Below are 107035 nucleotides of genomic sequence, written 5' to 3' on the forward strand. Positions count from 1 at the left end.
TTCACGCTAACCCGTTTTAATAGCAGAACTCAGTAGTACCTTCATTTTTCAACCATTCCAATACAAACAGTTCATGGGGTTTTTATCCATATCGCATCTCACCAAAAAAATACAGGACGCTACGGTGGTAGCCGATATCAGTTTTGAGCAGGCGCGTTTTCAGAAACTGGCCATTGCCGGCGAAACCGGTTCGGGTAAAAGCAGTTTGCTGAAAATGATAGCGGGTCTGGTACAACCCAGCAGCGGTTCCATTTTTTTCGAGGATGAAAAAGTGATGGGGCCGGATTTTCAGCTCATCCATGGCCATCCGGGTATTGCCTACCTGTCGCAGCACTATGAACTCCGTAACAATTACCGCGTAGGCGAATGGCTGGAAATGGGTACCCGTTTACCGCAGTCCGAGGCCGATACTTTATTCGAGGTTTGCCGGATCAGTCACCTGCTCTCCCGCAAAACCCACCAGTTATCCGGTGGCGAAAAACAACGCATTGCGCTGGCCCGCTTACTCGCAGGTTCGCCGCGTTTGTTGTTGCTCGATGAGCCCTTCTCTAACCTCGACCCTATTCATAAACAATTACTGAAAGAAGTGCTGGAGGATCTGAGCAGCCGTTTACAGATCAGTTGCATCCTCACTTCACACGATCCGCTCGATACCCTTTCCTGGGCCGATGAACTGCTGGTGATGAAAGCGGGTAAACTGGTGCAGCAGGGTGCACCAAGATTTGTGTATCATCATCCCATGAATGAATATGTGGCCGGACTGCTGGGTTCCTATATATTGCTCACCGCCGATGAATGGCGTGTACTGGGTGGAAGCAGTGGTGCACCGTTGTTGGGTGATCAGTATCTACTGCGCCCCGAGCAATTCCGGATGGTAGCACCAGGGAATGGTGGGGTTAAGGGCCGCATTCAGCAAATCCGTTTCTGGGGTAGTTTTTCAGTGGCAGAACTGCAGATAGGCGGCAAAACCATTCCGGTAAAAACCATGGAAACAGGCTTTTTGGTTGGGGATGAGGTGGATATCCTTATCCGGCAACCGGACCAGAAATAATGTTTTCTCTGCGAAACCTCCCTGTTCTCTGCGGCTCCGCGGTGAAGGTACGCCCCATTTCACCGCAGAGGGACAGAGAAGCGGAGTTTACGCAGAGGAGAACAGATTAATAGTCTATAAATCAATAGATTAACTAAATATCTACCCCACACAGATCTAGCACCACCTGCATCCCCCAGCTAATCTGGGGTTTTTCGTAACTTTGCATAATAATCCTGTCTGCAGAACGATATTTGCAGTTCGTTTATCAATTCACCGTTATGAAATCATTCTTACTTGTTACTGCCCTGGTTGTACTGACTGTAAGCGGGATGGCACAAACCAAACCGGCTGCTACCAAAACAACTGCAGCACCCAAAACCATTGCCACGGCCACACCCAGTTCATTCGAAGCCTCGCTGGTACAGGGAACACTGACCCTGAACAAGGAACTGAAACAGGGAGATGGCAAGGATTTTATTACCGTGTACACACTGCTGAAAAAAGATGCGGGTTTTAATGGCCGCAAACCGATCCGGGTTTCCTTATCGCGCCAGTCATTTGATTCTGTTTTTACGAGAACCACGGCCGACCTGGCCGCCAAATGGCCCCTGCTGAACAAACATATTGAAGACAACAAACTCACCCTTACCACGGAGAACGATTGGATCAGTCTCATCAATCTCTTCAATAACCTCCGGTAAGTAGAAAGTTTCACCTGTCATCTCCTCTAACCAGTCATGTATTCCGGATAATTCTTCTTTGATTTATCAGTATCTTGGTTTCCCGTTCCATGTTATCCGGTACAGTATGAATCAACGTTATCTGAGGGTTTTACCGTTTCTGCTGTGTACGGTATGCCTTTTATTTACCGGCATAAGCCTGGCACAATGTCCACCCAATATCGGTTTTGAAAAAGGCAATTTCGATAATTGGGAATGCAGCGCAGGACAGATCAGCAGTAATAACGGCACCATTACCTTGTCTTACAGTTCCCAGATCAATGGTCGTCATACCATCATCCAGAACAATAATCCATCACAGGTTGATCTCTACGGGGGATTCCCTGTCAGTTGTCCGAATGGCAGTGGTTATTCCATTCAGCTCGGTAATGCGCAGGTAAACCGGCAGGCGGAACAGGTGAGTTATACGTTTACGATTCCGCCCAACCAGAACAATTACAGTCTTATTTATAATTATGCTGTGGTGTTTCAGAACCCCGGACACCAGGAATGGGAACAACCAAAATTCACCGCCAATGTATTTGATGTAAGCGGTGGAAAATATATTGACTGCAGTTCTTTTTCCTATGCGGCCTCTTCCAATCTTCCCGGTTTTCAGCAGTCGGTGGTGCGGGATAGTGTATTTTTTAAAGGGTGGACTCCGGTAACCATCAAATTATCGGGTTATGCGGGCAAAACCATCCGCCTGGAATTTACCACCAACGATTGTACCCGTGGTGGCCATTTTGGGTATGCCTATGTGGATGTGAATGAAAACTGTTCCTCTCCCATTTCGGGAAATGTGCAATGCGCCAGCGATACTACCCAGGCTTTAACGGCCCCTTTCGGTTTTGCGGGTTACCGTTGGTTTAACAGTGATTTTTCCCAACTGCTGGATACTTCCATCACCCTGCGCTTCAAACCTGTGCCGCCGGTTAACAGTGTATTTGCGGTAGAAGTAACACCTTATATTGGCCAGGGCTGTATTGATACCGTATATGCCACTATCGAATATTCTTCGGAAGTGATTAACCTGAAAACACCTAATGCACCCATACAGGAATGCATCTCCAATGGAGTAGATCTGACAGACAGTCTCGTTACGGCGGGCAGTACTCCCGGACTCAGTTTAAGCTACTATACAGACCCCTCACTCACCAATTATCTCGCCACCCCCAAACAGATCACAAAAAGCGGCACTTATTATGTGAAAGCGACCAACACTGCGGGTTGCGCGTCTGTAAAAGCGGTGGTGGTAAATATCTCGAGTTATCCCATCCTCGATATCAATAACCCCAACCCTGCTATCCGGCCGGATTCGGTAAACCTCTATGATATCATTACCGGTAATACCACCGGCATCATATTCACTTTCTGGAAAGATGCACAGGCCACTATCCCCTTACCCGATCCCGATGCGGTGAAGAAAACAGGCACGTATTATATCAAGGGAACCAATGCGGGAGGATGCAGTGTAGTGATGCCCGTAACCGTTGTTGTTGGCGAACCGCCCATTGTTGCCCCCAATGCTTTTTCGCCCAATGGCGATGGGGTGCATGATGTATGGGAAGTGCCGGTACTGGATCTTTACCCGGAATGTTCCGTCAGTATTTTTAACCGGCTGGGACAATTGCTCTACCGCTCCACCGGCTACACCAAACCCTGGGATGGTAAATACAAGGGTATTGATCAACCTGTTGGCACCTACTATTACGTAATAAAAGTTTCCGCCGAAATGCCTGCGGTAGGTGGCAGTGTAACCATTATCCGCTGATACACGCCACTTATCTCTGTGTTGAAATAGCATGTAAACTTCCCTATGCTAAGAGCCTGTTTAAAAATGCAAGATCATCGTTTTAAGCTACTAGCTGTGAGCTGTGAGCCGCCAGCTTGGCAGGTGCTTATCGAGATAAATAGTACACCTATTATGAAATTTCAATAGGTCGATGGTATTTGAAAACTTTACTTTTAAACGGGCTCTAAATATTATCGGTCGGAATATTATATTTTGCTACCCGGGGCTGAAGTCCCACCAGAAATAGGTTTATTCTTTGCATCCACGCTCTAAAGAGCGTGGCAAGCTAAAGAGCGTGGCAAGCTGAAGAGCGTGGCAAATCGTCTATTCCTTTTGCTCCGCTCTTCAGAGCGGTGGAGACATCTGGTTACATTTCTTTATCCAAACACCTAATAGTGCCAGACCAATATTGGTAAGTGAATCCGCCAATCCTTTCCCTGTCTTGAAAAAACTTTCCCTCATCACAATCCCTTTTCAACACGGAGACACAGAGCAACAGAGGCACACGGAGACTTCTTTTGATTCCGTACATAGACTATCCGTTATTTTTTCAATCAAAACAGATAAATGTATGCGGCAGTAGTCCCTTTCATTACCTTCGGCATTCAATCACCCATACACTACCCGATGGATGTAAAAATTGACCCCAGTTGGAAAGCTGTGCTGAAGCATGAATTTACCAAGCCTTACTTTCTGCAGGTAGCCACACATTTAAAAACAGAGAAAGCCAGCGGCAGCACCGTTTATCCGCCCGGCCAACTGATTTTCAATGCTTTTAATACCACTCCGTTCAACGAAGTAAAAGTGGTGATCCTGGGGCAGGATCCTTACCACAATCCCGGGCAGGCGCATGGATTAAGTTTCTCCGTTCCGGATGGTGTACCGCCTCCGCCCTCACTCGTGAATATTTATAAAGAGTTACATAGCGATATCGGTTTACCCATCCCCAAAACAGGCAACCTGACCAAATGGGCGCAACAGGGTGTTTTTTTATTGAATGCCATCTTAACGGTAAGGGCCAATGAACCGGCCAGTCATTCCAAAATAGGCTGGATGGATTTTACCGATGCGGTGATTAAAAAACTATCGGCCGAAAAAAGCGGGCTGGTATTTTTACTCTGGGGTAAATTTGCACAGGAAAAACAGGTATTGATAGACGAGACCAGACACACCGTTTTAAAAGCGGCTCACCCCTCGCCTTTCAGTGCCGACAAAGGATTTTTTGGCTGCCGTCATTTCAGCAGAACCAATGAAGTATTGATGAAACAGGGACTGGCACCGATTGATTGGAGTCCGACCAAATAAAAGCAAACAGCGCAACCATACATGCAGGCTACACAAACCACTACCGAAAAGGAAAATATATTCGCTGCCATTTTTGCAAGGCTCTGGGCTTTGTGGGGATTGGTTTTATTTATCAGCACTTTACTGATCGCCATCTTTTTTTACCTGCCCTGCTTTTTCCTGAAAGAGCCGGCCCGGGCCCGTTGGCACAGGCATGCTTCGCGGGGTTGGATGTTTGTGTACCTGCACCTGATCGGTTGTCCGCTGCGCATCAGAGGCAAGGAACATTTTATCGATGGGCAGAATTATATCATCGTTTGCAACCACAACAGTTTGATGGATGTACCGGTGAGTACGCCTTTTATGCCACGCGCCAATAAAACCATTGCCAAAAAGAGTTTTACCAAAGTGCCCATTTTTGGATGGATCTATACGTTTGGCAGTGTGCTGGTAGACCGTAACAGCGATGCCAGCCGCAGAAAAAGTATCGACGACATGAAAAATATCCTCGCCATTGGTCTCGATATGCTGATCTATCCCGAAGGAACGCGTAACCGTACCGGCGATCCGCTGAAAAAGTTTTATGATGGGGCATTCCGCCTGGCTACCGATACCGGCAAACCCATTTTACCTGCGATCCTTTTTCACACCAAAAAAGTATTTCCTGCCAATAAATTTTTCTACCTGATGCCGCACCGTTTGGAAATGCATTTTCTGCCGGCGGTTTCATCACAGGGTATTTCGAGTGAGGAACTGAAAGAGAAAATATTCAAACAGATGTGGGACTATTATGCAGCCAACGATCATCAGTAACTGGAGAAAGTTCTGCTGCGGTTGATCTTCAGATCGCGCAGGATGCCGGATTTGGGACTGATCATGATATTGAAGGAACGGTAGAGACCAATCGGTGTAACGTTGATGGATAACTGCCAGCAATGCATTTCGCGAGAGATAAAAGTGCTTAACTGCTGCAAGGACTGTTTGGATACATCGTAATAACCCGTAGCCCCTACTTTCCATTTGGGTGTTAAACTGAAATCGCCATTAAAGTTGAGGCTCGAATTGGTCTGCGTTTCATAACCGCTGTAATCAGCTTTTAACAAGCGCGAGAAGTTAAGCGAATAAGAAAAAGTAAGCGACCAGGGAATATTAAAATCGGTAAACTCTGCGGGATTGGCGCGGGCAAACTGCAGCTGGCGCTGTTGTTCATCCGGTGTCATAAAAGGATCCACGGGTAATTCTTTGTTTTTATCGGTTTTACCGTCTTTGGATTTACTGCTGAAAGAAGTAGACATGGCGATATTTCCGCCCGTAATTCTACCGAATTTAAACCTGCGTGGATCGAACAGGATTTTTTTGAGGCGATACCCCTTGTTATCTACATCATAGGGATCGAGGTTGGCCGATGCAGTGATATTCAGTTTCTCAAACAAAGTGGTTCTGGCATAGATAGAAAAATTACCCAAGGCAAAACTATCGGCCAACAAATTATACGATGAGTTAAAACCAAAGCCTTCAATGAGTTTTATTTTTTTACCCTTTTCTCTTCCCTTGGCCGTGGTATCGTTGGGGTCTTTCACTTTCATCTCTAACAGGTTATCGATCCCGAACCCGATACCGCCAAAAGCCCCTTCCGAAAAAGTACCGATAATACCCCCGTCGAACTGCGAAAAACGAACCTGGCGGCCGGAAGTATCTACCTGGGTGGAGTAATGGTATTTGGCAGCAAAATCAGGGTGATAACTGACAGAGATGGTTGGCCTGATCTCGTGGCGGATGGCGATGATATTGCTTTTGGGCGAAAACTTATAGGTTCCGAAAATCCGGGTATTGATGCCCAGTCCAAACGACATCTGACGCGCCGTGTACAAGCCTTTCTGAACGGTAGTGTCTACTTTGGAAGTAGCTGAATTCCACTTTTTAAAATTCCGTTGCCCATACCAGCGCTCTTCATAAGAAATGCTGGGCGATACGGTAAAGGGGCCCAAGGCTGGCAGACTTAAAGTAATCGGAATATTGTGTACTGCTCCCCACTGAACGGTATCAATCAGCCTCTTAAAACTGAAGGCACTATCGTAGAAGGAAACCTGGTTCTGCAGGTTTCCGCTATAACCGATACCTATTTTCTCATACCATTTACCCGAACCAATGGCATCTTTTTTCTGGAAGGGATAAAAAGTGACCACGTTAAAAGTAGCCGTAGGCAGATTCAGGTTTACCAGTCCGGAGTTACTGTTCTGGTTATGGTTCATGTTAACCGATAGATTGTATTTGCCGCGCCAGTCTTTGGAATAACTGATAGAAGAACTTAACTGGTTCTGAAAATTCTGGTAAGGGTTATTCAGCAGCGAGCGGTTGAATTTGGTACTGCCAAAATTTACGTTGGCACCAAAATTGGTACCCGGCCTGGCCCGGCTATCGCGGCTATGGCTCCAGTTAATCATGTACGACTGCGACTTGCTGAATTCATCTGTACTGAAAGCACTGCGGTTTAATGTTTTGGTATTCTGGAAAGTGATGTTCACACTACCCGTGTACTTGTACCGCATGATGTATTTCGAATTCACATTCACATTCCAGCCGCCGTAAGAATAGAGATTGGCGCGGGTGGTTACATCTACGTGCTCGCCAAATACTTTGTAATAACCGAGTCCTTCCAATCCCAATCCAAAGTCTTCGCTTGAAGTAAAGGCCGGAAACAGTACCCCCGAATGTCGCACCCGGTTCAGCGGAAACAGACCGAAGGGCAGAAAAATCATGGGAATGGGTACGGACTCAATTTCTGGATATACCCTGCCGGTAACACCCAGTTTATTATTAATGATTTTCATCCGCCTTGCCCGGAAGGCAAAATGCGGGGTATCGAGGTTACAGGTGGTAAAACGGGCATCGCGGGCAAACACTTCATCGGCACTGATCTTTTTCAGGTAACGGGCATTCACAAAAATTTCTCCCTCCTGGAAAAAAGTATTCTTGGTATAGGCTTTCTGTGTTTCGAGGTTGAAGAAGATAGAATCGCTGATGGTTTTTAACTCGCCCTGTGTAAACTGGGGTTTGGTAGCAATATCGCCCGTACTGTCGGTAGCGCCATAGGCCCGCACTGTTTTGGATTGCTGGTCGTATTGAATGGTAGCGGCTTCGAGCTGCAGGTCTTTGTAGTCTGTTTTGGCTTTGCCATATAAAAACAGATCCTTGGTGGCAATGATCAATACCCCCGAATCGTCTGCATGGTATTTAACGATGGCATCTACCGAGTCTTTGGACATTCGGATACTGTCCACTTTTACCACTGAATCGGGTGGGTTTTTTAGTAAACCGGTATCTGCGGGTAGTTTTTGGGGCCGGGTGGCGGGCAATATACTGTCCGTTTTTTTAACGGCAGGAACGGTATCTTTTGCCACTGCCCTATCCCATTTCGGAATACCCACGGGAGATACAGCGGCCCTCACGCAAAATGTTAATATGAGCAAACAGCCGGCAACTGCCAAAGCCGGGGCTGATTTTGTAGTAAATTTGCTGAGTTTGCGCATGATCACAGGGGCAAAAATAGGGTCTTGACAGTGTAAAAGCTATTTCTGGTAAAATCCTTTAACGAAATGATATGATGAGAAGACGGTTCGCTGCTTTGATTTTGTTAAGTATGGTTTCCATGGCTATCTCATTCCATGCCGCCGGGCAGGTGTCCGGCACGCCTGTACAGAAGCAACCGCTTCGCAAGATCATTATTGATCCGGGCCATGGTGGCAGTGATTTTGGCGCTTCGGGCGGGTTTTCCAAAGAAAAGGATATTGCGCTGGCCATCTCTCTCAAATTAAACGAGTTGATCCGTACCGAGATCCCGGATGTGGAAACCTATTTAACCCGAACCACCGATATTTTTGATCCGGTAACCCGCAAAGCCCAGATTGCCAACCGCGAAAAAGGCGATTTATTTGTATGTATCCATGTGAACGAAGGCGGGGGGCCGCAGCGGCATAGAGAATTCATCGGATACAATGAAGTAACCCGCTATAAAGGCAAGGGAAAGAAAAAGAAAGCCTATACCGTAAAAGTAAAAGACTACCGCACCTGGACCACCCCCAATACAGCCAAGGGAACCGAAACCTTTATTTATGGGGTGGATAAAAGCAATGAAGCCAAAGCCGCCTTGCGGGAAAATGAAGATAATTACCTCGATAGTGTATCGGCGAGGGAACTGAAAGATTTTAATCCAACAGACCCTGCTAAGATGATGATCATCAATATGAAAACCCAGACTTATTTCTCGCGCAGCGCCAACCTGGCCCTTACCATTGAGGAAGAGTTTCAGAAAGTGGGCCGCATCAGCAGGGAGGCCAAACAACGGCAGAAAGGAATCTGGGTATTACAGGCCGTAGCCATGCCGGCCGTATTGGTAGAAACCGGTTTTATCTCTAACCCGGAGGAAGAAGCTTACCTGAACAGCGAAGAGGGCCAGCGCGAGATTTGTGAAGTACTGGTAAGGGCCATCAAACGCTATAAATACTCACTCGAAAAACAGGTATCCAATACCAATGGCCGGTAAACGGGTAACCGCTGCTCATTTTAACAGGGGTTCACGTCTTGCTTCAGGCCAATAAACCGTAGATTTGTGCCTATGAAAATTTCGAACGAAACGAAGGTGGGAGCTTTGACCGCCATCGCCATTACCATGCTGATCCTGGGCTTTAATTTTCTGAAAGGAAAGACCCTTTTCAAAACAGGGAATTACCTGCATGCCAAGTATACCGATTCAAAAGGCATTATGGTATCCAATCCTGTGTATGTAAACGGTTTCCAGGTGGGCTCGGTAGATGATATCGAAAACCTGGACGAGAGCCTGAGTACGATTGTGGTTACCATCAAACTGAAGAGCAATTACAATATCCCCGTAAACTCGGTAGCCACCATCAAGGATAATCCCCTGGGGCCGGCCAGTATTTCGATTGCATTGGGCAATGCCAAACAATACCTGAATGTGGGCGATACCCTGGCCACGGCTTCGCAGGATGGCCTGATGGGTAGCCTGATGAACAAACTGGGGCCGGTTGGCGACCAGATCAAACTTACGGTGCAATCACTCGATAGTGTGCTGAAGAATATCAACACTATTTTCGACCCCAATACCAAAAACAACCTGCAGCAGACCATTGCCAATATCAATAAAACCACGGCCAGCCTGGTGGTTTCTTCTGCCAGTTTACAGGCCATGCTGAACCAGCAAACAGGTGCGGTAACCCAATCTATGAACAATGTGGCAAGTTTTACCAAAAACCTGTCTGACAACAACGAAAAAGTGACCCGGATGATCGGCAATGTTGAAAAAACGACCGATAACCTGGCCAAAGCAGATATTGCGGGCAGTGTAGAAAACCTGAAAGCCACGATTGCCGGACTGAATGCGGTGGTAGCCAAATTAAATTCGCAGGACGGATCGCTGGGTAAACTGATGAATGATAAAACGCTGTACAATAACCTCACCAATACCGTACGTAGCGCCAATATATTGCTGGATGACCTGCGGGTGCATCCCAAGAGGTATGTGAATGTATCTGTGTTTGGCAGGAAAGACAAAAGCATCCCTTTAACTGCGCCGCTTAACGACTCTTCTATCCAGAAATAATCCTGATGCTGATCAAACGATTACTATATACCTGTTTCCTGTTATGTTTGGTACAGGTGGGTATGGCACAACGTCCGGCCCCGGATACAGCTAAACAGGAAGGCAAACTGTTGGAGATCATTTATGCAGACCGGCTGAATATGCTGACGGTTGACTCGCTGCATAAATACTTCTCGCTTGCGGGGAAAGCGCATGTAAGGCAGGAGAAGACCGATTTTTTTGCAGACAGTATTGTACTGAACGAAATAGATAATTCGCTGGAGGCATTTGGTAATATCCACATCAACGATGCAGACAGTGTGCACACGTATTCACAGTACCTGAAATACCTCGGCAAAGAGAAAAAGGCCTTCCTCAATAAAAAAGTACGGCTCACAGACGGCAAAGGACAACTGACCACAGAGGCATTGGAATACGATGTAACGGTTAAGATCGGCACTTATTTGAATGGCGGTAAAGTGGTAAATAAAAAAACAACCCTTACGAGTAAAGAAGGTTACTATTATGGCGATACCAAGGATGTGGTCTTTAAGAAAAATGTATTGCTGATAGATCCGGAATACAAAGTGGTTACCGACACCCTTCAATACAACACGGGAACCGAAATAGCCACCTTCACCTCTCCTACCAAAATCTATAGTGACAGCGGCCGACGGGTGATTACAACCCGGCAGGGTTATTTTGACATGAAGAACAAACGTGGCATCCTGAACAAACGCTCGGTGATCGAAGACAGCACGTATACGTTTACGGCAGATGATATGGCCGTGGATGATTCTACCAAACTGGGCGAGTTCAGGGGTAATGCCGTGTACCGGGGAAAAGATACGGCACAGGGTTTTGATATGATTGCCAACAATATTAAAACAGACCGGAAAAAAGATATTCTGCTCGCTACCGAAAAACCCATTCTGCTGATCAAACAGGGGTCCGATTCGATTTATGTATCTGCCGACACTTTGTATACGGCGCGTTTATCTGACCTGCTGAAAACGAGAAAAGTGCCTTTGATCAGGGATACAGTTGGCATCAGAAAAGTAACCGACAGCAGTAAAAACGCCACAGACAGTACCAATAAATATTTTGAAGCCTATTTCAACGTTAAGATCTTCTCAGATTCTTTGCAGGCCGTGGGCGATAGTTTGTTTTATTCCTTACAGGATTCCGTGTTCCGTTTATTCCGCAACCCGGTAATCTGGGCCAAGGATAACCAGATTACCGGCGATACCATTTATCTCTATGTAAAGAATAAAAAGCCCGAGCGGATGTTTGTTTTTGAAAACGCTATGGCCATCAGTAAAGTAGACAGTACCCAGTTCTTCAATCAACTGAAGAGTACTACCATCAATGCCTTGTTTGAAGATGGCAAGATCTATTTTATGCGGGCCAAGGGGAATGCGGAGAACGTGTATTACGGACAGGATGAGCAGAACCGTTTTATCGGCGTCAGTAAATCCAGTGCTGATGTAATAGATATGCTGTTTGATGACAGCAAACCCAAACGGGTTTCTTTTATCCGCGGTTTTGATGGCACTTCCTACCCCATGCGGCAGGCCAATCATGAAGAACTGAAGATCCGCGGCTTTCAATGGCTGGATAAAATCCGTCCGAAAACCAAATTCGATATTCTGGCTAATTAATTATCGAATCAGGATCAGGGTTCCTTTCTTTTCAATCAGTACACCATCCGGGTCGGTTAACGTGAAATAATAAACGTAAGCTCCGTTCTGTTGTAATTCAGACAGGTATTTTCCATTCCAACCCTGCGAAATATTTCTTGTTTCAAAAACAAGCTGTCCCCAGCGGTTCCAGATCTGCATGCGGTAATTGGTAACCGGGGCACCGATCAGTGGTTTGAACACATCGTTTTTACCATCATTATTGGGAGAAAATGCATCCGGGATCTGGATGGGAATACATCGGTTAAACAATACGTTCACCGTATCATTTCCCTTACACCCATTCCTGTCTACCACCTGCGCCGTATAAGACCCTGCCTGGCTGATAGTAAAGAAATTACCGGTGCTCCCATCACTCCACAGTGTAGTGGGATAAGACAATACAATGGGCAAAGTTTTGCCAATACACAAAGTGGTATCCAATGGCAGAAAATTGGCCGGTACGGGCACTACGGTAAGAATAGTGGTTACAACGGAATCGCAACCAACAACAGTCTTTAGAGAATCAACATAGGTACCTGCTGTGGTCTGCAATTTTCCACCGGCGAGGTAGCTATCTCCTTTACAGATCTGTACGGAATTGGTCCGGCTTTTATTGGGATTGACGGTCAGGTTCAGTGTGCGGATACTATCGCAGCTGTTCGATCCTTTAAACACATTGATATACGTGCCCGCTTTGGTATATCCTTCATAGTTCTGTCCTTCACATATTCCGATAGCAACTGTTGTACGTGTAACCGCCACCGGCTTAATGGTCAGGTTCAATATGCGTATACTATCGCAGCCACCGGCTGTTACAAACGCATCGGTATAGGTTCCCGAAACGGTTCGGCCCAGTACCGTATCGCCATTGCAGATGGTCGTATCAATCACTTTGGTGATCTGCGTATAGGCTTTGGGCGCCGAAATATTATTGGTGACTGTATTTTCAAAGAAAGGCGGGCTGGCAAAACTAACCGGCACTGTTGTATTGCTATTGTTCACAGCTGCATACACGCTGCCGGTGGTTGTTTTTTTCACTTTAAACGTATAATTCTGCTGCAGCGTAAAAGTACTATCGGGTACCAGAAACAAAGGCGGCAACAATTGGGTTCCGGCTACCGAAGGGTCATTATTGTAAATGGCAATCGGCAGATTCTTAGGTATACCCGCCCCTACTACCTGGCTGTTTACGGTTAGGTTTACCGTCATGCTATCGGCCCCGGCACATTCCGCACTATTCACTTTTACAGTAAAATCATCGGGCTGTATTACCGTCAGGGTAACGGTAGCCGTGTCAAAGCACTGCAGAAAACTTTTGGCATACACTTTTTTGATGCGGGTAGAATCGGCCGTAAACAAGGGTGTGGTGCAGGTAGAGCAACTGAGCTGTTTGGGCGTATCCCACAAAAAAGTAGAATTGAATGTAGGGTCCGGAAAGGTTTGTACGCTTAAGCGAAGGGTATCTCCGGGTCGTAAAACCGGGTTGGCCGGTGTAACCGTGGCCCTGAAACGGAAATTGGTAAGGGAGGCTACATTATCGATATAATTGGTTTCTTTCAGAGAGGTATTGGGTAAAGCAATCGGAATGGCCGTACCTGCATCGTTCACTACGGCATAGAGCTGATCGAGCCCGGGGCGTTTTACATCCAGCGTTAGCGGATAAGTAGTACCGCAGCAAATCCCCTTCAACGTATCTTTCAGTATAAATGTGGTATCTATTTTTTTGGCACCGGGTAACCGGGGATCAGCATCATAAAAACTGATGGGCATGCCGGGCAGTATGGGTGCATATCCGAAATTACAGGCAACCACATAGAGGTTCACTTTGGTTTGCTGGTTGCAATAAGCTGAATAAATGGAGACATATGCATTAGGAGTGGGATCAACAATGTTGACAAACAAATCTAATGTACTATCCACACAGGCACCATCAGAAGCGATCAGTTTGATACGGTAAAAACCCGGATCCGGAAACACATAGTTCAGATCATTGGCGCCGCCTCCGGCTGCATTACTGGTAATTACTTCTCGTCCCGTGCCACTATTATTGGTTTTGATCCATTGATAAGAGCTGGCTCCTACAGAATTATTCGTAAAGAGAATGGTATCATTCAGCACCCCTGTTTTGGAAGCAATCAGTTGTTTGTTGTTCCAGAATTTGGCAGTTACACCGCAGTTCACCCATACATAATCGGTGGCGGTAGACACACAACCGCTGCTATGGGTAGCTTTTAAAGTAACTTTGAACCGCTGTGCAGTAGTAAACGTATTAGTGAAATTAGCAGTGGTGGCTTTGGATACCCCATCGATCAGCCATTCATAACTGGCCGCATTTACCGAAGTATTGGTAAAACTGACAAGGTCGTTGATCTTTGGGTTGCTGTTATCGCGGGTAAAAGAGGCCAATACATTATCGCTGCAGGGTTTATTCATCAGGTTATTGATGAGGCCATTCCGCTGCGTGGCAATAGCGGCACGCATTCTGGCAGCCTGCCCTTCTGTAAACTGGTTACTGCAGGAAGTATTACTGTAATCCATGAAATTACTCACCTGATCAGGCACATCTTTCGGAAAAAAACCGTTTGAATAATTAGAAGCTGTATCGGAATTACAGGAATTGGTAGGACTGCTGCAGCTGGATGCACCTGTGGATCCGTCGGGTGGTGTATCGCAGACCCTGTCGCCATCGGTAGCGCAGTTATTGTTGAAACAGTACCCTTCAAAAGTATGGTATAGCCCGAGGTAATGCCCCATTTCATGCGCCAGCAAAGGGCCAAAACCAGTGATCACAATGCCGTCTGTTGGCGAGGAGCCATTGACTGAAAAAGGCATGGTGGCATATCCGCCTGCATTCATTCTCGACCATACGCCGCAGCTGAAAGTAGCACTGATCTCACCGGCAATATTTCTGACGAGCCAGATATTGATGTATTTCACCGGGTCCCACTGCATCAGTCTTTTCATTTTAAAATCGTCCAGACTCATATGCATATTGTCTGCAAAAAAAGACTTCGTACGGGTAATTCCTTTGGTAAGCCCCCCATCCGGATCAGTCTGGGCCAGTGCGAAACGGATTTTGGTATCAGCACCCACACTGGCAGCATAGGCTCCGCTTTTACTGAACGCATCATTCAGGTCTTTTACTGCGTTGATGATCTGTGCATCGGTAATGGCATAAGGATCCGTACTGTGTACAATATGGAAAACAACGGGCAACACATAAGGATCGGCGCTGGTTCCGCTGCCGCCGTTCATGGTTACCTGGTTGTTGAGCACGCGTAAAATATCCTCATTCATTTTCCGCTCTCTGGCAATCACAAGCGGATCTTTCCGCAGTTGGGTTAACTGGTAATCGCTACCGCAAACCGATTTGGGTTGCCCCTGCTGTAACAGGATAGAATCGAGATAGGCCGAAGGAGACTTTCCTGCCTGCGCCAAAGCATACCCCGACATGCACAATAAAACAGACAGCAGCAAAGCTGCCGCGAACGGAAAAAATCGCATATCACACAATCATTTGAATCAACTATCAGATTTGATACGGGTGGGGTATGGGGAAACAAGATATAAAAAAAGCAGATACCAAGCACAGCTTGTTCAGTTTTCGGGAAAAAATCTGCCGGCAGTTATTTTTTGAATAAGCGGCCTTTTAAGCGGTGTTTGCGTGGATGGGCCACCTGCGACCTTTTCTGAAACCCGTTACTCACCACACTGATATTACCATCTACTTCCAGCATAGCCAGATCAACTTCCCCAACATCTCTGGCACCATGTTCGCGTATGGCTGCCATAAGTTCTTCTGTGGTTATTTCGGCTTCCCTGCAATGGGCATGATTTATCTTTCCCTTATAGATCAGCAATATGGCATCTCCCTGTACCAGGCTGCTGAGAAAGCGGTTGCTGTAAAGAAGTTTTTTCAAGGTAAAATTAGCAGCAAATAAAGCAGCGGCGGCAATCAGTCCACCTTCCAGTGTTGTATCGGGTCCTACCATCGCATTCTGCACAGAATTACTGATGAGTAAGATAAATACCAGATCAATCACAGATAACTGGGCCAGTTCTTTTTTTCCGAAAATCCGGATCGCGATGATCAGGAACAGGTACACGGCCAGCGAACGCGCCGCAATGCCTATATACGGTTTCTCCAGCAACTGCCAGCTGATTTGTAGCGTATTCATTTTTTTCGGTTTTGTAGAAACCTAAATTACAGTAATCTGCTGAAGTTCTTACCCTACAACAAAACAGGCACCCTTGGGCACCTGCTTGTGTTTGGGGACGTATGATTTTTTACCTGATCTTGATCAGTTTTAACAGTTTACGCTGTGTACCCTGTGTCATTTCTGCAAAGTATATACCGCTCAGATACGCATGTCCTATCTGGATGGTACTGTTGGCACCGATGCCTGACCTCGCATCTACCACCCTGCCACTCTCATCCACCACACGCATGGTTACCGGCGTTGTATAACGGCTCGATAATTTCAGTGTGAAGTAAGTGGTACTCGGGTTGGGTAGTACCGTAATCTGTAAAGCTTCTTCACTCGTGGTTTCGCTCTTATCGCCTGTTACAGATTGGGTAACTGACTGGCTGTAATTCAATACAGGTACCGGTGATGATCCACAGCTGAAGCTGTTCCAGATCACATTCTTGCCGTTACCTTCTACTTCTTCGGCTATAAATAATCCCGTCATGTTTACATAACTATTGCCCTGGCCATAACAGCTTTCCTCATCATCATCCCTGTTATCATGGCCGTAACTATAGCCACCCGTTACTTTTAATTTACCATTCGGGATATAGATATTGGCCGTTACTTTGGTATCGCCTCCCTTCACGGTAAACTTCTCTTCGTCTGAACGCGTATCGCCCATATAGAAAGTTACTTTGTGGTTATCGGGGTTGATATATACCTGGCTGCCCACTGTTACACTACCACTTACCAGCACACGGGTATCGCCGCTGAAGCGGATATAACTGTAGCCATTACGCGGGCCTTTTACTACTTCCAGTTTGCCCATGTTTACGGTGGCAGAAGTAAAGACAACCTGTGCCCCCTGCTCTACGCGGATACTGCCAAACAGGTTACCCGTAACAATGGTGCGGGATCCTTTTTTCAGTACCAGGTTTTTGTAGTTACCGGTTACCGTACCAACACTGTTGGCTGCTACTTCTTTATTAGGCAGATAGTTTGTGTTGGTATTGTTCAGGTACATCGCAGGTAAACTGATACCCGTAGCTGCACTGTAGATCGGATTACTGATGGCGATATTCCAACCCTTTTTATGGATGCGGGCCGCTTTTACAAAAGAACCCGGTGATGATACGGAACTGTTACTTCGGAACTCCGCTTCGCCTCTTACAGAACGAACCCCTACACTTCCGCTGTTTACTTTATTGTTCTCGCCCAGTTTTACTTCTTTCTCTGCCAGGATCGTATAACTGCTAACGAGGTTTTGTTTCTGATAGGTATATGTGGCAGGTGCACTGGCGCAACCGTTTACCGTTACGGTAACCGAGTATATTCCATCTCCATCAGACTGGCCTAAAGTGATCTGCTGAGCAGTACTACCCGTACTCCACAGATAAGAGCTACCCGCTCCGGCTGTTAAGGTAACACTGTTGCAGAATGCATCTGCATTGCTCGCCGTGATCACCGTTGATGGTATCATATTGATGGTAACTGTGGTAGTTCGGTATACAGTATATACTGCATCGCTTATTGCCCATTTGATAGTTGAAACGCCCACATTAAACAATCCGCTGGCATTATTACCGGTACCGGTTCTGTTGGTGGCGCCGGTGATGGTATAACTGATAGAGAAAATGCCACAGTTATCTGTAGCCAACAATGCCGGAATGGTATAGGTATTGGTTCCATTGGCACAGAACGACTGATTGGCAGGCAAACTGGTGATCACCGGTAATTCATTATCGATGACGGTGATCAGTTGTTTGGCGGTGTCGTTTACATTACCGCTCAGGTCTGTTACTTTCCAGGTTACCACCGTTGTTCCAACGGGATAGAACGTAGAGGGGTGATCATTGGTTACACTTAATATGCCGCAATTATCAGTCACAACCGGTGTTCCGATATCGGTGATATGGGCACCACACTGACCAGGCTCGCTCACAACCCCATATTCAAACGGAGCCGTGATGGCAGGTTTCTCTGTATCCGGAACCACAGTTGGGCTAACCGTAACCGTTTGACTACAGCCATTGGCATCGGTGATGGTAAACTGATGTGTTCCGGCAGCTACCTGAAACAACCCAGTACCGGCATAAGGTGCTTTACCACCATTGGCACTGATGGTAACAGTAGATAACCCATTACATACAATAGGCGTAGCAACTGCCGATGCAGTTAGCAGTGCGGGCTGGGTAATACTTGTATTAAATGTATACGTACAACCATTGGCATCGGTTACCGTATATGTATAAGCAGCCGCATAAGTATTTCCATGATAGGTAACACCGCTTTGTGCCCCGATCACCAATGCACCTCCACCCTGGTTGGTAACGGTATAAGGTGCCGTACCACCCTGTATGGTGATGCTCTCGGTACTTAAACCACCGTTACACAGAATCGGTGTAGCGCTGTATTGAACCGTGATAGGATCCGGTTGGATAATATCTGCCTGGAAAGTATATGTGCAGCCCTTGCTATCTGTTACAGTATATGTATAATTGGCCGCATAGGTATTGGGGGTAGTACCTCCATAGGTTACTCCTTCTGCTGCACCCAGTACAAATGCACCACCACCCTGATTGGTCATAGTATAAGGAGCGGTACCACCAGTGATGGTTACATTCTGTGTACTCATACCGCCATTACACAAAATGGGCGTAAATGTAAAATTAGCCAACAATGGCGCAACAGGTCCGTTGGTCTGGAAACTAACAGCACCACTATTACCCGCTGCATCTGTTACCACAATGGTGTGCGATCCGGCTGCCAGCCCATTGACTGTGAATGGTGAAGCAGGTGCTGCAACAGGTGTTGCACCATCCACACTATACAAAACAGCGAGGACTCCTTCTTCATAAGTAATCGTGGCAGATCCGGTATTATTTCCAAAGCAGGATACAGGTGTGGTAGCGGTTAACTGTACATTACGCAGCGGACTTTGACAACTATTTCCTGTGGGTTGAAAACCAGTTTGCAGGGGATCAGCATCCATTCCACTAGTCAGATACGGTGCATAAACAATATTGGCAGAAGCCGTACCGAGAATATCGGGTTGTGCCCCAGGCGCCACGGCTGTTCCTCCATACGCAACCGGAATTTGTGCTGCATAACCCGGTTCAACCGAATTGCCGGTAGATACCACCGGTGCAAGTGTACCATACCAGTTACAGGTGAACTGTTTGAGGTTGGCACCTGGCGCGGGCAGAGATCCGCCCGACTGACGATCAACCACCTGGCCATACCAGTTACCGCTGATATTATTGTTGCTGAATACACTGTTGGCGGCAGACTGAACAGGGTTATTGGTTCCACCACTGGCATCGAGGAAAAGAATTCCTACCGTCCAGTTATCGGTGATGAAATTATTGGTAACATTTGTTTGGTTGGTGGTATTTCGGAACAGCAGGCCTGATCTGTTATCTGAAATAATATTATGATGGATGTTATTTCCGTTACTGTTATTAATATCAATAGCGGTGCGGTTGCCAAAGAAACGGCAGTTACGGATCTCCGCATTACCCACCGTTTGAATAGCGATACCGGCTGAGTTCAATGGATTGTTCCAGGTAGCCACGGTATTACCATCGCGGGTAATGGTCATACCCTCAATCACTACCTGATTGGCAGCGATCTGGAAAGTGGCAGAACCGCCACCAGCTACACCACTTACCGTAGTGATATCAATGCCTGCTCCCTGTAAAGTGATGGTTTTATTGATGTTCACATCTTCGTGATACATGCCTGCTTCTACTGTTACTACCTCATTCACAGCCGCTGCATTAACCGCTGTCTGGATCTTCATACCGGCACCTACTATGTATTTTCCGGTTGATACCTGTTTGATGGTAGATAATTCCGGATTATTGGCAGGTAGCGGAAGAACTGCCGCTACGGCCAGCGCATCTGCTTTGGTAGCATAATACAAAGTATATCCTACCAGGTTACTGTTCTTTACAAGATAATCCATGCCGGGTACCTGTATATTGGTATTGATAAAACCGGATTCATCCTGCACATATACCGGTCTTGTTTCACCGATACTGGAACTGCTTACATCAATCACTACATTGTTAGACCCTCTTCCCAAGCCGGAAGGATAGGGTTTGGAAACATATACCGCAATTCCACCCCAGGCATTGCCGCTGGTGGTAATATGATCCGCTGTTACATTCCATCCACCACTGATCTGGATCCCGTTACCACCCGTGCTGTTGGTAGCGGTGAGATAACGCAGGCTAACATTGGTTACACCATTCAGATCAAACGCCGTACGCTTGGCTCCATTAATCGTGATATGGTGCAGGTAAATATTCGTGAGTACGGGCGGAGGGTTGGGTCCACCGGAAGCTACATGTATCGGATATCCACTCGCAGCACTGGGCAAGAGGGTGAAATTACTCAGGGTCGTGTTTGATCTATTGGCATTGATGGCCCAGGCATTGGCCGGAACCGCCGTTGCATTGATCACCACGCCTGCTTCACTCTCGCCTTCAATAGTGAGGGAACGGTTCAGGTTCAAGGTGGCCGTTAAAGGGTATACACCGTTGGCCAGTTTGATAATATCTCCATCTACAGAAAGGCTCACCGCATTCTGCAAACTCGTAGGCGTAAGTAACGATAACCCGTTACCCGAACCGGCGGGAGAAGCATAGTAGGTTGTTTGCGCTGACCCAAGCAAAGTAAAAAGACTGAACAGGATGGTCAGCAGATTTCTTTTTTGTAGAAAATGTTGTGTAAAAATGTTTTTCATGGACATACTATTTAAGGGTAGTAACAGGAGGATTTACCGGATATAACAAAACAGCAACAACCCTATTGGGTGTTACTAAGTTTTTTTGATCTGATAGTAAAGGATACGTGCATACAGCACCCGAATACGGATGCCTTACCGCAGGATATATAAGATGGCAGCATCCGCAATCGTAGAATTGATTCAAGACAGCAGGGTTTGGTTTAACAAAGGATATAACCAGACAGGTTACCCCGTTTGGTTATATAATATTAATAATATTATGCATAAAACACCCCGTGTTTTTCACCGAATCATCCCGGTGTTTTCACCGTTTTTGTAGACATATCTTGTATGATACTACTCATTATCAATGAGTTACTTTTTGAACCCTTATATACAATAGAAAAGCCGCTCAGGAAGAGCGGCCTTTCTATTATCTGAAGTACCAGAAACGGGTTATTGGGCTTTGATCAGTTTTACGATTTTACGCTGTGTACCCTGTGTCATTTCTGCAAAGTATATACCGCTCAGATACGCATGTCCTACCTGGATGGTACTGTTGGCACCGATGCCTGACCTCGCATCTACCACCCTGCCACTCTCATCCACCACACGCATGGTTACCGGCGTTGTATAACGGCTCGATATTTTCAGTGTGAAGTAAGTGGTACTCGGGTTGGGTAATACCGTTACCTGTAACGCTTCTTCACTCGTGGTTTCGCTCTTATCGCCTGTTACAGATTGGGTAACTGACTGGCTGTAATTTAACACAGGTACCGGTGATGATCCACAGCTGAAGCTGTTCCAGATCACATTCTTGCCGTTACCTTCTACTTCTTCGGCTATAAATAATCCCGTCATGTTTACATAACTATTGCCCTGGCCATAACAGCTTTCCTCATCATCATCCCTGTTATCATGGCCGTAACTATAGCCACCCGTTACTTTTAATTTACCATTCGGGATATAGATATTGGCCGTTACTTTGGTATCGCCTCCCTTCACGGTAAACTTCTCTTCGTCTGAACGCGTATCGCCCATATAGAAAGTTACTTTGTGGTTATCGGGGTTGATATATACCTGGCTGCCCACTGTTACACTACCACTCACCAGCACACGGGTATCGCCGCTGAAGCGGATATAACTGTAGCCATTACGCGGGCCTTTTACTACTTCCAGTTTGCCCATGTTTACGGTGGCAGAAGTAAAGACAACCTGTGCCCCCTGCTCTACGCGGATACTGCCAAACAGGTTACCCGTAACAATGGTGCGGGATCCTTTTTTCAGTACCAGGTTTTTGTAGTTACCGGTTACCGTACTAACACTGTTGGCTGCTACTTCTTTATTAGGCAGATAGTTTGTGTTGGTATTGTTCAGGTACATCGCAGGTAAACTGATACCCGTAGCTGCACTGTAGATCGGATTACTGATGGCGATATTCCAACCCTTTTTATGGATGCGGGCCGCTTTTACAAATGAGCCCGGGGAAGATACGGAACTATTACTGCGGAACTCGGCTTCGCCCCTTACAGAACGAACACCTACACTACCGCTGTTTACTTTATTGTTCTCGCCCAGTTTTACTTCTTTCTCTGCCAGGATCGTATAACTGCTAACGAGGTTTTGTTTCTGATAGGTATATGTGGCCGGTGCACTGGTGCAACCGTTTACCGTTACGGTAACCGAGTATACTCCATCTCCATCAGACTGACCTAAAGTGATCTGCTGAGCAGTACTACCCGTACTCCACAGATAAGAGCTACCCGCTCCGGCTGTTAAGGTAACACTGTTGCAGAATGCATCTGCATTACTGGATGTGATCACTGTTGATGGTATGGTGTTAATGGTAACCGTAGTAGTGGCTTGGGTAGTATTACCAGCCGCATCTGTTACTGTCCATGTTATAGTAGATATACCTGCAGTAAACAAACCACTGGCATCATTGCCGGTACCGGTTCTGTTGGTGGCACCGGTAATACTGTAACTGATGGCAGACACCGCACAATTATCTGATGCCGCTAATAATGGAATGGCATATGTACCTGTTTCATTGATACAGAAAGCCTGGGCAGCCGGTAAAACTGAAATAACAGGTTGCTCATGATCTGTTACAGTAATAGTTAAATCTGCTGAACTTACATTACCAGAAACATCAGTAGCCGTAACGGTAACAGTAGTAACTCCTACCACAAACAAGGAACCGGGAGATTTGCTATAGCTGATATTGACGGGTCCGCAATTGTCCGTAGCATTCACCACAAAATTAACCACTGCACCACATACGCCGGCATCATTCTGCGTTGTAATAGGTGACGGTAAAATGATTACCGGCGATTCTGCATCTGTAACAGTTATTTTCTGAAGGGCTGTTTTTGACATACCATTTACATCCGTAACAGTCCAGATCACATTGGTAACACCCACCGGATAAAAACTACCGGGGTGATTATTGGTTACAGTTGCCACGCCGCAATTATCAGCGGTAACCGGAGTACTCAACGACAGGTTTGCACCGCAAACACCCTGTTCAGCCGCAGCCGTAACATTAGTAACAATAATAGAAGGCAATTCATTATCTACTACCGTAATAATCTGTTGGGCCGTATCGGTTGTATTTCCATGGATATCGGTAACGGTCCAGGTAACAATCGTTGCTCCAACAGGATAGTAGGTAGACGGGTGATTATTGGTCACACTCAATACACCACAATTATCGACTACAATCGGCGATCCGATGTTGGCTATATTAGCACCACACTGACCGGGCTCACTCACAACCCCGTATTCAAACGGAGCCGTGATAGTAGGTTTCTCTGTATCGGAAACCGTTACCGTAAAGTCTGCAGTACTGGTATTTCCGGATGCATCGGTAGCGGTTACCGTTACCGTAGTAATACCCACTGCAAACAAGGAACCCGGCGATTGGCTGTAGGTAATCGTAACCGGGCTGCAGTTATCGGTAGCAGTAGCTGTAAAGTTGACAATAGCACCGCATACACCAGCATCGTTGTTTTGTGTTACAGGAGCAGGTAATACGATCACCGGTGCTTCAGTATCTGTCACCGTAGCGGTAATGGTACCGGATGTAACGGAACAGGTAGTAGCCGCAATCGCTTTTACAGCATAGGCGCCTGTGGCAAAAGCCGTATAATTTCCGGTAGTGGTAGTAGCTACCAGGTTTCCGTTCTGATACCATTCATAAGCACTGATGGCACCATTGGTCAGATCGGCCGTAGCTGTTAAAGCAACCCCGTTGGCAGGACAACCTGTATCCGCACCTGCAGGCGCTATGGTTACAGAAGCCGGGCTATTGTTAATGGTGAGGTGCATGGTAACCGTTGAGATACAACCATCCGTACCGGTAAATACTTTAGTAGCAACGGTAGAAGTAGTGTACACGGTTCCGCCCCACTCATAACTGTCACAGGCACTCACGGTAAACTCGCTGGAAGAGGTACAGGTACGTGTATACCAGATCGGCGAAGTAACGATGCGGGAAGTACCATTGGTAATATCGATATAGTAATAACCGGTTGCATTGTTGGCCAGGTTATTATCTACAAAACTCAGGGAGCTGCCATACACAGAATCAATCACTACCGGGAATACACCACTACCGGGTTGTCCGTACATGACCCTGATCAGTGCGTTCGAAGTGTTGTTGGTTGGATCGGTAAGTGATACATTGATAGAAGGTGCGTTCCTGTCTTCAAAAATGGAACCCATGATCCTTGTATTGATCGTAAAATCTACTTTGGCATCCATGTCTTCCGTAGCATAGAAATGCATGTCCCGCACAGACCTGATGATCTCTGACTGTGTTAAGGAAGGTGCCAGCACCGCCGTTCTTGCCGCTGTATGGCGTCCGAATGTGGTGTTGTGGTTATCGTGATCAATCGTGGGCCCGAGGTGATACCCTTTGGACAATAACTTCTGGTAATACCAGAGATAATACATAGAAGCACCCGGATTTGAGTAAGTGGTGTTGGTAGATGTAGACGGACCGCTTTCAACCGCTGTACCCGATATGGCATCATCCGCAGACGGATCGTATGGAATATTAGCGAGGTTATCAAAATCACTGCTGTTCGGATGCGCCAGCGTAGCAAAAGCATTCTTAGCCGAAAAATCATTCACCACTTTAAACAATCCTTCAGAACCCAGGTAGGTACTTTTGGGAACATAAATATCGTAGTTAGGCCCTGTGGTTCCGTTCACATTCGATTCCCATCCGAATAATTCGGATAAACCATCACCATAGATCAGTACATGTCCTCCGCCCTTGATCACCCCCCACTCCATACCATATAAGGCAAGGAAATTAGGGTTGGCTGCATTGAATAAGGCAGCCTGTGCCACACCCGAGCGGTAGTTGGCCAGTTCATTACCCGGATTATCGAGCGAAGAGAAGTGGTTGTGTTCTGAGATGCCCAGAAAATCCATGCCCTGCGATTGCGAAGCATAGGCATAATCGTTAATGGGTGTATACGCAGCATTGTCTTTGTTTCCGTCAGAATACGAAGAGTGTGCATGCAGGTTACCAAAATAGTAATTGTATACAGGCGCATTGGTGGTAGTTGCATTACCACTTAAGGGTGCCGTTACGAGGTATTTGGTTCCGCCGGTGCAATTTTTATTGGTGGCGAATACAAAGAAATAATAAGTGGTTGAACTATTGAGATTGGTAGCAATGAAACTGGTTGATACCGTATTGGCTACTACCGTGCCACCTCCCAGGTTATCTCCTACAGCATAATCTGTATTATCAACAGGTACAGCAGTAAGAGATGGTGAACTACTTTTTACCACCAGGTAATGATAACCTGTTCCAGCCGGATTAAAAGTTCCGGTAACACTGCTGTTAGACGCATTAAAGGAAAGATTGGCAGGCTGCGCCGATGGTGTAACACAAACCGGTAATGGCTCTGTAGTGGCTGATCCACTCAAGGGCGAAGTTGTATTATAAACAGGTCCGTTAACACAAGCCTGTGAATTGATGCTGAATACAAAATAATAGTATTGGGTAGCTGGAGCAAGATTAGCGGCAGTAAAACCGGTGCCTGCACCACGCTGCACCACCACAGCATTACCGAGCACAGCACCGGCTGCATAACTGGTACCATTTACCGGCAGGTCTGTGAGCGAAACACTGCTGCTCTGCAACACCAGGTATTCATCAGCGGCAGTTGCCGTAAAGGAACCCTGAATAGAATTGATAGCCGCTGCTGTTACCAGAATTGTAGGTTGTGCAACAGGTGCTGCACAAGTTGGCAAACCGGCTACCGTAGTTACATCTGCTGTGAGCGGATCAGTGGTTAAATATTTAGGTCCGCCGGTACATACACTGTTCACCGGGAACACAAAGAAATAATAAGTTGTGGCACCTGTTAAACCGGTGGCGGTAAATGTGAGGTCACTGCCTTTGTCGATCACGGTTCCATCTCCGATATTATCTCCTGCAAAATAGGTCTGGCCATCGATGGGTAAAGAAGTAAGGGTCTGACTGGTACTCATTACCACGAGGTACTCATTTACAGGCTGTGTTGCGGCAGTAAAACTACCCTGTACACTGGTTTCGGCAACTGCACCAAATACCAATGAAGAAGGTGCTGCTGCAGGTGTTTCGCAAGGGGTAGCTGCTACGCCGGTAACGATCAGGTTATCGATGCTGATCTTGGGTCTGGAACCGCTGACCGTAGTGGCCGGCGGGGTAATCACACCACCTGTACCATTATAATAGTAGAAACGTAACCTGGCCGTAGGACTGTTATTGAACGAAGCGGGCAAAGCCACACTGTTCACGGTACCGGTACTCGGTATATTATTCGTGATATTGATCACATTGGCAGCCGGGATTTCCGTATAAGTAATGCCATCTGCGCTTCCATACACACGCAATGATCCGTTTCTGTTACCGGTTGAATTATTAACTGATGCCCAATCGAAACTGAGTGTTCCGGCATTCATACCGGTAAAATTCATATAGAATTCAAAGGCAACGGAAGAAGAATTATCCGTACCACCGGTAGCCAGCAGTTGAATATTACCAGTTCCCTTCTGTACGCCTCCGGAAGTACCCGAAGAAAAAGTAGCAGAAGAGGTAGTGATCCGCGTAGCAGATGGAATGGTACCTGTTGTATTAACAGCAACAGAAGAAAAATGCGTAGCCCCTATCCCACTGGTAAAATTGGCCGACCAGTTAGCGATGTCGGTAAAATTCTCTGTATAGCGCAACAAAGGCTGAGCAGACATGACCACCGGAACCACAAAAGAAGTGGAAAAACTATTCTGCGTTCCGTAAGAGGTACCGGCAGCATTGGTTGCAAAAGCTTTATAATAATAAGTAGTAGCACCTGTTAAACCCGCAATAGTGGCACTGAATGCGCCTGCACTCAGGTTGGTAGCCAATACCTGTGTGCCTGTACCGTTGGCAAAACCTGCCGTGGTACTGTATTCAAAACCAACAGCCGTTACGGTACCGCAACCGGTTACCGATAAAGTTCCATTCACAGCCGCTGAATTGCCGGCCACTATATTAGAGCCGGTACTAACGGTGGGTAATGTATTGATGCCCGAACCACTGGCTGCTACCGGCACGGGGGTGATTCCCCCACCACTGATACTGATATTGCCATCATACAACTGAACAGCCGTAGGAGTGAATTTTACGTAGATCGTTTTTGCCGTAAAAGCATCAGCAGTATACGAGAAACTTAGTGTACTGGTAAAAGGTCCGTTGGCATCAGTTGCGTAACTGAAACCGGGCAAAGCACTGATATTGATATCGCTGCCATCCAGACTGCTTCCTTCGATGGTAAAGGAGTTGATAATGGGAGTTGCCGTAATACAGTTACTGCCAAATGCAGCCAGTGAGGAATTCACCGTTAAGGCAGGTACGGCCGGAGCAGCGCGCTGGATAGTTACTGTATAACTTTTCAGTGTTACACCATCCTGTGCATGCACCCTTGCTTCAAGGGTGTTACTTCCTACGTTCAAAGGAAATAATAAAAGCGGACTGCCGAAAGCACCGCCATTCAGGCTTACATCCACCATGGAATTGGTAATAGCCGGGGCAAAAGAAAAATAAACAGAAGCCGTGTTACTATTCACAGAAGTACTGTAAGCTGTAGTACCGGCACTGAAAGCAGGTGTTAACGGAAAAGTAGTAGTATAGGTATCATTCACAATTGCCAGTTGCTTCAGATCTGCATTAGCAGAAGGTGCAACAGACACTGTAATATCATCGATCCGGAAATTAGCCGTATTGGCAGAAGCAGAACCGGTTCCGTTATATCCGTAGATGCGGATGGTAAGGCCTGTATTACCCACTACTGCCGACAAACCGCTATTCGCTTTTAACGACCAGCTACTGTTATTGAGAATCGTTCCGGTAGCCAGGTCCGTGGCGTAGTTATCTGCACTGGTTCGGATGCTGTATGCCTGCGGGGCAGTAGAAGTGCTTCTGCAACCAAAATTAATAGCCGTTACAGTAGCGGCATTGTAACCGCTACCGGCGGCTATTGATAAGGTAAATTCTACGTAAGCACTTCCGGAAGCTCCCGTATTCAATGCACCGGTTCTCGCAGCCATTCCTGCGTTAAACGTACCGGAAGCACCGGCATACGATGAAGAGGCAGAAGTAGAAGTGATAAACGTGGTGGTACCATTGTTGTTTCCCTGCACCAGGTCGGTAGTGCTAACCACCGTAGAAGTGGTAGACGGGGCGGCAGTGCCGGCAGTGAAATTCCAGGCAATGGTTTGTGCATTGGCGGCCATCACAAATAGCATGGCAACAGACAGACACACTGCTTTCGCAAGTAAGTGGCATTTACGCATAAGATATGTTTGAAATTGAAAAGTGGGTAGATACAGCAGCAACGTCGCATAAAACGAATGGCTTGCGGAAACAATAAGAACGGTTTACCGGAGGGGTAAGCAGCACAGTTTGGTTTTTTACAGGATGAACAGGTTTTCGGGGATATTGGACAACTATTCGAATAAATTCGAAGATAAAGGTATTGGTTGACCGGAAAATAGTATACGACTGGATAGTTATTCACAATCTGCAAGCCGGTATTAAAGCTTAAAAAAAGCTGAAAGAGATACAGGGCCATGCAAATAGGATCACGCTAAATGCACGCTGGGTAAGGGTTTTATCTTTACTGAGAAATGAGCAGTGGTTTACGGCCTGCCGGATGATGCTTATGCTTTCCTGTCAAGCATAACAAAAATTTAATCTCTGTTCACATTGCCTGGTAATAAAAAGAGCAGCCGGAAAAATTTCCGGCTGCTCTTTCAGTTGGTATTAGACAATCTTCTGTTTACTTACCCAATCCCAGATCTCTTCCTTTCAATACCGCAGGTACGCCTTCAGCAATCCATTTAGCGGGCTTCTCGCCTTTCAGCAGGTAATCAAAAAACTGCTGCTCGCGGATCTGGATATCTTTCCGGTTCTTCCTTTCTACCAGGTTATGGGCTTCCCCATTGTAGTTCAGCATCCATACTTTTTTGCCGAGCCTGCGCATACCGGCATACATTTCAATTCCCTGGTACCAGGGTACTGCATCATCAGCATCGTTATGCATGATCACCAGCGGTGTGGTTACTTTGGGTAAACTGAACAAAGCTGAGTTCTGCAGGTACAGGTTGGGCTTCTCCCATAAGGTAGCACCTATCCGGCTCTGTGTTTTTTCGTACTGAAACTGTCGCAGTAATCCACTACCCCACCGGATCCCGCCATACGCACTCGTCATATTGGCCACCGGCGCACCGGCCCAGGCGGCTGCATATAAATTGGTCTTGGTAATCAGGTAAACAATCTGGTAACCACCCCAGCTCTGCCCCTGTAAACCAATTTTGGTACTGTCTACATAGCCCTGCTTTACAACGGCCCTTGTTCCACTCAGGATATAATCATAAGCACCTTGCCCCGGATATCCTTTCTGGTACCAGATATCAGGCACCAGTACAATATATCCCCTGCTCACAAAAAACGGAATATTCAATCGCGAAGGGGTGGGCGCCGGTGCCTGGTAATTATAGAGTGTATTGCTGTTCCTTTCATAGAAATACACGATCATCGGGTACTTCTTTTTGGGATCAAAATTTTCCGGTTTATACAGTACCCCTTCTGCTTCCTTACCGGTATAGGCTTTCCACTTAAACAATTCTGCCGTTCCCCAGTTATAGTTGGCCTGCTGCGGATTGGTGTTACTTAACTGTTTGGCAGAAGCCCCGGCAGTTTGCACATACATATTGGTTGATTGTGTATAGGTTTCTTTACTATAGAATAACACATCTGCCTCTTTTGCTTTCTGTACAGAAAACCCAAGACTAACCGGTTCTTTAAAAACAACAGATAAAGCATTGTTTTTTCCGAGATCGAGATAACCCAATCCGGAAGATTTATCTTTTTCATCAAATAAACGCAGCAACAGTTTCTGATCGGCTTTCAAAAATTTCTCTTTCGGATCAGAGCTGATATAACGATAGGAAACTTTGTCTTTTCTGCCATTGGTCAGCAACACTGATTTTTCCACACCATCCACCGCTACTTTCCAGATATCATAGCGATCATAGAGCAGCACATATTTCTCATCCTCCATCCATTTAACCACACCATAAGGATTGGGATCATCCGGCACATCATTTTCTTCATCACTTAAAGATGTTTTGATGTCTTTGGCTACAGGATAGGTTTTACGGGTGAGGGAGTTATAGATAAAATAAGACGCATCACGCTCATCATAATACAACAGGTATTTACCTGAATAAGATGCCTGCAGCAGGTTTCCCTTAAACTCTTTCCTGATCATTTCTGCCGCACCCGTTTCCGGATTCACCCGGTAAATATCATTGTACACAAAACCCTGCCACTGGGAGGCCACTTTTTTACCATCATCGGAAGAGGCATAAAACACTTCCCCATCTCCTTCCTTCGTTTGCAGCAATCCACGGAATTTATCGTTAATCAGCTGCACCAGTTTTTTACCCTCCCTATCCACTCTGGCCGGATAACTCCTGCGCAGATCATTATCCAGGTTCTTTAACTGAACCGGTTGTACATAATCATCATTGTAATGCCATACATCCACACTCACTCTTTCAAAATCCGGCAGCGTGGTATCTTTCACGGGTAATATAGCCGCTGTACCCACAAACAGACGCTGCCCGCTTTTACTGAAACTGATAGAAGCATTCTCGCTAACCGTCCACTTAGCAGGCAATCCGGATGTATTTCTATCAGCCAGCAACACAGCACTATCCATGCCGTTTGTATGATAATAGAGTTTATAAAATTTCTGCAAAGACTTGCTGCTGCTGTCGCGCTCGGCTACAAAAGCAAATTGTTTGCCGTCCTCATCCATCCGGTAGCCTTTGGCATCATTGAATTTTTTGAAAACAACTGCGCTGTTTCCACTGGCCAGGTCGATCCGGGTAACCGCCGCCTGCGTTTGTGCATCCCCGGTTTTACGGGTAGTTTCTATCAACAGTGTGGTTCCTTTGGTATTAAAAAAGAACTCGCTTACCAGCGGAAATCTTTTTTCTTCACCGGTTACCAGGTTACGCAACACCAGTACCGTTCCTTCTTCAAAAGGTTCCTCCGGTGTTCTGGCTGTCCCGTTATTGGGTCGGTTTCCGCGTAATACAGACAGGCCATTCAGTTTTACTTCATTGGCTTTGTTTCGGATACTATCTGCCGCTCTGGCCAAACTATCTGCCATTTGCAGCATAGCACGTACCCTTGCAGATGAGTCCATGTCTGGTCTACGCGCAGGTTCCGGCAATGGTTTCTCTAACAGGTAAGCCAACCAGTTGCCGGAATCATCCGGCACTTTAAAACTTTTCACCCGCGGCACTTTGGTAATATTGTCTTTACCGAGTTCCACTATCGCCAGACTGTCTTTGGGCATTTCATCAGGCTTTTTCTTTTTGATCCGCGCATCGCGGGTATCTTTAAAAGCCGGTTTGATACGGCAGATCACGTAACGGTTATCCTCTGTGATCACGGCACCATACCCACGGGCTATCTCTTTTGTATAACTGCCATCAGATGATTTGATATACAATACCCCATCTCCTTCCTGGGGATTGACAGCATACGTCACATATTTACCATCGCTGGTAATAGCTCTTTCGGTGATACTCTGCCAGCCATCATACACAGAATGGTCCAATGGTTTTTTCTGGGCAAAACCGGCAACAGCCAGCAGGGAAAAGAAAAACAGGAGGTTCTTTTTCATAAAAGTGTTTTGGGAATTCCGAAGATAAAGAAACCAATCACAGCAGCCCGCTTTTACCCACTCAATTTTACCATCGGTGAAGAGCGGCTAAAAGCAGGTGAAGTACCGTAAGAACAGAACCTGATTTTCAATAATAAAATGTATATTTTTAACCCATGAGATATTGGATCATTGCCTGTTTTTCAGGACTGCTGCTCTGCTCCCGGGCCGGTTTGTCACAAACACACCAGTTAACCCAACTATGGGAAACAGATACCCTGTTGCGTACCCCCGAATCGGTTTTGTATGATGCCAAAGCCCGGCTATTGTATGTTTCTAATATTGATGGTGTTCCGAACGAAAAAGACGGCAAGGGATCGATTGCCAAAGTAGGATTGGATGGCAAGATCATCAACGCACAGTGGGTTACCGGACTGAATGCGCCCAAGGGCATGGGTATTTACAAGAATAAATTATACGTAGCTGATCTGACAGAAGTAGTGGTGATTGATATGGATAAAGCCACCATCATTGAACGCATACCGGTAGAAGGTTCCGTTTTCCTGAACGATATTACCATCGATAAAACCGGGGCCGTTTACGTAAGTGATACCCGCGTTTATAAAGTGTATCGCATCGACAAAGGTTTTGTGGTTACACTCTTTCAGAACCTGCAGGGACCCAACGGGCTACTGGCATTGGGAGATGAATTACTCCTACTCGACAAAGGCAGTTTGGTAAAACAGCTCGCCAGTGGCACCCTTGCCAATATCACAGAAGGTATGGACCCCACTACCGATGGCATTGAACAGGTGCAAAAAAATGAGTACCTCGTCAGTTGCTGGAACGGGGTTATCTATTATATCTATGCCGACGGCAACAAACAGATCCTGCTCGACACCCGCCCGCAAAAAAGCAATACCGCCGATATCGGCTACGATCCCAAAAACAGGATTGTGTATGTTCCTACGTTTTATGGAAACAAAGTAGTAGCCTATCAACTGAAGTAATTTCGGGGTGAGACGTGAATCGTGAGTCGTGAGTCGTCAGTTGTGAGTAGTGAGTACGGGGAAAATATATTAACTATTGACAATTCACTGTTGTCCGGCGAAAACAGATAGCGTTCTCTATGTAACTCCAAATCTCTGGGGCCTCTGTGTTGAAGAACACTACGCTATCCCAATTACCCAATGGTATCTATCTTAGTTTTTAACACGGAGATCTCAGAGCAATAGAGGCACACAGAGATATTCAGCCTTTTGAACTGCCAAGCCCCTTCACAATGGGTGAGCCGTAAATTCAAGCCTGGAAAGAATTTCAACTAAAACAGATAGGTTTTACCGGACAACAATGATTGACAATTGCCCATTGACAATTCACAACTGACGATTCACGTCTCACGTCTGACGATTCCTCACCACCCTTCCCATCTGCAATACCACCGACAAAGCAATCAACCCTACTCCGGGATAAAAATAAATAGACAGATGTTCATTCTCCTTGAATAAAAAGAAAGCCATCGCTATGCCGTACACCGGTTCCAGGTTCAGGCTGAGGTTTTGGGTAAAGGCGGATACTTTTTTCAGGGATTGCAGCATCAGGTTCATGGCCAGAACGGTGCAGAGCCAGCTCAGTATCAGGAGCCAGATCCAGTCTTTGGCGGTAGGAATAATATAAGTGGTGGGAAAAAAGTAGAGATACAATGGCATGCCCAGCGTGAGCAGTAACAGGCCACCGCTCAATTCATACAACATCATGGTTTTTGAATCGGTAACCGCTACATATTTTTTGTTGAGCACCGAGAAAAAAGCTGCCAGTACAGAACAGGCAAGTCCGGCAAGGATGCCATTGCGGTAACGGGTATCAAAATGAAATATGAGCAAGATCCCCAATAAACTAATCAGTCCCAATCCTGTTTCGGACCAGCTGAATTTTTTGGGTGTGAACAAAGGTTCCAGTATAGCTGTGAACAACCCTACCGAAGCAAAACAGATCAATCCAATAGATACATTGGCCATTTTGATACTGGCATAAAATAAAACCCAGTGTAAGGCAATCAGTGTACCAATACCCAATAAGCGCCATACCGTAACTGCTGCCACAAAACCGAGTTGTTTTTTCCAGGAAAGCCAGGCATACAGGGTAACCACGGTAATAGCGATCCGGTACCAGGTCAGTAACCCCTCGTTTAAACCGATCAGTTTACCAAGTATCCCGGTAAAACCAGCGAGGAAAACAGCGATATGTAATTTGATCAAAGCCTGTTTCATGACTTCAAAGAACGCAAATATTCATCGGATCCGTACCTGTGTAAAGGAGGAAGGAAAAATATAATCAATCAGGAACAGATAAAAGACAACTGGTGGAAACCGTTTTGGGGGATTAACTATTTTTCACTTTTCGGCGGTAATTCTGGAAAAGGCTTTTCCATTGGATCTGCAGTACACCCAATACACCTTCCTTGATAATGCCTTTGCTCATTTTGCTAACGCCTATCTTGCGATCGATAAAAGTGATGGGCACTTCCTTGATTTTGAAACCCAGTTTCCAGGCGGCAAACTTCATTTCTATCTGGAAAGCATATCCAACAAACTGGATCATATCAAAATTAATCGCTTCGAGTACTTTTCTCGAGTAACAGAGAAAACCGGCTGTAGGATCGTTCACCGGCATCCAGGTAAGTATTTTGGTGTACAAAGCCCCACCGCGTGAATACAGTTGCCTGTCCCAGGGCCAGTTCTCCGTTTTACCTCCCGGCACATAACGGCTGCCCACGGCCACATCGGCCCCTTCTTCTTTACAGGCATGATAAAGTCTTTCGAGATCGGCCGGGTTATGAGAGAAATCAGCATCCATCTCAAAAATGTATTGATAGCCTTTGGCCAGACTCCATTTGAACCCATGGATATAGGCAGTGCCCAATCCTAATTTACCTTTTCTTTCTTCAAGAAATAATTGATCGGGATAAACAGTCATCATGCTGCGTACAATAGCAGCAGTTCCGTCAGGCGAGCCATCATCAATCACCAGCACATGATAACCTTTCCCCAGCGCAAACACTGCGGTAATGATAGAAGAAATATTCTCCTTCTCATTATACGTAGGTATGATGACAATTTTTTCCAGAGGAATGGGGGTATGAATTGAAGGCCTAAGTTACGATTTTACCGATTGTCGGATATTAATTTTTATTATAGGAAAAATTCCATGTCATCAGGGTTTCTTCACAAGGGTCCGGTTCAGTATTTCAGTGAGTTTCTGTTTGGTATTCATGGCAAAATCTCCCTTCATCATCCAGTCGTAATATTGCGGCTCTTCTTTCAGCACCTGCACAACGGGTTTACCCTTGTGTTTGCCGAAGTTGAATATTTCGATGCCTTTGTCTTTGATAAAACGACGGGCAAAATCAACAATATCATCTTCGCCTGTAAACTTCACAATACTTTCTACTGTATTTCCGATCTGGGGATACCGTTCTACCTGTGCTTCCAATACTTCCCATGTGGCAGTAGCATCCACTTCGGCGCTATGGGCACCATCCAGCGATTTCTGACAATAAAATTTATAGGCGGCACTCAGGGTTCGCTGTTCCATCATGTGAAACACTTTCTGCACATCTACCAGTTTGCGGCCATCAATATTAAACTCCATACCAATGCGGAGAAACTCTTCGATCAGCATGGGTATATCAAAACGGTTGCTGTTATACCCTCCCAGGTCGCAGTTTTCCATGAATTGTTTCAATTCATTGGCGGCCTGTTTAAACGTAGGGGCATCTTTTACCATTTCATCGGTGATACCATGTATATCACTGGATGCCTGCGGAATGGGCATTTCCGGGTTGATCAGTTTTCGCTTCACCTGTTGTGTACCATCAGGCAGTATTTTCACGATCGCGATCTCTACAATACGGTCGGCACTGATGTTGATTCCGGTTGTTTCCAGATCAACAAAAGCGATCGGGCGGGTTAATTGCAATTTCATTAGCTGGGTACAGTCATTTTCTTATTGAGTAATCTGCTGGGCAAAAGTAAGCATATCTATGCCATCATAATTGCCACTGCTCATTAAAACCAGGTTACTGTTTTCAAATGACTGGTTCTGCAACCAATGGGTTAACTGTTCCTTGTCATTCATCACCAGTAATCCTTCTTTGCCAAAACCGGCCATCACTTTCTCCGCAGGCAGGTCGGGCATCCGCTTCAGTTCCAATGCATGTTTGGAGTAAAACACCACGGCTACATCCGCTTGGTCCATAGCCCCCTTATACTCTGCCATAAATGCTTCGTTCAGGCTGCTGAAAGTGTGTAATTCGAGAATACCTACCAGCTTCCTGTTGGGGTATTGTTGTTTTACCGCTTCAATGGTGGCTTTTACTTTACTGGGGGCATGTGCAAAATCGCGGTACACATGGGTAGTGGGGCCGGCAGCCAGCAATTCCAGTCTTTTAGCCGCACCGGTAAAACCGGCGATGGCCGTTATAAAATTGGCTGCCGTAACACCAAGTTCCTTACAGGCATAATAAGCTGCATACAGGTTCATCAGGTTGTGATTACCAAATACTTTCAGTGTGCCGGTAACGCCTTCAATAGTAACCGTCGTTTTCCCTTCCCTGATCTGGTGTTCGGGTACGGCATAGGGTTGGTAACGGATATCTGTACGCAGGTTCTCTTCTACCAGTTTTTTCAGCACCGGGTCCGATTCGTTGTAGATCAGCAACCCATCTTTTTCAATCTTATTAATAAAAATCACAAACTGCTCCAGGTAAAAAGGGAAAGTCGGAAATACATTGATATGATCCCAGGCGATCCCGGTCAAAATAGCCACATGCGGAAACAGGAAATGAAACTTGGGCTTTTTTTCCAGGGTACTGGCCGGATATTCATCGCCTTCACAAATGATGACCGGGGCGTTGGTAATATTCACCGACTGGTCAAATCCCTCCAGCCGGGCACCCACCAGGTAGTCAAAATCCTGGTGTAACTGTCTGAGTACGTGCATGATCATACTGGTGGTAGTGGTTTTGCCATGACTTCCCCCCACCACTACCCGCTTTTTTTGCCGGCTTTCATGGTAAATATATTCCGGGAAAGAATAGATTTTGAGTCCCAGTTCCTGCGCCCGGGCCAGTTCTGGGTTATCGGCTTTGGCATGCATGCCGAGGATAATAGCGTCTATATCATTGGTTATCAATGCCGGTTGCCAACCGATCTGGGCTGGAAGCAATCCTTCTGCCGCCAGATTGGTGCGGGCAGGTTCAAAAATCTCATCGTCTGTACCGCTTACCTGGTACCCTTTCCGGTGTAAAGCAATGGCTAATTGGTGCATCACACTGCCCCCGATTGAAATAAAATGGACTCGCATACGTTATTATTTGGTTCCGGTCGGATAAATTAACAAAAACTGTATCCCTAAGAGGCAACGTTTACAGCTGAAACTATATCTTTGACCTGTTGCAAAATACAGCCTAAACTCTTATTTAAACACGAAGCATGAAAAAGATTGCACTTGTATGTATCACCTTTTTAGTGGCTGCGGTCATTTTTAGCTCCTGTGCACCCAGCCGTAAAGGTTGCCCAACAACCAATCCCAAGTATTTCAGACAGTGGTAAACTGAACCCTTTGCCTGCTGTTTTGTTATTTCTGAAAGCCCTATCATGAACTGGATCCCCCTTACTACAGAAGATCAACTTATTTTGATCAAAGAAAAATCATTCAGCATCCCGCAGGTTATTTTCAAACACAGCACCCGTTGCAGTACGAGCAGTATGGTGTTAAACCGTTTGGAAAGAGCAGCAGCACCTGCCACCATCGATTTTTATTATCTCGACCTGCTGGCCCATCGCAATATCTCCAATAAAATTGCCGAAGATTTTCAGGTGTACCATGAATCACCGCAGGTATTACTGATCCGAAATGGCGAATGTGTGTATGATGAAAGTCATATGGCCATTACCATGGATGAACTGGTATCTCTCAGCGTCGCATAAGAAACAAGGAATAATTTTTACGGCTTCCGCCCTTACTCGTTGAATATTCAGCATCTTTGCTTTCTAACAACAAGTACATGGAAATTGCAGGCTACCTGGCTGCTTTACTGATAGGCGTATCTCTGGGACTGATCGGCGGTGGCGGTTCCATTCTCACGATTCCTGTACTCGTGTATCTCTTTGGCATCCCTCCTACTACAGCTACCGGTTATTCTCTTTTTATTGTGGGATGCAGCAGTCTGGCCGGTGCCTACAAAAATTACCGTCGGGGTAATATCAATGGCAGGGCTGCACTGTATTTTGGGTTTACTTCCATCATTACTGTTTTACTGATCCGCAAACTCCTGTTACCGGTAATACCGGATGAACTGGCCGTAGTAGCCGGTTTCACGATTACCAAATCGCTGGTAACGATGCTTGTTTTTGCGGTGATCATGATCATTGCCGCCAAAAGTATGATACAGAAACAACCCCTGGTGGATGAGTCCCTGCAAAACCAGCCCATTCATCTTCCCAAAGCCCTCATCAGGGGTGTATTGGTCGGGATCTTAACCGGTTTCCTCGGTGCAGGTGGTGGTTTTATCATTATCCCCGTTCTTATCTTCTCTTTTCATCTCTCCATGAAAGGTGCCATCGGTACTTCGTTGCTCATCATTGCCATGAACTCATTGTTCGGTTTCGCGGGAGATCTGCTGCATACCCGGTTCGACTGGTGGTTACTGGTTCCTATTACCGCCATTGCAGTTACCGGCACCTTTATCGGCCGCAGACTGGGACAGGATCTGCCGGGAGAAAAATTAAAGAAATGGTTTGGCTGGTTCATCCTGCTGATGGGGATCTATATTATCATCCATGAACTCTTCCTGAATTAAGTAAATAGTGTTTTTGTGGCAACTTTTTTAAACACAGAGAAACAGAGGGACAGAGATACACAGAGTTTTTATAATTTACAGTCTCACGGAATTATTTCGTTGATCAAATTCACAAACTATGTTGGAATGGATACAACAACCCTGGCCCTGGTATGTGGCAGGGCCACTGATCGGACTGCTGGTGCCGGTATTATTACTGATCGGCAATAAAAGTCTGGGTATTTCTTCATCGCTGCGGCATATCTGTGCGGCTTGTTTACCCGCGGGCATCCCCTTTTTCAAATACAACTGGAAAAAAGAAGCCTGGAACCTTTTTTTTGTGGCAGGTGTCGTGGGTGGTGGTTACCTGGCGGCTACCTTTCTTTCGCATTCCGATCCGGTGGTCGTAAATGAAAAACTATTGCAGGAATTACAGGGCTATGGCATCACCAACCATGATAGCCTGATACCCTCCGACCTCTTTAACTGGCCCGCATTACTTACTTTGAAAGGATTGATATTAATGGTCGCCGGTGGATTTCTCGTAGGTTTTGGTACCCGTTATGCGGGAGGTTGTACTTCGGGACATTCGATCATGGGCTTGAGTAACCTGCAGCTCTCTTCGCTGATAGCGACTATCTGTTTTATGGCTGGTGGATTTATCATGGCCAATCTTATTTTACCTCTTATCCTGCAATTATGAACCCGTCCATCAAAGAAACCAATACTGATTTTGAAACCCGTTCACTGGATGCGGTTTGCGTAAACAGCAGTGACCTTTCGCATCCCTGGTGGTTCAACCTGAAATATCTCGCAGCGGGTCTTATCTTCGGAATCATCTTAACCAAAGCGGAAGTGATCTCCTGGTTCCGTATACAGGAAATGTTCCGGCTGCAGCGTTTTCACATGTTTGGTGTGATCGGTTCTGCCGTAGCAGTAGGCGCCCTCTCTGTTTTTCTGATCAAGAAATTCCATATCAAAACCATTTATGGCGAAGAAGTGGATCTGCCTGAACGACCCTTTAACAAAGGACAGATCATTGGTGGCCTGCTCTTTGGTTTTGGATGGGCCATGACGGGTGCCTGTCCCGGCCCTCTCTTTGCACAGATCGGCACGGGCGCCACCGTTGTGATTGTTACCTTAGTCAGCGCCATTGCCGGCACCTGGGTATACGGATTGTTGAGAGATAAACTGCCCCACTAATCATGTTGCGAAAATATATCCTTCCCCTGTTTCTCACTCTGCTTATTACAGCGTTGCTGTTGTTTTGGATAGGAGGTGATAAAAAAGAAACGATTGTTACAGAAAACAAAACCGTTACTGAAGGAGATTGCTGGACGGGTGCCGGCATCTACCAGGTACCCGTTGATGGCGATGGTGCTGAGATCCGTTACGGGAGAGAACTGATTGTGAATACGGCCCTTTATCTCGGTCCGAAAGGAACCGTTGCACAGATTACCAATGGCATGAATTGCCAGAACTGCCACCTTGAAGCGGGCACCAAACCCTGGGGCAATAATTATGGAGCCGTAGCTGCGAACTATCCCAAATACCGCGACAGATCCGGCAGCCTCGAAAACATTGAAAAAAGGGTGAATGACTGTATGGAAAGAAGCCTGAACGGACAAGCAATCGATAGCAGCAGCAGGGAAATGCGCGCCATTGTAGCGTATCTCCAATGGTTGGGGAAAGAAGTACCCAAAGGCACACGTCCCAAAGGCACAGGTATCAAAGATCTTCCCTTTATGACAAGGGCCGCCGACCCGGCAAAGGGTGCCCTGGTGTATACCAATACCTGTCAGAAATGTCATGGCGCCAATGGCGAAGGTCAGTTAAGAAAAGATGACAAAAGGTATGAATATCCGCCGCTATGGGGGCCGCATAGTTATAATACGGGAGCCGGTTTGTACCGGTTATCGCGGTTTGCGGGTTTTGTCAAAAACAATATGCCTAATCCGGCCAATTATCATACGCCGGTTCTCTCGGATGAAGAAGCCTGGGATGTAGCGGCATTTGTAAATGCACAACCGAGGCCGGTGAAAGATCTCCGCAACGATTGGCCCAATATCCGCACCAAACCTTTTGATCATCCTTTTGGTCCGTATGCAGACAGTCTCAGCGAACAGCAGCATAAGTTTGGGCCCTGGCAGAAAACAAAGTAGTTAAACGCGGGTAAGATTTTTTTTCATCAGCCAATCCAGTTGCAGATCGTTTCCTAGGAGAAAATGGTGTTCGGAAAATTTTTCATAACCGAAAGCAGTATAGAAATCTATAGCGGTCTGGTTATGTTCCCAAACGCCCAGCCAGATCCATTCTTTCTGCTGTTGCTCCGCAAATGCAATGGCTTTCTGCATCAATAATTTACCGACCCCCTTCCCTATAAATGACTGGCGAACATATAAACGGGATATCTCTATGGCAGCTTCTGATCCCAGCGATTGATGCGATTTGTTTTTGAGAAAGATATACCCCGCCGGAAGCTCATCTACCCATGCCAGAAAAAAACTATGTCCTGCCTGGGAAAATTCTTCCACCAGTTGTGCTGTACTGAACTGTTCGGCCATGAACTTATCCATATCGGCCATCGTATTGTGCACGGCAAACGTATCATAAAAAGTTTCGCGACTGATCTCCGCAACCAGTTCCGCTTCTCCCGCTTCCGCCAATCTTATCTGTACCATACAAAAAAAATCACTGCAGGTCAAGGCACCTCAATGAAACATCCTGCAACCCGCAGTAACACAATTTTTAATTTTTAATTATTTCTACCACCATCGCACTCGCACCACCTCCCCCATTACAAATGCCAGCTGCTCCGATCTTACCGCCATTCTGTTTCAGTACATTGATGAGGGTAACCATGATCCTTGCCCCGCTGCAACCCAATGGGTGGCCCATCGATACGGCACCGCCGTTCACATTTACTTTGGCTGGATCGAGTTTCATTTTCTGTGTATTCACAATGCCTACTACAGAGAATGCTTCGTTGAGTTCCACAAAATCAATATCGCTCATCTGCAAACCAGCTTTGGCAACGGCTTTGGGTACGGCCAATGAAGGTGTAGTGGTAAACCATTCAGGTGCCTGTTCTGCATCCGCATAACTTCTGATAATGGCGAGGGGTTTGATACCCATGGCATCGGCTTTTGCTTTGCTCATCAGTACCAATGCTGCTGCTCCATCATTCATGGTAGAGGCATTGGCAGCGGTTACAGTTCCCTCTTTGGCAAAAGCAGGTTTCAGTTCAGGGATCTTATCAAATTTAACATTGAAGGCTTCTTCATCTTTAGCAAAGAGAATCGGATCTCCTTTGCGTTGCGGAATGGGTACCGGAACGATCTCTGCCTCAAATGCCCCATTGGCCCAGGCAGCCTGGCTACGCTGATAACTCTGCACCGCAAAAGCATCCTGCTCTTCTCTGGAAATATTACATTCTCTTGCACACAAATCTGCCGCATTACCCATGGCATAATTGTGGTACACATCTGTCAGACCATCTTTGGCCAGGCCATCGATCATACTCACATTGCCATATTTGTTACCCCAACGCATATTCGGACTGTAAAAAGGTACATTACTCATGCTTTCCATACCTCCTGCTACTACAATATCTGCATCGCCCAGTAAAATGCTCTGGGCCGCCTGTGCTATGGCTTTCATGCCACTCGCGCAAACTTTGTTAACGGTGGTGCAGATAACCTGATCGGGCAAACCGGCAAACTTAGCTGCCTGACGCGCAGGTGCCTGACCGGTATTGGCCTGGATCACACATCCCATCAATACTTCCTGCACATCGGCCGGCTGAATGCCAGCTCTTTCTACTGCCGCTTTAATGGCAATAGCACCTAACTGAGGCGCAGTAAAATCTTTCAAACTACCACCAAAACTACCGATGGGGGTACGAACGGCTGAAACGATATAAACCATTGTAATCTGTTTAAGTTTTTGCAAAGTTACAACTTTGAACTAACAATTGTTAGCCTTTTGCCGATAAGATATCTCTCCTGAATAATCCCATGCCTTAGCTGGTCTCCCACTAAGGCTTTCGGAACATGATAGATCGCTATTCGGGGGCCAAAGCCCACAGGAAATATTCCTATACTTTCTATCCACGCGTTGAAGAGTGTGGCAAATTGTCTCTTCTTTTTGCCACGCTCTTCAGCGCGTGGGAGATATCATGTTACAAATCTTTATCCGGGGACTTAAGTCCCGGGTAACGCTCATTGATAAGAGAATACCAGAAAATCTTCCGAACAACTTAGTCGCCGACCAACAATAGCGAAGAACCACCGGCCTCATTTGCTTTTAGCAGCATGGTAGTTTTTCTCCCCTGCCGGAATCGCAAAAGGTAACCGGTTCTGCGGTGGCGGCAACGGACAGGTAGCAAAGGGTGAAAAAGCACAGGGCGGATTATATGCTTTATTGAAATCAAGCACCGTATTACCATCCGCATCCGGTAATGCCGCATACAGAAATCTGCCAGCTGGATAAGTGCCTTTCCCGTTAGTGGCATCAGCAAAAATGATAAAGAGTTGGTCTTCTTCCTGCAAAGCATCCAACCGGTAGGTTTTACTATTGATACTGAATACCAGTTTACCCGGCGTTTGCTGGGCATTGGTCTGCCCCAGCACATTGGTGATAAAAATATTGGCCTGCCTAGGTGCTTCCAGCTTAGCCGTTACACGCCAGGCAATATTAGTAGGATAACGTGCGATACCACGAAAGTTCTGAACAGTTTTGGAGGCAAGATCGCGCAGACGGATCCCCATTTTATCTTCCCGTTTGATCACATTCCAGCGAAGTGTTTGCAAAGCCAGTAAAGGAGCCGGTTTTGCCTCTTCAAAAACGGTGAGGCTGTTTACAACCGAATCCTGCAAAGTAATGGAAACGCCGGGCTGGCTTACCCATTTCACGGCTCCATTCTCCCATTCAAAATAACCGGCCACTGCCGGCATCGAAGGATGTTTGTACACAAGATCATTACTACCGGCACTACCAAAATAATTCCTGCCGGGATGCAGCCAGAACAAACCTTCCAGGTTTAACCAGCCAGCCGGAGAACGAAGAAAATCAATCCGTTGTTGATTCCAGTGCACAATTTCTTCCCGGTATTTGGGAGAGGTTTGTGCTACCGTACTATTTTGTAAGAGCAAACAGCCCACTAAAACCGGTAAAACAGTTTTTGTCAATACTTTCATCAGGTATTTTTAGTGTACAAATATACTCATTTCATTAGTCCACCGATCATATAGACTGCACAAACTGTGTACGAATACACCCCTTGGAAAAGCAGGTGATCCATTGGGAGAATAGCGGTCCTTGCCTACCTGCACTGACTTCTATACTATCTATTTCCTGCAGATAAAGAATTATATTTATCCTTATCCTGCAAACAGGGTGCCCACCCCATGCGTATAGCCATCCTCTCCTGCCTGCTTTTATTTGCTTTCCAGGGATGGACGCAATGCGCCGTACAAACCGGACAGGCACCCGGCAATGACTATTTTAATACCGGCTCTGATGGAAAAGGACGTACCGTTGCCCCCGGTGGTGCAGATCTGCATTGGCAGGTAGCCCGCGACTCCATCAATGGGGTTTACCAGCCTGCGTTAATCATGTCTGCTGTTCCTGCCGTGTATTACCGGAGTCCCTGGTCTGATTGTGCATGGATCTCTTTCAGCGCTACCGGAGAACATACGGCGGACAGATTCTTTTTTTTCAGGATCAGTTTTGAACTTCCCTGTTTTACCCCCTGCGGAAAAAATTTTAATGATGACAATAGTTTTTGTCTGAGCCTGGATATGTTTGCAGACAATTCCATTTATGAAATATATGTGAATGGAGTACCACAAAGCAGCCGGTTACAGCAACAGATCCCGGTACTGCCCAATCCCTATAAAGCAGAAGGCGCAAAAGAAAACGGGAAGTTATTTGCCTCCCTTTGCAGTAATTGGAAAGCAGGAACCAATACACTGATTATACAGGTAGCATCCAGTGCCACTGTGGTGGCACTGCTGGCACAGGCATCGGTAACACCCCTGCCGCCCATTCATACTAAATTAAGTGCCACCATTTGCGAGGGGCAGACCTATACTTATCATTCAAAACAACTTACTAAAACAGGGCTTTATCTCGATACACTCCGTGCCATGTCAGGATGCGACTCTGTTACCGCACTGGATCTGACTGTTACACCCAGTTTACTAACCCGTTTCCCGCAAACCATCTGTGAAGGAAGTTCCTATCTCGGTTATTCCAAAACCGGAACCTATACGGATACATTCCGGTCGGTTACCGGCTGCGATAGTATCCGGGTCATCCAGCTTAGCGTTGTCAGGTTACCCATTCCTGTAATGCCGGCAGAAGCAGTGGTATGCGATGGAGATTCGATCTTGTTATCACCGGGTGTTTTTACCAGTTATCTGTGGCAGGACGGTTCGGTACTGGATCATCTCACGGTAACCCGTCCGGGTATTTACCGTGTAACGGTTACCAATACCTGTGGCATAGGCAAATCAACCATCCATGTTACGGATCAGTATTGCGGTATTTATTTTCCCTCTGCGTTCACGCCTAATAAAGACGGCAAAAATGATCAGTTCAGAATGCTGAGTTCCTATAGTTTCAGTAAATTCTATCTCTGTGTATACAACCGTTGGGGACAGTTGATTTTTGAAAGTACGCTTCCGGACAAAGGTTGGGATGGTACTTATCAGCATCAACTTCAGCAAACGGGCACCTATATCTGGTATTGCAGATACACCCGCAATGGAACCACGAAAGAACAGAAAGGAAATATTGTGTTGCTCAGGTAAATGGGTAATATAACTGACAGCGCTTCAGGAAAGAGATTTAACAAGTTATAAAGAATTAACATATTATCTTCATTACACCATTGCAGGTACTGGCATGGCCCCCCTACTTCAGTCAACTGAATTCTGACTGATCAGTATCCATTTTTACAACCCGTTTCGGATCTATTACGATGAGGGGTTATGGAAAATGAATCACTAAGCATCTGTAGCATTTTAAGGTTCCTCATTACATCACATAATCATCCCTAATGATTCTGTTACCAAAACTATTGAGAAAATTGTATGCCTTAGCGGCATTAACAACACTGTTATCTGCCTCGGCGGCTGCACAAACAGCACCGGTAAAAGGAACCGTTACAGATACCCTGAATAAAACTGCTTTACACAACGCAGTGGTTTATATCAAACAGCCCAAAGATTCTTCGCTGGTAAAATATACCCGGGCCAATACAAAAGGAGGATTTGATCTGGGAGAAGTAGCCAGCGGAAAGTATATTATGGTGGTTACCTATCCCGGATATGCCGACTGGATTGATACGGTACAATCCATCCCCGGTAAACAGATATTCATTCCCATCGCACTCACCACCAAAGCACATTTACTGGAAGAAGTGATCGTACGGCAAACCATTCCGCCCATCCGCATTAAAGGTGATACAACCGAATACCTCGCTGATAGTTTTAAAGTAAAACCAGGTGCCACCGTAGAGGACCTGCTGAAAGTGATGCCGGGCATTTCGGTAAACAGTAAGGGAGAAATCACTACACAGGGACAAAAAGTGCAGAAAGTACTGGTGGATGGGGATGAATTTTTTGGAGATGATCCCACCATGGCTACCCAGAACCTGAATGCAAAAGATATTGCCAAAGTGCAGGTATTTGACAAAAAAAGCGACCAGGCCACGCTAACCGGTATTGATGATGGCACCAAACAAAAAACGGTCAACCTCATCATGAAAGAAGATGCCAAAAAAGGTTATTTCGGCACGGCTACGGCAGGTACTGACTTTAACAAGTATTATCAATCCAAAATTTCGGCCAGCCGTTTTACCAGCTCTTTAAAAGCGGGCGCACTGATCACCGCAGACAGAACAGGCCGTAATGGTATGAGCTGGGAAGAAATGCAGGATTATGGAAGTATCTCAAGTACCGTAGAGAATGGCAATGTGATGTTCAGCTGGGATGGGGATGATGAATTCAGCACCTGGGGACAACAAGGCATACCGGAAAATCTGCAGACCGCTTTTATGGTGAACAAAAAATTCGGCAAGCTGAAAAACAATACTGCCAATAACTTCAGCTATAATCATCTAAACCTGGCGGGCGATGGATATACCACTACCAAATACATCCTGCCCGATACGGTGTATTACAATAACCAGTCAAGATCCAATATCAGCAGTAAATGGAAAAGCAACCTCAGCACCAAAAACGAATTTAATCTTGACTCGCTTACCACCATCAATATCAATGCAAGGATCAGTCAGGGAAAATCGCATAGTTATAGCCAGCAGGATGGCGAATACCTTACCGGTAAACAGGTACCGGTAAATACCAGTAGCCGTACCAATAGTTCCAATGGCGACAATAACAGTACCAAGGCCGATATCTTTTTCCGGAGAAAACTGAACCAGGCCGGTACCCGCTCTTTTACCGTAAGTACCGGATTCAGTAATATGCTTTCTAACAGTGAAGGGTATCTATACAACCGTACAGATTTTTATACCAACGGATTACCCACTTCGCAACAGATCATTGACCAGCGGAAGCTGAACAACAATGAAACAAAAAGCGTACAGGCTTTGGCCAGTTATACGGAACCGCTCAGCAAAAAAATGTCGTTGAATTTCAATTATACCTTCAACACCATCAACACACTGCAGGATACCCGTTCTTATGAAAAAGTAAACGGCAAATACGACTCGCTGAACCTATTATTCAGTAACCAGTATCGTTTCATCAATACGTCTCACAGGGGTGGTTTTGCGTGGAATTATGTTAGCAAAAAGATTACGGCCAAACTGGGGCTGGCATTACAGGGACTTGCTTTACAACAAACCAATATTATAAAAGATTCTTCTTATGCCAGAAATTTCACCAATTATTTTCCAACAGCCAATATCCGGTGGAAATATTCTTCGTCCGGCAGCTTTTACCTGAATTACAGCGGTAGCACACAGCAGCCCTCATTGATGGCGTTACAACCCATACTCAACAATAACGACCCCTTAAACCTGGTACTTGGCAATCCCGATCTGCGCCCGGCATTTGTACATGATATTTATTTTAATCTCTCCGATTTTAAAGTACTCACCAACCGGAACCTCTGGGGGTATGGGGGTGTTACCTTTACGGAAAATGCTTTCAGTAACAAAAGCAGTGTTGACAGCCTGGGCAGACGTGTAACACAAACGGTGAATGTAAAGGGCAATTATAATTACCGCACAGGTTTCAGTATCAGCCGCCAGATCAAATTCATGAAACTGGAACTCTCTTTTGATCCCAGGATCAGCGGCGGCAGGAATGTCAGTTTTGTAAACGGGAGGGAGAATATTACCCAAAGCATCCGTCCTTCGGCCGGCATCGGGGTACGCAGGTGGATAGAGAAAAAAATGTCACTGTATCTTGAGTATGGCGCCGGTTTTAATCATTCCACTTCTTCCATCAACCCACAGGCCATTACGGAATACTGGACGCAGAATGTTGACATTTATTTCGATTACAAATTCAAACATGGCTGGAGCCTGAACACCAATTACAGTTATAATTACCGGCAAAAATTATCTCCCACAGACAGGAACAATAACGCCATGATCTGGAACGCGTCTATCGAAAAGAAACTCTTTAAAAAGACGGATATTACTGCCATTCTCAGTATGAATGATATCCTGAACCAGCGAATCGGATTTAACAGGGATATCAGCAGCAACTATGTTTCAGAAAACACGTACAGCATTATTCAACGCTATACGCTTCTATCACTCAGGTGGAAATTCAATAAAAACAGAAAAACTTCAGAATATGACGATTAAACAACTATTCACAGGCTTGTTACGATCCACTATCTGTATGCTGTTACTGCTGATTGCTGTGGCAGCCCGGTCGCAGGCGCAGTTTATTACGGCAGGTAAGATCGAGTTTGAGAAAAAAATAAATATCCATAAAGAAATCGAAGATGATCATTGGCTGGATAATGTAAAAGACAAAATACCCAAATTCAGAACCTCTTTGCACAATCTTTATTTCAAAGATGGCAAAACACTGTTCGAAAAAGGTACCGATGTATATGAGAAAATCCCGTTCATGAGTGATGACCGGAGTGTGGATGATATCATATATTCAGACCTTACACAAGGTATCTTCTCTAAAAAACAAAGTGTATTTGATGAAACCTTCCTGATCAATGATTCCATCAGACAGGTGAAATGGCAAATGACCAACGACCTGCGGGATATTGCGGGCTTCGAATGTCATAAAGCCGTGGGAAAGATTCTGGATTCGGTGTATATCATCGCATTTTATACAGACCAGATTCCTGTATCCGGCGGACCACTTTCTTATACAAACCTCCCTGGAATGATATTGGGGCTCGCTATCCCAAGAAATAACCTCACCATTTTTGCTACCAAAGTAGAACTGACGGAACCTAAACCCGAAAAATTAGTTCCTCCTACCGGGAAGATGAAAAAGACGGACTACAAAGGATTGGTCATTACCTTGCAAAAAGCACTCAGCGATTGGGGAGGTTATGGGCGTAAATATATTCTCAGCTCCTTATTGTAAAAGTTCCTTCCTTAATACAATAATGCCGGCAGCGGATTATTCGCCCTCGCTCACCAACTGTATCCCGGTTTTGGTGAAAGCAATCTTATGTTGTTTGTATAAATTACCGGTGGTCATCTTAAAGGTCTTTTTACTCATTCCAAAGAAATCATAGATCTCCTGCGGATCCGATTTATCGTGGTATGGCAGGTAACCGTGGTTCTCCTGCAGCAAACGAAGTATCTTGCCCGTTTCATCCTCCACTTTCTGGAAACCGGGTTTGCCCAGCACCACATCCATTTTATGATCGGGACGGATCGTCTTTACAAATCCTTTCAGTTTATCGCCGATATGCAGGGTAGTAAATACTTCATTGCTGTGTAAGATAGCAGTATGTTGGTTATTTACAATCATCACATAACCCAGTTCCGACTGGCGGTATACCAGCAGGTCTACCATGTCCATTTCTTTCACGGTGAGTTCATCGTTGCTTAACAGGGCTTCCAATTTTTCTGTGGCTGCTACCCTTCCTGTCTGCTCATCAATATACAGTTTCACAAGGTATTCGGCACCTTCGCGCATGCCACCCAGTTGTTTGGTTTTGGGAACAAAGAGATCCTTCATCAAACCCCAGTCCAGAAAAGCTCCCTGGCCGGTTACCGAAACACATTTCATGGTAGCGATCTCACCTACCACCGCTTTGGCTTTCTGTGTGGTAGCGATCAGGCGGTTATCAGAATCATGGTATACAAATACTTCCAGTTCATCGCCTACCCGAAGCGTACGCGGTGCAAAACGTTTGGGCAACAGAATGCCCTCCCCGCCATCTTCGAGGTAAAATCCAAAATCAACTTTGCGGCTTACTTTGAGGGTATTGTATTGTCCAACTTGTACTGGTTGCATAGATAGGTAGGTTGTTCCGTCTGTGCAAAGATACAATTATTTGCGGGAGTCGTTTTTGAGGCCCCTTTAGCGGATATGTTTATATGTTAGCAACTTTCAAACCGCCGCAAACAAAGCATTTGATATTTTGCGGTCAATATGATCCGGACTCACAGAATTCTCCTCCTGATAGGCTGCTTTTTTACGGCAGTTCCACTGTTTTCGCAACAGGTGAATGGCCATTGGTACGGTATTGGCAAAATGCAGGCTACCAGCGACTATCACCAGTATCTGTCTGAACTGGTGCTGCGGCAAAAGGGTAAACAGATTTGGGGCGAGCTGGATTATTATTTCAGAGATAGCCTGGTAAAAGTACCCATCAAGGGAAGTTTTGACCCGGTTAGCCGTAAATTATCCATCCTCCCCTTTTCCATGATCTATTTCCGTTCTCCCAACGCCCGTAATAGCATTGATGTAAACCTTTCGGGAAATTTTAATTTACTCGTATCAAAAACCGAATCTGTATTAACAGGTAGTCTGGTACCCGATGCGGATCATAAATATACCGTTCCGGAGATCAATTACCGGTTTACCCGCTCAGATGATACCACCGACCTTGTAATGGTGAACGAGGAACCCCTAACACAGAAGCCGTTAGTGAAGGCAACCGAGCCTGCGCCACAGCCTGAACCCATCGATGATTTTACGAAAAGAACCAAAGTATATACCAAAGAACTGGCGCTGGAGAATCCTTCTATCCGCCTGGAGATTTACGACAATGGAGAAATTGATGGTGATATGATCTCGCTGTACCTCAACAATAAACTGGTACTACCTAAAGTAACCCTTACGCATAAAGCTGTCAGACTTACGATCGAGCTGGATCCAGCTCTTCCGTTTAATGAGCTGACTATGTTTGCCGAGAACCTGGGCACCAAACCTCCCAACACCGCCGCATTGATCGTATACGATGGCAAAACCCGCTACGAAACCCTCTTAAGCAGCGACCTGAGCAAGAGTGCCACTTTACAACTGAAGAAAAAAGAATAGTAGCTACCACAAGTGTAACTCTGTGATCGCTGTGTTGAAAAATGAATGATCGCAATGTAGTAGTATTTTTCAACACGGAAACACAGAGGTTAGGAGTTTCACAGACAGGGAAAGAGATACCTGATCAGCACTTTCAGAAATACAAAGTTGTTCTGCATTTTTCGAGCGCATGATTCCTTATCCCTCTTTTGCTCTTTTTCTCTTTAACTCTTAGTGAAACATCCTCCACCGATTAGCAAAACGGCAATACGCAAAAGATGTTTCGCTAAGAGAAGCACAAGAGAGAAAGAGTGGAAAAGAGATAGGTTAATTTTTTTGTAACATCGTTACTGATCACTAACCAATTCTGCATTCAGTTTCTTAGCCAGCCCCTGGGCGCCCCAGCGCATCACCACGTCATGGTTATAATTAAATACCGGTTTTAGCAGGAAAGCGAAATAATTCATCCAGGCTTTGTTGGTAAAAACGGTCCAGTGGTATTCTATATAGGTTACACCTGCTCTCTCCTCAAAAAACCATTCGCCCTCTCCTTCCAGTTCGCCGTAGGCTTTGCCTTTCAGGTAACGGTGTTGTTCCAGTCCGGTCAGCTCCATGTGAAAAGCCAATTGATAAGGCAGTATACTTCGCCATTGGTAAACACGTACACTGCCAATGCCGGAGACATCTCCTTTTTTCTCTTCGGTAACCGCTACCACACCTTTCCACCAATGGGGCCAGTTAAGCGAATCCTCAATCACATTCCATACTTGCGGCAAGGGTGCTTTGATCTGCCAGCGGGTAACAAATGCATACTGTATAGCCATGAACCGGTTTTAGATAGATATACGTTACACAAGGCAAAAAGGTTTACCCAAACAGTTCGGGTTGCCCATTATCGTCCCTGTGTTTCTGTTCCCACTGCATTTCAATCGTCTTGTTATAATCGGTCAGCTTGGCACCCACTGCTTTCCAACCCATCACTTCTACCATTTTAGCCACTTTGAATTTGGCTTTGCGGATGGTTTGTCCACGACCTGATTGTACTTCCAGTATGGGTTCCGGTTCTGTAGTTACCGCTTCCAACCGGTTGCCCTCTCCTTCTTTGATGAAGGCGAACTGCGTTTTCAGCGTAGTGGTTTCAATTTTAAAGCGTTTGATATTATACTGTTGTTTATCTGCATCGAGATACACAGCCGAAATGATTTTTTCCGGATCAAATTTCTCGATCAGCGCAATCTTATCGGGTTCAAAACGCTGGGTCAGTTCCGTATCGGTTAATTCGTAAGAACCATCATGGTAAAATACGATGATCTTCTCGTCTTCAAAGCTGCCCAGGTATTGTCCTTTCTCTTCGGCATTCAGCCTGCCAAACTTATCATCAAACCATAATTTTCTGCCGGCCAGGGTACTTCTTCCGGCTTCTTTCAGTTTTACAGTTTTGATCGGATACTTGGTTACCTGGTTACCCATGCTGCTCCGGCCCTTGATCTCCAACTCTTCAAAAAAGAAATCAAGTTCTTTGATGCGGGCGGTACAATTGGGACTTAAGATGATCTTCACCACTTCTGCTTCCCCATTCAGGTTGGCAGTAAAATAATGCACTTTACTTTTTTCTGTGCCCTTGGTCAGGTCGTATTCTTTTTCGCGGGTAACGCCGGTTACATTAAAACGCTTGGCATAACTCACGCCCGATTTGCCATCCAGGTAAATCATATTATAGGTGGTGCGCTCATCATTTTTCTGGAATACAGCTGCATGAATGATGTCTTTACCGATGAATACCTTATCAGACACTTTCACCACTTTCATGGTACCGCCTTTGGTAAAAGCGATGATATCATCGTAATCGGAACACTCGCAGAGAAATTCGTCTTTTTTCAGACCGGTACCGATAAATCCTTCGGCGCGGTTCAGGTATAATTTGGTATTGGCAATGGCCACGTGTTTAACCTGGATGGTATCAAACTCTTTGATCTCGGTTTTACGTTCCCTGCCTTTGCCGAATTTCTTTAACAGCATTTCAAAATAAGCCACCGCAAAATCAGTCAGGTTCTCCAGGTCAAACTTCACCTGTTTGATCTCGGCTTCAATGGATTTGATCTGCTCATTCAGCTCATTGATATCAAGACGATAGATGCGGCGAACGGGTTTTTCCGTCAGTTTCAGGATATCTTCCCTTTCAATGGCCCGCTTCAGTTTTTTCTTGAAGGGAGTAAAGGCTTTATCAATCGCTTCGATCACGGCATCCCAGGTAGCATGTTTCTGCTCCAGTTCCTTGTAAATCTTTTCTTCAAAGAAGATCTTCTCCAGCGAAGTATAATGCCATTTGTCTTCCAGTTCGGCCAGTTTGATCTCCAGCTCTTTCTTCAGCAGGGCCTTGGTATTCTCGGTAGATACCGTCAGCAATTCATGCGCCGTTAAAAAATGCGGTTTGTTATTAACGATCACACAGGCATTGGGCGAAATGCTCACTTCGCAATCCGTGAAAGCATACAACGCATCAATAGTAATATCAGGCGAAATACCCGGTGCCAGGTCAATCTGGATCTCTACCGCGGCCGCCGTTACATCCGTAACTTTTTTGATCTTGATCTTTCCCTGGTCGTTGGCCTTGGTAATGCTCTCCATCAGTTGTGTGGTAGTAACCCCATACGGCACATCGCGGATCACGAGTGTTTTCTTGTCCAGTTCTTCCACATGTGCCCTTACCCTTACTTTACCGCCGCGTTTGCCATCATTGTAATTGGCTACATCAATCATACCAGCCGTCTGAAAATCGGGGTACAGTTCAAATTTCTTACCCCGCAAACATTTGATCGAAGCCTCTATCAGTTCGCAGAAATTATGGGGTAATATTTTGGTCGATAATCCCACCGCAATCCCATCGGCACCCTGTGCCAGCAGTAACGGAAATTTCATGGGCAGGGTTACCGGCTCGTTTTTACGGCCATCATAACTCAACTGCCATTCGGTGGTTTTGTGGTTAAACGCTACTTCCAGTGCAAACTTAGACAGGCGGGCTTCAATGTATCGGGAAGCAGCTGCTTCATCACCGGTTCTTACATCTCCCCAGTTACCCTGAGTTTCTATCAGTAAATCTTTTTGCCCCAGGTTCACCAGTGCATCACCAATGCTGGCATCGCCATGTGGGTGGTACTGCATACTTTGCCCGATGATATTGGCCACTTTATTAAACCGGCCATCATCCATTTCCTTCATCGCATGCAGGATGCGTCGTTGTACGGGTTTCAGTCCATCTTCAATAGCAGGCACGGCCCGCTCCAGTATTACATAAGAGGCATAATCCAGGAACCAGTTCTTGTATTGTCCCTGTACACCCGTTTCATTTTCAAATACCCTGTTCTCTTGTTTTTCTTTCGCCATATCAATCTGTTTGCGCTATCGGGCGCCTGTTTCTGCTAACCAAAAAGTGTCAGACTTACCGTCTTCCAATGTATTCTGTTCTAAAAAAATCATATCTGTATCTGCCAAAACCTCATGCCAGGCATAGGGATACACGGTTACCAATGCCGGTGCCACTACTTTCTGGCTGCCTTTGCTCTCCGGGTTTCTCACATCAAACCAATTGATCGTGATCTCTCCCTGAAATAACACCAATACTTCAGGATTCTTACCCACCGATAATCCCTTGTGATAATGCCTTGCACTCACCGATCCCGCTTTTCTGAACCCGCATACAAACTGCGTACTTCTGTCCGTATCGAAATAATGTGTAGGTCCCCGTTCATCTTCTGCCACTTTCGGCAATGCTTTTACTTCAATCATAATCCGTCATTATACCTGATACAATTCCAGCGGTTGTCCATTGGGATCGTAAAAAAATAAAAAGGACTTCCCGGTAAATGCATCCGTCCGGATGGTTTCTACCTTTACTCCTTTCTGTTGTAACCAGTCATAACCCGCTTCCACATCTTTCACCGCAAATGCCAGATGGCGCAGGCCCTTTGCTTCCGGATAAGAACCTCTCTCCCGGTAATCGGGGAAGGAGAATAATTCCAGCTGGTATTGTCCCTGTAAAGCCAGATCCAGTTTGTATGAATTCCTTTCTGCCCTATATACTTCTGCCATCACTGTAAATCCCAGTACCTCCGTATAAAAAAGTTTGCTTTCTTCATACAGATCTGAGCTGGTAAGTATGGCTACATGGTGTATGGCTTCGAGCTGCAGCATCAGGCTTCTGTTTCTGTATTTTCAGCAGCTACCAAACCACCAGGTAACATAACCGTGATCTCTTTCCAGCCCTTGCTCCAATCACCCATCATTTGCAACGCTCCGGCTGCTGCCATCTCACGCATACGCCATACCAGGAAAGCATCGCCCGTTTTTACCTTCATTTTGTTCAGCGTATTGCTCAACACTTTGTTCAGCTTCTGCGCTTCTTTGGTCACGTTGGCCAGTATATCCTTATCGTAAAAATCCACTTCCTTCCCGGTGATTTTTTTTCCTCCCTCCAGAAAACGCACCATGCTGTTTTCCTGGCAGGTTTTTTTCCACTCATCCGGATCCACTTCAAACTCACTCAACGTAATCGGTCTCGCCAGTTTTTTGGCTTTCAGGAATTCTTTTGGTTGTATCTCCCACAAATGGGTGGGGTAAAATATATTCCCTTTCTCATTAATAAAGGGCAGGTTATTCAGGTATAACACCTGTATCTGTCCCTGGCGCTCTTTCAACTGACTCATCAGCCAGTAATAAGCCGATACATCATGTGCATTCTGTCCCATCCAGATCCAGACCTGTAAATCAGGTTCTTCGTCCAATTTTTTCAGCAGGTTATGCACCGCCAGTTTATCATCCACAATATCGAGCTGATCGGTATAGGGAGAAAATTCCAGCACCGTTTTCCACCAATCCCTTCTTGCCTGGTAACCTTCTGTACCATAAATATCACCCAAGGGGCCAACCGCAAAATCATCCTTGATCTCTACAATCTCCCCCAGCAACTGCTCATCCAGTTCCATCGCTTTCTGTAAGGCATCTACGTTAGCTTGTTCAAATACTATATGCAACATCTCCTGTATTAATTAACAATTAAAAATTAAAAATTTCATCTATGCTGAAACAGCGCCCATTAACAATCCTTAGCAACCCATTTTTAATTGCTAATTTTTAATTGTTAATTATCCACCAGGTCTAACTCAAACTTCAGGTTATTAATAATAAACTCCTGTCTTTCCATGGTGTTCTTGCCCATGTAATATTCCAGCAGGTTCTGAATATGGTCGCCCTGTTCCAGTATCACGGGTTGTAAACGGATATCGCGGCCAATAAAACGGCCGAACTCTTCGGGCGAGATCTCTCCCAATCCTTTGAAACGGGTGATCTCGGGTTTGTTGCCGAGTTTTTTCACCGCTTCCTGCTTTTCGGTTTCATCATAACAGTAAATGGTCTCCTGTTTGTTACGCACCCGGAACAGCGGTGTTTCCAGAATATACACATGACCACGCTTTACCAGGTCGGGAAAAAACTGGAGAAAGAAAGTCATCATCAGCAAACGGATATGCATCCCGTCCACATCGGCATCGGTGGCAATCACGATATTATTATAGCGCAACCCTTCCAGACCGTCTTCAATATTCAGCGCGTGCTGTAACAGGTTAAACTCTTCATTCTCATACACCACTTTTTTGGTGAGACCGAATGAGTTCAGCGGTTTACCCCGCAGACTGAATACCGCCTGCGAATCCACGTTGCGCGATTTGGTGATACTTCCGCTGGCACTATCTCCCTCCGTAATAAAAATGGTGGCATTGTTCTGCAGGGCAATAAACTCTTCCTTGTTTTTAGCCGGCAGATCATCGTTCAGGTGTACCCGGCAGTCGCGCAGTTTTTTATTGTGCAGGTTGGCTTTTTTGGCACGCTCATTGGCCAGCTTTTTAATACCGGCCAGTTCTTTCCGCTCCCTTTCATTCTGCTCAATGCGTTTCTTCAGCGCATCGGCTACGGCAGGATTACGGTGCAGGAAATTATCGAGCTCCTTGGCCAGAAAATCCAGCACAAAATTCTTCATGCTCGGGCCGCCTTCATACACGGTTTGCGAACCCAGTTTGGTTTTGGTCTGGCTCTCAAATACCGGCTCCTGTACCCGTACCGAAATAGCGGCTACAATACTGGTACGGATATCCGATGCTTCATAATCTTTCTTGAAAAAATCACGTACCACTTTCACATAAGCCTCGCGGAAAGCCTGCTGGTGGGTACCGCCCTGTGTGGTGTACTGGCCATTCACAAAAGAAAAAATGTCCTCACCGTAATCATTGTTATGCGAGAGGGCCACTTCAATATCATCGCCTTTCAGGTGTATGATGGGGTAACGGAGTTCTTCGGGATTGGTCTTCCGCTGCAACAGATCCAGCAAACCATTTTTACTCACATATTTCTTACCGTTAAAATGCATGGCCAGGCCCGCATTCAGGTAACAATAGTTCCATAACTGGTTATCGAGGTATTCGTGTATGTAATGGAAATTGCGGAAAATGGTCTCATCAGGAATGAACTCCACAAACGTGCCGTTGGGCTCGGTTGTTTTGGTTTCTTTGTGCTCCTGTTTCAGTACGCCTTTTTCAAACTCCGCCGTTTTTTCTTTACCCTCTCTGAAAGCAGTTACTTTAAAATACTGGCTCAATGCATTCACCGCCTTGGTACCCACCCCGTTCAATCCCACACTTTTCTGGAAAGCTTTACTGTCGTATTTGGCACCGGTATTGATCTTGCTCACCACATCCACCACTTTTCCCAACGGAATACCCCGACCATAATCGCGCACGGTCACCGTTTTGCCTTCAATGGTCAGTTCCACCTGTTTACCAAAACCCATCGTGTATTCATCAATACAGTTATCGATCACTTCTTTGATCAATACATAAATCCCGTCATCCGGCGCCGATCCATCACCCAGTTTACCAATATACATCCCCGGACGCAGGCGTATATGCTCCTTCCAGTCCAGCGACCGGATCGATTCTTCGTTATACTCAAAAACAGTTTTCTCTTCAGCCATGGTCTCAATCGTTGTTTATATAGTCAGCTTTTGTTCTTTGTTCGGCTTCGTTGTGTCACTCACTTGTACGTTCCGCCCCTCGGGGCACGGTATTCGCGGATGACGGATTAGCGGATTGAAAGCCAAATCCAGCCATCAACCTGCAACCAGAAACCAGTAACCAGTAACCTGCATCCCCGTTAATCCGTAATTCGCTAATCCTCAATCCGCAAATCTAACCACCTCCCACGGCAGCCCAATTTTACTTTTCTACAAATGGCCTTAGAATGTGGATAAATCGACAAAAAACCTGAATTAACCTGCACCGGCAAGCTGTAAAACTTAGTTTTGCGCCATCAAAGCAGAAAACCCACATATAGAAACCGATCTGGCGCAGATAGCCGCTTTTTCAGCCGCCCATGAGGCCGAGAACGACCGGTTTAAGGCATTTGTAAAGGAAAGGAACAGCGAACAGATAGACCAACTGGTTTTCCGGCTCGACAAGGCCATCAGTCCGCAAATCAGCTGCACCGATTGCGGTAATTGCTGCAAAAGCCTGATGGTACTGATCAATGATGCGGAAGCCGACAACCTCTCCCAACACCTGGGCCAGACCCGCGAAGCATTCGACAGCGAATACCTCGAAAAAGGCAGCGGCGGACTCATGATCATGAACCGCATGCCCTGCCCTTTTCTCAGCGATAATAAATGCAGTGTATATGAACACCGTTTTGAAGGCTGCAAAGAGTTTCCCGCCCTGCACCTGCCGCATTTCAAAGACCGGCTCTTTACAACGTTTATGCACTATGAGCGCTGCCCCATTATTTTTAATGTGGTAGAACAGCTGAAAGAGGAAATGGGGTTTGAAAGAGCCTCCGGGTAACCATCTATTCATCAGCTTACCTGAAATACCCCTGCCCCTTCCCATTGACCCCGTAGTTCCCATCGAATTTGCTTTGTTCAAAATGCCAAATGCTAGCCTATTACAATGCATTGATAATCCGCCAGTAACCCGTAGATAACCCGTAGATAACCCGCCTCTTTAAAAAAGCGGCTTACTAGGGAAGGATATATGGGTGAACTATCCGGCATCCCTGTATAAATACCCTGTCAGGCTATCGTATGCATAGCGGCACCAGCGTATCAGAACTGGTTGAACTAACTGGTTATCAGCCATAGGCGCTATGTAGCGTTGGTATTCAGGCTGTTTAGTCAGAACTATAGAAGCGAAAGAGATGGCTGTTGGGCATTACAATACTTCGAAGTAGTGAGGTATACGGATGCTTTTTGAAAAAGATCCTGCCTGGTTTGCTGCAGTCACACTCCGCCGCCCAAAGGGCGCAAGCGATCCGTATCTTTGCCCCATGATCAATTTCGGCATCGATACCTTACTGGCGGCCCCTCCTGCCTGGCAAAAAGAACGCATCGGGATGGTTACCAACCACGCAGCTACCACCAACCTGCTTACCCCCTCGCGCGAAGCGCTGTTAAAGAGCGGTTTTAACCTGCAGGTATTGTTTTCGCCCGAACATGGACTGGATGTTCGCGGAGCCGATGGCCATTTGGTAAAAGATGGCACCGATGCTCTGACCGGTTTGCCCGTGATCAGTTTATACAACCACAAACTGGCCCCCGATGCCGATGACCTGGCTGCACTGGATATGCTACTCTTTGATGTACCCGATGTAGGCAGCCGCTTTTATACCTATCTCTGGACATTGACCCATCTCATGGAAGCCTGTGCAAAACAGGGCAAAAAACTGGTGGTGCTCGACAGGCCCAATCCCATTTCCGGTAATATGGATCTGGCCGAAGGGCCAATGCTGGAGGAAGCGCAGGCATCGTTTATCGGCCGCTGGCCCATCCCCATCCGGCATAGCTGTACGCTGGGGGAACTGGCTTTGTATTTCAATCAAACCCGGCAGATCAATTGTACGCTGGAAGTGATCAAATGCGGTGGATGGGAAAGAAATCATTTCCAGCCCGACTGGGGCGTACGTTTTGTACCCACATCGCCCGCCATACAAAGTTTTGAAAGTATGTTACTCTACCCGGGGCTCTGTCTGCTCGAAGCCACCAATATCAGCGAGGGCCGTGGTACCGACCTGAGTTTCTGCGCTGCCGGGGCTCCCTGGATCAAAGGAGAAGCTATTGCCGGCATCCTGAACGAAATGGGACTGGATGATGTGCTTGCCACCCCCATACAGTTTACCTCCACCGATCCCAACACCAAATACTGTGGCCAAAAATGCAGTGGCGTTGCACTGGAAGTAAGAGAGCCCGCCTATTTTCAATCCGTTTCCTACGGACTCATCCTTATCCGCCTCATTAAACAACTATACCCGCAAAACTTTGCCTGGAAACCCTATATCACCATGGTAAACCCCACCGGCCAACAGCATCTCGACAAACTGCTCGGCATCGCCAACAGCGAAGCGCTGTTTGAGCTGCCATTGCCACAGTTTATTGCAGGTATTACGCGGCTTACGCAGTGCAGAGGGTGGAAAGAAGAGATAAGAGAGTTTTTGTTGTATTGAACAGATGAACAGACGAACAAGTGAACAGATGAACAGACGAACAAGGAACAGACGAACAGATGAACGGAAGTTATATTTTGGGTAGTATGACTCCAAAAAAATGTCTACCGTTTTTTATTTCGTCCCAGATTATCCCTTCGACATTTGATGTTCGGCGTTAGGTGTTCGATATTAGATATTCGCCTTCCCTCCGATCCTTGTTCTTCTGTTCCTTGTTCTTCTGTTCCTTGTTCGTCTGTTCCTTGTTCGTCTGTTCCTTGTTCGTCTGTTCATCTGTTCAAAGCCTTCACCTCCCCCAACTCCCTCACCACCACACTCGCCACCATACAACCAAAAATAGCGGGCATATAACTGATGGTGCCGATGATGGATTTTTTGGGGAAGGCTTTTTCGGTAACGATGATGCGCTCCTGCTCTACCGGCTCGGCACTGAATACAACGGTTAAGCCTTTGCGTATTCCCTGGGCCCGCAGTTTTTTGCGAACATAGGCGGCCAGGTTACATTGGTAGGTTTTGGAAATATCGGTGATGACTACCTGCGAGGGATCTACTTTGCCTCCTGCACCCAGCGAACTTACGATCGGAATATTTCTTTCTTTGCAGGCTTTGATAAAATGCACTTTGGGCGAAAGGGTATCGATACAATCCACGGCATAATCGAATTGACCCTTGTCCAGGATATCGCGGGTAATCTCTTCTTTGATATAAATAGATAGTACGGTCAGCTCCAGTTCGGGATTGATATCTTTTAATCTTTCCGCCATCACTTCTGCTTTACCCTTTCCTGCCGTAGAATGCAGGGCGGGGATCTGGCGGTTGGCATTGCTCAGGTCTACCGTATCGGCATCTACAATGGTCATTTTACCCACCCCGGCACGGGCAATCATTTCGGCGCAGATGCCACCTACTCCGCCCAGGCCCACCACCAATACATGTTTGCGCATCAGGGTCTCAATTTTTTCATCGCCCAGCAGCAATTGGGTACGGCTCATCCAGTATGGGATCATATTATCTATGGTTTACAAAGTGGGTTGTACGAATTGACGTACATTAGTTTGCAAAAATGTAGCTCCTATGCGGTTTATAAAAATATTTTCACTGGTGGTACTGGTAAATCTTTCATTTGCGGTGGCTGCACAGAAACCCGCTATACAGGTGCTCGAATCGGGTAAAAAGATCAGTATCCGCGGTTTGAGTGTGGTAAATGATGACGTGATCTGGGCCAGCGGCAGCAAGGGTTCTGTAGCCCGATCGATTGACGGGGGCAAAACCTTTACCTGGACCACCGTTCCCGGCTACGAGAAAAATGATTTCAGGGATATTGAGGCTTTCGATAAAAATACGGCCCTCATTATGGCCATTACAGAACCCGCTGCCATTTTAAAAACCACCGATGGCGGACAGAGCTGGAAAAAGGTTTTTGAAGACACAACGAAGGGGGCTTTTTGGGATGCAATGGATTTTAGTTATGATAAATCAAACAAACTTGCAGGTGCATTAGTTGGAGACCCGATAAAGGGACAAATATTTTATGCATTAACATTTGACGCTGGTGAAACATGGGAAAGGCCCCATGCAGAAGCCCAAAAAAACATTCCTGCAGTTGCAGAAGGAGAAGCATTCTTTGCATCTAGTGGCACTAATATTATTCTTTTTGACAAAGAAGATTTTTACCCTCCCTTATATGCAGTATCCGGCGGCAAAGTATCTGCACTTTGGGACATGTTTACCTGGACCAAATATCCATTACCCATAATGCAAGGGGCTCAATCCACCGGCGCAAACTCCCTCGCAATAAATAGCGACTACTCAAAAGGTGTTGTAGTAGGAGGTGATTTTACAAAGGATACAATTGGCAGTAATAACTGTGTATTGCTTGAATTTTCGAATAAGATCAATATGAGTACCCCACAAACGCCACCGCATGGCTACCGCTCCTGTGTGATCTACCTTGATAAAAATAACCTGCTTACCTGCGGCACATCCGGTGTTGACATCTCAAAAGACGGTGGCAATAACTGGGAACTGATCTCTAAAGAAAGCTACCATGTTTGCCAGAAAGCCAAAAAAGGAAAAGCCGTTTTTCTGGCAGGTAGTAATGGCAGGATTGCGAGGCTGGTTTTATGATTTTTTTTAGTCTTACTTATTTTGTCTTTTTACTGTCTTGTCTTTTTCATAATTTAATATTTATTCGATAGGAAGAAAAAAAACTGTCGACTAAGGATCTTCGATAAAAATTTCTAATCAGTCCCTGTGGACGGGCCTCATTGGGGTCGGTGTCAATCCCGCTTCAAGCGGGAGAAGACAGATCAGATCATGCGAAGCAGATCTGATCAGAGGCCAATGCAGCCCCGCCATCGGCGGGGTAACAGGGACGGGGCCCAGCGGCCGTGAGCGACAAGTGATCCCGACTATCAGGGTGATTTGAATAGCATAACACGTAAGTCTTCTTAACACAAATGTTAAAATAATCCCCTGTTATTAAACTATTGTTTTCTATCCCTGTCTCACTAAAAACAGGAATATGAAAAAAATAACCCTTCTCCTATTATTGGCTGGTTTCAGCCTCACACAGGTTTCTGCCCAAAGAGGCATGCTCAAAGGTCAGCACAGACCTATGCACGACAGTCTCAGCCAGCAACAGAAACAAGAACGGCAGCAGAAAATGCGTGCGAAAATGGATAGTTTATCGCCTGAGCAAAAAGCTGCCTTCAAAGAAAAAATGAAACATCACCGCGATAGCCTGGGTGCCAACCGCCAGGAAATGCGGCAGAAAATGAAAGAAAAATTCAACAACTTATCTCCGGAAGAAAAAGCCGCCTTCAAAGATAAAATGAAGAGCCGGGCAGACAGTCTGAACCCGGAACAGAAAATGCGTTTACGGAAAAAATTACGGGATCAAAAACAAGAAGCTAAGGGCTGATAGTTTTCTCATGCAGCAGGTTTCAAGAGGGGCAAACCGGTAACGGGATGCCCCTTGTTATTTTACCCATCTCTCTGCAACACCTCTGCTTCTCTCGTTCTCTGCGGTTGTGTATAACTTCAACCAACCGCAGAGAACGAGAGAGCGGGGAGTTTACGCAGAGAGGGACTCATTAACCTACTCCCCTATTTTTTGAAAGCGAAGTAAACGGCCCCCAAGAGAAAGAGAAAGCTGATCAGGTATTTGGTATGAAAAGGCTCTTTCAGGTACCAGACCGCGAAAACGGAGAATACCAGCAGGGTAATGACTTCCTGGGCCAGTTTAAGCTGAAAGCCATTCATTCCATTGGCATAACCCGCCCGGTTGGCAGGTACCATCAGGCAATACTCGAAAAAAGCGATGCCCCAACTGATCAGGATGGCTTTCCAAAGGGCTAATCCCTTGTCTTTCAGGTGCCCATACCAGGCAAACGTCATAAATATATTGGACAGTAAAAGCAGTCCGATTGTTTTCAACATATATCAGTAAATTAGTACTGGCGCTAAAATACTGCTATAACTGCAGATAGTGGCCAGGCCGGTTGCCAGTTTGCCATCTGAATACACCCCTGCACGAATCTTGCAGCGGTAAACCAGTAAAACGAAGCAGTATGACGAAGTTCCAGGCAATTATCAAGTTTACGATGGATGAGCAGTTCATGTCGTTTGTGCCACCCCACCGCACGTATATCAATTATCTTATCAATAAAGGCTTTATCGACAGTTATGCCGTGAGCATGGAAAGCCAGACCTGCTGGATCACGCTGAACACCGAAACCAAAGCCGAGGCAGACAGTTACCTGTCCAAATCACCCCTGTATAAATACTGGACCTACCATATCGAAGAATTATTTGTGTATGATAGCCAGCATTACCGGCTTCCGGCGGTGCAGTTGAATTAATTTTTATAAAAAAGGAAACTTTTTTTTGGAGGATACGGTTCAGACCCTATTTTTGCACTCCCAACAAAAAAGGGAGCATAGCTCAGCTGGTTTAGAGCATCCCGACTAACAGTCGGGAGTGGTCCTTGGAGTTGAAATAAAAAATATTGGGAGCATAGCTCAGCTGGTTTAGAGCATCTGCCTTACAAGCAGAGGGTCCGCGGTTCGAACCCGTGTGCTCCCACAAAGAAAAAGTTTCAGTATATTACTGAAACTTTTTTTATTTAGAAAGGTGCAACGGTTACTTATGTACCATATCTACATTTTGTTTTCTCCACTTAAGAACCGCTTCTATGTTGGTTTTACTTCCGAGCCACCCTTGGAAAGATTAAGAAGACATAATACTAACCATTCGGGATTTACAGGAAAAACGGGGGATTGGACTATTGTCTATACGGAAATTTATCCTGAAAAAGAACAGGCAATGCAAAGGGAAAAACAAATCAAGGGCTGGAAAAGCAGGAAAATGATTGAAAAGCTAATTAACCAAGCTGGTGCAGAGCACTCCGACTAAGGTCGGAGGGGTCCGCGGTTCGAACCCGTGTGCTCCCACAGAGAAACCTTCAGATGTACATCTGGAGGTTTTTTTTATTCAGGATCCCGCCATCGTAGTTGTAAGTTTTGGATCATACATAGGTGATTGGATAACTTGAGTCATCAATTTAGTATCGCATGGCTACCTTTTATGTTATCCTGTTGATCATAGGTTCTCTGACCTTATCCAAGAAGATAGGAGAATTAACCGTATCTGTTAAAAAGGGAGACAAAGAAAAAATCAAAGTTGATCTGTTCTTTTTACTGCTGACAATTGCTGTCATTATTATACTGATTCTATTTTACCGATCCACCCGTTGATTTACAAGACATTGTTTTGACCTTTAAAATTTATTAAAATTTTATTTTGTTTCATCTATTTGCCAAAAGTTAACAATACGTATTGTAGCGAATAAAATCTATTATCCGATTTGTAGTATTTTTGCGCCCTGCATGCAAAAAAAGAGTACATATAAAAATCCAGGATTACAGCACTTATCGCTCGCAGGAAGAATTTTGAAACAGTTTTTCCTGATTGGGTTTGCCCTTACATTTTTTCTCCAGCAGTTTCACCCCAACTTCTTTTCGCATAACGCTCCCGGTTTTCAAAAAACATCACACGGCCTGTTTAGCTCCAAACAGTTACAGGGCACGGCCAATTCTTCTCTTCTTTCCCAGGAAGCTATCCATAGCATCACGGAAATGGAAGCAGATGAAGATGAAAACAGACAAAACACTGAGCCGGAATTGTACAGTACGGGCACCCAGAAATATCCTACAGACCAACTGGCCCACAATTACGTTTCCAGAATCCGTTATTTACAATTAGCCTCTTCCGTTCAGCAGCAGCCGCTGATCCCCTTTTTCATTCTTCACCATTCCTGGAAGAATCATATCGCGTAATACCCTTTTCGCTTTCGGATCCTCATTTATAACGAGTCCCTGTACTGTGTAGATAGACACCTGTAGCAGCATGGGGCTATTTAGTCAATACACTTATTCATTTCATTTTAATCAACCCTTTCATGAAGCGGATTTTCATTCCCGCCCTTGTGGCAACCTGCCTGTTGTATGCATCCTGCACCCAAAAAAAAGAAGAGGCTGAAGCTGAAAGCATATTTCAGGTAACCTCCCCCTTACAAACAGATACCGTTATTTACAATGAGTATGTTGGTCAGATCCGCTCTTCCAATCACATCGAACTGAGATCTCAGGAAAGAGGATACCTCGAAAAAATTTATGTAGACGAAGGACAGTATGTTACAAAGGGGCAGCTGATGTTCAAGATCATGCCCATCATTTACCAGGCCGAAGTAGAAAAAGCGAAGGCTGAAATGGATTTTGCCGAGATCGAATACAATAATACCCGGACTTTATCAGACAACAATGTTGTTTCGCAGAACGAGTTATCACTTGCCAAAGCCAAACTCAACAAGGCAAAAGCAGAACTATCCCTGGCAAAAGCGCATTTGAATTTTACAGAAATACGTGCTCCTTTTAATGGTATCATGGATCGTTTTTACAAACGGCTGGGTAGCCTGATTGATGAAGGTGAACTGCTGACCACGCTGTCTGACAACAGTAAAATGTGGGTATACTTTAATGTACCGGAAGCGGAATACCTCAATTTCATCAAGAAAGCCAAATCCGATAACAAACAGGCCGTACAGCTGGAAATGGCCAATGGCGAATTATTTCATTTATCGGGTGTAGTAGAAACCATTGAAGGTGATTTCAACAACGAAACCGGCAACATCGCTTTCCGGGCGGCTTTTCCCAACCCCGGGGGAATATTACGTCATGGTGAAACAGGCAATATCAGAATGCCCATTCCGCTGAAACACGCCATCATTATTCCGCAAAAAGCAACATTCGACGTGCTTGATAAAAAGTTTGTTTACGTCGTAAACGAAAAGGATGTATTGGAAGCCCGCCAGATAACCGTTTCACAGGAATTACCACACTTATATATCGTTGATTCCGGTATTGGCCCCAAAGACAAAATCCTGGCAGAGGGCCTTGGTAAAGTGCGCGACAAACAAAAAATAAAATATGAGTTTGTTCCTTTTGAAAAGGAGCTGATGGAATTAAATAAAATACACGCCGAGTAAGGCAAGAACTAAAAATAACTGAACCATGTTTAATAAGTTTATTAAAAGGCCCGTTCTTGCCATTGCCTTATCTGTGTTGATCATTTTCACAGGGTTATTGGCCATTAAATCATCACCGGTAGCGCAGTTCCCTGAAATTGCCCCGCCAAGGGTAACCATTTTTATAGAATTTCCGGGCTCTAATGCAGATGTACTGGTAAAATCAACCCTTACTATCCTGGAACGTGCCATCAATGGTGTACAGGGCATGCAGTATATGTTGTCTGATGCCACCAGTGCCAGTGAAGCGAGTATCGATATCGTTTTTGAACCGGGCACCGACCCTACCCTGGCAGCCGTAAGGGTTAAATCAAGGGTTGACCAGGTAATGACCAATCTTCCGCCACTGGTTCAACGCGAGGGGGTAATCATCTCTCCGTTACAGCCCAGTATGCTGATGTATTTGAACCTGTACAGCAAGAATAAAACGGTGGATGAAAAATTTTTATTCAACTATGCCAATACCTTCATCTTACCCGAACTGCAGCGTATCAAAGGAATGGGCTTTGCCCAGGCCATCGGCAGCCGTTCATTTGCTATCCGTGTATGGTTGAATCCGGAACGGATGCGGGCCTATAATATTTCCGCGGATGAGGTATTAAAAGCGATCGACGAACAAAGTGTACTGGCAAGACCCGGAAGAGTGGGTCTTAGTTCGGGTAAAAAAGCACAATCGCAGGAATATGTTTTTACCTATAAAGGCTGGTATAATAAACCGGAGCAGTATGAGAATATTATTATCAAAGCTACGCCTGATGGAGAAGCGCTGAAACTAAAAGACATTGCGCAGGTTGAAATCGGAAGTGAATTTGTAGATATCTATTCGAATAAAGATGGCCATCCTTCTGCCTCGCTTGTACTGAAACAAAATCCGGGTAGCAATGCCAGTATGGTAATTGACGAAGTAAAGGCAAAATTACAGGAGCTGAAAAAAGATTTCCCGCCGGGAATAGATTATGAGATCAATTACGATGTATCAAAATTCGTAGATGCGTCTATTGAGAAAGTGTTACATACCCTGCTGGAGGCATTTGTACTGGTAGCCATTGTGGTATTCATTTTCCTGGGCGACCTCCGGTCTACCCTCATTCCTATCCTGGCCGTTCCTGTATCGTTGATCGGGGCATTTACCTTAATGAGTTTCTTTGGCATCAGCATCAACCTGATTTCCCTGTTTGCCCTGGTATTGGCCATTGGTGTGGTAGTGGATGATGCGATTGTGGTGGTGGAAGCCGTGCATGTTAAGATGCACGATGAAAATCTTTCGGCTTTTGCAGCCGTGAAAAAAGTGGTGGGCGAAATCAGTGGTGCCATCATTGCCATTACGCTGGTGATGACATCGGTATTTGTGCCGGTGGCCTTTATGCCGGGTCCGGTAGGTGTATTGTACCGTCAGTTCTCACTGACCATGGCCAGTGCCATTTTAATATCCGGTTTTGTGGCACTTACCCTGACTCCTGTATTATGCGCGATCCTGTTAAAAAACACACATAAAACACCGAAAAAGAAATCACCGGTTACACGTTTTATTGATTGGTTTAACAGCAAATTTGAAGGTGCCACCGGTAAGTATATCAAATTACTTTCGCTGATTGTGAACCGGAAAGTGGTTACTTACGGCGTTTTAATCGCTTTTGCATTCGGCATTTTTGGCATCAACAAAATACTTCCTGCCGGATTTATTCCCAATGAAGACCAGGGACAGATCTATGCCATTATTCAAACCCCTCCAGGTACCACGCTGGAACGTACCAATGAAATATCCAGAAAACTGCAGTTGATCGCCAAAGAAGTGGAAGGGGTTTCATCGGTTACTGCACTGGCAGGCTATGAAATTCTGACAGAAGGAAGGGGCTCGAATGCCGGTACCTGTCTGATTAATTTAAAAGACTGGTCTGAGCGCAAAGAATCCGTGAAAGAGATCATCCGGGAGTTAGAGAAAAAGTCAAATGACCTGCCTGCCCATATTGAATATTTTGAACCTCCGGCTGTTCCGGGTTATGGTGCATCGGATGGATTTGCACTGCGTTTATTAGACAAAAGCAGCGATCCGGATTACCAGGAGTTTGACCGGGTAAACAGTGAGTTTTTAGCCGCATTGCAGAAAAGAAAAGAACTGAATGGCCTGTTTGCTTTTTACTCTGCCAAATATCCGCAATATGAAATCCTGGTGGATAATAAACTGGCCATGCAAAAAGGCGTTTCTCTTGGCGATGCAATGGAAAACCTGAACATCATGATCGGCAGTACTTATGAACAGGGGTTTATACGGTTTAACAATTTTTATAAAGTATATACCCAGGCCGGTCCGGAATTCAGGAAACAGCCATCAGATATCCTGAATATGTTCATCAAAAACGATCATGGCGAAATGGTTCCTTATTCCGCTTTTATGACCATCAAAAAAACGCAGGGGCCCAATGAGATTTCCCGTTACAATTTGTATATCTCTTCGCTGATCAACGGTACACCGGCCAAAGGCTATTCTTCTGGCGATGCCATTAAAGCGATCAAAGAAACAGCGGCACAGACCTTACCACGGGGTTATGATATTGCCTGGGAAGGTATTTCATACGATGAAGCCAGAAAAGGAAATGAAGCGCTGTACCTGTTACTGATAGTACTGTTTTTTGTGTATATGATACTGGCCGCGCAATATGAAAGCTTCATTCTTCCGTTTGCCGTATTACTTTCTCTGCCTCCGGGTATATTCGGATCACTCATGCTGTTAAAGGCCATGGGACTCGCAAACGATGTGTATGCGCAGGTGGGGATCATCATGCTGGTGGGATTGCTTGGAAAAAATGCCGTACTGATTGTTGAATATGCCGTTCAGAAACACAACCAGGGGGCCACTATTCTGGCAGCTGCTGTTGAGGGGGCCAAAGCCCGTTTCCGCCCTATTCTAATGACTTCTTTCGCCTTTATTGCGGGTTTGATCCCGCTGGTAATGGCAACAGGTCCGGGTGCCGTTGGTAACCATACCATTGGTGCTTCTGCGTTGGGAGGTATGTTATTCGGAACCATCTTCGGAGTGATCATTGTACCTGGCCTCTACTACATATTCGGCAAACTGCAGGAAGGCCGGAGCCTGATCTGGGACGAGGATAAAAATCCGTTGAGTGAAGATTTTGTAGAAAACCATTCCGACAATGCACTCAGCAAGCAAATCTTAAAATTCATCAAACGAATCAGAAATAAAAAAGATGATAAAGAACAAAATAAATAAGTACAGTCTCTTGATAGTGGTCATCATGTTGATGATGGCCTGTAAAACGCCTGCCATTACAGGTAAACAGGCGAACAGCATCACTCCTGCAGCTTTTAAGCAATCGCAGGATACGGCAAATGTGGCCAATATCAAATGGGCGAGTTATTTTAAAGACCCCTACCTGGTGGCACTCATAGATACGGCCTTACAAAATAACCAGGAACTCAATATTACTTTGCAGGAAATCGAGATCAGCAAAAACGAAGTAATGGCGAGAAAAGGGGAATACCTGCCCTTTCTTAACCTGGGTGCCGGTGCCGCGAGGGTAAAAGAAGGGAAATATACATGGAATGGTTTGTCGGAAGAAGACCTGAAAACAAATCCCGACAAAGCCCCGAAATACTTCGGCGATTTCATGACAGGCGCTAATTTTTCCTGGGAGTTGGATGTGTGGAAGAAATTACACAATGCCAAAAAAGCAGCCGCCATCAGATATCTATCCACCGTTGAAGGAAAGAATTTTCTGGTCACTAATCTTATCGCAGAAATAGCCAGTTCCTACTACGAGTTAATGGGACTTGACAATTTGCTGCTGATTGTGCAGCAAAACATTGAACTGCAAAAAAATGCACTTCAATTAGTGAAGCTGGAGAAAGAAGCAGCCAAGGTTACCCAATTGGCTGTTAACAGATTTGAGGCCCAGTTGCTGAACACACAAAATCTGCAATATGAAATTCAACAGAAAATTGTAGAAGCAGAAAACAAAATCAATTTTTTAACAGGTCGCTATCCAAAACACATCCCCCGGAATACTGCTGATTTCAACAACCTGATCAACGACCCGATTTTTGCAGGGGTGCCCTCACAACTGCTGGCGAACCGTCCTGATATCCGTCAGGCAGAATTAGAACTGGCAGCAGCTAAAGTAGATGTAGCGGTTGCCAAAGCGAATTTCTATCCTTCCGTCAGCCTGAAAGCCGGGCTGGGTTTCCAGGCTTACAACCCATTGTATCTGATCAGACCTGAATCCATTCTGTATAATCTGGGTGGCGAACTGGTGGCACCATTGATTAATAAAAATGCCATTAAGGCCAGTTACTTTACTGCCAATGCCAAACAAATTCAGTCTGTCTATCATTTCGAACAATCTATCCTGAATGCGCACATTGAAGTAGTGAACCAACTTTCCAGAATGGAAAATTTCACGAGGAGTTATGAAACAAAAGCCAGGGAAGTAGACATTCTTACACAATCAGTTGTCATTTCCAATAATCTATTTCGTTCAGCAAGGGCCGATTATATCGAAGTGTTATCTACACAAAGGGAAGCATTGGATTCAAAAATTGAACTGATTGAAATCAAAATGAAACAGTTGGAAGCCAAAGTGAATATTTATAAAGCGTTGGGGGGAGGCTGGAACTAAGTGCTTAAGCTAACCAGGCTTACTGATTGTGGAGGACGCCAGTAGTTCTATAGGCTCACTATCTCTGTGTTACGCTGTTGCTCTGAGAACTCTGTGTTAAAAAAATAGATGCTATTCTGAAATTGAGGTATAGAGTTTTTTTTCAACACAGAGATACAGAGATTAGGAGTTACACAGAGAAAGGAGCTGTTTTTTCCGGCCAGCACGACAATGGGTATAGAACCGGGATCCTTTTGTTGAACCCTATAAGATCTTCCAGGGCCTCGCTAACAAATGAAGATGCCTGCAGTATTTCTGCGCAACAATATCTTTACTATGAGCAGGCAGCCTTAGTTTCCTCCCGACTGCCTGCTCATTATGATAAAAATCCCCCCTCCCCGCTGTTTTTATACAGCAAATGCCTTTCATAAACCCCGAACTTTTTTTCTGTTAATCAGGAGAGCAATTAACTTTGCGGCATGATGTGGCAGAGTTATAATACAGCTACCAAACCCTGGCAGGAAGAAGAACGGGATACGATTACCGAACTGGCTTCTTCGTACCAACTGGTGGTATGGAATGATGAAGTGAATACATTTGAATGGGTAATCGAAACCCTGATCAAGATCTGTGGTCATACCCCGGAGCAGGCAGAACAATGTGCCATGCTCATTCATACCCAGGGCAAATACGCCGTTAAAAAAGGCGACTACGAAACGCTGAAACCCATGTGCGATGCGATTACAGACAGAGGAATAGGGGCAACGATTGAACAAGTTAATTAGAAATTAGCAATTAAAAATTAACAATGCAATACAGGCAATACAGGCCTTACAGTCCAACAATACACAGTTGTCCTCCTTCCATTTTTAATTTTTAATTTTTAATTCCTTATGCCTCTCCACACCCTCTCCTCCACCCTCTGGTTCCCTCCCGTGGAAGATGCAATGGAAGATGGTTTACTGGCCATGGGGGGCGATGTAAGTGTGGATCGGTTATTACTGGCTTACCGGCAAGGGATCTTTCCCTGGTACGATGGTGATATACCACTCTGGTGGAGCCCAGATCCGCGGTTTGTTTTATTTCCCCATAAACTGAAAGTGAGCAAAAGCATGGAACTGCTGATCCGTAAAAAAGCTTTCCGCTTTTCAGTGAATAAAGCTTTTCCGGCTGTGATCCGCAGTTGTAAAGAACTGCAGCGCCCGGGGCAGGATGGCACCTGGATCACCGATGAACTGGAAACATCTTTACTTGAATTACATAAAATGGGGTACGCACATAGTGCAGAAGCCTGGTTAGAACAGGAACTGGTGGGTGGTTTATACGGGATCCGTTTGGGGGAACTGTTTTTTGGCGAGAGCATGTTCAGCAAAACGAGTAATGCCAGCAAGTTTGCTTTTATTCATTTTGTGCAGCAACTGAAAAAAGAACAGGTACACCTGATTGATTGCCAGGTATATACCGCGCACCTCGAAAGCCTGGGGGCAGAAATGATTCCACGTAAAGAATTTATAGCTGTATTGGAAACTTACGGTGCCGAACTGCGGTAACCATACATTTTCTCTACATCGCGTACGATTTTTTCCATATCAACATCCTTGCCGCTGGCATCATAGTGCTGTTTCAGGTTACTGCCGAATAATACGGCCACGGTTTGCCAGAAAGCGGCGCTGATGAATCCTTTGTATTCATCAATGATCTCGTAACAGTTATTGCCCGTTTCGCGGTAGATCAGTTTCATCAGCACTTTTCCCTGGTATACAGACAGGTTGGTAAGTTTATCAGTAAACTCCTTTTTCAATTCTTTCTCCCGCGATTTAATGATGGCTTTCCGCTGTTTGCGGTCAGATACATTCACCAGTCTCGCATTGATCTCGTTCATGATCACACTGGCTCTTTTGGCATAGGGGAATGTAACATACACGGCATTGCGGAGGCGGGTCCAGTCGGCCCAGTAATTGCGCCATTTTTTCGACATCCGTCCCCATACTTCCACAGAAGGCAGGTACCCCCCATACGGAATGGTATCCCCTTCAGGGGTAACATAAGCGTATACCTTTACCGTATCAAATTGTCCATGGGTTTGCGCTGCTGCCTTACCGGCAGAGAACAATCCTGCCAGCAGGCAGGAAAAGAAGATGATATGTGGCAATAAACGCTTCACGTGATTTAAAAATAGACAGATCTGCGCTTATTAATGCTGTCTGAACCCAAAAAGTAACCCCAAAAAATGTTAAGAAACGCGTAAGGCACCTCTACCGGCTGCTTTCACCCGCTGAAAAATAGACATCCCAAAACCGATCACCATCACCACCACTCCCAGCCACAATACATTGATCATGGGGAACTCATATACTTTGAGGGTAATCAGGTCGGTAATGGCTCCGCTTTCTTTTACACCGATTTCCAGTTTGCCGGTATTCTGGTCCAGTACCTTATTGAATTTCAGTACAAGGCTTTGCGACACCACCGAATCGGGTAAACTGCGCAGCTGCATGCCCTGTAAAGCAATACCCGGTGTTACGGGATAACGGCGGCCATCTTTGGAGATCACGGTCATATCCAGGAACAAAGCGGTTTCGCCAGGCAGTATTTTGTCTTTTTGTTCCGGTGGGTTCACACTTACTTTATGCAGGATGATAAAGCCATTCCCGTAGAACAGCGTATCTCCCACTTTGGTTTCGCGGTTGCGGAAAGTGGTGGTATCCTCGCGGTTATTTTCCTGGAAAGAAGTGATGTACACAAAAATATCCTTGTGCCAGTAATGCTGTGCAGCCGGGTTGGCAGAGAAACCCTCACCACCTTTGTTCTGTTTGATCACATCCGGATACAACTGGAATTTCTCTCCCCCGTTTTTAGCAGAGAAATCGATTTCGAAATAACGTTTACGGTCAAGCGGATTAACCGTGTCTTTGGCATAGGTAACCATGAACTTACCCATATCCGTAGGCACCCCTTTGAACAGGGTCAGGTTCTCTGCAGGATCGCCGGCCGCATTGCCTTTGGCCTTGGGATCGCCCTGTAAAGGTGTGATACCTGTTGTGTTCCAGCTCAGCACTGTTTTTTTACTGGAGGAGATCAGGATGCCTACGAGCACCAGTCCAAAACCTACGTGTGCCACAGAAGCACCCGCCGCTTTGATCTTTCCTTTCATGCCCAGCCATACGTAGGCGGCATTGGCTACTACGGCATATACCGCAGCAAAAATGGCCATGTGAATGGCAAAGAGGAAACCGGGACCTTTTTTATCATAATGTACATCACCAAAGAAACTGATGGAAAGACTGATCAGCACCGCGATCAGCGTAGGAATCCATACTTTTTTACCAAAAAAGGCTTTGGGTGTGTCTTTGTATTTGAGGTATTGCGATACAGCGGTTAAGAGGCCGATCACGATCGCCACAAAGATCTGGATCTGGTTATAGGCAAATTCGGCATCTTCCGGCGGGGCAATATTGGTACCAAACAGTTTGTTGAATACCGGTACCGATGTTTTGGCAATGATCACAATACCGGAGAGGAACAATACCAGTGAACCGATAAAGATCCAGAACTCGCGGCTATACGTGTTTTCCTCTTTAACGATAGAAGGGATCTTTTTGTATTCTTTAAAATAAAGAAACAATGCCGGTAACAGGAATACCAGTACAAATAACAGCAACTGTGTATTCATACCCAGATCGGTAAAAGCATGTACGGAAGTATCGCCCAGTATACCGCTACGGGTTAAGAAAGTAGAATATAAAACCAGCACAAAGCTGATGATATAGAAGAAATAAGTAGGTCTGAGCGAATAGCCCGTATTACGGTAGATGAGATTGGTATGCAAACCGGCCACTAAGGTAAGCCAGGGTACCAGCGAAGCATTCTCTACCGGATCCCATGCCCAGTACCCACCAAAAGACAAACTCTCATAAGCCCAGGCGGCTCCCATCATTACCCCCGTACCCAATACAGCTGCTGAAAATGAAGCCCAGGGAAGCGCGGGTTTGATCCACTCATGTTTTCGGGAAAACAAACCGGCCATGGCATAGGCAAAAGGCACAATGGTGGAGGCAAAACCGAGGAAAAGGATCGGCGGGTGTATCACCATCCAGTAATTCTGCAATAAAGTATTCAGGCCCGAGCCGTCTTTGATCAGGGTAAGGTAATCGGCCCGCAGGTTGCCCGTCATTACATCTTTGAAAATCGGTGCCGAATCAAAGAACCCTTCGTTACGGGATAATACAAACGGACTGCTACCCACTTTGTTACCGAAGAAATAGATGCCGAGTACCATGGTAGCGAGGCAGAACTGGGCAAAACTGATCACCATCATCACACCGGCTTCCCATTCTTTGGAACGCCAGATCAGGACCCATCCCAGCACACAATGCCAGAAGCTCCATAACATGAAACTTCCCTCCTGTCCTTCCCAGAAACAGGCCAGCAGGTATTCTACCTGTAAACTCAGATCACTATGGGTGAAAGCATATTTGTATTCGAAGAGATGGTTCGAAATAATGTAATACAGCGTAACAAACATGGATAATACGCTGATGGTTTCTACGAAAAACAGTCCGCGGGAGAGCTTGAGCCAGCTTTGTTTGGCTACCGGATCAGCGGTTCTGAAAGCGAGTGCATAAGTAACGGTAGCCAATAAGGAAACCACCAGGGAGAGTACGGCAAAAAAATGTCCGATCTGGCCCGGCAATAAATGTTCTCCGATATAGTTCATGTAGCGTAGGTTCTGGTAAGGAAAAGCAGTTAAGGGTTGTAACGCAGGAATCAGGAATTGGTCTGAATAGTTTTATTGGCTTTGGGATCATCCTTGTATTTGGAAGGGCATTTCAGCAGGATATCCTTGCACTCAAAATGATCGCCCTGTACCCGTCCTTTCAGTACCAGGCGCTCGCTTTTTTCCATATCGGTGGGTTTGTTATTATGGTACACCACTTTGATATTATTACCCAGTGTATCTACGGCTGTGAAAGTAAGGTAGTTAGGGTTTTTAACGGCATCGTACTCCATCGGCTGCGCCTTGTCCAGTTTCACGATCAGGTTCACGAATTTACCCTCCTTCTCCTTGGCAGAAGCGATGGTTTCATATGTAGTCAGATCCCCCGTATAACTGATCAGCACCACGATGGCAGCCGCAATACAGACAAGGACGATGATGTGCATTTTCTTCATAACGTTCCGTTTATGCTGCAAAAGTAGCCCAAATTGGAATGGCAAAAGCCGATGATTCGCCGGGAAGGATGTTAAAAATCTGTTTTCCTTCACCCGTCTGCAAAAAAACCAGCTTTCGTGGGGGTTTGTGTCAACTTTTGTCCCTGGAACCCTACACAGATTAATCTTACCCGAATTCAGAAAATAGCCACTAAATTTGCGGGCTGTTTGCAATTATAAGATAACACCATGGCCGATTTATCGCAATTTGACCCCAATGGGGTAGGCAATCCCAACAACAATATTTTTGGCCTTCCCTTTACCGAAGAAGATGCCCGTCTGGTGATCCTGCCCGTGCCCTGGGAAGTAACCGTGAGTTATGGCGCCGGTACCGCCCGTGCAGCGGACCATATTTTCAAAGCCAGTAAACAGGTAGACCTGTTTGATGTGGATGGAAATTATGGCTGGAAACAGGGATTTTTTATGCGCGAGGTTGACAGGAAGATCCTCATGAAAAGTGATTACCTGCGCAAAGAAGCCGAACTCTATATCGATTATATCTCCCGTGGAGCATGTGTAGAGAAGAACAAGTTCATGTGCAAAAGCCTGAAAGATATCAATGAAGGCAGCAAAATGATGAACCAGTGGGTATTTGACCAGACCAAAGAGCTGCTTGATAAAGGCAAACTGGTGGCCTTACTGGGTGGAGACCACAGTACTTCTTTCGGTTTCATGCGTTCCTTAGGCGAAAAACATGGCGATTTTGGGGTATTGCAGATAGACGCCCATTGCGACCTGCGCAAATCCTACGAACATTTTGTGTATTCACATGCTTCGGTCATGTATAATGCATTGCAGGAAATCCCTTCCCTCCAAAAACTGGTGCAGGTAGGCATCCGCGATTACGCTGAAGAAGAATGGGACCTGATCTGTAACAGTGATTTTAAAATTGTTTGTTACCAGGATAAACAGATCAAAGAAAGACAATATGAGGGAGAAACCTGGAAGCAGATTGTAGACGAGATTGTGAACCATCTTCCGCAAAAAGTATATCTGAGTATTGATATTGATGGCCTTGACCGGAAATACAGTCCGAATACCGGCACCCCCGTACCCGGCGGTTTTGAAACAGAAGAAGTGTTTTACCTCATTAAAAAAATTACTGCCAGCGGCCGTACGATTATTGGCTTTGATCTGGTGGAGATCGGCGTGGGTCAGACAGACTGGGACAGTAATGTGGGCGCCCGTATCCTCTGGCGTTTGTGTAACCTGCTGGTCAATAATCAATCCTAACTTACCTGCATGAAAGTGTACGACTACATTATAGTACTCCGCAAGCCCAACTATATGCTGGTGGATCTTGTCAGCCGTTTTATGCTGATGATCGCCCTCGCCATTCTGGGTTATACGGTATTCTGGATTCCCTTTACCTGGTTCAGCGCCTACCTGGTTGTACTGATGGCAGGTATTGCCGGCTGGTGGGTCTACTGCACTTTACAGGCCAAAAAGGACCGGATGCCTTTTTACCGCCTGGGACTATTACTCGCCACCATCGGAATGGCTTCCCTTTTTCAGGTACACTGGATCACTTTCCTGTATTTCCTGGCGGCGATCTCTGAAAAACAGGTAAAATTTCCACAGGAGATCGCTTTTGATGCGAACGGGATCGTAGTTAACTCCCTGCCCAAAAAGAACTATTCCTGGCAGGATGTAACCAATGTGGTATTGAAAGACGGCATCCTCACCATTGACCTGAAAAACAACAAACTCATTCAGAAAGAAATAGAATCCAGCGGTTCTGCTGCAGAAGAAGCAGAATTTAACGAGTTTTGCAGGGGCAGGCTTAACGCAGAATGCAGAACGCAGAACGCTTAACGCAGAACCTAAAACGGCTTTCATCCTTACATTTCATACATGGCTATTACACAATCACCCTTCCTGCTGTATTCAGACGGAAAAGGAAATATTTTCGAAGACCCTACCCTCTATGCAGTGGGCCGCGCCGGTTGGGATGCTTTTCCCATTCCTACAGAAGAATGGATAGAACTGCCAGACGGTGGAAACTTATACGAACTACCCGGCAGACGCGGCATTGGCATTGATGTGAAGACCGGTGAGATGCGTTTGTGCGAAAAAGGCTGGGCCGTAGCCGCTTTTATTCCGCCGGCTCACACCGGTCTCTATATTGCCGCCTACGAAACCCTGCCCGATGCACCTACCCTGCCTTTGTTCTGTTATACCGCAGTGGGCTGGCACGATAACAAACACTATGTACCGGCCGTAAGGATCGAAAAAGATATCCGCCAGGAATGTGCGGGTTATGATGATACCAAAATTGACACAGGTGCCCACCAGTTACTGGCCGCTTACCCGGAAAACAGACTGGTAAAACATCTGATGGAAAAATGCTGCATGACCTACCACTGTCCGGCAGCCCGCAATTTTGCGCTGGGCAGATGGGAATGTCCCATACCCACTTCTCCCGCCTGCAATGCCAATTGCATTGGTTGTATCTCTTTTCAGCCCGAAGAAGAAACTATTGTTTCTACCCAGGACCGGCTCACTTTCAAACCCCTGGCAGAAGAGATTGTGGAGTTTACGGTACCGCACCTGATGAACGCACCTTTTCCCATTGTGAGTTTCGGACAGGGATGTGAGGGAGAACCCCTGTTGATGTGGGAAACCATCCGCGAAGCCATTATCGAGATCAGAAAACACACGCCCAAAGGCAGTATCAATATCAACACAAACGGTTCCAAACCCGATGCAGTAAAAACCTTGTGCGAAGCCGGACTGAACAGCATCCGCGTAAGTACCAACTCGGCGAGGAAACATATTTACGAACCCTACTACCGCCCCAATAATTATACATTTGAAGATATTATTGAGAGTCTGAAAGTAGTGAGAAGTTTCGGTGGCTGGACGAGCATTAACTATTTTGTATTTCCGGGTATGACAGATACCGTAGAAGAATACGAGGCTCTGCGCAAACTCATCATTGATACGGACCTCTGTATGATCCAGTGGCGCAATTTCAATATTGATCCCGATTGGTATATGGGCAAGATCGGTGTACACGATACCGGCGAAATGCTGGGTGTAAAACAGCTGATGGATCTGTTGCGGGAAGAGTTCCCGAATCTCCGCTTCGGTTATTTCAATCCATCGATGGAAAGGATCAAGGGTGACTATGAACATGATTTTGCGGGTGGGGATGTTGCTACTTTATAACGCGAATGTCAGGGCTGAAGCCCGATATAGTTAGTTATGCGCTGCCCCCCAGCTTAAAAGCTGGGGTTAATGAAGAACAGAGAATTTTCCGTTTTCTGCATCAGGGAATTTCATTAGCGATCATGCACTAAGCTCCAAAACAACCCACAACCCCAGCTTGAAAGCTGGGGATCACAACACCTAATTGATTCCCGGGCTTCAGCCCTGACTGAATCCATAAGCATTCAGCTGTCCATCGAATACTACTGCAGTTCCGCAATCAATCTATAACCCCAGCTTTCAAGCTGGGAATCACAACACTCCAATTGATTCCCGGGCTTTAGCCCTGACTAAATCCATACGCGTTCAGTTGTCCATCGAATACTACTAGCAGTTCCGCAATCAATCCATAACCCCAGCTTTCAAGCTGTGGATCACAACACCTAATTGATTCCCGGGCTTCAGCCCTGACTGAATCCATACGCATTCAACTGTCCATCGAATACTACTAGCAGTTCCGCAATCAATCCATAACCCCAGCTTTCAAGCTGGGGATCACAACACTCCAATTGATTCCCGGGCTTCAGCCCTGACTAAATCCATACGCATTCAGCTTTCTATCGAATGCCACAAGCAACACCTGAACATTCCATAACCCCAGCTTTCAAGCTGGGGATCACAACACTCCAATTGATTCCCGGGCTTCAGCCCTGACTGAATCCATAAGCACTCAGCTGTCCATCGAATACCACAAGCAACACCTGAACATTCCATAACCCCAGCTTTCAAGCTGGGGTTCACAACACACCAATTGATTCCCGGGCTTCAGCCCTGACTAAATCCATACACATTCAGCTTTCTATCGAATGCCACAAGCAACACCTGAACATTCCATAACCCCAGCTTTCAAGCTGGGGTTCACAACACACCAATTGATTCCCGGGCTTCAGCCCTGACTGAATCCATACGCGTTCAGTTGTCCATCGAATACTACTAGCAGTTCCGCAATCAATCCATAACCCCAGCTTTCAAGCTGGGGATCACAACACCTAATTGATTCCCGGGCTTCAGCCCTGACTGAATCCATACGCATTCAACTATCCATCGAATACTACTAGCAGTTCCGCAATCAATCTATAACCCCAGCTTTCAAGCTGGGGATCACAACACTCCAATTGATTCCCGGGCTTCAGCCCTGACTGAATCCATAAGCATTCAGCTGTCCATCGAATGCCACAAGCAACACCAGAACATGCTATAACCCCAGCTTTCAAGCTGGGGTTCACAACACACCAATTGATTCGCGGGCTTCAGCCCTGACTGAATCCATAAGCATTCAGCTGTCCATCGAATACTACTGCAGTTCCGCAATCAATCTATAACCCCAGCTTTCAAGCTGGGGATCACAACACACCAATTGATTCCCGGGCTTCAGCCCTGACTGAATCCATACGCGTTCAGCTGTCCATCGAATACTACTAGCAGTTCCGCAATCAATCCATAACCCCAGCTTTCAAGCTGGGGATCACAACACCTAATTGATTCCCGGGCTTCAGCCCTGACTGAATCCATACGCGTTCAGCTGTCCATCGAATACTACTGCAGTTCCGCAATCAATCCATAACCCCAGCTTTCAAGCTGGGGATCACAACACCTAATTGATCCCCGGGCTTCAGCCCTGACTGAATCCATAAGCATTCAGCTGTCCATCGAATACTACTGTAGTTCCGCAATCAATCTATAACCCCAGCTTTCAAGCTGGGGATCACAACACCCACTTGATTCCCGGGCTTCAGCCCTGACTGAATCCATAAGCATTCAGCTGTCCATCGAATACTACTGTAGTTCCGCAATCAATCTATAACCCCAGCTTTCAAGCTGGGGATCACAACACCCACTTGATTCCCGGGCTTCAGCCCTGACTGAATCCATAAGCGCTCAGAAAGCGAATATATTCAGCTTCGAAACTACAAGCCCGATGATGCTCTTCCTGATTTCGGATATAGTTTCTGACAATATTGAGCTTATCTAAGCTGACTGATGCAGCGAAATATTCATCCGCCCACTCGAGCCTGGTTTCCAGGATACCATTTTTATTTATCCAGTGTGCCGCTTCCCCTTTGATCATCTGCAATTGTTTGGCTACGGTCCAATCCGAACGCAAAGCCATCAGACAGTGCAGGTGATCAAGATATCCGTTAACGATATCAATATAAAATCCTTTCTCAGCAGCATTCTGTTTGATATGTTCGCAGATCAATTCTCTTTTACCGGCTACAAGTATTCTTTCCCTGTTTTTGGTTGCCCAAACCGTATGTAGCCAGACAGATACATGTGCCATACTTTTTTTTCCGAAAATTATTTATCCGGGCCGGGATTAAATAGCGTATTTACCGCAATAGTTTTAGCTATTTTGCACCTGTAACACATGACAACCATACCCCAACCCCATTCTGCAAGAGACACTTATATCGGCATACTACTGGCAGTGCTGGCTGCGATCATCTGGTCGGGGAATTTTGTGGTGGCCAGGGGCGTTAGTGAGCAGATAGGCCCCGTGAGCCTGGCATTCTGCAGATGGCTTACTGCCACTCTTTTATTAGCGCCATTTGCCTGGAAGAGATTCCGTTCAGAAAAGGAAACCGTAAAAGCAAATGCCCGTTACCTCTTCTGGGTGGCATTGACGGGTATCACTATTTTTAATACCTGTGTGTATGTTGCCGGACATTATACTACCGCCATCAATATGGCATTAATCGGCACTACGTCTTCTCCCATTTTTGCTACGGTGCTGGCAGCTGTTTTTCTGAAAGACAGGCCCGGCATTCTCCGCATCACCGGTATGGCCATTTGCTTATCAGGCATTATATTATTGCTCTCGCGCGGCAGTTGGGAAGTATTGGCTGCTTTTCATTTTTCTACAGGCGATCTCTGGGTATTAACCGGCGCTTTTGCTTTTGCAGTATACAGCACACTGGTAAGAAAGAAACCGGCTACCCTTTCTTCCATCAACTTTTTATTTGTGGTGTTTGCAGCGGGGACAGCTATGCTGTTGCCTTTTTTTATAGCAGAACTGATACTGGCCAAACCGGCGCAATGGAGTGTTTCTTTATGGGCGGTGATACTGTATCTCGGAGCTGGTGCCTCGGTTACGGCTTTTCTGTGCTGGAACCTATCCATTCAAAAGATAGGTGCGGGCAGAACCGTTTTATTCGGCAACCTGATACCGGTATTCAGTGTGCTGGAAGCTGTTTGGTTACTGGGTGAGCGGATTAACCGGATCCATATCATCAGTGGCATACTGGTGATCACCGGACTGGTACTCGCCAATACAGTCAGAAAAAATAAAACACCCGAATAGTACATTTCTTATTTTGCCTCACAGATGGATACAGTTACCCTCATTTTACTTTGCTTTTTTGCCTTCTCTGCCGGATTTGTGGATGCCATTGTAGGTGGTGGTGGTCTGATACAGACACCGGCTGCACTGATCCTGCTGCCACAGTTTCCGGTGGCAACCGTAATCGGATCTTTAAAGATTCCCTCTTTCACCGGTACCGCTTTTGCCACGGTTCAGTATTTGCGGAAAGTATCTATTAACTGGACCATGGCCGCTGTGATGTGTGTGATTGCTTTTGCAGCCGCTTTTGCGGGTTCTGAAGTGTTAACGATGGTGAGCAACCGCTATATGAAACCCGTCATTTTTGTGGTACTGATCGGCGTGGCCATTTATACCTATACCAAAAAGAATTTCGGTCAGCATACCCAGAAAGATCATTCCTCCCGGCGCGAATGGTTCTATGCCATCCTGATCAGTCTCTGTATTGGTTTTTATGATGGTTTTATCGGTCCGGGTGCAGGCAGTTTCCTGGTACTGGCATTTATCACTTTACTTGGATTCGATTTCCTGCACGCCAGCGCTAATGCCAAACTGATCAACCTTGCTACCAACCTGGGATCCATTTCCTTATTTCTCCTCAAAGGCATTATACTCTGGCAGATCGCCATTCCCATGGCTATCTGCAATGGCATCGGCGGTATTGTAGGTGCCCGTTTAGCCATTGCCCGAGGCAATCGTTTCATCCGGGTTTTCTTCCTCCTCATCATCACCGCCACCCTACTCCGTTTCGGCTATGACGCTTTCTGGAGATAGATGCGCTGAAAGCTTATGATGTTTCGCTAAAGAATCCCCCCCTCCTCCCAAAACAGACTATCCTTCAATACTTATTTACCTATCTACTTATTTACCTATTTACGAACCAGAACCGGAACCTTAACCTTTCTTTATACCCCAAAAGTGGATTACCCTCCGCTTAAACAGGTAATTTTCAACATCGGATATAACCCAGACCGATACCTGTACATTTGATATGAGCAATTATCCATCCATGGCAGCTTCCTTCGAAAAAGAAAAGAATCTAAAAGCATCCGCTTACACAGCCATGATCTGTGTTTTGGTGTTTCTGGTGTTTTTCTTTCTGCAGTGGACATTACCACAGATTCCACCACCCGATTTTGGAGAAGGGATTGAAGTTAATCTGGGTAACAGTGAAACCGGACTGGGCGATATAGCGCCACAGATTCCCGGGGAGCCTTCTGTAACGGAAGACAGCAAAACGGCCCCTCCCAGATCGGCACAATCACCCAGCAATCAGCCCAGGATCAATACAGATGAATATGCCGATGGCGATGCACCTGCAGTGAACAAAACCAACAAACCTGCTGATAAGCCACTTAGTACTCCACCCACAAACGTTAAAAAGACCAATCCAACAGCTGTTACCAATCCTACACCGGCACCACCCAAACCCAAAGCCTTGTTTAAAGGAGGCACCAGTACCACAACCAGCGGTAACCGGGCCGATAGTTACAATGGCGTAAGGAACCAGGGAATTGCAGGAGGTAAGGGAGACCAGGGTAACCCGAACGGCAACCCAAATTCAGACAGCTACAAGGGAAATGCGGCCAGTGGCAATGGCGGATCAGGTGGTTCGGGGGGAGTAAGCATCCGTAGCGGATTGGACGGGCGCAGAATTACCCGATTACCCTCTTTTGAAGATGAATTTAATGAAAATGCCAAAGTAGCGGTAGATATCACCGTTGATAAAGCCGGTAACGTGATCATGGCCATTGTAAACCCACGAGGTACCACTACTACCAATACCAATATCCGCAATATTGCCCTGCGGAAAGCCAGGGGGCTGAAACTGAATAGCGGCGCTGCCGAGCAACAAACCGGCACATTGGTCTTCAATTTCAAATTACGCGGTTAATTATTGTTGCATATTTGCAGCAGCATATGACTTACCAGGAAACCTTACAATATCTGTTTACCCGACTGCCCATGTTCAGCCGGATGGGTGCGGCCGCTTTTAAAAAAGACCTCACCAATACCATCCGCCTCTGCGAAGCACTGGGCAATCCGCAATTACAGTGCAAAACCATCCATATTGCCGGCACCAATGGCAAGGGCTCTACCAGCCATATGCTGGCCGCCATATTGCAAACAGCGGGGTATAAAACAGGATTATACACATCGCCCCACCTAAAAGATTTCAGGGAAAGGATCAAAATTAACGGCGTAGTTTGTGATGAGGATTTTGTGGTTGATTTTACTCAGCGCATACAGCCACTCATTAATGAGATAGAACCCTCTTTCTTTGAGATCACAGTAGCGATGGCATTTGATTATTTTGCCAAACAGCAGGTAGATATTGCCATCATAGAAGTAGGCCTGGGCGGCAGGTTGGATAGTACCAATATTATCACCCCCGAATTAAGTGTGATCACCAATATAGGCTGGGATCATATGAACCTGCTGGGAGATACACTGGAAGAAATTGCGGCCGAAAAAGCAGGCATCATCAAAAAAGGGATCCCGGTAGTGATTGGCGAAGTGATACCGGAAACAAGGCCCGTGTTCGATCTGAAAGCAGTCAGCTCTCCTATCACGTATGCACAGGAAAAAAGATGGATGATCGGCTGGGAATACGAACATCATTTATTGAAAGTATCCATTGTGGATAAAGCCAGCAATGCGCATACCCACTATGAACTGGACCTGCCCGGTATTTACCAGACCAAAAACCTGCTCACGGTGCTGGAAGCTGCACACCAGTTACAATTACAGGGCTGGAAAACAGATACAGCCATTATACAGAAAGCTTTGCCGCATGTAAAAAAGCTCACGGGTTTACATGGCAGGTGGGAACTGGTGCACCAGCATCCTACCGTAATCCTGGATGTGGGTCATAATGTAGATGGCATGCGGCAGATCAGCCGGCAACTGGAACTCACCAATTACGATTACCTGCACGTGGTAATCGGTATGGTGAAAGACAAAGAGATTGATGCCGTGTTGGCTTTATTACCCAAAGAAGCTACCTATTATTTTACGCAGGCACAGATTCCCCGTGCATTGGATGCTACCCAGTTGCAACAGCAGGCAGCTGCTTTTGAACTGGAGGGAAGCACATACCCCGAGGTAAACAAAGCTGTAAAAGAAGCCATGGCAAATGCTGAAAAAAATGACCTGGTACTGGTTTGCGGAAGTGTGTTTTTAGTGGGAGAAGTGAACCTGTAGCCCTCAGGTAAATTTCATCCATCCTAATTGCAGCATGGCGGCATACATAGGCCCCGCCTGTACACCATGGTGCATCTGGTTGCCCAATACGAATTCGATGATCTCTTCTTTGGAAAAAGAGACAATATCTAAATCCTCAAACAGATCCGGATTGGTGGAAACAGTGGGCACTGCATTACGTACGAGGAAAAAATAGGCGGTATTGTTATTCACAGCCGGATTGGGAGATAGCTTCATCAGAAATTCAATATCATCAGAAGTGTAACCCGTTTCCTCTTCCATCTCTCTTTTGGCAGCCTGTTTCGGGTCTTCATTTTTCTCGATCACACCACCCGGTAATTCATAGGTTGCCTGATCAATCGGATAACGGTACTGACGTACCAGGATCACCCTTTCATCTTTGGTAACCAGAATCACATTACACCAATCCGGCAACTCCACGATATAATAAGGCTCTATGATTCTGCCATCCGGAAACTGACAGCTATCGGCTCGGGCGCGGAACCACCTGTCGTCATAAATATATTTCGACGACAAGGTTTTCCAACGCAGATCCCTGAGCGATTCTCTTTCCGATGCTTTGAATTCTTTGGCCATTACCAGTTATTACATTCGCGTAAAGAAGTGATATGCGCCGTATGGTGTTTACCATGCCAGGCATACAGGCCCAGTAAAAACCAGAGACTCATCTGCCGGCCATGTTCGGGATGTACTACGGTACGGTTCCAGTCTGCCTCTTTCAGATCTTTAATAGCGGTATACCAGCGCTGGTGTAAGGCATGTAATAAAGTGATGGAGATATTCACCGGCAATTGGTTATCCGGCTGTTCTGCCCATAATTTCTCTTCGTAGGGTTTGATGGTAGGGTTCTCTTCCGTTACGCCCAGTTTGAAACGTATATAGGCATTCATATGGCTGTCTGCCACATGATGCACCAACTGCTGCACCGTCCAGCCACCATCGCGGTAAGGGGTTTCCAGTTGCGCGGCATCCAGGTTCAGCAATGATCTTTCCAGCTCTTCCGGAAGAAATTTAATATCCAGTAACCACTTTTCTTTCTGTGCCTCCGAAAAAGGCTGTGGTTCATATTTGCCGATGGGGTAACGCGGATCCATTGTCATATCAATAGCAGATTTGAAAAATTATTCGTCAAAGTATCTTATGTCTTTTTCTATGCACGGTTCAGTCATCTCTCAACGCCTTTCCGGTTAAGTGAATAAACACGTCTTCCAGATTAGCCTGCTTCACTTCTTTGCGTTTTTCGAAACCGGACTCCACCAGTTCATCGATCAGTTTATCAGGTGTGTTGATAGCGATGATCTTTCCGCTGTCAATAATGGCTACCCTGTCGCACAAAACTTCTGCTTCATCCATATAATGTGTGGTAATGATCACCGTTGTTCCCTTTGCACGGATCTCGCGGATCAGGTCCCAGAGATTTCTCCTGGCCTGCGGATCCAGTCCGGTAGTGGGCTCGTCCAGAAAAATGATCCTGGGCCGGTTGATCAGTGTGGTGGCAATCGAGAATCGCTGTTTCTGTCCGCCACTGAGTTCTTTGTATTTGGCTTTGGCTTTATCGCGCAGATTTACGCTGTCCAGCAAAACCAGGGGATCCACTTCTTCATCATACAGTCCCGCAAATAATACGATCAGTTCTGTCAGATTCAAACTCGGATAATAACCCGATGTCTGCAGCTGCACCCCGATAATTTTTTTGATATCGTTGGGTGAAGTATCCAGGTTCCATCCATCCACCAACACTTCTCCGCTGGTTTTTGCACGAAGGGTTTCCATGATCTCCAGGGTAGTTGATTTACCCGCACCATTCGGTCCCAGCAGTCCGAAGATCTCTCCTTCCTGCACTGAGAAACTGATGCCTTTCACGGCTTCAAAATCGCCGTATTTTTTGTGGAGGCTTTTGACTTCTATAATCGTTTTAGCCATATGTCAGAATTGATACACCAGTCCCACCGAGCGGTTGGCCACTCCCATTCCCAATGAAACCTGGTTATTTCTTTGATTGAATAAAATTACGGCCATTTGCAGGTTCCGTTGTCCCATCAGGGTTAAATAACCTCCTGTCAGGGTCATGGCAAAGCCGCCACCGATCAGTCCCCAGGCCAGTCCTTTGTTATCGCTGCGCGATAATTGTCCGAGTCCTACAATCGTTCCGATGGTCCCGATCAATCCCAACACCTGGCCGGTTACTTTGTTGGACTGGTGTTTTTCCAATAACCGGATCAGTTTCTGATCACGTGTGCGATAGAACAATGACGAAAACTGTTTACTGCCACTGAACAAAGTATCGTGATAAATAATACTATTGGGTTTAACGGCCACCACATAATTCATGCCCCTGGTATCCAGCCGCTGCTGGGCCAATGATGGCAGGGCGCCCAATACTACCAGTAACAAGAGTATATACTTTCTTTTCATCACACTTGCTTAAATGCCCATAAAGGTATTCAGTTCCTCCATCATTTTGCGGCTTCCTATGAAGAGCGGTGTTCGCTGGTGTAATTCGGCAGGTTCTACATCCAGTATCCGTTGTTTGCCATTGGTAGCTACACCACCAGCTACTTCTACAATAAAGGCAAAGGGATTGGCTTCGTATAAAAGTCGGAGTTTACCCTTGGGTTTGTCCAGCGTACCTGGATACATAAAAATGCCTCCCTTGATCAGGTTACGGTGCACATCTGCCACCATACTGCCGATATAGCGCTGGGTATAGGGCCCGCCATTCTCTTTGGTTTTGCGCTGGCAGCCGTCGATGTATTTCCGCACAGGTTCTTCGTACTGGAAGAAATTTCCATGGTTCACAGAATAGAATTTGCCGGTATCCGGACATTTGATATTGGGATGGCTGAGTGAAAATTCGCCAATGGAAGGATCCAGTGTAAATCCATTCACCCCACGGCGGGTGGCATATACCAGCATGGTACTGGAACCATATACCACATAACCGGCAGCCACCTGTTTATTACCGGGTTGTAAAAAATCTTCTTTGCGGCAGGGTTTGCCCAGTTCACTTACCCGGCGGTACACACTGAAAATGGTACCGATCGATACATTCACATCAATATTACCGCTGCCATCCAGCGGATCAAACAAAACCACATATTTGCTGTTATTACTCACTTCATCATCAAACACCACAAAATCGTCCATCTCTTCACTGCCAATACCCGCACAGCTGATGCCATGTTTTAATACACCCATGAACTGGTTATTGGCAAAAATGTCGAGTTTTTTTACATCTTCGCCTTGCACATTAATACTGCCCGCATCGCCGAGAATATCTACCAGGCCGGCTTTGTTCACTTCTACATTCACGCGTTTGGCTGCGAGGGCCAGATCGCGCAGGAGGCGACTTAACTCGCCGGTAGCGGTGGGAAATTGTCTTAATTGGGTTAGGGTAAATTCATCCAGAGTGAGAATATTCCTGTTTACATTCATTCGGCAATCATTTGGATAAAGTTAGGGTGCGGCCCGATATCTGTTTGATAAATTTTACGAATGAACCATGTATGCGTTACACAATACAACAGCTTATTTGCGGTAAAAGATCTGCGTAAAAAACAGAATGCCTTTGGCATCTTTATACACGCCGATACCGGTGAAAGCGTAATCTCCTTCTATGTTTTTTTTATGTCCCGGACTGTTTAACCACCCCTTTACCACTTCCTGCGCAGTTAGTTTACCATACGCCACATTTTCTGCCGAAGCGGAGATCCAGCCGGTATTCTTTTTGATTACATCCATCCGCTGTGCAAAACCATCGTGCCCGAAACCGGTTTTGCGTTTGGCCATATTGCGGCTATGCTGCGTGGCCTGTTGCGAAGCCAAGGCCTGTAATACCAGTGGCTGTTTTCCCAGCTGGCGCCGGTGTTGGTTCACATAACGCAGGATAGAACTCTCCATATTCTTAGAACTTACTTCCTCCTCGGCAGGCAAACCGGCGTTATGGGGAGCTGTGGCTGGGCTGCAGGACAGGAAACCTACCCAAAGCGCCAGTAAGCTGATCCTTTGTATCCAGGCAAAATTTTTCATGGTATCGATTTACCGCATAGTGGCAACAACCATACCAGTTTAACCGGCTGCCAAAGTCTTAACAGGTGTGAGCCTGAGTGCATATTTAACCTAGTTTTGCCAGCATCAACCAAAGTAAGGGCAGGAATGAAAGTATTTAAATTCGGCGGCGCCAGTGTTAACAGCGTAGAAAGGATCCAGAACCTGGCAGGCATTGTAAAAAAATATGAGTCGGAACCACTGGTGATCATTATTTCGGCCATGGGTAAAACCACCAATGGACTGGAAAAAGTAGCAGAAGCTTTTTTTGGGGGTAACAAAGCCGAAGCCCTGCAGTTATTTGATGCGGTAAAACAATACCATATCAATATTTCCAAATACCTGCTGGTAACACATTTCAACGCCTGTCTTTCCCAGCTCACCGATTTTTTTACCGAAGTGGAATGGTTGCTGCACGATAAACCTGTGCGGGAATATGATTACTATTACGACCAGGTAGTATGTGTGGGTGAATTATTAAGCACAGCCATCATCAGCCATTACCTGAACGAATCCGGCATCAGCAACGAATGGCTGGATGTTCGCGATATGGTACGCACAGACAATACTTTCCGCGACGCCTCTATTAACTGGGAAGTAACGACAGACAGGATCACCGCTACGGTGGAGAAAAAAGGCATTTACCTGACACAGGGTTTTATCGGTTGTACCAATGATAATGAAAGCACCACGCTGGGCCGCGAAGGAAGCGATTTTACCGCCGCCATCTTCGCCAATATTCTGGATGCCGAAAGCCTTACCATCTGGAAAGATGTAGAAGGTGTGATGAATGCCGACCCCAAACGTTTTCCGGAAGCACAGTTACTGTCTGAACTGAATTTTACCGAAGTGATTGAAATGGCTTACTACGGCGCGCAGGTGATTCACCCTAAAACCATCAAACCCTTACAGAACAAAGGCATTCCTTTACTGGTAAAATGTTTTCTTGATCCGGATCTGCCCGGCACCCTCATCCATAAAAAAAGCAGCAAAGGATTACCACCCATTATTGTTGTGAAAGAAAACCAGGTATTGCTCCATCTCAGCAGCCAGGATTTTTCTTTCGTGGGCGAAGAACCGATGAGCCAGCTCTATGCCTTACTGGCCAAACATAAAACCCGTCCTAACCTGATACAGACCGGTGCCATTAACGTACAATTATGCATGGATTACCGCGCGGAAAAAATAGAACACCTCGCCGCGGCCGCTTCTTCCCTGTTTGATGTGCAGGTAGAAAAAGAATTGACACTACTTACTATCCGGCATTACACAGCCGAAACTTTTGAAACACTCACTAAAGGAAAAGAAATCGTATTAACACAACGTACAAAAGAAACGGTACAGGTGTTGTATAGACAATGAGTGAAGAATGTTTTACAAAGGAATGTACTCTCCTTTTTTATTCACGGAGATAAGCGGGATTTTTTTGTTTTGTTCAAAGTAATCAAAGACTTCTTTCAAGCGGTTGGAAAAGTTTTGGTAACCGGGGTCGTCTTTGCTGGCGCGGGATAGGTATTCGCGGCTTTTTTCTACATTATAGCGAACCGGGAAAATATGAACGGGGATAAAATCCTGGCCCTGGTCGTGGGCATAACTGGCCAGCAGGTACAGTTCTTCTATCTGGTTGTTCTGAATGGGAATGCAACCTACGGTTACACAACTTCCATGAATAAAAATATCGTTACCGGGCTTCAGCGAATCGCTTAATAACTGATCGGAGGCATTGGGATAATTCAGTCCGAGCGATAAATGGTACGTGCTTTTGGGATTAAACTCATTGATATAATAAAAACCCTCGGGCACCTGGTAATCGCCCTCGATCCGTTTGGGGCCCAGCGCACCGGATAAAGCACAAACCTTATACGTCTTGAATAATTTATATGGCTCGTTTTTCTGGTTACGCACCCAAACCTCGAGCTGGCTATCGTATTTAAAACTCCGTACGTAGATCTGTTTAATAGGCCATGAAATATGCATGGCCGCCAATTGCTTCTTCAGGGAATCTTCTTTCAGCTTCATGGCATTCACCACTTTCGGGAACTGCAGTTGAGAGGCCAGAAATGATTTCTGTGCCCCGGCCCGGCTGCCGATCGCCATCAAAAAAAGAAGTCCTGCTACACGCTTCATGGTTTCAAAAATAAGGAATGTAAAAATACCGCTATCGGGCCAACGCAATAATTAACGTTTCTACCGGACAAAAAATTGTCCATCGCACAGCGCCATGGGCCCTGCACGATGGACATATATGATGAAACTTTATAAGTTACCTCTTGCATCCTGCTCTCGTTCAATTGCTTCAAACAAGGCTTTAAAATTGCCCTTCCCAAAGCTTTTGGCGCCTTTGCGCTGAATGATCTCGAAAAACAGGGTGGGCCTGTCTTCTACCGGTTTGGTGAAGATCTGGAGAAGATATCCTTCATCGTCCCTGTCAACGAGGATGCCCAACTCTTCTAAGGGGCGCAGGTCTTCGTCGATCTCTCCAACCCTGTCTAACAAGTCTGCATAATAAGAACTGGGCACTTTCAGAAACTCCACCCCTCTGTTCTGCAATTCCGTTACGGTTTTAACAATATTGTTGGTGGCCAGTGCCACGTGCTGGCAACCTTCGCCGTCATAGTAATCGAGGTATTCCTCTACCTGTGATTTCTTTTTGCCTTCGGCCGGTTCATTGATGGGGAATTTCACAAAACCGTTGCCATTACTCATCACTTTACTCATCAGGGCCGAGTATTCGGTAGAGATATCATTATCGTCGAAACTGAGGATATTCCGGAAGCCCATCACTTCTTCATAAAACTTTACCCAGGGGTTCATCTGGTTCCAGCCCACATTGCCCACGCAATGGTCTACATAAAGCAAACCGGTATCTGTGGGATTATATACCGTTTCCCATTTGCGGAAACCGGGCATGAATACTCCCTTGTAATTTTTTCTCTCTACAAATACATGCACCGTATCACCGTAAGTGTGAATGCCGCTCAACACCACTTCCCCATCTGCATCGGTCAGGGTTTCCGGCTCCAGGTAACTTTTGCCGCCGCGGGATGTGGTTTGTTGCCATGCATCGGTAGCATCTTCTACTTTCAGTGCCAGTACTTTTACCCCATCTCCATGTTTGTAAATATGATCGGCCATCGGGTTCTGGCTGCGCAAAGGGGTGGTAAACATAAACGTGAGTTTGTGCTGGCGCACCACATAACTCACCCTGTCTTTAATGCCCGTTTCCGGCCCGGCATAAGCCAGACTCTGAAAACCAAAAGCCGTTTTATAAAAATGAGCCGCCTGTTTGGCATTGCCCACATAAAATTCAACATAATCTGTTCCCTGTAAAGGAAGAAAATCGGTGATAGCCGGTTGTGCAGTAGTAGCAGATACAACTGTTTCCATAAAATGTAAATAAGTAATGGTTGATGAAATGGTAAGTACTCAATCCCGCCCCGCGGTATGCGTTTAGCGTTAGGCGTTCAGCATAAAGCGTTTAGCCCAGAGCATCCATGGCCAGTGCCTCCATCAGCAGGCAATAGCAGAAGCGTTTATCGCTGAAGATCTTATGTGGATAGTCGGGTATCATCGGGACAAATCTATAGAAAAGTTAGGAGTCTGGAGTTAGGAGTTGGGAGTTGAGGAAATGTAAAAAATACTCCAGACTACAGACTCCTTACCTATCTTCGTTTCATATTCAACTTTTATGAAAATAGGTATCCTGGGAGGTGGTCAGTTAGGGCGTATGCTGTTACAGGCAGCAGGTAATTATGTGGTTGAAACACATGTACTTGAGAATGATGCTAACTGTCCGGCCGCACATCTTTGCCATCATTTTACCAAAGGTGATATTACGGATTTTGATACGGTGTACGCATTTGGGAAAGGACTGGATGCCATCACCATCGAGATCGAATCGGTGAATGTGGATGCCCTGGAGAAACTGGAAGCTGAGGGAGTGAAAGTAATTCCCAAACCCTCTGCTATCCGGACCATTAAAAACAAAGTAACCCAGAAAGAATTCTATAAAGAACACGAGATTCCCACTTCTGCTTTCGTGATCACCCATAACCGCACCGAACTGGAACAGCAGGCCGCTTTTTTACCGGCCGTACACAAAATCGGGCAAGGTGGGTATGATGGAAAAGGGGTAACCATCCTGGAATCGGAGAAAGACCTGGGCAACGGATTTGATACCCCTTCGGTGCTTGAGAAAAAAGTAGCCATCAAAAAAGAGATCGCAATCATTGTGGCCATGAGTACGACCGGCGAAACCGTGATCTACCCTCCTGCCGAAATGATCTTTGACCCAGTATGGAACCTGCTGGATTACCAGCTGAGTCCGGCTCAGTTACCCGAGAAAACCCTCTGGCGCGCCGAAGCCATCGCCTCACGTGTGGTAAAAGAGCTGAAAAGTCCGGGCCTCTTTGCCATTGAATTATTCATTGATAAAAACGATGAAGTACTGGTGAACGAAACTGCTCCACGGGTGCATAACAGCGGTCACCATACCATCGAAGCCAACTATTCCAGCCAGTATGATATGCTGTTACGTATACTGCTCGGTTTTCCGTTGGGTAATACAGATCCCATCCTGCCCTCGGCTATTGTAAACATACTGGGTGCCGAAGGTTATTCCGGAACCGCTACCTACGAAGGGTTAAACGAAGTAATGGCCATGGATAATGTGTTTGTACACCTCTACGGTAAAACACAGACCAAACCCGGCCGTAAAATGGGACATGTAACCATCCTGCACAAAGACTACCAGGACCTCACTTACAAAGCCAACAAGATCAAACACCTGCTGAAAGTGATTGCCTAAGTATGGCGGGTCTTTTTCACCATCAGCGGTTTCAGAAAGCCGATCCCGATCAGACTCTTGGTTTGCAAACCCGGTGATTGTTTGTTGGGACCAAACAGGCGGATATCATCATCATAGATCAGATCCAGGCTGTAGGTGGCAGAGAAAAATTTATTGATCTTAAAAGAGAACAGGTTGGTCATGAAAATATCCACGTTCTCCGGTTTGTTCTGGTAATTGGAGAAAAGGTCCATCCTTCCCTTATAATTGATGTTTTTGGCAATCGCATTGTTATAGTTAACCGTAGCAAAAGTACCCACTTCATTAATGGAATTTTTACCCGCAGGTATCCCGTAGCCTCCTTTCTGCGCCAGGCGATCGTTGGTAACAAAAGTAGAACGTGAGGTAAGTGGCGAAATGAAGACAGACATATTCGGTGTGGCCTTATAATCAAATCCCACCGAAAGAATGAAATATGCCGGCGATAAAAAAGAAGATGCAAAAGTTCCCACATTATTGGAATAGGTATACCCGTCAAACAACTGCGAACGGAAGTTGAACAGGGTGGAAAGATACCACTTACCGAGGGTATCCATTTTATAACCATACTTACTCAGGTAATCAAAACGGTCGTCGTTTTTGCGGCTGCCCTGGCTGGTGGACTGGATAAAACCCAGGTTCATATCAATGTTATTGTCCCAGGAATGCCTGTCCTTTTTGTAGAAGAAAAAATAGTTGAAATAGCCGTTAACGGTCAACGAAAAATTATCGCCACCGGCAGCCCAGTTGCTGAGCGAGCCCTGTGCCAGGTTAAAACTTAAGAGTCCACCTCTTTTCCAGTTCCAGGTACTGGTATCTGCTTCTTTTTTAATGGTGCGGGAGGTCTCACTTCTCAGCTTGTTTAGTACAATATCCTGGCTATAAGCGGTATAGAAAAAGCACAAACAGAGGAAAAGAGCGGGGGCTTTCTTCATCAAAATGATATTTTGCTCGCAAATCTATGGGATATGAACAATTTTAACGACAGGAATGCTGACAATCTGGCATTAAACAGCGCATTTTATGTATTTTTACACACTTAAAACAGAACAGAATGGAAATATTGGAATTAGCAGGCAAAGCACACGATGAGAGTCGCCAGGGCGAAGCCTATAATCCGATTGTGAATGGTTCGGGTACTTATCAAAAGCATTTTTACATAGAAAGCTATGGTTGCGCTATGAACTTTGCCGACAGCGAAGTGGTGGCTTCCATCCTGCAGGCCGAAGGTTTTGGCGCTACCCGTAACCAGGAAGAAGCCGACCTGATCCTCATTAATACCTGCTCTATCCGCGAAAAAGCCGAACAGACCGTCAGAAAAAGACTTACTGAGTTTCGCTCACTCAAAAAGAAAAAACCGGGTATGCTGGTTGGTGTTTTGGGTTGTATGGCGGAGCGTTTGAAATCGAAATGGCTGGAAGAGGAGAAACTGGTTGATATGGTAGTGGGCCCCGATGCCTATCGCAGCCTGCCCTCGCTGATAGAAGAAGCCGAAACCGGCCAGAAAGCGGTGAATGTTTTACTGAGCCGCGATGAAACCTATGGCGATATTGCCCCGATCCGCCTGGACAGCAACGGCGTTTGTGCCTTTGTATCCATCATGCGCGGCTGCAACAATATGTGCAGCTTCTGTGTAGTACCTTTTACCCGTGGCCGCGAACGCAGCCGCGATGCGTATTCGATTCTCGAAGAAACACAACAACTGTTTGAGGCAGGTTATCGCGAAGTGACGCTGCTGGGACAGAATGTAGACAGTTATTACTGGATAGATGAGCAGAAAGACGAAACCATCACTTTTGCCAAACTGCTCGAAAAAGTGGCCCTGATCTCTCCCCTGCTCCGTGTGCGATTCAGCACTTCGCATCCTAAAGACATTACGGATGAAGTATTGTATACCATGGCGCGGCACGATAATATCTGCAAATATATACACCTGCCCGTACAAAGCGGCAGCAACCGCATTCTGCAGTTGATGAACAGAACCTATACCCGCGAATGGTATATCGGCCGGGTAAACCGGATCCGCGAGATCCTGCCGGGTTGCGGCCTCAGTACCGATATGATCTCCGGCTTCTGCACAGAAACCGAAGAAGACCACCGCGATACTTACTCATTGATGGAATACTGCAAGTACGACCTGGCCTACATGTATTATTACAGCGAACGCCCGGGAACTTTGGCAGAGAGAAGGTATACAGATGATGTACCCGAAGAGGTAAAAAAAACCAGGCTGCAGGAAATCATTGCCCTGCACCGTATTCACTCACTGGAAAGCATGCAGCGAGATGTGAACAAGACCTTCCGGGTGCTGATTGAAGGTAACTCCAAAAAAAGCGACAATCATTGGCAGGGAAGAACCGATCACAACAAAGTGGTCATCTTCCCCAAAGAACAATACCATCTGAACAAAGGTGATTATGTTATGGTACAGATCAACAGCTGTACCGCAGGTACTTTACTGGGCGAAGTCACACGTTCTCAATAAGGTACTAATTGTTAATTGCTAATTTTTAATTTCTAATTAAATCAATGGATTTACAAAGTATAAAGAACCGCTTCGGCATCATTGGCAATTCACCCGCACTAAACCATGCGCTCAATACCGCTGCACAGGTAGCTGCTACTGATTTAACGGTACTGATCGTTGGCGAAAGTGGTGTGGGTAAGGAAGTCTTTTCCCAGATCATCCATGCCCTCTCGGCCCGTAAACACAATCCTTTCATAGCCGTTAACTGCGGAGCAATACCCGAAGGAACCATCGATTCAGAACTCTTCGGTCACGAGAAAGGCGCTTTTACCGGTGCAGTTGACAGTCGCAAAGGTTATTTCGAAACCGTTAGCGGTGGTACCATTTTCATGGATGAGATCGGCGAAATGCCGCTGGGTACGCAGGCCCGATTATTACGGGTACTTGAAACAGGCGAGTTTATCCGTGTGGGTTCATCCAAAGTACAGAAAACAGATGTGCGGGTGATAGCGGCCACCAACCGCGAACTGCTGGAGTTTACGCAGAAAGGACGTTTCCGCGAAGACCTGTATTATCGTTTAAGTACCGTTCCTATTCGCGTACCCTCGCTGCGCGACCGGAAAGAAGATATACTGCTGCTGTTCCGAAAATTCGTTGTGGATTTTTCAGAACGTTATAAAACCACGCCGGTACAACTGGATGATGAGGCCAAAAACCTGTTAATTAACCATAACTGGCAGGGTAATGTGCGCGAGTTGAAGAATATTGCAGAACAGATCTCCGTACTCAGCACCAATAACCTGGTTACCGGAAATGATATGCGCCGGTTCCTGCCCGATGCGGTGCAAAACCGTTTACCCGTATTGGCCGGACATGCGCCACAAGGCGAATTTGCCAACGAGCGGGAGATACTGTACAAGCTCTTTTTTGATATGAAAAAAGATGTGACCGAGCTGAAGAAAATGTTCCTGGAAATTCTCCAGAACCCTTCGCTGGCGGGCACCGCGGCCAATTTTACGAGGGATTCTCTGCTGAATGATTACCATGCCAATGGCGATAACCAGCAGCTGATGACTTCGCCCCCTGTTCAACAGCCAGCCAGCAGTCAACCCTCTTTTCTGCCCGCAGGTGGTGGTGCGCAACAGCCGGTATTGCTGCACCACGATAATGAGATTCACCAGCATGAAGAAATAGAGGAGTCGCTGAATATCATGGACAAGGAAAAAGAACTGATCGTAAAAGCCCTGAAAAAACACAAGGGTAAACGAAGGGATGCGTCGCTGGATCTCGGTATCAGTGAGCGGACTTTGTATAGGAAGTTGAAGGAGTATGATATTGACGAATGAGTGAATGAGTGAATGTTTTTTTGAATTGTAATTTGTTGTGTGTGATGAATAGCAAAAAAATACTGGTTATACTGTTTTGTACGCTTAGCCTGTTGGGGCTGGGGGGGTGTAATGTGGTGCGGTATTCATTTAATGATGCTACAATACCGGCGGATGTGAAAACGGTGAAGATCGGGTTTGTGGAGAACAGGGCTACCTATGTGAACCCGCAGATCAGCCAGAAATTTTTTGATAAGATCCAGACAAAGATCATTGGCGGCACCAAGCTTACCCGTACCAATGACGACAATGCCCACTATGTGATCAACAGTACCATTACCCGCTACGATGCCACACAAACCGTAGGTGTAAGTGCGCAACAGGCCAGCACCAACCGTTTAACAGTAAGCCTGCATGTGATATTAAAGAAAACCCTGACCAACGAAACCGAAGAGTTTGACGTAAGCCGCAGCTTCGACTACTCCGCCAACCTCTCCCTGCAACAGGCCGAAGCCCAATTGCTCGACGAAGTAGTACGTTCCCTCACCGATGATATTTTCAACCGCATCTTTTCAAACTGGTAACCATTCCCTATTTTTATCCACTATAAAAACATTCACTCATTCTATCATCCACTCATTCACTCATTAATAAATGACCCATCTCCAGGAAAAAGTACTCTTCCACCTCACCGGCAAATTATCGCTTGCCCAGGTAGATCCTGCGTTATGGCAACAGTTGGCAGCAGAAGCACCTTATTTTGCACCGGCACGTTTTTTCCAGGCAGTTACCGATACAGAACACCGAACAGCTACTGCACAAACCGCTAACCTGTACTTTACCAATCCGCTATGGTTATCGTTGCAGTTGGGTGAGGTTACACCTGTTGCCCAAAAAGTGTCTGCATCTGCACCCCTGCTGCAGATCCCCTCTGTAGAATCGGTGAAGGAAATGATGGAGAAGATCAAGCAACAGGAAACAACGGATTTGCTGGAGCAGGAACAGGAGCCCGAGCCGGATGAATATATCGAGGAAGAAGATGCGGTTACGGAAACGGTTGATGCTGACAGTAAAATTGCCGGGATCCTCTCCAGCCAGCTGGCCGATTTCAAAAAACCGGTAGAAGCCGATGCCACCCTGGACATTGAAACAGAGAAGCGGAAACTGCATACCATCGATTATTTTGCCTCACAGGGCATCAAAATAGACCTCTCCACCATACCGCAGGATAAACTGACGGCCCATCTGCGCAAGTTTACAGACTGGCTGAAACAGGTGAAAAATACCCAGGCCACCCATTCGCAGGATCTGGGAACCAGCCTGGAAATGGAGAAAGCGGTGGCCGAAACGGCCAAAAACTCCAATGAAACCCGGGAGATCCTGACCGAAACCATGGCCGATGTACTGGAGAAACAGGGACAGGTAGAGAAAGCCATCCAGCTCTATATTAAATTAAGTTTCATAAATCCTGAAAAATCCAGTTATTTTGCTGCCAAAATAGAACAACTAAAAGGTATATAATATGATTATTGTGTTTTTGATCCTGATTGTGATTGCTGCTGTAGCGCTGGGTTTTATTGTATTGGTACAAAATCCGAAGGGCGGTGGTTTATCCGGCAATGTAGGCGGTTTCAGCAACCAGCTGATGGGTGTGAAACAAACCACCGATGTACTGGAAAAAGGTACCTGGTTATTCTCAGGCATCATTGCCGTACTGGCCATCTTCTCTACCCTGTTCCTGAAAGGTGGTGCAGAAGCTTCCGATAATTCGATCCTGCAGAAAGTAAATACCAACCAAACTGCACCTGCACCAGCTCCTGCAGCCGTTCCGGCCAATACCACTACTGCTACAGATACCGTAAAGAAATAATCCGTCACAAATATTTTACTGCCCTGTCTGTATTCCAGACAGGGTTTTTTATTTAATTTGAACACATGTCAAGAGTGCTCTCCACCCTGTTACTGGTTCTGCTCATCGTTGGTGCCATTGCTGCCTGGCTGGTGCTGGGGGCCGGAACCGGATTCTCTGAGAAAACCCGCTACTTCATCATCGCCGAAGGCAAAACGGATCAGGCTTCTGTGTTGCAGGTGCTGGAAGAGAATGAGATCATTGCCCACCCCGCTACTTTTGCCCTGCTGGCATCGCAGCTGGGTGTATGGGATAAGATCAGGCCCGGTAAATACGAGGTAAAAAAAGGAATGAGTAACTGGAAAATGGTGCGTATGCTACGAAATGGACGTTTGGCGGAGATCAAACTGGTGATCAATAAACTGCGTACCAAAGAAGACCTGGCCAAACTGATCAGCAAGAACTTTGCGCCGGATTCTGTGTCGGTGATGCGGTTCCTGAACAGCAAAGATTCGCTGAAACCTTTTGGGGTTGATACCAGCATGGTGTTTACCCTGATCATACCCGACACTTACAGTTTTTACTGGAATACTTCCCTCACCCGTATTTTCAGCAAACTGACAGATGCACAGCGTTCTTTCTGGCTGAAAAATGAACGGATGGCTAAAGCGGAGAAAATGAAATTCACACCAGAGCAGGTATACATACTGGCTTCCATTGTGGAAGAAGAAACCAACTATGAAACCGATAAATACAAGATCGCCAGTGTGTATATTAACCGTTTGCAGAAACAGATGCCATTGCAGGCCTGTCCTACCATCAAATACGCGATGAAGGATTTTACCATTACGCGTATTTATGAGAAATACCTGTTCAATCCATCACCCTACAATACCTACCGGGTAAAAGGCTTACCGCCCGGCCCCATCTGCACCCCCTCGCCCAAGACCATCGATATTGTGCTGAATGCACCCACATCGAACTATCTCTACTTTGTAGCCAAAAGCGATTTCAGCGGGTACCACCATTTCAGCAGCAGTTATGCAGAGCATGACAGTTTTGCCAAACAATACCAGAAAGCACTGGATGCTTATATGGCCCGCAAACAGGAAAAAGAAAGCAAGAAACCTTGACCAGACTCGAACGCATCATACTACGCTGGCCACCCATTGCTTTTCTGCTGAAGAAAAGTAAAACATGGGTGATACCCGGTTTCAGGGGTATACCGGTATATGATGTGGTGAACTTTTTTCTAAAACAGGTAAAACGCGTAGGACTGGACGAACGCGCCGCCGCCATTTCCTTTAACCTGATCATGGCATTGCCTGCGGCTATTTTGTTTCTGTTTTCCCTTATCCCCTTGTTTCCCAAACCGGAAAGTTTTAAGCGGGAGATCCTGAGCCTGTTTAAAGATATTACACCGAATTCCAGCACCTACGTTTTCATTGAGAACATTCTGAACGACCTGCTCGATAACCACCATATCGGTATTTTCTCTTTTGGTTTTCTGTTACTCATTTTTTATTCTTCCAATGCGATGATCGGTATCATCCGCACATTTGATAAATCGATACAGGAGAACAAAAAGATCTTTCTGCACCAACGCTGGCGCGCCATCCGATTAACGGTGATATTGATTGTGCTGATACTGATCTCTGCCTTTGCTTTGTTCCTCGGCAAACAACAACTCACGTATGTATTGAAAAATTTCTTCAGCATGCGCAGAGCCGAACGCCTCTCCTGGTGGAACGGATTACGCTGGGGTATCATTACCGGATTATTGTTTTACGGCATTGCCTTTATTTACAAGTTTGCCCCCAATATCAAAAAACGCTGGTCGCTCGTATCGCCCGGCTCTTTGCTCGCCACGGGATTAACCATGGCCACTACCCTCTTATTCTCTTACTGGGTCAATAATTTTGCGAGTTATAACAAGATCTACGGCTCAATCGGCACAGTGCTCATTATCATGATCCTGATCTATATCAACTCCCTGATCCTCCTGATCGGGTTTGAGCTGAATGTGAGCATTACCTATCTGACCAAAGAAGTGGAAGAGAGGAAAGAGAAAGAGCGGATGGAGAAGGAGTTGGCGGGAAAGTGAGTAGTGAATATAAGTATCCTACTTACTACTTACTACTTACTACTTACTACTTACTACTCACTACTTACTACTCACTACTTACTACTCACTACTCACGACTCACGATTGCCCCCCATTTATGGAATCTCACGAATTTTGCATCCTATAGGTAACCAAAACCTTGCTATATGATCAATAATGCCGTTTTGCGTACGCTGATCATTCTGGGCATCCTGTTCCTGATTACCTATGCCCTGGCCGATGGAATCTATTATGGCAGCACCTGGGGCACCGTACTATCCCTTGCCAGCCTGATCGCTCTTGGCTTATCCGTCAGCCTTTACCGGGAGCAGCAAAGAAAACTGCAGGAAGAGGAAGAAAACTGATTCCGTATTGTACAGGTTGCTATTGCCGTTGTTGGTCGCTGACCAACCAGTACTCCTTTGTATAAATACGAGACAACCTGATTGATGTAATTTAATCAGGGGATTTCTGCCTGATGGATAAGTGTGTGGATGTTGGTCAGGCGACCAACATCAGCTAATAACTCACTACTCACTACTGACAACTCACCTCATTGCACCAACTGCTGTAACTCCAACAACAGGCGAGGCTCGGGTAATTGCTGGTTAAAAAACTGCCGGTAGCGCTTTTTATTATTCACCATAAGGGTAACCGGAATGGTTCCTTTCCAGGCGGTATCTATTCTGGGGCAAAAGGCATCTGCATCCGCCTCATTCAGCCAAATGATCTCTGAGCGGAAGCCATTCTTTTTGGCAAATGCGGCGATCCCTTTCGGGTATTCATCAGGATAATCAAGACTTACGAGTACCAGTTTCACTTTCTGCTGGGCAAATGCCGCCACCTGTTTCTCGAACCAGGGAATTTCCCGGATGCAGGGCCCGCACCAGCTGGCCCAGAAATTAACCACCAGCGGCACCGAACAGGTATCGATCATCTTCAGCAAACCATCCATCTTGATCTTTTTGATGGATTGTGCTTTTGTAACCTGTACAAAAGAAAACAGCAATATGACTACAAATAATTTCCGCATACAATTTTATAGATTGGTTGTAAGAGATCACTACTCGGGGCTAAAGCCCCAATAAGAAATATACCTATTCTTTGTATCCACGCTCTGAAGAGCGTGGCAATTTTTCCCTTTTGCCCGCTCTTCAGAGCGGATGAGACATTCTCTTAGAATCTCTATCAGGGACTTTAGTCCCGAGTAACTCGCTTTGATAAAAATTTCGCAACATCTTCTGAACATCTGTTCAGCAACCAACAAGGGCTATCATAAATTTCACTACTCGGGGCTAAAGCCCCAATAAGAAATATACCTATTCTTTGTATTCACGTTCCGAAGAGCGTGGCAATTTTTCCCTTTTGCCCCGCTCTTCAGAGCGGGTGAGACATTCTCTTAGAATCTTTATCAGGGACTTTAGTCCCGAGTAACTCGCTTTGATAAAAATTACGCAACATCTTCTGAACACTTGTGCTCAGCTACCAACAAGGGCTACAGATCGGTTTTGAGAAATCCCCAGTTTTTTTTGATCGCCTCCTGCCTTTCAGCAGATAAGGTTGACCTGAGATAATGACCGGCCACGGTCTTCTGACGAAAAGCTTCATAAATACTTACAGCACAGGCCACAGAAATGTTCAGACTTTGTATGATCCCCATCTGTGGAATCACAAAATTGCCATCTGCCATGGCCCTGAATTCCTCGCTTACACCGTCATGTTCATTGCCGAATACCAGCGCCGTGGGCTGGGTAAAATCAATTTCATACAAACCTACTGCATCGGTTGAAAGATGGGTGGTCAGGATTTGTGTATACCGCTTTCTTAAGTCTGCAAAACAAGCTTGCGCATCGGTGTACTGGTGAATGGTTAACCATTTTTCGGCACTACTGCTGCTTTTGATCCCGAATTTTTTGTGGGGATGGATCTTGGTAGTAAGTACATAGATATCCTGTATGCCCACCGCATCGCAGGTTCGCATCACGGCAGAAATATTATGCGGGTCGTCTACATTCTCCATCACAACGGCAAGGTCGCCCTGCCTTTTGCTGAGTACTTCCAGTAATTTCGCTTTTCGCTCCGGACTCATACATCAATTGATAAAGTAACGAAATTCGACAACAGCAGCGAGTAAAACAAAAAAAGCATGAAACGGCTGTTTCATGCTTTTTACTATAGTTGGTATGGTATTATCCCCTGCCTCTTCTACCACGGTCATGATCCCTGTCGCGGTCGCGGCCATTGCCTCGTCCACGGTCATCTCGGTCATTACGATCGTCGCGGTAGTAATCTCTCCGGCGGTCATCGTCCCTGCCACGGTAGTCACGGCTACCACTATGGTAGCGGTCTATCTCGTAACGATCGGGAGGATATACCGGACGCTGCACCACTACCCCGGGTCTGCGGTAGGTATTGTAATACTGGCTGTAACGTGCTCTGTACACATCGTAACGGAGGTAAGGACGGGGTTCGTTGATCACTACCTTATACCCACGGTACAGATCGTAGCCGCGATAACTGTAAGGCAGTTCTGCTGCAAATACCCAGTTACCGGCATCAAAATAAATAAACTGCCTGCGGGGAATATCATAATAGGTGTCGATCTCAGGTAAGTAATAGTAATCACCGGCATAAGCACCCGGTATACCCCAGGCCGGCCTGTTACCGATATTCACATTCAGGTTTACGCGAACCTGTGCGTTGGTTTCCTGTGTGGCAAGAAAAGCACCAACCATCATAGCTGTAAGTAGTAACTTTTTCATGGTACAAAGTTTTATACCCTTACTAAGCCAAAGGCAATGCCAAAGATGAAACAGACTGTTAGGATTCTGTTAAGGTAAGGTAAAGAGGAGCTGAGTACCGGTGAGTATGCTATAACGTTTGTAGTAAAGATCACCCTGCTATTCGGGATTTCTTGCCGCTCACGGCCGCTGGGCCTCGTCCCTGTTATCCCGCCGATGGCGGGACTGCATTGGCCTCTGCTCAGATCTGCTTCGCATGATCTGATCTGTCTTCGCTTCGCTCGACACCGACCCCAATGAGGCCCGTCCGCCTAAGAAGCTGTTTAAAATTTACCATAAACTGTTGAGCATTTGTCGTATTGCAGATAGCTCTATAACTGCTTCGGCAGTT

87 protein-coding genes and 1 tRNA gene are annotated in these 107035 nt (G+C 46.0%); 49 read left to right on the forward strand and 39 right to left on the reverse strand.

Annotated features, from left to right (window positions below; translation table 11 throughout):
- The first annotated feature begins 73 nt into the window (after positions 1-73).
- From AC1RNB_RS16110 to AC1RNB_RS16130, 5 genes are all read left to right on the forward strand, one after another.
- Positions 74-1051 (forward strand): ABC transporter ATP-binding protein, encoded by a 978-nt coding sequence (locus AC1RNB_RS16110; protein ID WP_493084491.1) that lies wholly within the window; start codon positions 74-76, stop codon positions 1049-1051.
- Between the two features lie 260 nt (positions 1052-1311).
- Positions 1312-1734, forward strand: coding sequence for a hypothetical protein (locus tag AC1RNB_RS16115; protein WP_493084492.1), 423 nt, complete (start codon positions 1312-1314; stop codon positions 1732-1734).
- A 106-nt stretch (positions 1735-1840) separates the two neighbouring features.
- On the forward strand, positions 1841-3526 hold the full coding sequence (locus AC1RNB_RS16120) for a gliding motility-associated C-terminal domain-containing protein (RefSeq protein ID WP_493084493.1): 1686 nt from the start codon (positions 1841-1843) through the stop codon (positions 3524-3526).
- 588 nt (positions 3527-4114) lie between these two features.
- The gene (gene ung / locus AC1RNB_RS16125) at positions 4115-4852 is read left to right on the forward strand and encodes a uracil-DNA glycosylase (RefSeq protein WP_493084494.1); all 738 of its coding nucleotides are present in this window, start codon (positions 4115-4117) and stop codon (positions 4850-4852) included.
- Positions 4853-4873: 21 nt separating this feature from the next.
- Complete coding sequence (locus tag AC1RNB_RS16130; protein WP_493084495.1) at positions 4874-5644, forward strand: lysophospholipid acyltransferase family protein; 771 nt, start codon at positions 4874-4876, stop codon at positions 5642-5644.
- On the opposite strand, the gene AC1RNB_RS16135 is transcribed toward AC1RNB_RS16130, so the two are convergent.
- Complete coding sequence (locus AC1RNB_RS16135) at positions 5638-8280, reverse strand: putative LPS assembly protein LptD (RefSeq protein ID WP_493084496.1); 2643 nt, start codon at positions 8278-8280, stop codon at positions 5638-5640. The genes AC1RNB_RS16130 and AC1RNB_RS16135 overlap by 7 nt on opposite strands.
- 200 nt (positions 8281-8480) lie before the next feature.
- Between AC1RNB_RS16135 and AC1RNB_RS16140 the strand changes: the two genes are divergently transcribed.
- The 3 genes from AC1RNB_RS16140 to AC1RNB_RS16150 all read left to right on the forward strand — a co-directional run bounded on the left by AC1RNB_RS16140 (position 8481) and on the right by AC1RNB_RS16150 (position 12091).
- A complete protein-coding gene (locus AC1RNB_RS16140) occupies positions 8481-9374 on the forward strand; it encodes an N-acetylmuramoyl-L-alanine amidase family protein (RefSeq protein WP_493084497.1) in 894 nt (297 codons plus the stop codon).
- A gap of 72 nt (positions 9375-9446) precedes the next feature.
- The gene (locus AC1RNB_RS16145) at positions 9447-10451 is read left to right on the forward strand and encodes an MlaD family protein (protein ID WP_493084498.1); all 1005 of its coding nucleotides are present in this window, start codon (positions 9447-9449) and stop codon (positions 10449-10451) included.
- Positions 10452-10456: 5 nt separating this feature from the next.
- Positions 10457-12091 (forward strand): OstA-like protein, encoded by a 1635-nt coding sequence (locus tag AC1RNB_RS16150; protein WP_493084499.1) that lies wholly within the window; start codon positions 10457-10459, stop codon positions 12089-12091.
- On the opposite strand, the gene AC1RNB_RS16155 is transcribed toward AC1RNB_RS16150, so the two are convergent.
- The 5 genes from AC1RNB_RS16155 to AC1RNB_RS16175 form a co-directional block, all read right to left on the reverse strand.
- Positions 12092-15616, reverse strand: coding sequence for a M43 family zinc metalloprotease (locus tag AC1RNB_RS16155; RefSeq protein WP_493084500.1), 3525 nt, complete (start codon positions 15614-15616; stop codon positions 12092-12094).
- Between the two features lie 122 nt (positions 15617-15738).
- Entirely contained in the window at positions 15739-16290 is a 552-nt protein-coding gene (locus tag AC1RNB_RS16160; protein WP_493084501.1) for a DUF421 domain-containing protein, read from the reverse strand.
- A gap of 109 nt (positions 16291-16399) precedes the next feature.
- Positions 16400-21052 carry a T9SS type A sorting domain-containing protein gene (locus AC1RNB_RS16165; RefSeq protein WP_493084502.1) on the reverse strand — a complete coding sequence of 1551 codons (4653 nt, stop codon included), beginning with the start codon at positions 21050-21052 and terminating at the stop codon, positions 16400-16402.
- Between the two features lie 438 nt (positions 21053-21490).
- Positions 21491-28870: an HYR domain-containing protein gene (locus AC1RNB_RS16170; protein WP_493084504.1), complete on the reverse strand. Its 7380-nt coding sequence runs from the start codon at positions 28868-28870 to the stop codon at positions 21491-21493.
- 485 nt (positions 28871-29355) lie between these two features.
- The gene (locus AC1RNB_RS16175) at positions 29356-32277 is read right to left on the reverse strand and encodes an alpha/beta hydrolase family protein (protein ID WP_493084506.1); all 2922 of its coding nucleotides are present in this window, start codon (positions 32275-32277) and stop codon (positions 29356-29358) included.
- 155 nt (positions 32278-32432) lie between these two features.
- Here AC1RNB_RS16175 and AC1RNB_RS16180 point away from each other — a divergent pair, with 155 nt between their 5' ends.
- Positions 32433-33266 carry an SMP-30/gluconolactonase/LRE family protein gene (locus tag AC1RNB_RS16180; protein WP_493084508.1) on the forward strand — a complete coding sequence of 278 codons (834 nt, stop codon included), beginning with the start codon at positions 32433-32435 and terminating at the stop codon, positions 33264-33266.
- A gap of 387 nt (positions 33267-33653) precedes the next feature.
- Here the strand turns inward: AC1RNB_RS16180 and AC1RNB_RS16185 are convergent, their stop codons facing one another.
- The 4 genes from AC1RNB_RS16185 to AC1RNB_RS16200 all read right to left on the reverse strand — a co-directional run bounded on the left by AC1RNB_RS16185 (position 33654) and on the right by AC1RNB_RS16200 (position 37620).
- A complete protein-coding gene (locus AC1RNB_RS16185; protein ID WP_493084510.1) occupies positions 33654-34526 on the reverse strand; it encodes a DMT family transporter in 873 nt (290 codons plus the stop codon).
- A 112-nt stretch (positions 34527-34638) separates the two neighbouring features.
- Complete coding sequence (locus AC1RNB_RS16190) at positions 34639-35400, reverse strand: polyprenol monophosphomannose synthase (RefSeq protein ID WP_493084629.1); 762 nt, start codon at positions 35398-35400, stop codon at positions 34639-34641.
- 69 nt (positions 35401-35469) lie between these two features.
- On the reverse strand, positions 35470-36240 hold the full coding sequence (locus AC1RNB_RS16195; protein ID WP_493084511.1) for an exonuclease domain-containing protein: 771 nt from the start codon (positions 36238-36240) through the stop codon (positions 35470-35472).
- A 21-nt stretch (positions 36241-36261) separates the two neighbouring features.
- A complete protein-coding gene (locus AC1RNB_RS16200) occupies positions 36262-37620 on the reverse strand; it encodes a UDP-N-acetylmuramate--L-alanine ligase (RefSeq protein ID WP_493084513.1) in 1359 nt (452 codons plus the stop codon).
- Positions 37621-37913: 293 nt separating this feature from the next.
- On the opposite strand from AC1RNB_RS16200, the gene ytxJ reads away from it, so the two are divergent.
- The 5 genes from ytxJ to AC1RNB_RS16225 all read left to right on the forward strand — a co-directional run bounded on the left by ytxJ (position 37914) and on the right by AC1RNB_RS16225 (position 41259).
- A complete protein-coding gene (ytxJ, locus tag AC1RNB_RS16205; protein WP_493084515.1) occupies positions 37914-38246 on the forward strand; it encodes a bacillithiol system redox-active protein YtxJ in 333 nt (110 codons plus the stop codon).
- 77 nt (positions 38247-38323) lie between these two features.
- A complete protein-coding gene (locus AC1RNB_RS16210) occupies positions 38324-39118 on the forward strand; it encodes a sulfite exporter TauE/SafE family protein (RefSeq protein WP_493084517.1) in 795 nt (264 codons plus the stop codon).
- Positions 39119-39236: 118 nt separating this feature from the next.
- Positions 39237-39800, forward strand: a complete 564-nt coding sequence (locus tag AC1RNB_RS16215; RefSeq protein WP_493084519.1) for a YeeE/YedE family protein — start codon at positions 39237-39239, stop codon at positions 39798-39800.
- The gene (locus AC1RNB_RS16220) at positions 39797-40300 is read left to right on the forward strand and encodes a DUF6691 family protein (RefSeq protein WP_493084521.1); all 504 of its coding nucleotides are present in this window, start codon (positions 39797-39799) and stop codon (positions 40298-40300) included. Before AC1RNB_RS16215 ends, AC1RNB_RS16220 begins: the two co-directional genes overlap by 4 nt.
- A 2-nt stretch (positions 40301-40302) precedes the next feature.
- Positions 40303-41259, forward strand: coding sequence for a c-type cytochrome (locus AC1RNB_RS16225; RefSeq protein WP_493084523.1), 957 nt, complete (start codon positions 40303-40305; stop codon positions 41257-41259).
- Here AC1RNB_RS16225 and AC1RNB_RS16230 read toward each other — a convergent pair whose 3' ends face one another.
- The 3 genes from AC1RNB_RS16230 to AC1RNB_RS16240 form a co-directional block, all read right to left on the reverse strand.
- Positions 41260-41778: a GNAT family N-acetyltransferase gene (locus AC1RNB_RS16230; RefSeq protein WP_493084525.1), complete on the reverse strand. Its 519-nt coding sequence runs from the start codon at positions 41776-41778 to the stop codon at positions 41260-41262.
- A gap of 67 nt (positions 41779-41845) precedes the next feature.
- A complete protein-coding gene (locus tag AC1RNB_RS16235; RefSeq protein WP_493084527.1) occupies positions 41846-43024 on the reverse strand; it encodes an acetyl-CoA C-acyltransferase in 1179 nt (392 codons plus the stop codon).
- A 368-nt stretch (positions 43025-43392) separates the two neighbouring features.
- A complete protein-coding gene (locus tag AC1RNB_RS16240; RefSeq protein WP_493084528.1) occupies positions 43393-44295 on the reverse strand; it encodes a DUF1684 domain-containing protein in 903 nt (300 codons plus the stop codon).
- 210 nt (positions 44296-44505) lie between these two features.
- On the opposite strand from AC1RNB_RS16240, the gene AC1RNB_RS16245 reads away from it, so the two are divergent.
- The 3 genes from AC1RNB_RS16245 to AC1RNB_RS16255 all read left to right on the forward strand — a co-directional run bounded on the left by AC1RNB_RS16245 (position 44506) and on the right by AC1RNB_RS16255 (position 49695).
- Complete coding sequence (locus AC1RNB_RS16245; RefSeq protein WP_493084529.1) at positions 44506-45912, forward strand: T9SS type B sorting domain-containing protein; 1407 nt, start codon at positions 44506-44508, stop codon at positions 45910-45912.
- Between the two features lie 248 nt (positions 45913-46160).
- The gene (locus tag AC1RNB_RS16250) at positions 46161-48944 is read left to right on the forward strand and encodes an outer membrane beta-barrel protein (RefSeq protein WP_493084530.1); all 2784 of its coding nucleotides are present in this window, start codon (positions 46161-46163) and stop codon (positions 48942-48944) included.
- Complete coding sequence (locus AC1RNB_RS16255) at positions 48934-49695, forward strand: GLPGLI family protein (protein ID WP_493084531.1); 762 nt, start codon at positions 48934-48936, stop codon at positions 49693-49695. Before AC1RNB_RS16250 ends, AC1RNB_RS16255 begins: the two co-directional genes overlap by 11 nt.
- A 36-nt stretch (positions 49696-49731) precedes the next feature.
- Here the strand turns inward: AC1RNB_RS16255 and AC1RNB_RS16260 are convergent, their stop codons facing one another.
- A complete protein-coding gene (locus AC1RNB_RS16260; RefSeq protein WP_493084533.1) occupies positions 49732-50577 on the reverse strand; it encodes a CvfB family protein in 846 nt (281 codons plus the stop codon).
- A 138-nt stretch (positions 50578-50715) separates the two neighbouring features.
- On the opposite strand from AC1RNB_RS16260, the gene AC1RNB_RS16265 reads away from it, so the two are divergent.
- A complete protein-coding gene (locus tag AC1RNB_RS16265) occupies positions 50716-51606 on the forward strand; it encodes a hypothetical protein (RefSeq protein WP_493084535.1) in 891 nt (296 codons plus the stop codon).
- 326 nt (positions 51607-51932) lie between these two features.
- On the opposite strand, the gene AC1RNB_RS16270 is transcribed toward AC1RNB_RS16265, so the two are convergent.
- From AC1RNB_RS16270 to AC1RNB_RS16300, 7 genes are all read right to left on the reverse strand, one after another.
- On the reverse strand, positions 51933-52409 hold the full coding sequence (locus tag AC1RNB_RS16270) for an SRPBCC family protein (RefSeq protein ID WP_493084537.1): 477 nt from the start codon (positions 52407-52409) through the stop codon (positions 51933-51935).
- 43 nt (positions 52410-52452) lie between these two features.
- On the reverse strand, positions 52453-54969 hold the full coding sequence (locus AC1RNB_RS16275; RefSeq protein ID WP_493084539.1) for a DNA gyrase/topoisomerase IV subunit A: 2517 nt from the start codon (positions 54967-54969) through the stop codon (positions 52453-52455).
- Positions 54970-54984: 15 nt separating this feature from the next.
- Entirely contained in the window at positions 54985-55371 is a 387-nt protein-coding gene (locus AC1RNB_RS16280; protein WP_493084541.1) for a hypothetical protein, read from the reverse strand.
- A gap of 9 nt (positions 55372-55380) precedes the next feature.
- Positions 55381-55776, reverse strand: a complete 396-nt coding sequence (gene gloA2 / locus AC1RNB_RS16285) for an SMU1112c/YaeR family gloxylase I-like metalloprotein (RefSeq protein WP_493084542.1) — start codon at positions 55774-55776, stop codon at positions 55381-55383.
- The gene (locus tag AC1RNB_RS16290; RefSeq protein WP_493084544.1) at positions 55776-56618 is read right to left on the reverse strand and encodes a DUF1835 domain-containing protein; all 843 of its coding nucleotides are present in this window, start codon (positions 56616-56618) and stop codon (positions 55776-55778) included. Before AC1RNB_RS16290 ends, gloA2 begins: the two co-directional genes overlap by 1 nt.
- Before the next feature lie 104 nt (positions 56619-56722).
- Positions 56723-58606: a DNA topoisomerase IV subunit B gene (locus tag AC1RNB_RS16295; protein ID WP_493084546.1), complete on the reverse strand. Its 1884-nt coding sequence runs from the start codon at positions 58604-58606 to the stop codon at positions 56723-56725.
- A gap of 321 nt (positions 58607-58927) precedes the next feature.
- Positions 58928-59137, reverse strand: a complete 210-nt coding sequence (locus AC1RNB_RS16300) for a hypothetical protein (protein WP_493084547.1) — start codon at positions 59135-59137, stop codon at positions 58928-58930.
- A gap of 7 nt (positions 59138-59144) precedes the next feature.
- On the opposite strand from AC1RNB_RS16300, the gene AC1RNB_RS16305 reads away from it, so the two are divergent.
- A complete protein-coding gene (locus tag AC1RNB_RS16305; protein WP_493084549.1) occupies positions 59145-59468 on the forward strand; it encodes a YkgJ family cysteine cluster protein in 324 nt (107 codons plus the stop codon).
- Between the two features lie 481 nt (positions 59469-59949).
- Positions 59950-61122: an exo-beta-N-acetylmuramidase NamZ family protein gene (locus AC1RNB_RS16310; RefSeq protein ID WP_493084550.1), complete on the forward strand. Its 1173-nt coding sequence runs from the start codon at positions 59950-59952 to the stop codon at positions 61120-61122.
- 269 nt (positions 61123-61391) lie between these two features.
- Here AC1RNB_RS16310 and AC1RNB_RS16315 read toward each other — a convergent pair whose 3' ends face one another.
- Positions 61392-62129: a tRNA threonylcarbamoyladenosine dehydratase gene (locus tag AC1RNB_RS16315; RefSeq protein WP_493084551.1), complete on the reverse strand. Its 738-nt coding sequence runs from the start codon at positions 62127-62129 to the stop codon at positions 61392-61394.
- Positions 62130-62196: 67 nt separating this feature from the next.
- Between AC1RNB_RS16315 and AC1RNB_RS16320 the strand changes: the two genes are divergently transcribed.
- Positions 62197-63249 (forward strand): WD40/YVTN/BNR-like repeat-containing protein, encoded by a 1053-nt coding sequence (locus AC1RNB_RS16320; RefSeq protein WP_493084553.1) that lies wholly within the window; start codon positions 62197-62199, stop codon positions 63247-63249.
- Positions 63250-63646: 397 nt separating this feature from the next.
- Positions 63647-64045 carry a DUF3106 domain-containing protein gene (locus AC1RNB_RS16325; RefSeq protein ID WP_493084555.1) on the forward strand — a complete coding sequence of 133 codons (399 nt, stop codon included), beginning with the start codon at positions 63647-63649 and terminating at the stop codon, positions 64043-64045.
- Between the two features lie 185 nt (positions 64046-64230).
- On the opposite strand, the gene AC1RNB_RS16330 is transcribed toward AC1RNB_RS16325, so the two are convergent.
- Positions 64231-64563: a DMT family protein gene (locus AC1RNB_RS16330; protein ID WP_493084557.1), complete on the reverse strand. Its 333-nt coding sequence runs from the start codon at positions 64561-64563 to the stop codon at positions 64231-64233.
- Positions 64564-64694: 131 nt separating this feature from the next.
- Here AC1RNB_RS16330 and AC1RNB_RS16335 point away from each other — a divergent pair, with 131 nt between their 5' ends.
- From AC1RNB_RS16335 to aat, 10 genes are all read left to right on the forward strand, one after another.
- Positions 64695-64985 (forward strand): hypothetical protein, encoded by a 291-nt coding sequence (locus AC1RNB_RS16335; RefSeq protein WP_493084558.1) that lies wholly within the window; start codon positions 64695-64697, stop codon positions 64983-64985.
- Between the two features lie 148 nt (positions 64986-65133).
- Positions 65134-65208 (forward strand) — tRNA-Val (locus tag AC1RNB_RS16340).
- A gap of 63 nt (positions 65209-65271) precedes the next feature.
- Positions 65272-65538, forward strand: a complete 267-nt coding sequence (locus AC1RNB_RS16345; RefSeq protein ID WP_493084560.1) for a GIY-YIG nuclease family protein — start codon at positions 65272-65274, stop codon at positions 65536-65538.
- Between the two features lie 158 nt (positions 65539-65696).
- The gene (locus AC1RNB_RS16350) at positions 65697-65879 is read left to right on the forward strand and encodes a hypothetical protein (RefSeq protein WP_493084562.1); all 183 of its coding nucleotides are present in this window, start codon (positions 65697-65699) and stop codon (positions 65877-65879) included.
- Between the two features lie 132 nt (positions 65880-66011).
- Entirely contained in the window at positions 66012-66461 is a 450-nt protein-coding gene (locus AC1RNB_RS16355; RefSeq protein ID WP_493084563.1) for a hypothetical protein, read from the forward strand.
- A gap of 122 nt (positions 66462-66583) precedes the next feature.
- Positions 66584-67669 (forward strand): efflux RND transporter periplasmic adaptor subunit, encoded by a 1086-nt coding sequence (locus AC1RNB_RS16360; RefSeq protein WP_493084565.1) that lies wholly within the window; start codon positions 66584-66586, stop codon positions 67667-67669.
- Positions 67670-67694: 25 nt separating this feature from the next.
- The gene (locus AC1RNB_RS16365; RefSeq protein ID WP_493084567.1) at positions 67695-70937 is read left to right on the forward strand and encodes an efflux RND transporter permease subunit; all 3243 of its coding nucleotides are present in this window, start codon (positions 67695-67697) and stop codon (positions 70935-70937) included.
- On the forward strand, positions 70915-72342 hold the full coding sequence (locus AC1RNB_RS16370) for a TolC family protein (protein WP_493084569.1): 1428 nt from the start codon (positions 70915-70917) through the stop codon (positions 72340-72342). Before AC1RNB_RS16365 ends, AC1RNB_RS16370 begins: the two co-directional genes overlap by 23 nt.
- A 458-nt stretch (positions 72343-72800) precedes the next feature.
- Positions 72801-73106, forward strand: a complete 306-nt coding sequence (locus AC1RNB_RS16375) for an ATP-dependent Clp protease adaptor ClpS (protein WP_493084570.1) — start codon at positions 72801-72803, stop codon at positions 73104-73106.
- A 108-nt stretch (positions 73107-73214) separates the two neighbouring features.
- Positions 73215-73871, forward strand: a complete 657-nt coding sequence (gene aat, locus AC1RNB_RS16380; protein ID WP_493084572.1) for a leucyl/phenylalanyl-tRNA--protein transferase — start codon at positions 73215-73217, stop codon at positions 73869-73871.
- Here aat and AC1RNB_RS16385 read toward each other — a convergent pair.
- From AC1RNB_RS16385 to AC1RNB_RS16395, 3 genes are all read right to left on the reverse strand, one after another.
- Entirely contained in the window at positions 73850-74485 is a 636-nt protein-coding gene (locus tag AC1RNB_RS16385; protein ID WP_493084574.1) for a DUF4294 domain-containing protein, read from the reverse strand. The genes aat and AC1RNB_RS16385 overlap by 22 nt on opposite strands.
- 69 nt (positions 74486-74554) lie before the next feature.
- On the reverse strand, positions 74555-77038 hold the full coding sequence (ccsA, locus tag AC1RNB_RS16390; protein ID WP_493084575.1) for a cytochrome c biogenesis protein CcsA: 2484 nt from the start codon (positions 77036-77038) through the stop codon (positions 74555-74557).
- Between the two features lie 50 nt (positions 77039-77088).
- Positions 77089-77493, reverse strand: coding sequence for a cytochrome c maturation protein CcmE domain-containing protein (locus tag AC1RNB_RS16395; RefSeq protein ID WP_493084577.1), 405 nt, complete (start codon positions 77491-77493; stop codon positions 77089-77091).
- A 228-nt stretch (positions 77494-77721) separates the two neighbouring features.
- Here AC1RNB_RS16395 and AC1RNB_RS16400 point away from each other — a divergent pair, with 228 nt between their 5' ends.
- From AC1RNB_RS16400 to AC1RNB_RS16410, 3 genes are read left to right on the forward strand one after another with little or no spacing between them, the layout of a single operon-like run.
- Complete coding sequence (locus AC1RNB_RS16400) at positions 77722-78765, forward strand: agmatinase family protein (RefSeq protein ID WP_493084579.1); 1044 nt, start codon at positions 77722-77724, stop codon at positions 78763-78765.
- A 9-nt stretch (positions 78766-78774) separates the two neighbouring features.
- The gene (locus AC1RNB_RS16405) at positions 78775-79347 is read left to right on the forward strand and encodes a hypothetical protein (protein ID WP_493084581.1); all 573 of its coding nucleotides are present in this window, start codon (positions 78775-78777) and stop codon (positions 79345-79347) included.
- Positions 79348-79386: 39 nt separating this feature from the next.
- Positions 79387-80703, forward strand: coding sequence for a radical SAM family protein (locus tag AC1RNB_RS16410; protein WP_493084583.1), 1317 nt, complete (start codon positions 79387-79389; stop codon positions 80701-80703).
- Between the two features lie 1891 nt (positions 80704-82594).
- Here AC1RNB_RS16410 and AC1RNB_RS16415 read toward each other — a convergent pair.
- A complete protein-coding gene (locus AC1RNB_RS16415) occupies positions 82595-83023 on the reverse strand; it encodes an IS200/IS605 family transposase (RefSeq protein ID WP_493084584.1) in 429 nt (142 codons plus the stop codon).
- Positions 83024-83110: 87 nt separating this feature from the next.
- Between AC1RNB_RS16415 and AC1RNB_RS16420 the strand changes: the two genes are divergently transcribed.
- The 4 genes from AC1RNB_RS16420 to AC1RNB_RS16435 all read left to right on the forward strand — a co-directional run bounded on the left by AC1RNB_RS16420 (position 83111) and on the right by AC1RNB_RS16435 (position 87265).
- Positions 83111-84043 (forward strand): DMT family transporter, encoded by a 933-nt coding sequence (locus AC1RNB_RS16420; RefSeq protein WP_493084585.1) that lies wholly within the window; start codon positions 83111-83113, stop codon positions 84041-84043.
- A gap of 24 nt (positions 84044-84067) precedes the next feature.
- Positions 84068-84835 carry a sulfite exporter TauE/SafE family protein gene (locus AC1RNB_RS16425; protein WP_493084586.1) on the forward strand — a complete coding sequence of 256 codons (768 nt, stop codon included), beginning with the start codon at positions 84068-84070 and terminating at the stop codon, positions 84833-84835.
- Between the two features lie 235 nt (positions 84836-85070).
- Positions 85071-85955: a hypothetical protein gene (locus AC1RNB_RS16430; RefSeq protein ID WP_493084587.1), complete on the forward strand. Its 885-nt coding sequence runs from the start codon at positions 85071-85073 to the stop codon at positions 85953-85955.
- A 26-nt stretch (positions 85956-85981) separates the two neighbouring features.
- Positions 85982-87265: a bifunctional folylpolyglutamate synthase/dihydrofolate synthase gene (locus tag AC1RNB_RS16435; RefSeq protein WP_493084589.1), complete on the forward strand. Its 1284-nt coding sequence runs from the start codon at positions 85982-85984 to the stop codon at positions 87263-87265.
- Between the two features lie 3 nt (positions 87266-87268).
- Here AC1RNB_RS16435 and AC1RNB_RS16440 read toward each other — a convergent pair whose 3' ends face one another.
- From AC1RNB_RS16440 to AC1RNB_RS16465, 6 genes are all read right to left on the reverse strand, one after another.
- The gene (locus tag AC1RNB_RS16440) at positions 87269-87862 is read right to left on the reverse strand and encodes an NUDIX hydrolase (RefSeq protein WP_493084590.1); all 594 of its coding nucleotides are present in this window, start codon (positions 87860-87862) and stop codon (positions 87269-87271) included.
- Positions 87862-88386 carry a YfiT family bacillithiol transferase gene (locus AC1RNB_RS16445; protein ID WP_493084592.1) on the reverse strand — a complete coding sequence of 175 codons (525 nt, stop codon included), beginning with the start codon at positions 88384-88386 and terminating at the stop codon, positions 87862-87864. Before AC1RNB_RS16445 ends, AC1RNB_RS16440 begins: the two co-directional genes overlap by 1 nt.
- 61 nt (positions 88387-88447) lie before the next feature.
- A complete protein-coding gene (locus tag AC1RNB_RS16450) occupies positions 88448-89209 on the reverse strand; it encodes an ABC transporter ATP-binding protein (protein WP_493084594.1) in 762 nt (253 codons plus the stop codon).
- Between the two features lie 3 nt (positions 89210-89212).
- Entirely contained in the window at positions 89213-89701 is a 489-nt protein-coding gene (locus tag AC1RNB_RS16455; protein WP_493084596.1) for a hypothetical protein, read from the reverse strand.
- A 9-nt stretch (positions 89702-89710) separates the two neighbouring features.
- The gene (fbp, locus tag AC1RNB_RS16460) at positions 89711-90721 is read right to left on the reverse strand and encodes a class 1 fructose-bisphosphatase (protein WP_493084598.1); all 1011 of its coding nucleotides are present in this window, start codon (positions 90719-90721) and stop codon (positions 89711-89713) included.
- Between the two features lie 93 nt (positions 90722-90814).
- Positions 90815-91315, reverse strand: a complete 501-nt coding sequence (locus tag AC1RNB_RS16465; RefSeq protein ID WP_493084599.1) for a CAP domain-containing protein — start codon at positions 91313-91315, stop codon at positions 90815-90817.
- A 126-nt stretch (positions 91316-91441) separates the two neighbouring features.
- On the opposite strand from AC1RNB_RS16465, the gene AC1RNB_RS16470 reads away from it, so the two are divergent.
- On the forward strand, positions 91442-92695 hold the full coding sequence (locus AC1RNB_RS16470) for an aspartate kinase (protein WP_493084601.1): 1254 nt from the start codon (positions 91442-91444) through the stop codon (positions 92693-92695).
- 12 nt (positions 92696-92707) lie between these two features.
- On the opposite strand, the gene AC1RNB_RS16475 is transcribed toward AC1RNB_RS16470, so the two are convergent.
- Both AC1RNB_RS16475 and hppD read right to left on the reverse strand, forming a co-directional pair.
- Positions 92708-93460, reverse strand: a complete 753-nt coding sequence (locus AC1RNB_RS16475) for a L,D-transpeptidase family protein (RefSeq protein ID WP_493084603.1) — start codon at positions 93458-93460, stop codon at positions 92708-92710.
- A gap of 129 nt (positions 93461-93589) precedes the next feature.
- A complete protein-coding gene (gene hppD / locus AC1RNB_RS16480) occupies positions 93590-94720 on the reverse strand; it encodes a 4-hydroxyphenylpyruvate dioxygenase (protein WP_493084605.1) in 1131 nt (376 codons plus the stop codon).
- Positions 94721-95021: 301 nt separating this feature from the next.
- Between hppD and AC1RNB_RS16485 the strand changes: the two genes are divergently transcribed.
- Positions 95022-96140: a 5-(carboxyamino)imidazole ribonucleotide synthase gene (locus tag AC1RNB_RS16485; protein WP_493084607.1), complete on the forward strand. Its 1119-nt coding sequence runs from the start codon at positions 95022-95024 to the stop codon at positions 96138-96140.
- Here AC1RNB_RS16485 and AC1RNB_RS16490 read toward each other — a convergent pair.
- Complete coding sequence (locus tag AC1RNB_RS16490) at positions 96137-97093, reverse strand: DUF3078 domain-containing protein (protein ID WP_493084609.1); 957 nt, start codon at positions 97091-97093, stop codon at positions 96137-96139. The two genes, AC1RNB_RS16485 and AC1RNB_RS16490, sit on opposite strands and share 4 nt — an antisense overlap.
- Positions 97094-97212: 119 nt before the next feature.
- Between AC1RNB_RS16490 and miaB the strand changes: the two genes are divergently transcribed.
- The 8 genes from miaB to AC1RNB_RS16530 all read left to right on the forward strand — a co-directional run bounded on the left by miaB (position 97213) and on the right by AC1RNB_RS16530 (position 104268).
- Entirely contained in the window at positions 97213-98643 is a 1431-nt protein-coding gene (gene miaB, locus AC1RNB_RS16495; protein WP_493084610.1) for a tRNA (N6-isopentenyl adenosine(37)-C2)-methylthiotransferase MiaB, read from the forward strand.
- Between the two features lie 44 nt (positions 98644-98687).
- Entirely contained in the window at positions 98688-99971 is a 1284-nt protein-coding gene (locus AC1RNB_RS16500) for a sigma-54 interaction domain-containing protein (protein ID WP_493084612.1), read from the forward strand.
- Positions 99972-100015: 44 nt separating this feature from the next.
- Complete coding sequence (gene lptE / locus AC1RNB_RS16505) at positions 100016-100534, forward strand: LPS assembly lipoprotein LptE (protein ID WP_493084613.1); 519 nt, start codon at positions 100016-100018, stop codon at positions 100532-100534.
- Between the two features lie 70 nt (positions 100535-100604).
- Positions 100605-101471 carry a hypothetical protein gene (locus tag AC1RNB_RS16510; RefSeq protein WP_493084614.1) on the forward strand — a complete coding sequence of 289 codons (867 nt, stop codon included), beginning with the start codon at positions 100605-100607 and terminating at the stop codon, positions 101469-101471.
- 1 nt (position 101472) lies between these two features.
- A complete protein-coding gene (gene secG, locus AC1RNB_RS16515) occupies positions 101473-101820 on the forward strand; it encodes a preprotein translocase subunit SecG (RefSeq protein WP_493084616.1) in 348 nt (115 codons plus the stop codon).
- Between the two features lie 65 nt (positions 101821-101885).
- Complete coding sequence (gene mltG / locus AC1RNB_RS16520; protein ID WP_493084617.1) at positions 101886-102932, forward strand: endolytic transglycosylase MltG; 1047 nt, start codon at positions 101886-101888, stop codon at positions 102930-102932.
- Positions 102929-103903, forward strand: coding sequence for a YihY/virulence factor BrkB family protein (locus AC1RNB_RS16525; RefSeq protein ID WP_493084619.1), 975 nt, complete (start codon positions 102929-102931; stop codon positions 103901-103903). Before mltG ends, AC1RNB_RS16525 begins: the two co-directional genes overlap by 4 nt.
- Positions 103904-104070: 167 nt before the next feature.
- On the forward strand, positions 104071-104268 hold the full coding sequence (locus AC1RNB_RS16530; protein WP_493084621.1) for a hypothetical protein: 198 nt from the start codon (positions 104071-104073) through the stop codon (positions 104266-104268).
- 188 nt (positions 104269-104456) lie between these two features.
- Here the strand turns inward: AC1RNB_RS16530 and AC1RNB_RS16535 are convergent, their stop codons facing one another.
- From AC1RNB_RS16535 to AC1RNB_RS16545, 3 genes are all read right to left on the reverse strand, one after another.
- Positions 104457-104936, reverse strand: a complete 480-nt coding sequence (locus AC1RNB_RS16535; protein ID WP_493084623.1) for a TlpA disulfide reductase family protein — start codon at positions 104934-104936, stop codon at positions 104457-104459.
- Between the two features lie 462 nt (positions 104937-105398).
- On the reverse strand, positions 105399-105992 hold the full coding sequence (locus AC1RNB_RS16540) for a TrmH family RNA methyltransferase (RefSeq protein ID WP_493084625.1): 594 nt from the start codon (positions 105990-105992) through the stop codon (positions 105399-105401).
- A gap of 100 nt (positions 105993-106092) precedes the next feature.
- Positions 106093-106665: a hypothetical protein gene (locus AC1RNB_RS16545; protein ID WP_493084627.1), complete on the reverse strand. Its 573-nt coding sequence runs from the start codon at positions 106663-106665 to the stop codon at positions 106093-106095.
- Positions 106666-107035: the final 370 nt, after the last annotated feature.

This window comes from Sediminibacterium sp. GW821-FHT12F12 (genome assembly GCF_058806635.1).

Excerpts from the sequence above, each read along its gene's own strand:
- AC1RNB_RS16230 (WP_493084525.1), bottom strand. The coding sequence starts at position 41,778 with ATGGTACAGATAAGATTGGCGGAAGCGGGAGAAGCGGAACTGGTTGCG.
- AC1RNB_RS16500 (WP_493084612.1), top strand. The coding sequence starts at position 98,688 with ATGGATTTACAAAGTATAAAGAACCGCTTCGGCATCATTGGCAATTCA.
- AC1RNB_RS16220 (WP_493084521.1), top strand. The coding sequence starts at position 39,797 with ATGAACCCGTCCATCAAAGAAACCAATACTGATTTTGAAACCCGTTCA.
- AC1RNB_RS16180 (WP_493084508.1), top strand. The coding sequence starts at position 32,433 with ATGAGATATTGGATCATTGCCTGTTTTTCAGGACTGCTGCTCTGCTCC.
- ytxJ (WP_493084515.1), top strand. The coding sequence starts at position 37,914 with ATGAACTGGATCCCCCTTACTACAGAAGATCAACTTATTTTGATCAAA.
- lptE (WP_493084613.1), top strand. The coding sequence starts at position 100,016 with ATGAATAGCAAAAAAATACTGGTTATACTGTTTTGTACGCTTAGCCTG.
- AC1RNB_RS16470 (WP_493084601.1), top strand. The coding sequence starts at position 91,442 with ATGAAAGTATTTAAATTCGGCGGCGCCAGTGTTAACAGCGTAGAAAGG.
- AC1RNB_RS16315 (WP_493084551.1), bottom strand. The coding sequence starts at position 62,129 with ATGATCCCATACTGGATGAGCCGTACCCAATTGCTGCTGGGCGATGAA.
- AC1RNB_RS16450 (WP_493084594.1), bottom strand. The coding sequence starts at position 89,209 with ATGGCTAAAACGATTATAGAAGTCAAAAGCCTCCACAAAAAATACGGC.
- AC1RNB_RS16325 (WP_493084555.1), top strand. The coding sequence starts at position 63,647 with ATGAAAAAAATAACCCTTCTCCTATTATTGGCTGGTTTCAGCCTCACA.
- AC1RNB_RS16255 (WP_493084531.1), top strand. The coding sequence starts at position 48,934 with ATGACGATTAAACAACTATTCACAGGCTTGTTACGATCCACTATCTGT.
- AC1RNB_RS16440 (WP_493084590.1), bottom strand. The coding sequence starts at position 87,862 with ATGGCCAAAGAATTCAAAGCATCGGAAAGAGAATCGCTCAGGGATCTG.
- AC1RNB_RS16210 (WP_493084517.1), top strand. The coding sequence starts at position 38,324 with ATGGAAATTGCAGGCTACCTGGCTGCTTTACTGATAGGCGTATCTCTG.
- AC1RNB_RS16530 (WP_493084621.1), top strand. The coding sequence starts at position 104,071 with ATGATCAATAATGCCGTTTTGCGTACGCTGATCATTCTGGGCATCCTG.
- AC1RNB_RS16130 (WP_493084495.1), top strand. The coding sequence starts at position 4,874 with ATGCAGGCTACACAAACCACTACCGAAAAGGAAAATATATTCGCTGCC.
- AC1RNB_RS16175 (WP_493084506.1), bottom strand. The coding sequence starts at position 32,277 with ATGAAAAAGAACCTCCTGTTTTTCTTTTCCCTGCTGGCTGTTGCCGGT.
- AC1RNB_RS16455 (WP_493084596.1), bottom strand. The coding sequence starts at position 89,701 with ATGAAAAGAAAGTATATACTCTTGTTACTGGTAGTATTGGGCGCCCTG.
- AC1RNB_RS16545 (WP_493084627.1), bottom strand. The coding sequence starts at position 106,665 with ATGAAAAAGTTACTACTTACAGCTATGATGGTTGGTGCTTTTCTTGCC.
- AC1RNB_RS16310 (WP_493084550.1), top strand. The coding sequence starts at position 59,950 with ATGATCAATTTCGGCATCGATACCTTACTGGCGGCCCCTCCTGCCTGG.
- AC1RNB_RS16170 (WP_493084504.1), bottom strand. The coding sequence starts at position 28,870 with ATGCGTAAATGCCACTTACTTGCGAAAGCAGTGTGTCTGTCTGTTGCC.
- AC1RNB_RS16360 (WP_493084565.1), top strand. The coding sequence starts at position 66,584 with ATGAAGCGGATTTTCATTCCCGCCCTTGTGGCAACCTGCCTGTTGTAT.
- AC1RNB_RS16425 (WP_493084586.1), top strand. The coding sequence starts at position 84,068 with ATGGATACAGTTACCCTCATTTTACTTTGCTTTTTTGCCTTCTCTGCC.
- AC1RNB_RS16485 (WP_493084607.1), top strand. The coding sequence starts at position 95,022 with ATGAAAATAGGTATCCTGGGAGGTGGTCAGTTAGGGCGTATGCTGTTA.
- hppD (WP_493084605.1), bottom strand. The coding sequence starts at position 94,720 with ATGGAAACAGTTGTATCTGCTACTACTGCACAACCGGCTATCACCGAT.
- AC1RNB_RS16195 (WP_493084511.1), bottom strand. The coding sequence starts at position 36,240 with ATGAAATTGCAATTAACCCGCCCGATCGCTTTTGTTGATCTGGAAACA.
- ccsA (WP_493084575.1), bottom strand. The coding sequence starts at position 77,038 with ATGAACTATATCGGAGAACATTTATTGCCGGGCCAGATCGGACATTTT.
- AC1RNB_RS16110 (WP_493084491.1), top strand. The coding sequence starts at position 74 with ATGGGGTTTTTATCCATATCGCATCTCACCAAAAAAATACAGGACGCT.
- AC1RNB_RS16245 (WP_493084529.1), top strand. The coding sequence starts at position 44,506 with ATGCGTATAGCCATCCTCTCCTGCCTGCTTTTATTTGCTTTCCAGGGA.
- AC1RNB_RS16350 (WP_493084562.1), top strand. The coding sequence starts at position 65,697 with ATGGCTACCTTTTATGTTATCCTGTTGATCATAGGTTCTCTGACCTTA.
- AC1RNB_RS16200 (WP_493084513.1), bottom strand. The coding sequence starts at position 37,620 with ATGCGAGTCCATTTTATTTCAATCGGGGGCAGTGTGATGCACCAATTA.
- AC1RNB_RS16355 (WP_493084563.1), top strand. The coding sequence starts at position 66,012 with ATGCAAAAAAAGAGTACATATAAAAATCCAGGATTACAGCACTTATCG.
- mltG (WP_493084617.1), top strand. The coding sequence starts at position 101,886 with ATGTCAAGAGTGCTCTCCACCCTGTTACTGGTTCTGCTCATCGTTGGT.
- AC1RNB_RS16410 (WP_493084583.1), top strand. The coding sequence starts at position 79,387 with ATGGCTATTACACAATCACCCTTCCTGCTGTATTCAGACGGAAAAGGA.
- miaB (WP_493084610.1), top strand. The coding sequence starts at position 97,213 with ATGGAAATATTGGAATTAGCAGGCAAAGCACACGATGAGAGTCGCCAG.
- aat (WP_493084572.1), top strand. The coding sequence starts at position 73,215 with ATGCCTCTCCACACCCTCTCCTCCACCCTCTGGTTCCCTCCCGTGGAA.
- AC1RNB_RS16120 (WP_493084493.1), top strand. The coding sequence starts at position 1,841 with ATGAATCAACGTTATCTGAGGGTTTTACCGTTTCTGCTGTGTACGGTA.
- fbp (WP_493084598.1), bottom strand. The coding sequence starts at position 90,721 with ATGAATGTAAACAGGAATATTCTCACTCTGGATGAATTTACCCTAACC.
- AC1RNB_RS16260 (WP_493084533.1), bottom strand. The coding sequence starts at position 50,577 with ATGCAACCAGTACAAGTTGGACAATACAATACCCTCAAAGTAAGCCGC.
- AC1RNB_RS16320 (WP_493084553.1), top strand. The coding sequence starts at position 62,197 with ATGCGGTTTATAAAAATATTTTCACTGGTGGTACTGGTAAATCTTTCA.
- AC1RNB_RS16225 (WP_493084523.1), top strand. The coding sequence starts at position 40,303 with ATGTTGCGAAAATATATCCTTCCCCTGTTTCTCACTCTGCTTATTACA.
- AC1RNB_RS16115 (WP_493084492.1), top strand. The coding sequence starts at position 1,312 with ATGAAATCATTCTTACTTGTTACTGCCCTGGTTGTACTGACTGTAAGC.
- AC1RNB_RS16420 (WP_493084585.1), top strand. The coding sequence starts at position 83,111 with ATGACAACCATACCCCAACCCCATTCTGCAAGAGACACTTATATCGGC.
- AC1RNB_RS16290 (WP_493084544.1), bottom strand. The coding sequence starts at position 56,618 with ATGTTGCATATAGTATTTGAACAAGCTAACGTAGATGCCTTACAGAAA.
- AC1RNB_RS16145 (WP_493084498.1), top strand. The coding sequence starts at position 9,447 with ATGAAAATTTCGAACGAAACGAAGGTGGGAGCTTTGACCGCCATCGCC.
- AC1RNB_RS16280 (WP_493084541.1), bottom strand. The coding sequence starts at position 55,371 with ATGATTGAAGTAAAAGCATTGCCGAAAGTGGCAGAAGATGAACGGGGA.
- AC1RNB_RS16250 (WP_493084530.1), top strand. The coding sequence starts at position 46,161 with ATGATTCTGTTACCAAAACTATTGAGAAAATTGTATGCCTTAGCGGCA.
- AC1RNB_RS16270 (WP_493084537.1), bottom strand. The coding sequence starts at position 52,409 with ATGGCTATACAGTATGCATTTGTTACCCGCTGGCAGATCAAAGCACCC.
- AC1RNB_RS16465 (WP_493084599.1), bottom strand. The coding sequence starts at position 91,315 with ATGAAAAATTTTGCCTGGATACAAAGGATCAGCTTACTGGCGCTTTGG.
- AC1RNB_RS16405 (WP_493084581.1), top strand. The coding sequence starts at position 78,775 with ATGAAAGTGTACGACTACATTATAGTACTCCGCAAGCCCAACTATATG.
- AC1RNB_RS16140 (WP_493084497.1), top strand. The coding sequence starts at position 8,481 with ATGGCTATCTCATTCCATGCCGCCGGGCAGGTGTCCGGCACGCCTGTA.
- AC1RNB_RS16535 (WP_493084623.1), bottom strand. The coding sequence starts at position 104,936 with ATGCGGAAATTATTTGTAGTCATATTGCTGTTTTCTTTTGTACAGGTT.
- AC1RNB_RS16265 (WP_493084535.1), top strand. The coding sequence starts at position 50,716 with ATGATCCGGACTCACAGAATTCTCCTCCTGATAGGCTGCTTTTTTACG.
- AC1RNB_RS16185 (WP_493084510.1), bottom strand. The coding sequence starts at position 34,526 with ATGAAACAGGCTTTGATCAAATTACATATCGCTGTTTTCCTCGCTGGT.
- AC1RNB_RS16235 (WP_493084527.1), bottom strand. The coding sequence starts at position 43,024 with ATGGTTTATATCGTTTCAGCCGTTCGTACCCCCATCGGTAGTTTTGGT.
- AC1RNB_RS16345 (WP_493084560.1), top strand. The coding sequence starts at position 65,272 with ATGTACCATATCTACATTTTGTTTTCTCCACTTAAGAACCGCTTCTAT.
- gloA2 (WP_493084542.1), bottom strand. The coding sequence starts at position 55,776 with ATGCTGCAGCTCGAAGCCATACACCATGTAGCCATACTTACCAGCTCA.
- AC1RNB_RS16370 (WP_493084569.1), top strand. The coding sequence starts at position 70,915 with ATGATAAAGAACAAAATAAATAAGTACAGTCTCTTGATAGTGGTCATC.
- AC1RNB_RS16415 (WP_493084584.1), bottom strand. The coding sequence starts at position 83,023 with ATGGCACATGTATCTGTCTGGCTACATACGGTTTGGGCAACCAAAAAC.
- AC1RNB_RS16295 (WP_493084546.1), bottom strand. The coding sequence starts at position 58,606 with ATGGCTGAAGAGAAAACTGTTTTTGAGTATAACGAAGAATCGATCCGG.
- AC1RNB_RS16445 (WP_493084592.1), bottom strand. The coding sequence starts at position 88,386 with ATGACAATGGATCCGCGTTACCCCATCGGCAAATATGAACCACAGCCT.
- ung (WP_493084494.1), top strand. The coding sequence starts at position 4,115 with ATGTATGCGGCAGTAGTCCCTTTCATTACCTTCGGCATTCAATCACCC.
- AC1RNB_RS16430 (WP_493084587.1), top strand. The coding sequence starts at position 85,071 with ATGGCAGCTTCCTTCGAAAAAGAAAAGAATCTAAAAGCATCCGCTTAC.
- AC1RNB_RS16395 (WP_493084577.1), bottom strand. The coding sequence starts at position 77,493 with ATGAAGAAAATGCACATCATCGTCCTTGTCTGTATTGCGGCTGCCATC.
- AC1RNB_RS16540 (WP_493084625.1), bottom strand. The coding sequence starts at position 105,992 with ATGAGTCCGGAGCGAAAAGCGAAATTACTGGAAGTACTCAGCAAAAGG.
- AC1RNB_RS16330 (WP_493084557.1), bottom strand. The coding sequence starts at position 64,563 with ATGTTGAAAACAATCGGACTGCTTTTACTGTCCAATATATTTATGACG.
- AC1RNB_RS16150 (WP_493084499.1), top strand. The coding sequence starts at position 10,457 with ATGCTGATCAAACGATTACTATATACCTGTTTCCTGTTATGTTTGGTA.
- AC1RNB_RS16400 (WP_493084579.1), top strand. The coding sequence starts at position 77,722 with ATGGCCGATTTATCGCAATTTGACCCCAATGGGGTAGGCAATCCCAAC.
- AC1RNB_RS16215 (WP_493084519.1), top strand. The coding sequence starts at position 39,237 with ATGTTGGAATGGATACAACAACCCTGGCCCTGGTATGTGGCAGGGCCA.
- AC1RNB_RS16490 (WP_493084609.1), bottom strand. The coding sequence starts at position 97,093 with ATGAAGAAAGCCCCCGCTCTTTTCCTCTGTTTGTGCTTTTTCTATACC.
- secG (WP_493084616.1), top strand. The coding sequence starts at position 101,473 with ATGATTATTGTGTTTTTGATCCTGATTGTGATTGCTGCTGTAGCGCTG.
- AC1RNB_RS16160 (WP_493084501.1), bottom strand. The coding sequence starts at position 16,290 with ATGAATACGCTACAAATCAGCTGGCAGTTGCTGGAGAAACCGTATATA.
- AC1RNB_RS16475 (WP_493084603.1), bottom strand. The coding sequence starts at position 93,460 with ATGAAGCGTGTAGCAGGACTTCTTTTTTTGATGGCGATCGGCAGCCGG.
- AC1RNB_RS16335 (WP_493084558.1), top strand. The coding sequence starts at position 64,695 with ATGACGAAGTTCCAGGCAATTATCAAGTTTACGATGGATGAGCAGTTC.
- AC1RNB_RS16365 (WP_493084567.1), top strand. The coding sequence starts at position 67,695 with ATGTTTAATAAGTTTATTAAAAGGCCCGTTCTTGCCATTGCCTTATCT.
- AC1RNB_RS16305 (WP_493084549.1), top strand. The coding sequence starts at position 59,145 with ATGGTACTGATCAATGATGCGGAAGCCGACAACCTCTCCCAACACCTG.
- AC1RNB_RS16155 (WP_493084500.1), bottom strand. The coding sequence starts at position 15,616 with ATGCGATTTTTTCCGTTCGCGGCAGCTTTGCTGCTGTCTGTTTTATTG.
- AC1RNB_RS16375 (WP_493084570.1), top strand. The coding sequence starts at position 72,801 with ATGATGTGGCAGAGTTATAATACAGCTACCAAACCCTGGCAGGAAGAA.
- AC1RNB_RS16435 (WP_493084589.1), top strand. The coding sequence starts at position 85,982 with ATGACTTACCAGGAAACCTTACAATATCTGTTTACCCGACTGCCCATG.
- AC1RNB_RS16165 (WP_493084502.1), bottom strand. The coding sequence starts at position 21,052 with ATGAAAAACATTTTTACACAACATTTTCTACAAAAAAGAAATCTGCTG.
- AC1RNB_RS16275 (WP_493084539.1), bottom strand. The coding sequence starts at position 54,969 with ATGGCGAAAGAAAAACAAGAGAACAGGGTATTTGAAAATGAAACGGGT.
- AC1RNB_RS16240 (WP_493084528.1), bottom strand. The coding sequence starts at position 44,295 with ATGAAAGTATTGACAAAAACTGTTTTACCGGTTTTAGTGGGCTGTTTG.
- AC1RNB_RS16510 (WP_493084614.1), top strand. The coding sequence starts at position 100,605 with ATGACCCATCTCCAGGAAAAAGTACTCTTCCACCTCACCGGCAAATTA.